Here is a 112,533-nt window from a genome sequence, read left to right as displayed (position 1 = left end):
CGCAGCATTACGCGGTGATGGACTACCCGCCGTGCGTGCGCCGAATGGAGCGCGCGGGCATCGTCGGCGACGTGCCGTTCTGAGCTGAGCTGAGCTGAGCGCCCCCGCACCGTAACCGTTTCCAACCCCATGCAACGCACCGGGCCTGCCGCCCGGTGCGACCGGATACGCACGCCCAACCATCCCGAACACAACGATTCCATCTGGAGGACGACATGCAATTTCTCGACGATTCGCTGCACCCGGAAAACCAGGACAAGGTAGTCATCACGGTCGCGCCATATGGCCCGGAATGGATGCCCGCGGATTTTCCGGAAGACATTCCGGTGACGATGGACGAGCACGTGCAGAAGGCCGTCGACTGCTACAACGCGGGCGCGACGGTGCTGCACCTGCACGTGCGCGAGCTCGACGGCAAGGGCAGCAAGCGGCTGTCGAAATTCAACGAGCTGCTCGGCCGGCTGCGCGAAGCGGTGCCCGACATGATCCTGCAGGTCGGCGGCTCGATCTCGTTCGCGCCGGAAGGCGACGGCGCCGAGGCGAAATGGCTGTCCGACGACACGCGCCACATGCTCGCCGAACTGACGCCGAAGCCCGACCAGGTGACGGTCGCGATCAACACGGTGCAGATGAACATCACCGAGCTGATGAACCGCAAGGACATCGCCGGCACGTCGCTGAACGAAGCCGCGCTGTGGGACGCGTATCGCGAGATGACCGTGCCGGCCGGCCCCGGCTGGGTCGACGAACACCTGCGCCGGCTGCAGGCCGCCGGCATCCAGCCGCATTTCCAGCTCACCGGCATGCATGCGCTCGAAACGCTCGAGCGGATCATCCGCCGCGGCGTCTATCGCGGCCCGCTGAACGTCACGTGGGTCGGCATCGGCGGCGGCTTCGACGGCCCGAATCCGTACAACTTCATGGAATTCGTGCGGCGCTGCCCGGACGGCGCGTGCATCACGCTCGAATCGCTGATGAAGAACGTGCTGCCGATCAACACGGTCGCGATGGCGCTGGGGCTGCATCCGCGTTGCGGGATCGAGGACACGATCATCGACCAGAAGGGCAACCGGATGACGTCGGTGCAGCAAGTCGAGCAGTGCGTGCGGATCGCGCGCGAACTCGGCCGCGACATCGCGACCGGCAAGGAGGCCAAGGCGATCTACCGGATCGGCGTGCAGTACGACGGCGTCGACGAGACGCTCGCGCAACTCGGGATGGCGCCGAACCGCCGGCCGGGGGAGGTGAGCGTGCCGCTGCGCGCGGCCTGAGGCCGCGCATCCGGGCGGCCCGCGAACGCCGCCCGCCGATCGATGTGGCGCGGCACCCATCCTCGCGCAGTGCGCGAGGGCAAGCTCCGGGACACGGAGCGGGGCCGCGCAAGCCGCGCCGGCGCGTTGCCGCACCGGTGCCGGAGGAGACACGCATGCTGATTCATCCTGTCGAGCCGTCGCTGCACGAGGCGGCCGCCACCGGCCGGCGCGCGCCGGCCTATGCCTGGCTCGTGTTCGGGCTGACCGTCGGCCTGCTGCTGTCGGACTACATGTCGCGGCAGGTGCTCAACGCCGTGTTTCCGCTGCTCAAGCACGCGTGGGCGCTGTCGGACACGCAGCTCGGTTCGCTGTCCGGCGTCGTCGCGCTGCTGGTCGGGCTGCTGACGTTTCCGCTGTCGGTGCTCGCCGACCGTTTCGGGCGGGTGCGCAGCATCGTGCTGATGGCCGCGCTGTGGAGCGTCGCGACACTCGGCTGCGCGCTGTCGACCAACTACACCGAAATGCTCGTGTCGCGCGGCCTCGTCGGCCTCGGCGAAGCCGCGTACGGCAGCGTCGGCGTCGCGCTGATCCTCAGCATCTTTCCGGCGCGCCTGCGCGCGACGCTGACTGGCGCGTTCATGGCCGGCGGCGCGTTCGGCTCCGTGTTCGGGATGGCGCTCGGCGGCCTGGTCGGCGCGCATCTCGGCTGGCGCTGGTCGTTCGGCGTGATGGCCGCGCTCGGCATCGTGCTGCTCGTCGCATACCGCGCCGTGGTCACCGAGCGGCGGCTCGCGGCATGCCGCGTCGAACCGTGCCGGCGCGACGCCGACGCGCCGCGCGACCTGCGCGGCAGCATGCGGGCGCTGATGTCGGGGCTGTTCGCATCGCGTTCGGTGATCTGCGCGTATATCGGCAGCGGACTGCACCTGTTCGTGCCCGGCGCGCTGTTCGCGTGGCTGCCGAGCTACCTGAACCGCTATTACGCGATGGCGCCGGACCGCGCTGCCGTGCTCGCGGCCGGCTTCGTGCTGCTGTCGGGCGTCGGGATGGTCGGCTGCGGGATCGTCACCGACCGCGTCGGGCGTACCGACGGTTCGCGCAAATGGCTGACCGCGATCGCGTATTGCGTGCTGACCGGCGTATGCCTCGCCGTCGCATTCCGGCTGCCGCCCGGGCCGCTGCAGCTCGCGCTGATCTGCGCGGGCATGCTGGTCGGCGCGGGCGCGTCGGGCGCTTCGGGCGCGATGGTCGCGAACCTGACGCCGGCCGCGATCCACGCATCGGCGTTCGCGACGCTCACGCTCGCCAACAACCTGCTCGGCATGGCGCCGGGCCCCCTGCTGACGGGATGGGTCGCCGACCACACCGGTCTCGTCGGCGCGCTGCAGTGGATTCCCGTCGTGCCGCTCGCGGCTGCCGTGCTGTTCGAGATCGGCCGCGCGAGCTACGCGGCCGATCTCGCGCGCGTCGAACGCGAACGGCGCGCGTCCCGGCTGTCCTGAACCGAACTGAATTGAACCGAACCGAAACTGAACTCTTCCGGAGGCTGCATGACCCTGGCGACCGCGCCCACCATCCTGATCGTGCCCGGCTTGCGCGATCACGTCGAAGACCACTGGCAGACGCATCTCGAACGGCGCCTGCCGAACGCGCGCGCCGTCGCGCCGCTCGACACCGACAAGCTGAGCCGCGCCGCGCGCGTCGCCGCACTCGATGCGGCGCTGGCCGCGATCGACGGCCCGGTGATTCTCGTCGCGCACAGCGCGGGCGTGATGATCGCCGTGCATTGGGCGCGGCAGGCCACGCGCGAGATCCACGGCGCGCTGCTCGCCGCGCCGGCCGATCTCGATACGCCGATGCCGGCAGGCTACCCGACACCCGATGCGCTCGACGCGCACGGCTGGACGCCGGTGCCGACAGGACGGCTGCCGTTCCCGAGCATCGTGGCCGCAAGCCGCAACGATCCGCTCGCACGCTTCGAACGCGCGGCAGCGTTCGCGGCGGGGTGGGGCAGCCGGCTCGTCGATCTCGGGGAGGTCGGGCACCTGAATCCGGCGTCCGGGTATGGTGAGTGGCGCGATGCGGAGCGGCTGATCGGGGAGGTGATCGCGCTTCGTGCGGCCTGAGCACCGCCCTCGACGCGCCGTGCCGCATGTGCGCTCAGGCCGGCGCGGCGATGTGAACCGATTTCATTTCAGCCCCCGTTGATATACGACGTCCTAACACGCCGCGCATCCATTGCCACGGGGCGCGACGAAATCAATCAATCAGCAAATCCTCAACGAAACGGAAGCTTCTTGTTAGGGAAATTCCCGCCCCGCGCGTCACCGTTTTTTGTTGACCGACATCGTATAACGCCGTCATGATTTCCTGAAAAGAAAGGTCCCATCCACCGCCCGAAGTGAGGAGACATGAACGCCACCCCGATCGCTCGCCGCGTCCGCCGGATCGCACTTGCCCTGAGCTTCACGCTGTCGTCCGCCGCGGCCGTCGCGGCTCCCGTATCGCTGAACATCGTCGACGTCGCGGGCAATCTGCAGCTCACGCAGAAGGCCATCGAAGCTTTCCGGGACAAGAATCCGACCCTCGTGTCGAACGTCACGTTCACGAATGCACCGGCGCCGCAGCTGCCGGGCAAGATCAAGGCGATGCAGGCGGCGGGGCGCTCCGACATCGATCTCGTGCTGACCGGCACCGACGCGCTGGCCGCCGGCATCGAGCAGAACCTGTGGCTCAAGCTGCTGCCCGACAACGCCGGCGCGTTCCCCGGCGTGCTCGAGAAGTACGCACCCGGCCCGCGCAAGATGCAGGATCTCGCACAGGGCTTCGGCCTCGAAGTGACCTACATGCCGGCCGGCCCGCTGCTCGAATACAACCCGGCGAAGGTCAGCGATCCGCCGAAGACACCCGCCCAGCTGCTTGCGTGGTGCAAGGCCCATCCGGACAAGCTGATCTACGCGCGCCCGGCGAATTCGGGCCCGGGCCGCACGTTCCTGATGGGGCTGCCATACGTGCTCGGCGACAAGAACCCGCAGGATCCGATCAACGGCTGGGACAAGACCTGGGCGTTCCTGAAGCAGCTCAACGACTGCATCCCGTACTACCCGGGCGGCACGTCGGCCGTGATGAAGGAGCTCGGCGAAGGCACGCGCGACATGACCGTGACCGTCACCGGCTGGGACATCAACCCGCGCGCGCTCGGCATCGTGCCGGCCGACTTCCGGATCCAGCCGTTCGACAACATGACGTGGGTCAACGACGCGCACTACATGGTGATCCCGAGGGGCGTGCCGAAGGACAAGCTCGACGTGCTGTTCAAGCTGATGAACTTCCTGCTCGAGCCGCCGCAGCAGGCGATGACCTACGACGACGGCTACTTCTATCCGGGCCCGGCGGTGAAGGGCGTGACGCTGGAGACTGCGCCCGCGCACAGCCAGGACGTGATCAGGAAGTTCGGCCGCCCCGAGTACGCAAAGCTGCTGGCCGAGCGTCCGCACGTGCAGCCGCTCAACGCGCAGGCGATGGTCGCCGCGTTCCAGAAGTGGGACCGCGAGATCGGTTCGCAGAAGTCGAAATGACGGATGAACCCGCGGGCGTTGCGGCGCCCGCGCCGACGGAGTTCGCGCAATGAAGCACAGTTTCGAACGGCTGCGGCTCGACGGCGTGTGCCGCAGCTTCACCAATGCGGAGGGCGCGCAGGTCGCCGCACTGAACGGGCTCGATCTCGACATCAGGCGCGGCGAGTTCATCGCGCTGCTCGGCCCGTCGGGTTGCGGCAAATCGACCGCGCTGAACTGCATTGCCGGGCTGCAGCCGCTCACGAGCGGCGGCATCTGGCTCGACGACACGCGCATCGACGTGCTGCCGCCCGAGCGCCGCGGCTTCGGGATGGTGTTCCAGAACTACGCGCTGTTTCCGCACATGTCGGTGCTCGAGAACGTCGGCTTCGGGCTGAAGATGCGCGGCGTCGCGAAGCAGGAAACGCGGCGGCGCGCACAGCAGGCGCTCGAGCTCGTACAGCTCGTCGGCCATGAAGGCAAGCTGCCCGGGCAGTTGTCGGGCGGCCAGCAGCAGCGCGTCGCGATCGCGCGCGCGATCGTCATCGAGCCGCCGCTGGTGCTGATGGACGAGCCGCTGTCGAACCTCGACACGAAGCTGCGCATCGAGATGCGGGCCGAGATCCGCCGCATCCACACGCAACTCGAACGCGCGACGATCTACGTGACGCACGACCAGGACGAGGCGCTGTCGATGGCTGACCGGATCGTCGTGATGAAGGAGGGCGTCGTGCAGCAGGTCGCGTCGCCGAAGGACGTGTACACGCGCCCGCACAACCTGCACGTCGCGCGCTTCATGGGATATCGCAACGTGCTGCCGTTCACGCTCGAAGGAACGGCCGGCGACGGCGTTCGAGTCGCGGCCGGTGGCGTGCGCCTCACCGGTGTGCCGATGGCCGGCTTCGACGCGAAGGAAGTCGTGGTCGCGCTGCGTCCGGACGATATCGAACGCGCGGAAGAAGGTGCCGACAATGCGTTCGACGCGACCGTCGAAACGGTCGAGTACGGCGGCCGCGATTCGCTGATCCGCGCCACCACGCCGTTCGGCCCGATCTGGGCGCGCGTGGCCGGCGAATTCACCGAAGCGGAACGGCTGCGGCTGCGCGTCGCGCCGGCGCGCACGCTCGTCTATGCGGGAGACGTGCAATGAACGGGCTGCGCGAAGCGGCATGCGCGGCGGGGCGTCGCGCGGGGGCCGCATGAGCACGCTCGCGACCGGCGGCACGCCGCGCGACGCGAAAGCCTGGCTCGTCACGCCCGCGCTCGCGTTCATCGTCGCGCTGTTCATCTATCCGTTCGCGTACGGCCTCGTGCTGTCGTTCCAGCCGATGAACGGCGGCGGCGCGCTCGCGAACTATGTGCAGTTCTTCACCGACACCGCGATGTGGCCGACCGTGCTCGTCACGCTGAAGCTCGCGGTGCCGGCCACGCTGATCAACGTCGGCGTCTCGGTGCCCGTCGCGTTCGCGCTGCGCCGCAATTCTCCGTATCAGAAGTTCGTCACGACGCTGCTCGTGATTCCCGTCACGCTCGGCACGGTGCTCGTCGCCGACGGGATGCTCACGTACTTCGGCCCGAACGGCTGGTTTCCGCAGGCGCTCCAGGGGCTGCATCTGTACACCCACGAAGTGCGCCTCACGCACAACTACTGGGGCGTGCTGCTGTCGCTCATCGTGTCGGGCTTTCCGTTCGCGTTCCTGCTGATGCTGTCGTACATCAGCGGCATCGACCCGACGCTCGCGCGCGCGGCGGCCACCCTCGGCGCGAACCCGTGGCAGCAGTTCCGGCAGATCTACCTGCCGCTGCTCGTGCCGGGGCTCACGATGGCCGCATGCCTGTCGTTCGTGCAGGCGTTCTCGGTGTTTCCGTCGGCCGTGCTGCTCGGCGCGCCGGCCGGGCCGACGCGCGTGATCTCGATCGCGGCGGCCGAAGCCGCGTTCGAGAGCTACGACTATTCGCTCGCGTCGGCGATCGCGATCGTGATGGGCTTCGTGCAGCTGCTGGTGGTCGCGTCGATGCTCGGCGCGCGCCGCTTCTTCTATACCGGTCCGGTCACGGGAGGCAAGGGCTGATGGGGACCGACAATCATGCATCGCCGGCGTGGCCGCCGAAGCACCACCCGCCCGGCGCGCAGCCCGTCAACGCGATGAAACCGCGGAAATTGCGCGGCAGCCTCGCCGGCCGTGCGTGGAAAGCGCTCGTGTGGGGGCTGATGGCGTTCTTCCTGCTGAACGTGATGCTGCTGATCGCGACCGTCGCGGTGAACTCGATCGCGACGCGCTGGTTCGGCACGCCGCTGCCGCAAGGCTTCACGCTGCACTGGTACGCGAAGGCATGGGAAGACTTCCAGCTCGCGAGCGTGCTGTGGGTGACCGTCGAAGTGGTCGGCGCGGTCGTGCTGCTGTCGGTCGCGCTCGGCGTGCCGGCCGCGTATGCGCTCGCGCGCGTGCAGTTCCGCGGCAAGCGCTTCGCGCTGCTGGTGTTCCTGCTGCCGCTGATGGTGCCGCCCGTCACGTACGGGATCCCGCTGGCGACCGTCATGTACAAGGTCGGGCTCGCGGGCACGTTGCCGGGCGTGATCCTCGCGAACCTGGTGCCGGCGCTGCCGTTCGTGATCCTCGTGATGACGCCGTTCATCGAACAGATCGACCCGAATCTCGAAGCCGCCGCGCGGATCTTCGGTGCGAACACCTGGCGTTATTTCCGCTATGTGCTGCTGCCGCTGCTGGTGCCCGGCATGCTCGCCGCGGGCCTGCTCGTGCTGGTGCGCACGATCGGGATGTTCGAGCTGACCTTCTTCACCGCGGGCCCGAGCACGCAGACGCTCGTCGTCGCGCTGTATTACGCGGTGTTCTCGACCGGCGTGCGCGCGCCGCAATCGATCGATGCGATGGCGATGATCTACATGGCCATCACGCTCGTGTGGGTCGTGATCGCGCTGCAGTTCGTGAGCCCGACGCAGCTGGTGAGCCGCGTGAAGCAGGAGCGGCAGTAGGCGCGAACGAAAGCGGCGGCAGCAGCAGGGCGGCGGCGCGGTTGCGTTGCGCCGCGCGCCGCGCCGGTTTTGCCCGCACGTAGCCGTGCAATTGGTTACAAATGGATACCGCGAACGACACGCGGACGTTGCAGACTACGCGGCGTACCGGCCACGCGTTGCGTTCATCGCACATCGCCGCATGCCGCCCGACGTTCACTCGATGCACGGATATCCATGAAGTTTCAAACACTGCTGACGCTCGGCTGTGCGACCTCGCTGCTTGCCGCCTGCAACCTGCTCCACGACGGCCCTGGATCGACCGACGTCGACGCCGCGGTGCGCCGTGCGCTCGAAGCGGAAAACCACGGCGGCCTGAACGCGCTGTTCGGCCAGCCGCTGCCCGTATCCGCCGACGTGGTCTCGGCGAAACCCGACGGCGACTGCAGGAAGGTCGGCGAGCGCACCTATACGTGCGACGTCGTGGTCACGTGGCGCAATACTGACTACTCGCCGTCGCGCGCGAACCTCACGTTCGTGCAGGCCGCCGACGGTTCGTGGCAGACCTCGGGCGTCGATGCGGCCATCGCGACGGGCGCCGCCAAGTCGATGATCGACAGGATCGGCAAGGCATGGCCGGGTAATGCGGGCAGCGCCGCGTCGGCGCCGCGGTAACGCGGCCGCGACGATCTTCGCCGTCGTTTTTCCGTCCAGGTAAGGCCGCGCGCATCGATGCGGGCCGTTTCGCGCCTTCTGCCGACCGCAAGCCGGCGACGACGATGGCCGCCGCCGGCGCGGCTTGCGCACGCGGCAATCGCGTTGCGCGACAGTCGGTCCCGACGCCGATCAGCGAAAAAGGGCGCGAATGCCAGCCCGTCATCCATCAGACCTATTTTCAATATCCAGGCCGAGATATAGGGAAAACCCTTAATTCGAGATATAATCGCCGGGCTAGAAGAAAGGTCGAACCATGCCCGAACGTTTCCAATCCCTTGAAAAATTTGTGTTTTCCCTGATCGTGATGTCCGCGGTCGTGTGCTCCGCATTCCTCGCGTACGAGCGTCACCCCGAGATCAAGATCGCGCTGCACGAAGGCGAAGCGCTGATGCGCGAAAGCGCCAAGTATTCGGCGATCTGCTCGCCGTCGAAGGTCGATCCCTGCGTCGAGATGTCCGCGTACTGATACGCGCGTCGACCTCCGTTTCAGGTTTCACGCCCGCCCGGCCGCTGTGGCTGCCGGCGTTCGTGCACACAGCGCGCGCGGAGAATCCGCAAACCGGTCGCAAGATCGTCCGGATGCACGAGCGCTGAATTGATGCGCCGAGTCGTCGGCATCCGCAACCCCGAATCCAGCCGGCCCCGCTTCGAGCAATCGAGCGGGGCCGTTCTGTTTTGCGCGGTCGAAATACGCGCTCGAAATCGAAACGACCGCCGCTTGCCGACGCATCACACGACGTTGCGCGGCTCCCCCGCCGCAAAGGCGGCGACGTTGTCGACGAGCTGGTCGGCCAGCGCCTGCATCGCCTCGTCGCTCGCCCATCCGACATGCGGCGTCAGGATGAAGGCCGGATGCGACAGGATCGCGTGAAACGGATGCGCGGGCGGCAGCGGCTCCTGCGTGACCACGTCGAACCCCGCCCCCGAAATCTGCCCCGACCGCAGCGCGTCGACCAGCGCGCCTTCGTCCACGAGTCCGCCGCGCGCGGTATTGATCAGCAACGGGCGGCGCGCCATCCGGGCGAACGCGCGCGCGTCGATCAGGTGTCGCGTGGCCGGCGTGAGCGGGCAGTGCAGCGTGATCACGTCGCTGTCGTGCAGCAGCGCGTCGAGCGGCACGTGGTCGTGTCCCCGAGCGTCGCCGTACGCGGCGAACCGCACGCGCATGTCGAGCGCGCGTGCGATGCCGGCCACCGCGCGGCCGAGCACGCCGTCGCCGACGATCCCGAGCGTCGACCCGGCCAGGTCGCGGATCGGGTGATCGAAGAAGCAGAACTGTCCGCTGTCGAGCCAGCGTCCCGCCCGCACCGCGTCGCGATACGCGACGAGGCTGCGGCGCAGCGCGAACATCAGCGCGAACGTGTGCTCGGGCACGGTGCGCACCGCATAGCCGCGAATGTTGCTGACGACGATGCCGCGCGCCGCGCATGCGTCCAGATCGACGATGTCGGTGCCGGTGGCCGCGATCGCGATCATCTTCAGGCGCGGTGCATCGGCGAGCGCCGCCGCGTCGAGCCGGACCTTGTTGGTGACGACGATGTCCGCGTCGCCGATACGTTCCGCCACCTCGCTCTCGGCGGTGCGTTCGAACGTACGAAATGCGTGCGGAAACGGGAACGGCTGCAGCACGGTCTGCGGCGACAGCGTCGCGCCATCGAGAAACACGATCTGCGCGGGACAAGAACTGGAAAACATGGCGGGCCTCGCTGACGGGGCGCCCGGCGGGCGCGCAACGGCAACGATTCTGCCCACGGCGCGCGCGGCTCGGCTTGACCGTTGCGCGAGTGCGCTTTCCCGAATGGAAAGGCCCGCGCAGCGTACGTCGCAGTCTCTCGCCCGCGAGCCTTTCCGCTCAGGAAAGGCTGCTTGAGCATCGATCGATTTTCGCCGGGTGCGAACGCCGTCATGATCGCCTTCATCGACAACACGATTTCATCGGAGACAGTCATGACGAGACCCCTGGACGGCATCCGCGTGCTGGAACTCGGCCAACTGATCGCCGGCCCGTTCGCGGGCCGGATGCTCGCGGAATTCGGCGCGGACGTGATCAAGGTCGAGCCGCCCGGCGTCGGCGACCCGCTGCGCAAATGGCGGCTGCTGCATGAAGGCACGTCGGTATGGTGGGCCGCGCAATCGCGCAACAAGCGCTCGCTCGCACTCGACCTGCGCACCGCCGAAGGGCAAGAGGTCGTGCGCCGCCTCGTCGCCGAAACCGACGTGCTGATCGAGAACTTCCGGCCAGGCACGCTCGAAGGCTGGGGGCTCGGCTGGGACACGCTGTCCGGCATCAACCCGGGGCTCGTGATGCTGCGCGTGTCCGGCTTCGGGCAAACCGGCCCGTACCGCGACCGGCCCGGTTTCGGCGTGATCGCCGAAGCGATGGGCGGGCTGCGGCATCTGACCGGCGAACCCGGCCGCACGCCGGTGCGCGTGGGCGTGTCGCTCGGCGATTCGCTGTCGGCGCTGCATGGCGTGATCGGCGTGCTGCTCGCGCTGCGGCATCGGGAACAGCAGGGCGGCAACGGGCAGGTCGTCGACGTCGCGCTGTACGAGTCGGTCTTCAACATGATGGAAAGCCTGCTGCCCGAATACTCGGCGTTCGGCGCGGTGCGCGAGGCGGCCGGCAGCAGCCTGCCCGGCATCGCCCCGACCAACGCGTACCGGTGCCGCGACGGCAAGTACGCGCTGATCGCCGGCAACGGCGACAGCATCTTCCGGCGGCTGATGGAGCTGATCGCGCGCCCCGATCTCGGCAACGATCCGGCGCTCGCGCACAACGACGGGCGCGTCGCGCAGGTCGCGCGGATCGACGCGGCGATCGGTGCATGGAGTGCGCAACATGATCTCGACGACGTGCTCGCCGCGCTGAACGAAGCGCGCATTCCGTCCGGGCGCATCTACGACGTCGCCGACATCGCGGCCGACCCGCACTACCGCGCACGCGACATGATCGTCGACGCCGCGTTGCCCGACGGCACGCCGGTGCTCGTGCCGGGCATCGTGCCGAAACTGGGCGCGACGCCGGGACACATCGAGCGTGCGGCGCCCGCGCTCGGCGCGCATACCGATGCGGTACTCGAATCGATCGGCATCGATGCCGCGACGCGCGACGACTGGCGCGCGCGCGGCGTGATCTGAACGGACCCGGAGCGACGACATGAGCACACGACCCAAACGACTCTACATCCACGAAGTCGCGACGCGCGACGGTTTCCAGAACGAAGCTGCCTTCGTCGACACCGACGACAAGATCGCGCTCGTCGATGCGCTGAGCGCATGCGGCTACGCGAAGATCGAAGTCACGTCGTTCACGTCGCCGAAGGCGATTCCCGCGCTGCGCGATGCCGAGGCCGTGATGCACGGCATCGTGCGCGCGCCGGGCGTCGTCTATACGGTGCTCGTGCCGAACGTGCGCGGCGCGGAGCGCGCGCTGTCGTGCGGCGTCGACGAAGTGAACCTCGTGATGTCGATGAGCGAGAGCCACAATCGCGCGAACCTGCGGATGACCCGCGAGCAGTCGTTCTCGCAGCTGCGCGACGTGATCGACGCGGTGCGCGGCACGGGCGTCGCGATCAACGTGTCGCTGTCGACCGCGATGGGCTGCCCGATGGAGGGCGACGTGCGCGCCGAAACCGTGCTCGCGTGGATGCAGCGGTTCGCGGATCTCGGCGTGCACGGCTTCACGCTGTGCGACACGACCGGCATGGCGTTTCCGTCGCAGGTGCGCGATCTCGGCGAACGCGCACGCGAGCGCTTCGGCGCACTGCAACTCACGCTGCACTTTCACAACACGCGCGGGATGGCGCTCGCCAACACGCTCGCCGCGCTCGACGCGGGCATCGACCGCTTCGACGCGTCGCTCGGCGGGCTCGGCGGATGCCCGTACGCGCCGGGCGCGACCGGCAACGCGTGCACCGAAGAGCTCGTGCACATGCTCGCGCTCGACGGCTACGATACCGGCATCGATCTCGCGGCCGTGCTTGCCGCGGCCGCGCGGCTGCCCGCGCTGATCGGGCACGACGTGCCGAGCCAGATCCTGAAGGCCGGGCGGCGCGCGGACCTTCATCCGGCGCCGCGCGCCGAAGCCGGCGACATGCCGGCGCAGCGGGCTTTCTCATGAACGGGAGCGAATCACATGGCGCTGATTGACCACCTCGACCACCTCGTGCTGACCTGCGTCGATCCGGAACGGACCAGGCACTTCTACACCGAGGTGCTGCAGATGCAGCTCGAAACCTTCGGCGCCGGGCGGCTCGCGTTCCGTTTCGGCAATCAGAAGATCAACCTGCACGTGCGCGGCGCGGAATTCGAGCCGAAGGCGCACGTGCCGGTGCCGGGTGCGCTCGACCTGTGCTTCATCGCGTCGGTGCCGCTCGACGACGTGATCGCGCATCTGCGGCGCGTCGAATGGCCGATCGTCGAAGGGCCCGTCGAGCGCACCGGTGCGACGCAGAAGATCCGCTCGGTGTACGTGCGCGACCCCGACCTGAACCTGATCGAGATCTCGGAGCCGATCTGACGGAGCAGGGCGGCGCGCCCCTTCACCGTGCGTGCCCACGCGGCCATGCAACGCGCGGCACGCTGCGCCGCAGTCCTTCGCCGAAAGCGGACACGCGCGCACCGCTCGCCGATTCCGGATAGCCGGGCCCGCCCGCGCTGCGGATAATGCGGCGACGGCGGCCCGTGCGCCGCGTTCGCAGCGGGCACCGCGCAGGGCCCGCGCCTCCGCAATCCGACCAGGTGCTTCCCGAATGACGATCCTCTATCGCGGCATGGACCGCGCGGCACTCGACGCCGCCTATCTGAACACGAAGGCGATTGCCGATTTCCCGGCGGTGCTCGCGTCCTGCCAGGCGCGCAGCGCGGCGCTGTACGACGCGACACCCGGCAGCCGCGATCTGCGTTACGGCCCGCGTGCCGCGCAGCGCTTCGACTGGCTGCGCTGCGGCCGGCCCGACGCACCGCTGTTCGTGTTCATTCACGGCGGCTACTGGCAACACTGCGCGAAAGAGGATTTCGCGTACGCCGCGGCCGGGCCGCTCGCGCGCGGCTTCGACGTGGTGCTCGCCGAATACACGCTCGCGCCGGCCGCATCGATGACCGGCATCGTCGCCGAGATCGGCGCGTTGCTCGATCATCTCGCGGCCGATCCGGACGGCATCGGCACCGCCGGCAGGCCGCTCCATCTGAGCGGGCACTCGGCCGGCGGCCACCTGACGGCCGTGCATCGCGCGCATCCGGCCGTCGTGTCGGCGCTCGCGATCAGCCCGCTCGTCGATCTCGAACCGATCTCGCTGTGCGTGCTCGACGACAAGCTGCAACTCACCGCGCACGAGATCGCGGCCTACAGCCCGCTGCACCATGTCGGTCCCGGCGCGCCGACCGTCGTCGCGGTCGGCGCGGCCGAGCTGCCGGAGCTCGTGCGGCAAGCGCACGAATACGCCGACGCGTGCGAAGCAGCCGGCGAACGCGTTGCGCGCGCATGGTTGCCCGGCATGCAGCATTTCTCGGTGCTCGACGATCTCGCGAAGCCGGACGGCGCGATGCTCGCGGCATTGCACGCGCTGACGTCGCGCCGACCGGGCCGTTTCACGCCCGCACGGCCGCGCGTATGATCGGCATCAGGCCGAGCCGGCGCTGACCGCGCGCGCCGCACGGCTTTTCCCCAGGATCCACGACATGGTGAACCCGCTTCATTTCGATCTGCAGTCGCTGCGCGTGTTCGCGCTCGTCGCCGAGCACGGCAGCCTGACCAAGGCGGCCGAGCATGGCCAGCTCACGCTGTCCGCGGTCAGCAAGCGCATTGCGGAGCTCGAAAGCGTGACGGGCAGTGCGCTGTTCGTCCGGCATGCGCGCGGCGTCGAACTGACGCCCGCCGGCCGCGCGCTGCTCGACCATGCGGCGAAGGTGATCGAGCAGGTCAACCGGATGGCGCACGAGATGAGCGACTATGTCGCCGGCGTGCGCGGCCACATCCACGTGTGGACCAACACGTCGGCCATCGTCCAGTTCCTGCCCGCCGATCTCGCCGCGTTCCTCACCGACAACCCGGGCATCAAGGTCAGTCTCGAGGAGCGGCTGAGCCACGAGATCGTCGACGCGCTCGCGTCCGGCAAGGCCGATCTCGGCGTGTTCGCGGACAACGTCCCGGCGCCGGGCATCGAACGCCGGCTGTACCGGCGCGATGAACTCGTGCTGCTCGTGCCGCGCGGGCATCGCTTCGCCGCGCACGACAGCATCCGCTTCGCGGAGACGCTCGATGAAGACTACGTCGGCCTGAGCGACGGCAGTTCGCTGCTCGCGCGGATGACCGACGCCGCGTTCGCGGTCGAGCGCTCGCTGAAGCTGCGCATCCAGGTATCGAATTTCGACGGCGTGAGCCGGATGATCGAGGCCGGGCTCGGCATCGGCGTGCTGCCGCGCGATGCGGTCACCCGCGAGCGCGCAGCGCGGCTCGGGGTCGTGAAGCTCGACGATGCGTGGGCGACGCGCACGCTGTGGGTCGGCGTGAAGGCCGGCACCGTGCTGACCACCGACATCGCGAAGCTGTTCGATTTCATGTCGGCGCGCTGAGCGCGACGCATGCATCGGCACGCGCCGCGCCGGGTGTCGCATTACACCGGATTGATGTCGTCCTGGCTGCGTCGCGTGGTCAGCGGCCCGAACACGCGCAGCGTGACCGCGACGATGCCGAGCGCGACCGAGATCACGCCGAACATCGCGCCCGCGCCGTAATCGGCGAGCACCGGCAGCAGCATGAACGGCAGCGCGCCGCTGACGATGCGCGACAGCGCATACGTGCTGCCGATCGCCGTCGAGCGCACGCGTGCCGGGAAGATCTCGGCCTGGTACACGTGATACGCGTTGCTGAACACGTTCGATGCGCAGGTCGTCAGGAAACCGAAGCAGACGATCAGCGCCGTATTGCCCGAATACGCGAAGCCCAGCCCGAATGCGGCGATCGACAGGATCGACACGATCACGAGCGTGCGGCGCTCGATCCAGTTCAGCAGCGGAATCGACAGCAGCGAGCCGATCGGATAACCGACGAACGACAGCGCGATGAACAGCGTGCTGTCCGTCACGTCGAAACCGCGGCTCTTGACGACCGTGCCCGCGAGCGTGCCGAACCCGTAATAGCCGAAGCCCTGGAACAGGTGGAACACCGCGAGCATCAGGTAACGCTTGCCGTACGGCTGACGGCGCAGCAACGCAATGCGCTCGCCGATGCGAAGCGGCCGCTGCGGTTCGGCGGATTCGGCGAACTGCTCGGGAGCGCGCACGCCGGCGCTTTGCGCGAAGCGCCGCGCGGCGGCATGTGCTTCCGCCGTGCGGCCTTGCGCGAGCAGCCAGCGCGGGCTTTCCGGCAGCCGGTGCTGGATCAGCAGCACGTACACGGCGCCGAGGCTGCCGATCGCGAGAATGATGCGCCAGCCGGCCACGCCGGCGATATGCAATGGATTGAGCCACACCGCGAGAAAGCCGACCAGCGGCACCGCGACGTAGGAAGTCGTATAGGCCCACGCGGCGAGCCGCCCGCGCTTTTCCTTCGGCAGGATTTCGGACAGGAAGCTGTCGGCGACCGGATAGATCGCGCCGACGCCGATGCCCGTCAGGAACCGGCATGCGACCAGCATGTCGGCGTTCACCGAGAATGCGCCGACCAGCGAGAACGCGCTGTACCAGACGAGCGTGATCAGAAACGCCTTGCGGCGGCCGATCCGGTCGGCGAGGCTGCCCAGGCAGAACGCGCCGACGAACATCCCGATGAACGCCGACGCCAGCAGCAGCTTGAAATCCGCGCTTTGCCGGCTCAGTCCGTACTCGTGCTGCAACGCGGTGCCGATCGTGCTGACGAGGAAGATCTCGTACATGTCGAAGAATAGCCCGACGCCGATCACCCACACGACGAACCGGTGCAATGCGCCGACCGGCAGGTCGTCCATGAATTCGCCGAGCGTGATGCCACGGGCGGCAACGGTGGGCGGCTCGGCTTCCGCGCGGGCCGAAGCCGGCAGGGCGGAAGCGGGTCTGCCCGCCGTGCCGCCAAGATCGAGGGATTGGCTGTTCATCGTGTCTCCAGATTGTCGATTTGCCGTGGCGCGCTGCCCGGCCGTTCGCGGCCGCCATCACGGGCGCGGTCGCGCGATGCGACGGCGACGCCCGCAACGTCGGCCAAAAGGCCGGAAGCGCGGGCGGCGCCGATCGTCCGAAACATGGTGGGCGAATTCGCGCGGCGCGAAAATTGCGGATGCTTCAAGCATCCTTTCCCGGGCAGAAAGGCTGCTGAACGCCCGCCGGACGGGCGTCGGCCAGCATGCTGGCCGACCCCGGAGCGCCGACGCAGGGAAAACCACGGGGTTCGTCTCGCGTGATCGGCGATCGCGAATGGCATGTGCAGCGCGTTGATATCAGCACGGCCGGCCGGGATCGCACGATCGAGCGGCGGCCGCGACGCACGTCATCGGCCGGCGTCGGCCTGCCGATGTGACGAATCAGGCGCGCTTCATTGCGGCGCACAGCGACTGGAATGTCCGGCCTGCGGCACCGGATCGAAACCGGCATCGACGGCATCGACGGCATCGGCCCCGGTCCGCTCGTGCCGGACCGTATCTGACGCAACGGCCTGCAACCGCTCGGCCATCTGCGGCGCGATGCCGAGTTGCGCGGCTGCCTGCTCCTGCGGGCCGAACGTGCGCACATCGACGCCCGCAATCTGCTGGAACAGCACGAGCGCGCTGAGGTAGGCGCCGAGCACGCCCGGATGCAGGTAATCGGGCTGCGACATCGGCGGATCGCCGTGCGCGTGCATCCCGTACCACAGCATCGGCGCGCCGGACGGTGCATACGGATCGGGATCGGCGATACCGGCTGCCCATGCCCGCTGCCACGCGCGGCCGACCGGCGCGACGGCGACGATCGACGGATCGGCCCGGCGTGCCCGTTCGAATGCGTCGCGATACGCGGCGCCGATGTCGGCGATGCGATCGAGGTAGCGCGCGTGGAAACCGTCGCTGCCCGGCGCGCCGGCGAGCGCTTTCGCGCGATCGGCGCTCGGCCAGGTCTCATACAGGTAGACGCGCGCGTGCGGCGCCGCCGCACGAATGCCGCGCGCGAGCCGCGCGACGCTCGCACAGAAACCGGCGGGGTCGCTGGCGCGGCTGTGCGTGAGCGCGAACGGCAGCGGCTTCGCGCTCAGTTCCTGCAGCACGACGGCGTCCCAGATGGGCCGGTCGATCACGCGCGACGCAACGCGGTCGTGTTTCGCGAGACTCGTCGCCGACATCGCTTCGAGATGAACGTCGTAGTCGAGCCCGGCTTCGACCGCGAAGCGCGCGAAGATGCCCGGAATCCCGCCCCACGGGCCGGGCTCGAATTCGGCGCGGGCGCCGGTCTGCGCGAAGTTTTCGTCGACGACCTGCGCGGTGTCGCCGCGCGCGCCGCTGCCGGTGCGCATCGCGCCGTACGAGCGCACGGGCGTGTAGCGGCCGTGCGTGAGGCTGTCGCCGACGAACAGGATGTGTTGCGGCGTGCGAGCGGCCGGCGCGCGCGGCAAATCGTCTGCGGAACCCGCGCTCGCCGGCCCGACGATCAGCAACGCCGCGACGCACGCCAGCGCGTGACGCACGACGACGCAACGGAACGGCGGTACGGCAGGCTTTTCAGTCATCGCAGGGTTCCGCAACGGCGCATGGCGCAAGTATTTCACGAAGCGGCCCGGCACGGCCGGTCAGGCACCGGAGCGCGCCTACGGTAGACTGCTCGCTGCGCTTTCCCGCCCCAATGACACGACCACTCGCGCCCACTCAAAGCCATGGACCGAATCGATGCGATGAAGGTGTTCGTCGCCACGCTGGACGAGGGCAGTCTCGCGGGCGCGAGCCGCCGGCTCGGCCGCTCGCCGGCGGCAGTCAGCCGCGCGATCGCGTTTCTCGAAGAACACACGGGCACCGCGCTGCTGTACCGCACCACGCGGACGATCCGCCTGAGCGAAGCCGGCGAGCGCTACGCGGCGGCGTGCCGCCGCATCCTCGCCGATCTCGAGGAAGCCGACATGCTGATCGCCGACGAGCGCTCGGCGCCGCGCGGGCTGCTGACGATCACCGCGCCGGTCGCCGCGGGCGAGGACGTGCTGCGCGCGCTGCTCGACGAATTCATCGACCGCCATCCGGACGTGTCGATCCGACTGCAGTTGCTCGACCGTCCCGTGAGCCTGATCGACGAAGGGATCGACGTCGCGCTGCGCATCGCGCACCTGGCGGATTCGACGCTCGTCGCCATTCCGGTCGGCGCCGTGCGGCGGGTCGTCGTCGCGTCGTCCGACTACCTGGCGAAACATCCGCCGATCACGGCGCCGGCGGATCTCGCGCAACACCGGATCATCTCGATGACGCACTTCGGGCTCGATTCGTGGAGCTTCCCGCCGACCGGCTCGTCCGCGCTGCCGCAGGTCGTCCAGTTCGCGCCGCGCTTCATCGTCAACACGATCCGCGGCGCGGTCGCGTCCGCGCTCGCCGGCCACGGCGTGACGCGGCTCTTCTCGTATCACGTCGCCGAGCCCGTGCGCGACGGCGCGCTGCGGATCGTGCTGCGCGACAGCGAGCATGCGCCGCTGCCGATTCATCTCGTCACGCCTTACGGCCGCCTGTCGGTCCCGAAGGTGCGCGCATTCGTCGATTTCGTAACACCGCGCCTGCGCGAACACTTCGCGCGGCTGGCTGCCATTACCGACGGCGATTGAGTCGTTTCACGGAAGAATGGCTTCCGTAACGCGTGGATTCTGCCGGACTTCGGTTCAATCTAGACTTCCTTCAACCGACGAGCGCGCGTGCGCCCGTCCAGCGAATGGAGGTCAACATGCAACACGCGGTTCTGAACCGCCCGCACGCCCCGGCGTTCAACGTATGGCGCGGCACGGTGTCCGGCGCCAGTGCGAGCCTGATCGGCATCGGCCTCGCGCGGTTCGCGTACACGCCGCTGCTTCCCGCGATCATCGGCGCGCACTGGTTTCCCGCGTCGACCGCCGCGTATCTCGGCGCGGCGAACCTCGGCGGCTATCTGGCCGGCGCGCTCGTGGCCGGTGCGCTGGCGCGCCGCGCCGGCTCGACCACCGTGCTGCGCGCGATGATGCTGATCGCGACGCTCGCGTTCGTCGCGTGCGCGGTGCCCGTGTCGTTCCTGTGGTTCTTCGTGTGGCGTTTCGCGTCCGGGCTGTCGGGTGGCGCGTTGATGGTGCTCGCCGCACCGGCCATCCTCACGCACGTGCCGCCCGCGCGGCGCGGTTTCGCGAGCGGCGGCATCTTCACCGGGATCGGCCTCGGCATCGCGGCGTCGGGCACGATCGTGCCGATCCTGCTGCGGCAGGGCCTCACCGCGACGTGGCTCGGGCTCGCGCTCGTGTCGCTGCTGCTGACCGCCGTCGCGTGGCGCGGTTGGCCGGCCGACGACGCCCCGCCCGCAGTCGCCGCCCCGTCCCGCGCCGCACCCGCGCACGACCTGCGCGCCGGCAGCCTGCGCGCGCTGTACGTCGAATACGGGCTGAATGCAGTCGGCCTCGTCCCGCACATGATCTTTCTCGTCGACTACGTCGCGCGCGGGCTCGGCAAGGGCGTCGACGCGGGCGCGCAGTACTGGGTGCTGTACGGGCTCGGCGCGATCGTCGGGCCGCTCGCCTGCGGGCATCTGGCCGACCGTGCCGGCTTCGGCCGCGCACTGCGCATCGCGTTCGCGATCGAGGCCGCCGCGGTCGTGCTGCCGCTGCTCGGGATGGGGCCGGCCGCGCTGATGGTATCGAGCGTGCTGGTCGGCGCCTTCACGCCGGGCATCGTGCCGCTCGCGCTCGGCCGCGTGAACGAACTGCTCGCGCATCATCCGTTGGTGGCGAAACGCGCATGGCGAGGCGCCACCACCAGCTTCGCGATCATGCAGGCGGTGGCCGCGTACGGTCTGTCGTTCGTGTTCGCGTCGAGCGGCGGCCATTACGAAACCTTGTTCGCCGTCGGCGCCGCCGCGCTGCTGCTGGCCCTCGCGGTCGACCTGATCGCCACACGGCGCACGCGATGAGCACGACCATTCAGACGCCGGCCGCGGCGCTCGCCGACGGGCCCGCCGCCAGCTATGCCGAACGCCATGCGCGCTACTGGCGGCGCAATCTGGCCGTGTGCGTGTTCGGCTCGTTCACGACGCTCGTCAGCCTGAGCATGCTGCTACCGTTCCTGCCGTTGTACGTGCGGCAACTCGGCGTCGACGCGCAGTCGGCCGTGATCCAGTGGTCGGGCGTTGCATTCGGCGCGACCTTTCTCGGCACCGCGGTCACCGCGCCATTGTGGGGCCGCCTCGCCGACCGCTTCGGCCGCAAGCCGATGCTCGTGCGCGCGGCGCTCGGGATGGCCGTCGTGATGTCGCTGATCGGCGTCGCGCACGATGTCCATCAACTCGTCGCGCTGCGGCTCGTAGCCGGGCTCGTCGGCGGCTACGCGTCGGCGTCGACCGTGATGGTCGGCACGCAGGCACCGCGCGAACGCGCGGGCTGGGCGCTCGCCATCCTGTCGACCGGCGCGCTCGCGGGCAATCTCGTCGGGCCGCTCGTCGGCGGCTTGCTGCCGGGCTGGCTCGGCATTCGCGGCACGTTCTTCGCGGGAGGCGCGATGATCGCTGTGGCCGCGCTGCTGACGATCATCGTCGTGAAGGAAGACTTTCGCCCGGATACCGACGCGCAGGTGCGCACCCGCGCCACGACCGCGCGCCCGGCACGGCGCACGCACCGGGCCGCCGTCGGCACGCTGCTGGTGACCGCGATGATGGTGTTGCTCGCGAACATGTCGATCGAGCCGATCATCACCGTCTATATCGGCGGCCTCGGCGTCGGCACCGGTCATCTGGCGCGCGTCGCCGGCGTCGTGATGGCGTGTTCGGCGGTCGGCAGCATGCTGACCGCCGCGCGGCTCGGTGCGCTCGCGGACCGGATCGGCAGCTGGAACGTGATCGTCGGCTGCCTGCTGTTGACCGCGCTCGCGATGGTGCCGCAGGCGTTCGTCACGCACTGGTGGCAGCTGGCGGCGCTGCGCGTGCTGATGGGGATGACGCTCGCGGGGCTGCTGCCGTCGATCGGCAAGCTGGTTCGCCAATCCGGCGACGACCGCGCGACGGGGCAGATGCTCGGTTATCTGCAATCCGCGCAATTCAGCGGGCAGGTGATTGGGCCGGTGATCGGCGGGCAGATCGGTGTCGCGCTCGGCCTGCATTCGGTGTTCTTCGTCACGGCCGCGCTGCTGGCCGCCTGCGCGGGACTCGCGTACCGCGTGCGCGGCCGGCCGGGTCGATAGCAGGGGGGGGGGCCGATGCGTCGTGTTGTTCAAGCGCGGCACGAACGCATCGGCCTGCCGGTCATTCCGGCTCGCGGTTGTGCTGCGTCACGTGGTCCGCAGCGCGCAGACGATGGCCGTTTTGCCCATCTTCTCGAACGGGTCGGCCATCTCCATCCACGCGATTCGGGGAAGCGTTTTCATTCGCTTCCGGTTTCAATGCGCGACGATGATGAATGCGGTGAGCGCGATCGGGAACAGCAAAGCCGAGTCGGGTGAAGCGTTCGATGAACGCCGCACGCTGACGGCCTTGGAGGTGGTTTCGCGGTCCGCTATGCTACGAGCAACCCGTCAGCGCAACACATACCGCGGTCGCAGCACGTTCGCACCTCGATCGCCCACTGGAGGCACACGACATGAATCACTCGACCGACACCCGGACGCTGTTGCGCACGCTCGGCATCCGCGTCCCGATCATCCAGGCGCCGATGGCCGGCGTCAGCACGCCGGCGCTGGCGGCGGCCGTGTCGAACGCGGGCGGCCTCGGCTCGCTCGGCGTCGGCGCAACGAACGCCGACGGCGCACGCAAGATGATCCGCGACACGCGCGCGCTCACCGACCGGCCATTCAACATCAACCTGTTCTGCCACCAGCCGGCCGTCGCCGACGCCGCCGTCGAGCGCGCGTGGCTCGAGTGGCTCGCGCCGGCATTCCGCGAGCAGGGCGCGACGCCGCCCGCAGCGCTGTCGGAGATTTACACGAGCTTCGTCGCGGACGACGCGATGCTCGCGATGCTGCTCGATGAAAAGCCGGCCGTCGTCAGCTTTCACTTCGGATTGCCGTCCGACGAGGCGATCGCGACGTTGAAGCGCGCGGGCATCACGCTGTTCGCCGCAGCGACGAATCTCGACGAAGCCCGGCAGATCGCCGCAGCGGGCATCGACGCCATCGTCGCGCAGGGCATCGAGGCCGGCGGACACCGCGGCGTATTCGATTCGACGGCGCACGACGACCGGCTCGGCACCTTCGCGCTGACGCGCCTGATCGTGCGCGAATGCGCACTGCCGGTGATCGCCGCGGGCGGCATCATGGACGGCGACGGAGTTGCGGCCGCGCTCGCGCTCGGCGCGCAGGCCGCGCAGCTCGGCACGGCCTTCGTCGCATGCCCGGAGACGTCGATCGACGACGGCTATCGTCGCGCGATCCTCGGTGATGCGGCACGGCGCACGACGTTGACGGCCGCGATCTCCGGCCGCGTCGCGCGCGGCATCGAGAACCGGTTCACTGCGCTCGGCGACGATCCGAATGCGCCGCCCACGCCGGCCTATCCGATCGCGTACGACGCGGGCAAGGCGCTGCATGCGGCCGCGAAGGCGAAGGGCGAATTCGGCTACGGCGCGCAATGGGCCGGGCAGGCGGCGCCGCTCGTGCGGTCGTTGCCGGCCGCCGAACTGTTCGCGGCGCTCGAGCGCGAAACACGCGAGGCCATCGCGCGGTTGCAGCACGCGCTGGACTGATTGCCCGATATCCACGGCCACACGCAGCGGGCGCCGCAAAATTGCAATGCTCTGTATCTGCGCGCCATGCGGATACAGAGCGATACAACGCATCGACACGCGTCCGCTATAACGCAGGCATGACCTCTCGAGGAGCACATCATGTCTGCCACCTGGTTCAACGGGTCCTGCCATTGCGGGGCCGTCAAATTCGAAGTCCGCACCGCGCTTGCGCCGGCGGTTCGCTGCAACTGCAGCCTCTGCCGCCGCCGCGGTGCGCTGATGAGCCCGATGTTCCCCGCAAGCGAGCTGAACATCGTCGCGGGCGAGGACGCACTCACGCTCTACCGCTTCAACACGCGCACGGCCCGTCACTATTTCTGCAGCCGTTGCGGCGTCTATCCGTTCCATCAGACGCGCAAGGACCCCGGATGCTGGCGCGTCAATCTCGGCTGCCTCGACGGCGTCGATCCGTATGCGCTCGACGCGTCGGTTGCCAACGGCGCAAGTCTGTCCGTCGTGGAGGACGCATGAAACGCTGGCTGATGATCCTGCTGTTCGCCGCGGGCGGCCTCGCGACCGAAATCGCGCATCCGGTGCAGTGTTCGCTGCTGTCGGTGAGCCGGCAGCGGACCGGTGCGCGTCGCGGGCCGGACGACCGCGCGCGAAACTGACCCCGAGCGCGAGTTCGGGCGCACGCATCCTCTTTCCTCTTGATCGGAAACGATAACCATGCTTCCGATAAGATCGCATGCGATATATAATGCGTTCACCTGCGACCGCTCGTGAGTCGATGGAGAACGTTCATGAAACCGACTGAAGCACAATCGCCCGCCACGCCGAAGCTGTCCGAGTTTCTGTGTTTTGCGATCTATTCGACGAACCTCGCGTTCGGCAAGGCGTACAAACCGATCCTCGAAGCGCTCGGCCTCACATACACGCAATACATCACGATCATCGCGCTGTGGGAGGAGGGCAACCAGACCGTCGGGCAACTCGGCGAGAAGCTGTTCCTCGAGTCGAACACATTGACGCCGATCCTGAAGAAGCTCGAGGCGATGGGCTATCTGGAGCGGCATCGCGATCCGTCGGATGAACGCCAGGTGCTCGTGAGCCTGACGAAAAGCGGCCGCCGCGTGCGCGAAAAGGGGCTCGACATGAACCTCGTCGAAGCGACCGGCCTGAAGCCCGACGAATTCGCGAAGATGCAGAAGGCGATCGTCACGCTGCGCGGCAACCTGATCGATTCAGTCAGCGAATAAGCGAACCGACGCAGATTCGATACCCGGCCGGCGCAGCAGCTTGCGCTGGCCACCGTCATCTTCGCGACTTTCCTTGCGTGTCAGGCCGTCAGAGTCGACAGGCGTCATCGGTTACGGCTGGTTCTCCGGCTCGCCCGCTCCCGTTGCCGCGCTTCCCAGCACCAGCAAGTTCATGTCGCGGCGCGTTACGAAGCCAAGTGCCCGATAGCGGTCGATCGCGACGCGATTCGACGACAGCACGTGCAGAAACGGCGTTTCCCCGCGTGCGCGCAGGCTTGCGATCAACGACCGAATCAGTCCCGCCGCGAACCCTTGGCCGCGAAACGCCGGATCCACGCACACGGCGCTGATCTCCACATGGCCGCCGGCCCTCAGCCGGTGGCCGCTCATCGCGACGAGCCGCCCCTGCCTGCGGACACCGATATAGCCGCCGAATTCAATGGTGCGCGGGCCGAACGGGCCCGGTTCCGTCGCCGCGATCAGTTCGAGCATTTCCGGCACGTCGGCTTCGGTCAGCGACACGTGCTCGAAAGGATCCACGTCATCGAGCGTTCCTTGCCAGACCATCTGATGCAGCACCGCGCGCCAGACCACGGAAAAGCCGGCCGGCGTCGGGATTTCGTCCGGCGTGACCAGCGCAGCAGGCCCGTGCGCGTCGATCAGGCCACGCAATGCGTCGAACGCGCCCGCGCTGCGGTCGGCCATGCCGGCAAACGGCGCGACCGTCGGAGGGAACCGCAAGGCGCGATCGTCGCCGAGCGCGAAACGGCGCTGCTCGCCGGCGAGTGCATTCCATACCACGTTGTCGAGCGGGTGCGGCGTGTCTGCCGCGTGTCCTGTCGTTGCTTCCAGCATCGCCGGTTCCTCGAGTGAAGGCTGTCCGTCGCACAGCATAGGCGCGATCGCCTGCGCCGGCAGCGCACCAACGAAAAAGCGTATGCGATTACATCGCATGCGCTTTATTTACTGTACGTTGCCGCCGGTTGCGGCGCGACGCTCAGTGTCCGAAGTAGATCGAGCGCTCGGCCATGCGGATCGTGCCGCGACTGCCGGATTGCGTTGCGCTGTCGCCGTTGCCGCCGTAACCGGATGCCTGCGGGTCGGCCGCCGTCGCATCGGTGTCACGCACCCGTTTCAGCGCGGCCTGCAGGTTGTCCGGATAGTTCGGGTCGTTCGGGCGATTCGGCAGATAGCCGGCCTTCTGGAGCGCGGCCAGCTCCGCGCGCACCTGCGCACGCGTGACGGTGCTCTCGGCGGCGAACGCCGGCACGGCAACGGAAGCCGACACGGCGACGAGCAGGGCTGCAATCAGTTGGGTCTTCATATGTACCTCGACGGAAAAGAAGGAATTCGGGCGTTGCGCGCCGCACGCCGGCATCCGGCGCCGATCGCGCCTGGGTTCAGTGACCGAAGTAGATCGAGCGATCGGCGATGCGCGTCGTGGGCCGGCTGCCCGACTGGGTCGCGGCTGCGGCGTCGCTGCCGTAACCGGACGTCGCGGCAGCGGCCGTCACGGTGTCGTTTGCAGAAATACGTGCGAGCGCGGCCTGCAGATCGTTCGGATAGTGCGGATCGTTCGCGCGGCCCGGCACATAGCCGGCTTGCTCGAGCTGGACGAGTTCGGCGCGCACTTGCGCACGCGTCACGACGGCTTCGTTGGCAAAGGCCGGCGCGGCAACGGCAGCGGACACGGCAACGAGAACGGCAGCGATCAGTTGGGTTTTCATCATTGATCTCGACAAGAATGGGAAAGGACATTCGCGAGGGCGGCGTCGGGCCGCCCCGCGCAGCGTTCAGACGATGCGGATTTCGACGTCGATGTTGCCGCGCGTCGCCTTCGAATACGGGCAGGTCTGATGCGCGGTATCGACGATGTGCTGGACCACGTCACGGTCGAGCCCCGGCGCGCTCACGTTCAGCCGCGCTTGCAGGAAGTACGCGTTACCACCCATGCCGAGGTCCACTTCGGCATCGACCGCCAGATCGGCCGGCAGCGTCACCTTCGCCGCACGCGCCGCAAGCTGCATCGCGCCGATGAAGCAGGCCGACCAGCCGGCCGCGAACAGCTGTTCCGGATTGGTGCCGGTGCCCGCGCTGCCCGGCGACGACAACTGGATGTCGAGGCGGCCGTCGGAACTACGCGCCGCGCCGTCGCGACCGCCGGAAGTCGTATGCGTCTTGCCCGTGTACAGCACTTTTTCGATCTTGCTCATCATTCACTCCGTCAGGTTGGAAGTTTTTCTCAGATGCGATTCGATCGCATGCGATGCAGTTTGGTCGAGGCGACGCAGCTCGTCAAGCGCATTCGATTAAATCGCATACGATATTTTGTATTTCAATGTATCTGGATTGCGTCGAGCCTTGCGGGACAAGGGTTTCCCGTGATGCAGACCTTATATCGAAAAGACAATGACGACGGGGAATCGGCGGGGGGGCGGGGAAGCCGTCCGGCAGCAGCAATGCCGCGGCCGGCGGGCGGCATGCGGTTACGCCGGACGGATTTGCGCGATCACGACCAGGACCACGGCCGCGTCCGCCGGCAATTGCCGCTGCGAAAAAGCCGAGCGCGCATGTCCAGCCTTGTCGCCCAGCACTGCGGCAAACAGATCGGACGCGCCGTCGATCACGGCCGGCTGAGCGTAGAAGCCGTCGGCCGATGCCACGTGCCCCTCGACGCGCACGATGTGATGCAGGCGCTCGAATCCGCCGAGGTGCTTCCCGATCTGCGCAAGCACGTTCAGCGCCGCGAGCTGCGCGGCATGCCGTCCGTCATCGACGCTCAGTTGCTCGCCGATACGCCCCGTATAGGCGATCTTGCCGTCGACGAGCGGCAGTTGCCCGGAAATGAACAGCAGATTGCCGGCTTCGCTGACCGCCGTATAGCTGCCGAGCGGTTGCGGCGGTTCGGGTAGCGTGAGGCCCAGTTCGGCCAGCTTCTGTTCGATCGTCATGACATGCTCCTTCGCAAAAGATGGATTGACCGGCCGCCGCGGCGAAGCGTTGCTCGCGCGTAGAGCAAATTAATTCTGTCACTCCAGAATCCCGACGGTTCAAGGCATGTGGCACCTGAGTTGACGACTTTCTTGACACTGTCACCAAAATAATGTCGTCAATTCGCATATGTCCGCATTAAATTTGTCAATTCGCGTCGTAGACTTCGAAGCCCGACCGTAAGGCCCTGATTTTATGGACGATTCCCGGAACGCGATGCGGCCGGTTACGACGCCGCGCCCGCGCGGCGCACCCCGGCTGGACGCCTTCAGCCTCAAACTCAATCGCCGATTGACGCTGTTCCAACGCGGCGCCCCCGAACTGTGGCTGCTCATCGAAGCGGATCCGGCGGTCCAATCGTTTTGTGAGCGGCCGGGAGATCTGGCCTTGCACGTGATCAGACGTGAGGCAGGGCCCGATGTGGCCCGTCTCGCCGCAGATATCTCCGTGGCCGACAGCTTGCCGCTGGCGCAACTGGTTTATGCGCCCCGTGGGTTCGTCAATGCCGCCGACCCGCTGCTTCTGCAAGCAGAGCAGATCGTTCGCCATGCTGGCCCCGGATTGTCCGCTGAAGTGCTGGCGAGCGCGCTGAGTCTCAGCGAACGGACCCTGCATCGGCGGCTGAAGAGCTTGACCAACGAGTCACCCAAAGGTTTCATTACCCGCGTGCGGATCGAAATGGCGTGTGTGTTGCTCGAGCGGCCTGGAGCAAGCATTAAGCAGGTAGCACTGCAATGCGGCTACAGTGAGGAAACGTCGTTTCGGCGTGCCTTCAGCCAACTCACCGGCATGACGCCAGCCGACTACAGGCGCTGGTCAGATGGGCGGAACGTCAGGCGTCTACCCAGTCCCCATGCACTCGAGACCAGCGGCGCTTGACGCCGTGGCTGTCGTGTCTGCAACGATGGCGGCGCTATTCGATTGGAACCTCGCTGACGTTGCGCATCACTGTCCTCAAGTAAGCCATCACGTCGGCGACCGCTGCGTCGCGCGCGTGCGCGCTCCTTAGCCAATAGGAATCAATCGATAGCCGTCCTGTTCTCGCGCCAAGTGGCCCAAAGCCGGAAATGGAAAGTGGAATCCTTGAATGAGCATCCCTTCCGCTACGGCCCGGTCATACAGTTTGATTCGTGCTTGCTGTGCCATCTCAGGATCCATGTCCGTGGCTCCGTGCCAGTCCGGATGGCGGATGAATAGCGCTGGATGTGTGGTCACGTCGCCTTGAATGACCAACTTATCGGCGCCAGATTCGACGACGAAGGACGTATGTCCCGGCGTGTGACCGTGTGTGGCCATGGACGTGACGCCCGGTGCAACCTCTGTGTCCGGCTCGAATGTTCTGACGGAATCGCCGAGAATCCCGAAAATGCGGCGTGCGCGCTGGAAATTTGCCATTGTGGCTTCCGATTCCGCTCGCGCCATGTTTGCGTTGTTCAGCCAAAACGCGTATTCGGCTGCCGGTACCCAGATTTCCGAATTCGGAAATGCCGCGCGGCCATCTGCTGTCACCAGTCCACCAATGTGATCGGCATGGAAATGCGTGATCAATACCCGGTCGACGGCGGCCGCATCGTAGCCGGCCGCTTCAAGGTTGGTATGGAACTGTCCGCCGACGCCGTTGCTCTGTCTGAAGGCCGCTTCCCCGAGTCCAGTATCAATTACGACCACGCGCCTGTCAGTTTTGAGGACGACGGGGGTGAACGTTAGCGTAATGGTGTCTGTCGGCAAACGAGCCGCCTGCAGTGCGCGGACGACGTCCGCTGGCGGAACATTCGAAACGAAGTTTTCTCGACGGGAAAAGCTGTTGGCGCCATCGGAGACGGAAAGCATCTCGATCTTCCCGACAGTCCGCCGGAACACTCCGGGTATGGGTGCGGTCATGGCCGGCGATGAAGCCTCGCGAGCCGTTGCGTATTTCCCCGGCGACAGCGTCGCGACTGCGGCGGCTGCGGCTCCTGCGAGGAAAGTTCGACGCGAATGATTTGTCATGGCTGTTTCGTCCGTGGTGGTTGGAGACAAGACGATGTGCGGGGAATATTGCTCGTCATCTGTTACTCGTCTTGAACGCCATCATTTTGCTGGTTTACACCATTGAATTACAGGTATAAATAAGAAAAACAGTTATATTGGCAAATCATGAAACTGGGGCGGAAAACGTATGAACCGAGATGACCTAATCGACCTGAATGCCTTCGTCGCTGTTGCAGAGGAAAGGAGTTTCACGCGCGCCGCAGCTCGCCTGCTGACGTCGCAATCCGCCCTAAGCCACACTTTGCGGCGGCTTGAAACGCGGCTCGGTGTTCGTCTTCTGACGCGCACGACACGGAGCGTCGCGTTGACTCCGGCAGGCGAAACCTTCTTGCAGGGACTGAAGCCTGCTTTCGAAGCCATTGACCTAACACTTGGTACTGTCGGCTCTCTACGGGAAAGCCCCCGGGGCACTCTCCGCATCACTACTCCGCGGCATGCCGCGGTTAGCGTGTTATGGCCTGTGCTGCAGGAGTTCGTCAGAGACTACCCGGACATACATGTCGAGGTGAACATTGACGCAGCTTTCCGCGACCTCGCGGACGATCGATTCGACGCCGGTATCAGACTAGGGGAGCTTGTGGCGCCAAACATGGTCGCCGTAAAAATCGGACCCGCTCTCCGTCTGGCGATCGTGGCCACGCCCGGCTACGTTGCCCAACGCGGCATACCTACCCATCCCCATCAGTTAGCCCAGCACGCCTGCATCAATTTTCGCCTGCCCGGCTCAGGGGCGCTTTATGCCTGGCAATTCAAAAAAGGCCGACAGGAAATGAAAGTGCGCGTTGAAGGACCTTTAACTTTCGATGACCCGGACATGATCCTGGCGGCTGCGGTGGACGGGCAGGGTGTTGCCTGCCTCGTCGAAGACCATGCTGCACCGATGATTCGCGATGGTCGTCTCGTCCGTCTTCTGGAGGATTGGTGTTCACCCTTTTCCGGCTACCATCTCTATTACCCAACCAGAAAGAACAATTCTGCAGCGTTCCGCTTGCTGGTTGACCGACTGCGCATTCAGCGCTGACATTCTTCAGTGCCCGGCGGTCTTCCGCGTGTTGCGAATTCAATGTTTGCCAAAATGCCAAATTCGTTTGCCCGACAGACCGTAGTCAAACTGGCTAAACTTAAGAAGTCTTGATGAACTCCGTATGCATGCCGGGCGGCCGCGACTGACGCCGCCGCGGACCTGATTGGAGTGACGATGGGCTAGTCGCCCGGTGCGTCGTTGCCGCTACCCAGGACTGTCGTGAGATACGCCATCACGTCGGCGATTGCCGCATCGCGCGCTTGTGCATTGCCACCAACGTGAGGGTCGGTCTGAACGCAATCGTCGTGAAAGGAAAAGGGCGCACCGGTGGCCTCGTTCATCAGTTCGCCGCTTTCGTTTTCGACGATACGGCACGCCCGTACCGTTTGCGCGCCCTTTACGACGACAGTGGGCATCGCGTACGGCATGTCGAACGCATGCGACGCGTGCGGAAACACCGTCATGGTGGCGTCTCTGCCGGCCTGTTGCAGCCGCTCGAAGTATGCGGCACACGCCGGCGCAGGGTCGTAATCGTCGTCTGCCCCATGGAATTCGCGGATTGGCCCGTTGACGTCGGTGTCGTCGCGATAACGGGTCATGCAGTCGGGATAGAAAGGCAGATAGGCGCGAAAGCGAACACCAGACGTATTCCACAGGCGATTGAGTCGCGTCATGGCGGCGTAGAGCGTTGCCTGTCCACCTCTCGAAAAGCCCATCAGCATGATCTTCTCCGGATCGACGCGGGAATCATGCGAAAGCAGGTCCAACGCCCGATACGCATCGAGAATGAGGTTCAGCCGACCAAGCTGCGACTGATCCTGGCTGGTGGACCTGATCCCGCGGCCGGTGAATCCATCGATGGCGAACGTCCCGATACCGTTCTCGTTGAACGTGCGCTCCCACATTTCGATGTTCGCGCCCATTCCGCTCGAACCATGAATCAGCACTACTACCGGCTGTCTTCCCGTGTGCTTCGCGAGACGCAGGATGCCGGCTACCGTCACGGCCTTTCCATTCTTATTGCCGGTCAGTATCTGACTGTCGGTGAGGGTGAGTGAGGAAATCTGGTGGACCTCGATGTGGGCGGCCGTGTCGAAGCTGCTTCGCGCGTGTGCACACTGCGCGGCAATCCATAGCGCGGCGACGAGCAGCGCTTTGATGAGATTCATTGATGCGTCTCCAGGATGACGGGCTAACGGCTTCGCTGCCTCAAGCGCCCGATTCTTTTGATTACTCCGTGGCGGTCGCGTATCGCCGGGCGGGCAGCCCGACACAAACGTTCGACGCCGCCCGCGCTCCATGCCGTCAATGTCCGGTTTGCAGTGTGCCCCGCGCGATTTGATCGCGTTCGAGTGACTGGAACAATGCCTTGAAGTTGCCTTCGCCGAAACCGTCGTCGCCTTGTCGCTGAATGAACTCGAAAAACACGGGTCCCAGCAGCGTTTGAGAAAAGATCTGCAGCAACAAGCGTGGCTTTTCATCTGCCGTGTTGCCGTCCAGCAGAATGCCGCGCATCTTCAATTGGTCGACCGGCTGACCATGCCCCGGCAATCGCGCTTCCAGCGCGTCGTAGTAGAAATCGTTGGGCGCGGTCATCAACGGCACACCGGCGAACTGCAACCGGTCGATCGTGTCCACGAGGTTATCCGTAGAGAGGGCGATATGCTGTATTCCTTCGCCGTTGAACTGCATCAAGAATTCCTCGATCTGTCCGCTGCCGCGCGACGACTCCTCGTTGAGCGGGATGCGAATTTTGCCGTCAGGCGCTGTCATCGCCCGCGAAGCGAGGCCCGTGTACTCGCCCTGTATATCGAAGTAGCGAATCTCGCGGAAGTTGAAGAGCTTCTCGTAGAATCCGGCCCAGTGCGCCATTCGGCCGCGGTAGACGTTGTGCGTCAGATGATCGATGCGCGTCAAACCGTGCCCGACCGGATGTCGGTCAACGCCTTCGATGAACGAAAAGTCAATGTCGTAGATGGACTGGCCATCTTCGAACCGGTCGATCAGGTAGATCGGTGCGCCGCCGATGCCGCGAATCGCGGGGAGCCGCAGTTCCATCGGCCCAGTCGGAATGTCGACGGGCTGGGCGCCCATTGCGAGGGCGCGATCGTAGGCACGGTGGGCATCGCGGACGCGGAACGCCATCCCGCAGGCGCTCGGACCGTGCTCAGCAGCGAAGTACGCAGCCTGGCTTTGTGGCTGACGGTTGACGATGAAATTGATATCGCCTTGTCGGTACAGCAACACGTCTTTCGAACGATGGTGCGCAACCAGCGTGAAACCGAGTTTTTCCAACACGGTTTCGAGGATGCCGGGAATAGGGGACGCGAATTCGACGAACTCGAATCCCGTCAGCCCCATTGGGTTCTCAAAAAGATCAGTCATTGTGCTTCTCCGCGAAATGTACAGGGTCAGGCCGCATTACTGCAGAGTTCGCCGACGAGCTCCGGCACCAGAGAAAACAGATCGCCGACGAGGCCGTAATCGGCCACGCTGAAGATCGGTGCTTCCGGATCCTTGTTGATCGCGACGATCACCTTCGAATCCTTCATGCCGGCCAGATGCTGGATCGCACCCGAGATGCCGACTGCAATGTACAACTGCGGTGCGACGATCTTGCCGGTCTGGCCAACCTGATAGTCGTTCGGCACGTAGCCTGCGTCGACTGCCGCGCGCGATGCGCCGAGTGCTGCCTGAAGCTTGTCCGCCAGCGGTTCCAGAACCTTCGTGTAGTTTTCGCCGCTGCCCAGACCGCGGCCGCCCGACACGATGATGCTCGCCGACGTCAGTTCCGGACGGTCCAGCTTCGTCACTTCACGGCTCACGAACTGCGACTTGCCGGCGTCTGCCGCCGCGTCGATCTTGTCGACCGATGCGCTGTCGCCTTCCGCCGCCACCGGGTTGAAACCCGTTGCGCGCACCGTGATCACCTTGATCGGGTCGCTCGACTGCACCGTCGCGATCGCGTTGCCCGCGTAGATCGGACGTTCGAACGTGTCGGCCGAATCGACCGCCGTGATGTCCGAGATCTGCGCGACGTCCAGCTTCGCGGCGATGCGCGGCGCGATGTTCTTGCCGTACGCGGTCGCCGGCGCGAGGATGTGCGAGTAGTCCTTCGCGATGTTCAGCGCGGTCGCTTCGATGTTCTCTGCAAGACCGCTCGCGAGCTGCGGCGCATCGGCCAGCAGTACCTTCGACACGCCTGCGATCTTCGCTGCTGCATCGGCCGCGGCTTGCGCGTTGTGCCCTGCCACCAGCACATGGATGTCACCGCCAATCTTCGCCGCCGCTGCCACCGTGTTCAGCGTCGCGGCCTTGATCGACGCGTTGTCGTGTTCTGCAATCACCAGAATCGTCATTTCTTTGCGCTCCCTCTTACAGCACCTTGGCTTCGGTCTTCAGCTTCTCGACCAGCGTCTTCACGTCCGGCACCTTCACGCCGGCTGCGCGCTTCGGCGGCTCGACCACCTTCAGCGTCTTCAGACGCGGCGTGACATCCACGCCGAGGTCTTCCGGCTTCACCGTTTCCAGCGGCTTCTTCTTCGCCTTCATGATGTTCGGCAGCGTCACGTAGCGCGGCTCGTTCAGGCGCAGGTCGGTCGTCACGACTGCGGGCAGTTGAAGCGACAGCGTTTCCGCGCCGCCGTCGACTTCGCGCGCAACGGTAGCCTTACCGTCGGCGATCGTGACCTTCGACGCAAACGTCGCTTGCGGCAGGCCGGCCAACGCGGCCAGCATCTGGCCCGTCTGGTTCGAATCGTCGTCGATCGCCTGCTTGCCGACGATCACCAGCTGCGGCTGCTCCTTGTCGACCAGCGCCTTCAGGATCTTCGCGACGGCCAGCGGCTCGACGCCGTCGCTCGACTCGACCAGGATCGCGCGATCCGCGCCGATCGCCAGCGCCGTGCGCAGCGTTTCCTGCGCTTGCGTCACGCCCACCGACACCGCGATCACTTCGGTCGCGACGCCCGCTTCCTTCAGGCGCACGGCTTCTTCAACGGCGATTTCGTCGAACGGGTTCATCGACATCTTCACGTTCGCGATGTCGACGCCCGCGTTGTCCGACTTCACGCGGACCTTCACGTTGTAATCGACCACTCGTTTCACCGCGACGATTATCTTCATGTATCTTCCGTTCAGTCTTTTCGTAGAATCCGACCAGCATTGAGTACGCCTGCCGGGTCCAGCAGATCCTTGATCGCTTGCATCAATGCAATCTCGTCAGCAGAACGGCTATGGTGAAGAAAGTCTCGCTTCACGACTCCGATGCCGTGCTCGGCGGAGATCGAGCCGCCCACGTCGGCGACTGCCCGGTAGACGAGATCTTCAACGCGATGCAGGTCGTCCGGGCTGTCGTGGGGACCCGAAAGCACGTGAAGGTTTCCGTCGCCGATATGGCCGAAGAACAGGTGGCGTTGGCGTGCAAACTGCTGCGTCAGCGCTTTGTGCGTCGAATCGACGAACCGCCCCATTGTTGCCATCGGAATGCCGACATCGAAAGCAGCGTGCGGCTTGAGATGCGCCAGCAGTTCGCCTATGGCCTCGCGATAGGCCCAAAGCCGCTGCGCGTCGTCGATCGATTGGGCCACGACGGCATCGGTCACGAGACCGTGGTCGAACGCATCGGCCAGAAACGCCTCGAGTTGTCGCCGTTCGCCCGCTTCGTCGGTACCGAGCGTCTCCAGCAATGCGTACACCGGCGCGGGGGCGTCGAAGGCTGGTCGTAACATGTGGACCTCGCGAGCGGCGACCATGAAGTCGTCCCACATGACCTCGAACGCGGATAGGCCCGGCAGTGTGGCACGAGCGTCGCGTATGAGCTGCGTTGCGGCGTCGAACGATGGAAGCGCACAGAGCGCGGTGCATGCGCTCGTAGGGAGGGGGGAAAGCTTAAGGACGAGTCTGGTAATCACGCCCAAAGTACCTTCGCTGCCGATGAACAGGTGCTTCAGATCTACGCCGGTCGCGTTTTTCGTGACGCGATTGAGCATGCTGAGCAGACGCCCGTCGGGCAACGCGACTTCGAGGCCAAGCACCATATCGCGCATTGTGCCGAACCGGATCACACGGTTACCACCAGCATTGACAGCGGCGTTGCCGCCGATCTGGCATGAACCGCGAGCGCCGAGATCGAGCGGAAAGTACCAGCCTTGTTCTTCGACGCATTGCTGCAATTCTTCGAGAACGACGCCAGCCTGCACGGTGGCGGTGCCGCCTACGGTGTCGATTTCCTCGATTGAATCGAGCTTCGATAACGAAAGCGCGATTTCCCCTTCGCGCGGCGTCGCGCCACCGGCGAGACCCGTCAAGCCGCCTTGCACGACAGCACGGCGACGAAAGCGGCTGCAGATCTCAAGTGTCGCCGCCACCTGTTGCGGCGTGCGCGGGAACACGACGATGCCCGGAATGCAATGTGGTGCTTCACTCCAGTCGCCGGCGTGGGCCAACGCGACAGACGAGTCGAGCACGACCGAGCTGTCGCCGAGCGTGCTTTCGAGCGCTGCGACGAATAGGTCGACAGGCTGTTCGATGAACGGAGTCATTGAGTGTGTCCGATGTTGAGTTGCCGATCCCGCCCGGCATTGCGCGGCATCGCAGCGACGATACCGGCCGACAGCAGCAGAAACGCTGCAGTGACGTAAAGCGCGACGCTCGCGCTGCCCGTGCGGTCTACGATCCAACCGATCATGTAAGGGCTGACGAACCCGGCAAGGTTGCCGATCGAATTGACCAGTGCGATGCCAGCGGCCGCAGCAACCCCACCCAGCAACGAAGTTGGAATGCGCCAGAACACAGGCGCAAGGCACTGCAATCCCATGCATGCAACCGTCAACGCCGCAAGCGAAACCACCTGCTGGCCGCTGTACAGTGCACTTGCGATGAGCCCGAGAGCCGCCGCAGCGCACGGTATGAGGTAGTGCCAGCGATGTTCACCGCTTCGATCCGCGCTACGGCCGACCGCCAGCATTGCGCCAATGCCGAACGCGTATGGAATCGCGGACAGCAGGCCCACGTTCAGCGCAGACGCGACGCCCATATGTTTGATGATCGACGGAAGCCAGAAACCGAAGCCATACTGTCCCATCGCGGCACCGAAGTACGCCAATGCCAGCAGCCATACTGCGGGCCGACGCAATGCTTCGGAAAGCGATACTGTTTGTTTGCTTTGCGACTCCGCTTCGATGTTCGCCATCAGCCGGACGCGCGCTTCGTCGTTCAGCCACTTCGCGTTGCGGATACTGTCGTCGAGATAGAACAGTGCCGCGATGCCGACAACCAGCGACGGTACGCTCTCGAGCACAAACAGCCATTGCCACCCGGATAATCCAGCCGCGCCGTGAAACGTCGACAGAATCCATCCTGAGAGAATGCCGCCGCAGACGCCGGCGATCGGAATGGCGGTCATGAATGTTGCGATCACGCGGCTTCGGCGCTTCGCTGGATACCAATATGTCAGGTAGAGGATGATCCCAGGGAAGAAGCCCGCTTCGGCGGCGCCAATCAGGAAGCGGATCACATAGAAGGCCGTCGTCGTGTGCACGAATGCCATGAGGCCCGTCAGCACGGCCCAGGAAATCATGATTCGGGCGATCCAGCGGCGTGCGCCGACCCGATGCATGATCAGATTGCTCGGAACCTCGCATACGAAATACGCGAGAAAAAAGATTCCGGCGCCGAAACCGTAGATCTGCTCGCTCCAGCCCAGCTCCGACACCATCTGCAATTTCGCGAACGCGATGTTGACGCGATCGAGGAACGCGATGACGAAGCACAGACAGAGGAACGGCACAAGCCGCCAGGTAACGATCGAGTAAGCGCGTTCTTCGAGCTGTTCCTCCAGCTCGAGATGCGCGGTGAATGATTGCGCCACAATGTGTCTCCTGAGTTGGAATAGTCGGTCTTTGTGGCGAAAGTTTGCGTCGGGCTATTCAATAAGACAAACGATGATTTCTGGCCTATTATTGAGAAAAACTTGTCAATGGAAGAAGTTATGTCCGGGGCGCGATTCACACCAAGGCAGCTTGCTGCTTTCCTTGCCGTGGCGGACGTCCGCAGCTTTGCGCGGGCCGGCGAGCGCCTGAACCTGTCGCCGTCCGCCGTAAGTCTGCTCATTGCGGAACTGGAAAGCGGTGTGGGCTTTCGTCTGTTCGATCGCACCACGCGCAGCGTCGCACTGTCGCCGGCCGGACGGGAGTTCGTCGTTCACGCTAAGAGCGTGATGAGGAATATCGAACTGGCTCAGGCCGCGGCGGACGATATACGGAATCGCGCTGCAGGGATCGTTCGGATTGCAGCTCCGCTGGTAATCGCGACGACGATGATGCCCACTGCGATAAAGAGATACGGGCTAACCCATCCCAAGGTGGTGATACGGATTCGGGATGCGGCAGTTGATAACCTCGTAGACATGGTTGCCAACGGGGACGTCGACCTCGCAGTCGGCCCCGATCAAGCTGTTGGTGATGACGTGGCGCGTATCGAACTGTTCAAAAGTCCTTGGGTGCTTTGGTGTGCGCCGGACAATCCTCTCTCAAAACGTGGACGGATTACGTGGATCGACCTGCGAAAGCAGCCTGTTGTCGCGGCGGGACGAGACTATGAACGTAACGTTTCACTTATGCGCGCAGGCGTCGCAGACGATGAGCGTATCGCGCCAATGGATGTCGTCGACAACATCAGTACCGCTCTCGGGATGGCGGCCGCCGGACTTGCGTTGACGCTGGCGCCGGCATATGTTGGCCTGCTGGCGCGACCGCTTGGTTTGATTATGCGCCCGATTGTAGAACCGGAAGTCATGCGCCAAGTGTGTCTTTACCATTCAGCAAGCCGCGCGGTTTCGCCAGCCGCCGAGGGCTTTCGTCAACACCTTGTAGACTCGTTGAGTGGTATGGAGTCGCTTGGAATAACTCGGCGACGCGCCAAATAGTGATCCAGTGCGCCGCAAGGCGTCGACGACGGGCCCGGCCGGGCAACGTTCATTGGATGGAACATCCCCATCCTTCTGGTCTGACATTCGACCACAGGAGAGAAACGAAATGTACTTCGGCGCTACATCGATTCGATGCCCGCTTTGCGGCGGCCCCGCGCTATGCAGGGCGAGCCAGGATATGTGGTGCGGGCACTGTAAGAACGGCACGGCGCGATAGGAAAGAGGAAGAATGAACGGCAGTAAGCGTACAGTGCGGCGGGCAGGTCGACCGGGGCTGGCGAAACACCTGTTGATGCCGTTGCCAACTGAGAAGATCTAAGCGCTGTCATTCGAAAATCATCTGGCGTTGGCAACCGTGCGTGGCGGCCGCGGTGACCTTGATCAACTCAGTTGCTTGATCCGCGTCGTCTATCTCGCGTTCTACCTGCGGGATGCGACTGCGGCGCCGAGATCGAGCCATACCGGCGCGCCGAAGCGGCGCTCAATGCGTGCATCACGCGAGTCGAGCTCGGCGAACGCTGCCTACTCCTCGACCACGAACTGGCAACCGTCGAACGCATTCTGGTTGTCCACGACGAGCAGCTTGCCGCAATTCCGTGGCATCGCTACCTGGACGCTTGGCAAAGGCTCGGTCTTATCACGGCAGCACGATTACCCATTCAAACTTGGGTTCCGCGGAACCGATGACCGCGACTGCCGCCGCCATTGGGGAGTTGACGCCGGTCTTCGCGAGATCGCGGCCAGTGACAACTTTAATTCGCAACGCACACCCTCATGAATTTCCGAGCGTTTCGCATCTTCTGGTCAACGTCAACCGGCGAAGTGACAACTTTGCTTCGCAAACGGTGACAAGTTTAATTTGATCTACGTCGCGAAGGCCGTCTGTCCATCACTCTAGTGACGCGCTCGAAGCCGGTAAATATCGTCCGTGCAATTGACTCGACACGCGGTGTAACGAATCGTCCGCTGCATGAAACCGCGCAAATGCACGCTGGCGGAATCGGCCGCCAGCGACGCCGGTGCGCTGGTTTCGCACCCGATATTCATGCACACTCGGTGCTCCCATCGCCCGCGACCGCGCCACGTCGCGCACAAGCCGGAGCCGCCCATGCAAAGAAAATTCGACGATCTGCTGCTTGGCAGCATCGAGCTGTTCTGCCTGGCGGCCGAACTCGGCAGCTTCACCCTCGCGGCGACGGCGGCAAGCGTCACGCCCGCCGCGGTCAGCCGGTCCGTCGCGCGTCTGGAAGAGCGCCTCGGCGTGCGACTGTTCGTGCGCACGACGCGACAGATCCGCCTCACCGATTCCGGGCGCCGCTACTTCGAGCAATGCCGCGATGCGTTGTCGCAGCTCGTCGATGCGGAGCGCGAAGCAACGGGCCAGCAGGCGACGCCGGCCGGCGTGCTGCGCATCAGCATGCCGACGCCATACGGGCACTATCGTGTACTGCCGCTGTTGCCCGCGTTTCGCGAGCGATATCCGGATGTGCGCGTGGAAACGCATCTGAGCAACCGCAACATCGACTTCGCCGAAGAAGGGTTCGACCTTGCGATCCGCGGCCGTGCACCGGCGGATTCGAGCCTCGTCGCACGCTTGCTGGAGGATGCGGAACTCGTCGTCGTCGCGACGCCCGCCTACCTGAAGCGAGCCGGCGTACCGCAAACCGTCGACGATCTGCACGCGCACGAGTGCATCCAGTTCGAGCTGCCGAGCAGCGGGCGCCCGATTCCATGGTTGTTCAACGACGGATCCGATGAAATCGACGTCGCGACGAGCGGCGGCTACGGCACGTCCGGCGACGTCCTCGCCGGCGTCACGCTCGCGCGCAGCGGTGCGGGCCTGTTTCAGACCTACCGCTTCATCGTCGAACAGGATCTGAAGAACGGGACGCTCGTGGAGGTGCTGTCCGGCCAGGGCGGCCGGGCGCGACCGTTCATGCTGCTGTATCCGCATGCACGCTATCTGTCGTCGCGCGTGCGCGTCTTCGTCGACTATCTCGTCGAACATCTGGCGCAGGCGCCCGGCAAGCGAACCCGCTAGCCGCCTGCCGCCGAGCCGGCGGCAAAGCGCTGCAGGGCGGCCGCGCACGCATCGCTGCGCCGGCGCCGCCTGCGTCGCGCCGTCCGGGCCGTCCTCGCCGTCCGGGCCGGCGCATCGTCGCTGTCGCCGCTCAGTGGCCGGCGCTCTGGCCGCCGTCCACGTGCAGGATTTCGCCGGTGACGAACGGCGCCGAATCGAGATACAGGATCGCGCCGACGATGTCGCTCATCTCGCCCATCCGGCCGACCGGATGCAGCGATGCGAGCGTCGCGTACGTGTCGGGCGCGTGCATCGGCGACTTGATGACGCCGGGCGACACCGCGTTCACGCGGATGCCGGCCTTTGCATACTCGATCGCGAGCGACTTCGTCGCGGCATTCAACCCGCCTTTCGTCAGCGACGCCAGCACCGACGGCACGTTGCTGTTCGCGTGGTCGACGAGGCTCGTCGTGATGCTGACCACGTGTCCGCCGCCGTGCTGCTGCATCGCGGCGATCGCGCGCTGCGTGATGTGGAAGAAGCCGTCCAGGTTGACGCGGGTGATTGCGGCATAGTCGTCCGCCGTGTATTGCGTGAACGGCTTTGCGATGAACACGCCGGCGTTGTTGACGAGCGTATCGACGCGGCCGAAGCGTTCGATCGCGGCGTCGACCACACGGCGTGCGACAGCCGGGTCGCCGATGTCGCCGGCGACGGTGACGAGATCGGGATCGTTCGATGGCCCGATCGAACGGGACGTCGCGACGACGCGATGCCCGTGGGCCCGGAATGCGTTGACCGTTTCGGCGCCGATGCCTTGCGATGCGCCGGTGACGATGATGACTTTGGATGTGCTCATGATATCCCTCGACAGGTGACTGGTTTTCGGCTTCGGTGCCGACCGGATCGATGAATCCGATGGGCCAGACTGTAGGCGCGTGCAGCCGAAGTTCGAACACCCGCCGTGGACCAACAGTCTTGCGTCGCGGGAACAAATGCGAGCATCGGTTCGGACGGCGTGACGGTCGGCGACGCGGCAAATCGTGTGAAGTACAGCGGTCGAATCGTCGTGAACCCGGGCGTTTTCAGCGGGAATGGTGTGGATTTCAACGTCGACGTGGATGCCAGTTTTCGAAATGTTCGGCACCTATGTGGATAACTTTTCTTATCACAATAGCGCTGTTGCATATCGTAACTCTCGAGTGCGAAAACACGCCAAGCGCATTTCGACGCGTATCGTCGAATGAAGGTTGATCCGTATCAGGGAAGGGCGCCTGCTACGCGGATATCCTCGGCAGCAGCGTGCAGGTCGGCAAGCAGGCGCGCCTGAAACGGCGCGATGTGATGACGGTGGGTTCGCGCCGCGCGCAGCGTCATCGCAGCGACATCTTTCTCACGTAAATCTATGGCACTTCGCCAATCGGCGGAGTCCCGATTTCTCAAGGAATACCATCCATGGCGGCAAAACGCGTTCGCATCAACATGATTGCCCGTCGCCAGTCGACGTTCGACGGCCGGCATCTCGACACCGCGGCGGTACGTCGTTTGGACGCGCACGCGCAGGACGCGATTCCCGCCCATCTCAAGGGCACGCAGGGCGCCGAAGCCGAATGGCTGCCGCGCATGAAGGTCAGCGAGCGATAGCCCGGTTGCGCCGGGCGAGCCGCTACGCGACAGCGCCGATCTCGCCGTCCGGCGGCTCTCCCGATTTCGCTCGATGTGAAACGCGCCCGCCGGACGGCGAGCGCCGGATCACGACTGTCGCGGCACACGTATCGCGCCCCGTCGTCGGACCTGTTCCCGACTGGACGGCTCGCTGTTCTGCGGCGCCCGGGGCCGTCGCGCGGCGCGTCCCGGCGTGTCGGCCGCTGACGAAGCGGAGCCTCGGAGCGCCCGCGAGCAACGTCCGTCTCATGCCCGGCACGCCAGGGGATCCCGGCTGCGATCGTCATCGCCTGCCTGAGCCGGCCAATTCGTCACGTGACCGGTGGCGCGTGCCCGTGATCCCCCAGACCCCGAGCGTCGTCGTATTCCCGTGAAATATCCTTGTTCGTATAGTCGCCGAGCTGCGACGCGGCGACCACGCTCAGCACCGCACACACCAGCACGTACGCCGCGATCGCATACCCCGAGTGGTAGTAGGCAAACAGTGCCGTTGCGATCAGCGGTGCCGGCCCCCCTGCAATGACCGAAGCGAGCTGATAACCCATCGACGCGCCGCTATACCGCAACCGCCCTGTGAACGACTCGGCAATCAATGCAGCCTGCGGTCCATACATCATCGAATGCGGAACCAGCGACAACACGATGGCCGCGAAGATCCATACCGGATTGCGGCTATCGACCATCGCGAAGTAGACGAATCCGAACACGCCGACGGCAGCCGCACCGATCACGTACATCCGCCGCCGCCCGATCAGATCCGACACGTGCCCGAACAGCGGAATGGTGAAGAACTCGACCACGGATGCGACCAGCACCGCCGCCAGCAGCAGTTCGCGCGTGACGCCCAGCGCCGTGATCCCGTAAGTGAACACGAACGCCGTATAGATATAGAACGGCGCCTGTTCGGCCATCCGCGCAAACGCCGACAGCACGATATCCTTCGGCTGCTTGCGCAACACTTCGAGCATCGGCGTCTTCTCGATCCGATGCTCGGCCAGCAGCTTCGCGAAGATCGGCGTCTCGAGAATGTTCAGCCGGATATAGAGCCCGATCGCAACCAGTACGATGCTGAGGAAAAACGGCACGCGCCAGCCCCACGTGGAGAAAGCGCTGCCGGAAATCCAGCTCATGGCCAGCACGGCAAGGTTGGCGAGGAACAATCCCGCTGGCACGCCGAACTGCGGCCACGAGGCGACGAAACCGCGATGCGAATTGGTGCGCGCCCACTCCATCGACATCAGGACCGAGCCGCCCCATTCGCCACCGACGCCGACGCCCTGGATGAAGCGTAGTACCGTGAGGATGACGGCGCCCCAGATGCCGATCGCGGCATAGGTCGGAACGAATGCCACGGCGAACGTAGCGAGCCCCATCAGCAACAGGGTCACGATGAGTGTGGCCTTGCGTCCGATGCGGTCGCCGTAATGGCCGAAGATCGCCGCGCCGACCGGCCGTGCGACAAAGCCGACGGCATAGATCAGGAACGCCTGCAGCGTGCCGACGAGCGGGTGGGATTGCGGGAAATACAGCTTTGCGAAGACCAGCCCGGTAACCGTGCTGTAGAGGAAGAAGTCATACCATTCGATCGTGGTGCCGATCGTGCTGGCGATGACGGCGCGCTTCAACTGGCGCCGGGCTTCCTCGTCGGAGAGGGGCGTGGCCGCGGATTGCATGGCAGCCATTTTGATATCTCCCGGAAAAAGGGCGATAGAGAAATAAACCATACGCCCGGCGACAGGTTCCGGCAAGCGCGAGCCGCGCATGGCTCCGGCAGCGTCCCAGCCATTCGCTCAGCCATCCTTAAATATCATGATATGACATTTGATTGTCATTCGATGAGCCAGCAGCTGCTGTTCGCGCCGAACGTGGGCGCTGACTGAGCGTGCAAGTGCCTTTGAACGAGTGGCCACGCGCGCGGACTAGCGACTATTTACGAAAAACCGCCGCGAGTCATGTGAACTCGCGGCGGTTCTCGGGCAATCTTCCAGGCAACCTATACGACGATGGTCGATGGTCGAGCGTCGATCAGCAGTCCCACTGAACCGGAACGAAGCGGAAACCTTCACCGCTCTTTGCAATGTGACCGATGGAGGGGAACGCGACATGCGCCGCGGCCAGCAGTGAGCCGGTTTCGGCCGCTTCGTTGAGCAGCGCCATACGCACGTCGATAGCGCCTTCAGGATCATGCTCGAAGCCATTTTGCCAATCGGGATTGTCGAAGTTGACTTCGAAAATCGCGTCGCCCACGAACGTCAGTTTCTCGCCGTAGGACGCGATGTCCACGACGCAGTGTCCCGGCGTGTGACCACCCGTCACGCGGGCCGACACGCCCGCGGCGACTTCCACGGTCTGATCGAACTGCACGATGTTTTCGCGGTAGCGTTCCACGAACTTTGCAGCAGCCTTGCGCAGCGCGGGAGGTACCGTTTCCGGCATCACCGTCTTGCTGAAGTCGGGGTTTTTCCAGAATTCAATTTCCGTGACCGACACGTGAATGCGCACGTCGTGGCGCAGCTTGGCCTTGACGCCATCAACGTTGATTCCGCCGACATGATCCATGTGCATATGTGTAATCACGATATCGGTGATCGCCGCCAGGTCGATGCCGGCCGCTTCCACGCGCGTCACCGACCGGCGCGCGAGAAGTATTCGAATCCGTCACCCACACCCGAGTCGATCAGGATCAGGCGTTCGCCGCTACGCACAAGCGCGATATTCAGCGCCCAGTCGAACATGTCGCGCTGAAGGAACAGGCCGTCGAATCATGCGTTGCGGTCGGCTTCGCTCACGTTGGTCGACATGGTGGACGTCGGCAGCGGCAAAACGCCGTCGCTGATCAACACGACGTCGACGTCACCCACGCGCACGGCATAGCGGGAAGGCACGAGTTCGCCTGCTCCGCCTGTTCCAAGGTTGGCGGTGACCGGCTGCACATTGCGGATTGTTTCGCTCATCTTCAATAGCCATATTGATTAATTGGGGTAAGCCGAACAGCACGGCATGGTCAAAAAGTACGACCCAGGTAGCGCGCGATCGCGCCTGCATTGGCTCGTCCAAAACCGGGGAAACGGCCCGGCGTTGCCGGGCCTCGGCGACGATTGCACTAATTCACGGGCGTGAGGACCGGCGCACCCTTGTTCTTGATCAGGAATACGACGAATCTTGCCGGCTTCGTGCGGCTGGCATTTCGGCCGACCGTGTGTAGGTCTTTCGGGCCTTCGTGGAACGTATCGCCGGCATGGAGCGTGACTTCCTTCCCGCCATTCAGGCCCATCACGATGCTGCCGTCCAGCACATAGACGAATGCGTGCGCATCGTGACGATGAACGGGGTCGACACTGCCGGGCGGATAATCCACGACGATCATCTCGACCTCCTTGCCCGGATACTCGGGCAACGGCTCCGTGGTCAGCGTTGTAACCGTTGCTTGCGGCGCGGCGGCGGCCGGCTGAACGGGCATCAGCAGCGACAGCGCGAGCGGTGCAAGTGCGAGCATGATGCGCTTCATGTCGTTACTCCAGGTTGGCCTTGTCGAGCCCGAACGTCTTGTCGAACGATCCGGGCACGATGCGGAACGCGACGTTCAGCCGGTTCCAGCAGTTGATCGCACCGACGAGGAAGGTCAGATCCGACAGCTCCTTTTCGGAATAGTGGGTACGCACGCGTTCGTAGAGATCATCCGGCACGCCATCCGACGAAAGATGCGTCAGCGCTTCGGTCCATGCGAGCGCGGCGCGTTCGCGCGGCGAAAAGAGCGTCGACTCGCGCCAGATCGCGACGTGATGCATGCGTAGCTCGCGCTCGCCGTGGATCCGGGCCATCTTGACGTGCATGTCGACGCAGAACGCGCAGCCGTTCAGTTGTGACGCGCGAATCTCGACGAGCTCGCGGACCGGCGCTTCGATCGTCGTCTTTTGAAACAACCCGTCGAGCTCGACGAGTTTCCTGGTGAATTCGGGCGATTGCTGAAAGTAGTTGATCCGTTGCGACATGATCCGTTCTCCTGATTTGTGGACGTGGGTACTACCGGCCCTGCGTATCGCGATTGATCGCACGACCCGCTTGGCAGCCATCGTAATCGCGGGTCCCGTGGGCCAGTAGTACCGGGTGCGTGTGCACTCTGTTGTTGCTTCGGCACCAATCGTTCGCCACGCATGCCGGCGAGATTCGGTCACGCCGACACGGCGAGGACACTGCAGATTCCCTGCCGCGCCGTTTTCGTATAGGGGCACAGGCGCTCTGTGTCGCGGACAAGGCGTTCCGCGACCTGCCGGTCGATACCCGGCATGCGGACGGTGACATTGGCGATCAGCGCATATCCGCCATCCATCGGATCACGACCGAACGTGACTTCGGCGGCCACGGTGGCGTCGCGAATATTGATCCGCTCGCGTTGCGCGAGCAGGTTCAGCGCACCGTGAAAGCACGCGGCGAAGGCCGCCGCGAACAATTGCTCGGGGTTGGTCCCATTGCCGGCTCCGCCCAACTCGATGGGCAGGCGCAGAGCGACGGCGAGGTTCCCGTCGTCCGAGCGCACGACGCCGGATGCGCGGCCGTGTCCCGTTTCGCCACCGGACACGGTGACGCTCGTCGTATAGAGCGGCTGGAAATCCCGACCGCGATACCTGTCGAGGAGGGAGAGCGGAGGGGCCTGCAGCGTGTCGTCATTCATGATGCGTGTTCGAGTTCGGCGACGCTTCGAATTCCCGGTCGTTCATTTGTCGAAGCGTGTTGCAAAGGGGGGCTGCAGGCCCGGGCAGATGGCGTCTTCGCGAACAGGTGGAGCGAACGATCGTATGCGCAGCGCGGCGATCTTCCGGTGCAGCCCGAGTCCAGGTTCGTCCATGGAGAAGGGCGGCCCCATGCTAGCGGAGCGCACCGCGCGACGGTATGGCCGTCGCGGGCGATTCAATGTTTCCCGTCGGACACCAATCGGGGCCGTGACGCAGGACTGTGACACCCCACCGGCTGAGGCCCGCGCGTCAGCGGTCGACGCAGGCGCGCAGCGTTGTCGCGTGACGCTGCGCTTCGTCCGCGTCGACGATGTTCGCGAACCCGATGACGAGGCCGCGCGGCGTGAGCTGCGTGTGGCTGTTCGCATACCAGATCGACAGCGGCACGACCGCGAGCCCGGCGTCGCGCGCGCGTGCGGCGACGGCGACGTCGTCGACCGGCCCATCGGGCCCGTCGGTGAATCGCACCGCGAACTGGATTCCGCCCACCGGCAATTCGACGATCAGCCGCTCGCCGAACGCCTGACGCAATGCATGCACGATCAACATGCGGCGCTCGCCGTACAGCGCGCGCATGCGCTTCAGATGGCGGGCAAAGTGCCCCTGTTCGATGAAATCGGCCAGCGCCGCCTGCAGCAGCGGCGGCGACCCGGCATTCATGCTGCACGCCACGCGTTCGACGCGCTCCACGGCGCGCTCCGGCACGACCGCGTAGGCGAGCCGCAAACCGGGGTACATCGCCTTGCTGAAGGTACTGCAATAGATCACGCGATCGCGCCGGTCGAGACTCTTCAAAGCGGGCAGCGGGCGGCCGAGATAGCGAAACTCGCTGTCGTAGTCGTCCTCGACGATCCACCCCGACACTTTTTCGGCCCAGTCGAGCAGTGCGATGCGGCGGGACAGCGACAGCGTATGCCCGAGCGGGCTCTGATACGACGGCGTCACCACCGCGAAACGTGCCTGCGCGTCCAGCTGCATGCCGCGTTCGACGTCGATCCCGTCGGCGTCCACCGGCACGGGGACGAGTTGTACGCCGGTCTCGGACAGGAACCCGCGTGCGAGCAGATAGCCGGGATCCTCGAACCACACGCGCTCGTCCGCCCGTGCGAGGCTGCGCAATATGAGTTCCAGCGTGGCGCGGTAGCCACCGGTGACGAACACCTGTTCCGGCACGCAGGTGACGCCGCGCGACAGCGTCAGATAGGTGGCGATGCGTTCGCGCAGCGGCCGGTAACCGGCCGGATCCGGGTAGCCGAGCAGTGCGCGTTCGCTGCTGCGCGCGCGCTGCGACACGAGCCGGTGCCAGACCTTGCGCGGAAATGCGTCGAGCGCCGGGAGCCCCGGTTGCAGCGGGCGCGGCTCGCCGCTCAGCGCGACGGCGATCGGCTGCGCTCGGCGTGGCGGCGGCGTGTCGTTCGATCCGACCGACGCACGTTGCGGGTCGGCGTGTTCGGCGGGGGCGGGCGGCGGCTGCGTCAGCGAGATCGGCAGCGACGGCGAGACGAACGTGCCTGCCGCGCCGCGCATTTGCAGATAGCCCTCGTCGACCAGGATCGTGTAGGCCAGTTCAACCGTGCCGCGCGCCGTATTCAGTTGCGTCGCCAGGCCGCGCAGCGCGGGCACGCGATCGCCGGGGCGCAGATGACCGGCGGCGATCGCAGCCTTGAACCGCTCGCAGATCTGCAGATAGACGGGCAACTGGTGTTGCCGGTCGATTTCGATGGACAGCGGCGGCGTCGGCGCAGACATCACGGGCTCTCGGATAGCGCGAACCGGACAGGAACAGATGCGATATGGACCAGTCCGATCGACGATTCTTGGCACTTATGGATAGGACATGATTCTTCCACAATTGCGGCACGTCATGCGACGGTCATGACCGCCTTTCAGGGGGTCCGATGCCGTCGCGTATCCCTTCGCAGTCCAATGCAGTCCATTCGTCAGGAGATTTTGCGATGAAGATCGTCGTCATCGGTGGTTCGGGCCTGATCGGCTCGCGTGTCGTCGCGCTGCTCGGCGAAGCCGGCCACCATGCGCTGGCTGCCTCGCCGCGCACCGGCGTCAATACCATCACGGGCGAAGGCCTGGCTGACGCATTGACGGGCGCGGACGTCGTCGTGGACGTGGCGAATGCGCCGTCATGGGAACCGCAGGCGGTGCTGGACTTCTTCCGCACGTCGGCACGCAATCTCGGCAAGGCGGAAGTGGCCGCCGGCGTGCGCCACCATGTCGCGTTGTCGATCGTCGGCTGCGACCGCATGCCGGCGAACGGCTATTTCGCGGCGAAGGTCGCGCAGGAACAGGCGATCGAAGCGGCGGGCGTTCCGTACACCATCGTTCGCGCGACGCAATTCATGGAATTCATCGGCGGCATCGCGGATGCCGGCACGGTAGACGGCACGGTCCGCATCGGCGACGGCCTGTTTCAGCCGATCGCTGCGGAAGACGTGTCGGCGCTCGTCGCGCAGATCGCGCTTACCGGGCCGCGGAACGGCACGGTCGAAATCGCGGGCCCGGATCGCGCGCCGTTCGCGGAGATCGTCGCGCGGTATCTGAAATCGGTCGGCGATACGCGTACGGTCGTGACCGATCGCGACGCCCGTTACTACGGCGGCCGCGTCGAGGAAGAATCGCTGGTGCCGCTCGGGAGTGCGCGACTCGGCCGCATCGGTCTCGACCCGTGGCTTGCAAGAAGCTGATTCGCGTTCGTCTGTGCAGCGGTTCGCCGGCGCACGCCGGCAACCGGCAATCGGAGTGAGCGACATGTCTGAGGAAGCGGAATTGAATCATTTGGAACCTTCGGAGCACGGCGTTTGTCGCGACCTGACCGGTCGCGCCGATGCGCTGTCCGCGAGCTTCGGTGCGAGCTATGCGGGCATCCTTGCGTTCGTTGCAGTGGCGAGCGAGGGAAGCTTTACCAAGGCCGCCGAACGGCTCGGCGTCGGACGGCCAGCCGTGAGCCGGAATGTCCAGAAGCTTGAAGCGCAGTTGAGTACGCGGCTGTTCCAGCGGACTACGCGCATGACCGAGCTGACGAGCGAAGGCCAGCGATTCTTCGAGAACTGCCACCAGGGTGTCGCGCAGATCGTCGAGGCCATGAATGACATGCTGGAACTGCGGCAGGGGCCGCCGCGCGGCCTGATCCGTATCAGTTCGGCGGTGGGGTTTGGCCGGAAAATCGTTGCGCCGTTGCTGGAAGCGTTTGCGCGGGCGTACCCCGACATCGTCTTCGACCTGCTGCTCGACGACCGGCCGATCGACCTGGTGTCGGAACGGATCGACGTGGCGTTTCGCAATGGCCGCATCGAGGACTCCAGCATCATTGCGCGGCAACTGATTCCGATGCAGATGGCGCTTTGCGCAGCACCATCGTACGCGGCGAGGCACGGGCTCCCGAAGAGTCTGGCGGATCTCGACCGGCACGAGTGCATCAATTTCCGATTCGCGAGCGGCCGCATCTTCGAATGGGAATTCAACGTCGATGGTCGAGTACAAAAGTACTTGCCGACGTCCCGTCTCACGTTCAATGACGCGGATCTGGTGTTGCAGGCGGTTCTACGCGGAGCGGGTATCGCGCAGATGGCGGGCTATCAGATTCGCGACCACCTTGCATCGAACGAGCTCGTCGTCGCGCTGGCGAAGTATTTGCCGGAAGATCGCGGCCACTATATCTGCTATCTCAGTCGGCAACATCTGCCGACACGCATTCGTATCTTCGTCGACTTCATGACCGAGCAGATACGCGCACTTGACCTGAACTGCCTGACCCGTTTCAACCCGGATGTCGCGGAGGAATCATCGCCGGCATTAGCTGCTTGAAGGTTTCAGGAAGGAAGACGTTGAGGGCGCGCGATTGATCTGTCGAGCATCGGGAGCGGCGTCTCAGACGCGAAACCTGCCGCTCACTCAGTCCCAGCTGATCGGCCGCACGCCACGGCTTGAGCCTGCCGTCCGCCACGTCCTGAATGACCTTGAACCTGTCCAGCTCGCGCATCGTCATCGTGATCCGCTCCGTTGCAGCCATCGCAGCCTCCGGCGCCGGACAACCGGCAGCCGGACAGCTTACGCGGCCCGAAAGCGGACATTTCTATCTAGCCAAAAGCGGACATTTCTATCTAGCCACTACAACTAGTTACGTTGATAATGATGATTATGTCAAGTCACGATTTTGCAGGAAAACACCACTGCACTGACCACTGACTTCACGGCCAGCGCATTGGCGGACCGCGGCCAGTCCGCCGCCCCTCGAAATCAGCGACGCGCGGATGCCCGGGCGTCCGACCCACCGGACGCCATCTCCGCGCATCGCAAAGCGCCGCGACAAACCGCTCAAGACACCCACATTCCCTGCATCCTGTGAGAGAAATGCGCGCGCTCGGCCGTCTCCATGAGCGACAGGAATTCCTCCTGCGTCATGTGGATCAGCGCTTCGTGGTCGCCGGCCTCGAAATACACTTCCGGCTGCTCCGCGAGATGTTCCTCGAGGAACGTCTTCATCCCGTACGCCATGCACACCGGCGGCAACGCGCCCATGTCGCAATCCTTGAACAGCTCGCGCAGTTCGATTTCCTTGGCGAGCACGAGATGGCGGCCGGTCTTGACCCAGAGGTCCGACAGCCGCACCGCGTGCGACGTCGGCAGCACGGCGGCGACGTAGCCTTCGTCGTCCTCGAGCAGCACGGTTTTCGCGAGACGATCGCCGGGGATATGCGCGGCGGCGGCCGTCTCCATGCTGGTATGGCTATACGGGTGGTACACGACTTCGTACCGCGATGACTTCTGGCGCAGGCAATCCTGCAGGGTGGCTGATACAGGCATGGCACACCTCTCTGGACGAATCGCGCGAACGAAGTTCGCACCGGATTCGTTCAGCATAGGTCGCATTCGGGCCAATGGAAACGCCCTCGCGCGACGTCCGCACGGGCCTGCTGACGAGCGGCTTCGGCCCTTTTTGGGGACGGTCCTCCGCCCTCCCCGGGATATGAAATCCGGGTCCGGGATATGCTCGTCGAACCGCCTTTCCTGAAGACGTGGTGTGTCGATGAGGGTCCTGTCGCGACAGCACGACCCAATACGATGGCGATGGAGCGCTAGACCGTTAGTTGCATTTATAGGGAAGTAGGACCGTAAATATGCGTGGCAGCGTAGCCGCACGAACGGGTTCGAAGACACCCGACGAATCCTTGCGAACCGCGCCGACAGAACCGCGCCGACAAAGACCGAGCCCTGTCCTATACTGAGCCGGCGCGGCGCCGAACCTGCGCGGCAACCGATTCCGGGAGCGACCATGCATTACCAGCTGATCTACGATCTCGTCGACGACTACCTGGCCCGGCGCGAACCGTTCCGCGCCGAGCACCTCGCACTCGCGAAGGCCGCAACCGAACGCGGCGAACTGGTGCTCGCCGGCGCGTTGCAGGATCCGGCCGACCAGGCCGTGCTCGTGTTCGAAGGCGATTCGCCGGAAGCCGCCGAATCGTTCGCGCGCGCCGATCCGTACGTGCAGAACGGCCTCGTCAAATCGTGGCGGGTGCGGCCATGGCGTGTCGTGATCGGCAAGCACGCGCCCCGCTAGCGCCGCACGGCGACACGCGCGCGACGACAGCGACTACAGCCACCCCGCCCGCTTGAACCGCCACCACAGCGCGAGATCGCCCGCGACCATCACCGCGATGCAGCCGTAGAAGCCGTACTTGAGATGCAGTTCGGGCATGTTCGCGAAGTTCATCCCGTAGATGCCGGCGATCATCGTCGGGATCGCGAACAGCGCGGCGAACGAGCCGAGCCGCTTGGTCACCTCGTTTTCGGCGAGCGAGATCATCCCGAGGTTGACCTGGATCGCGGTCACGACCATTTCGCGACGCCCTTCGATCGTCTTCACGATTCGCTGCAGATGGTCGTACACGTCGCGGAAATAATGTTCCATCCCGCTGCAGACCTGCGGTGTCCGCCCGCCGGTGAGCTTCGCGAGCGGTTCGAGCAGCGGCGCCGTGTGCTGGTACAGCATCACGAGCCGGCGCTTCAACGAATAGAGGTCCTCGATGATCGCGCGCGACGAGGACGGCGAGCTCTTCGTGAAGATGCGGTCCTCGAGCTCCTCGAGCTCGTTGCCGAGCGTCTCGAGGATCGGGAAATAGCGATCGACGACCTGATCCATCAGCGCATAGAACACGAACGCCGAGCCTTCCTTCAGCAAATGCGGCTCGCGCTCGCAGCGCTTGCGCACGTCGCGGAAGTCCTGTTCCGTATGGTTGCGCATCGACAGCACGTAGTTCGGGCCGACGAACACGTTCAGCTCGCCGACCTTGAATTCGCCGTCGTCGTCGAGCTCGACGGTATGCAGCACGGCGAACAGCGAGTCGCCGTACTCCTCGATCTTTGGCCGTTGATGCCCGTTGCGGGCATCCTCGAGCGCGAGTTCGTGCAGCCCGAACTCCTCGCCCATCAGATTGATTTCCTCGGGCGTCGGATCCTTCAGCGCCACCCACACGAAACACTCGGGTTTCGACACGTAGTCACTGATGGCGTCGATATCGATGTCGGCGAGCTTGCGGCCGTCCTGGTATGCAGCACAGTTGATCAGCATGATGTCCGTGACGTTGCGATTTGCACGTCAGTTTACCGGTTTGCCGCGCAGGCGGCCCGGCTTGCGCGTCGCGCCGATATTGGTCATGATCGGGCAGGATGCGGCACGGCAGCGCTTGGACAGGTTCACGGCACGCTCGTGCGGCCCAACCGTCAAGGAGACAGACCCATGTGGTATTTCGCGTGGATACTCGGCATCGGCGTGGCCCTCGGCTTCGGCATCATCAATGCGATGTGGCTGGAAGCGGAAGTGTTCTCGCGCGACGGCAAGTGCGCCGACACGTCGCGTGCGGGTTCGCGGAGCCGGTATTCGTGACCCATCTGGTATTCTTCTGCGGCCATGCCGGCACCGGCAAGACCACGCTTGCGAAGCGGCTGATCGGCCCGCTGATGCGCACAACCGGCGAGGCCTTCTGCCTGCTCGACAAGGACACGCTGTACGGCCGCTACAGCTCGGCCGCAATGGGCGCCCTCACGTCGGATCCGAACGACCGCGACAGCCCGCTCTACCTGAAGCACCTGCGCGACCCCGAATACCAGGGCCTGCTCGACACCGCCCGCGAAAACCTCGCGCTCGGCATCGGCGTGCTGGTGGTCGGCCCGCTGTCGCGGGAAGTACGCGACCGGCGCATCCTCGACCGCACGTGGCTCGGCATTGCGCCCGACGTCACGCTGACCGTCGTCTGGGTCCATACGTCCGAAGACGTCGCCCGCGAGCGGATCATCGCGCGCGGCAACCCGAACGACGCGTACAAGCTCGCGCACTGGGACGAATACCGGCAACGCCGCTTCGTGCCGACCGGCCACGAATGCGACGGGATCGTGATGTTCGACAACACCGCGCCGTCCGACGCCGACATCGAGTCGTTGCTGTACCGCATCGCGCCACCGGCGCCGCCCGCGCCGCAAGCGACGATCGTCCCGCCGCTGCCGGCCTGAACGGCCACCGCCCTGCTCTTCCCGCGCGCCTGAAAAAAACAACGCCGGAAGCGCTGCTGCGCTCCCGGCGTCGTCACACGGCCCTCGTGCCGTCGGTCCGTCGTCAGGCGACTTCGTGCACGCGCTCCATCGTGCCGCCTTCGTACAGCTTGCCGAAGCGGTTCGACAGGAACGCCTTCAGCGACACCTTTTCCTGCGGGATGAAACCGCTCTGCGGCAGCTTCTTTTCGCGGAACAGATCCAGCACCGCGCACATCGCGCCGGCCGTCGTGATCTGGATCGCGCTCATGTGCATCCCGCACACGTCCTTCGCGAAGATCTTGCGGGTGAACACGTCCTGCACGAGCTGGCCGTCCTTCACGCCCGTCACCGTGACGAACACGAGCACGACGTCCTGCTTCGTCGACGGCACGGCACGACGCATGATCGACTTCAGCGTGTCGCGGTCGCTCGACAGGCGCAAGTCCTCGAGCAGGAACTGCACGAGTTCGCGGTGGCCCGGATAGCGCACCGACTTGTAGTCGAGCGTCTCGACCTTGCCCGACAGCGTCTCGCACAGCGTGCCCAGGCCGCCGGACGTGTTGAACGCTTCGTATTCGGTGCCGTCCAGCGAGAAGTGCTCGAGGCCTTCGAGCGGCTGCACCCACTGCTTGCGGCCGTCACGGATCGCTTCGCACGGCTGGCAGTATTCGTTGATCAGACCGTCGACGCTCCACGTCAGGTTGTACTTCAGCGCGTTGGTCGGATATTCCGGCAGCGCGCCGACGCGCATCTTCACGTCGCGCACTTCGCTGAAGCCGTTCACGAGCTCATGTGCGGCGATACCGATGAAGCCCGGTGCGAGGCCGCACTGCGGCATGAATGCACGGTCCGAACCGTCGGCGAGTTCGCGAATCGCGTGGGTCGCGCGAACGTCTTCGGTCAGGTCGAAATAGTGAACGCCGGCAGCCTTCGCAGCCGCTGCGACGTTGACCGCGAGGTAGTACGGCAGCGCGTTGACGAGTGCATCGAAGCCCTTCACGGCTTCGCGGATCGCATTGGCGTCCGCCGAATCGACGCGTTGCGTCGCGATCCCTTCGCGCGACAGCTTCGCGAGCGCATCGGCGTCGCGGTCGAACGCGACGACTTCGTAGTCGCCCGTTTCACGCAGCATGTGAGCAATGGTGTGACCGATCAGACCTGCGCCGACGATGGCGATTTTCATGCGCTTATCTCCTGATGATGGGTTTGGTGTTTGTGTACGGCGTCGAGCCATGAACACAGTTTAGGGACGCGCAAAATCAGTTCCAAGACGAAGAATGATGCGAAACGACCGATAAATTCGACGGAATGACGACGGTTTTCGTCATAACGACCAAATCGTCTAAAAATCGCGTAAATCGCCGGCTCAAATCGAGCCGCAAAAGTCGCGTCGGCGCTCAGAAAAGAACGAACTCAAACAGGATGGAGGCGGGATACACGAATGCGCATGAGCCGCTGCTCGCGCCCGCGTCGGCAGTCGACGCAACGACGCCGGCGTGACGATGCGCGCGCCAACGCCCCGCCCTGCGGCAAGCGCAAACGGCGGGTATCAAGAGAAGCTGAAGGAGGAAAAACTGCGCAACGATCGCGCTGCGACGTCACGCGTGTCGCCGCATGCGGAGCATTACCCGCCGATCGTGCCGCGATCGATCTTGCGCGACAGAATGATCGACGTCGTCGTGCGCTCGACGCCTTCGAGCGTGCCGATCTGATCGAGCAGATCGTTGAGCCGCTCAGGCGAATCGGCGCGCAGCCACGCGACGTAGTCGTACTCGCCGCTCACCGCGCACAGCAGCTGCACCTCGGGCATCCGGTCGAGCCTGCGCAGCACGTCCTTGCCGAACTTCGGCGTGAGAATGATGCCGACATACGCGTAGATGCTCGCATCGAGCACGTCCTGTCCGAGCCTCACGCTGTATCCGGCGATCACGTTCGTACGCTCGAGCCGCGCGATGCGTGCGACGACCGTCGTGCGCGCGACGTCGAGCTGCCGCGCGAGATCGGCGACGCTTGCGCGCGCATCCGCTTGCAGCAGCGCAACGAGTTGCCGGTCGAGGTCGTCGAGTTGGTCGAGGCGAGGTGGACGCATGAGGCTGGGCCGGCGCGCAGCGCGCCGGCGAAATGGAACGTGACGCGATGATAGCGCCGAACGTCGGCGCGCCCAACCGGGATCGCGCGCCGTCACGGGTTCACGCTCGCGCACCGCCCGCGACACGCGCGCTACCTTCGCCGCATGTGCGCGCAGCCCGACGAATCGATCGGCAGCCACTCACCCCCTACGTCCCTTTCAATTTCGATTCGTATCGGATGTAAGCAAGTGTCGCTTTCGCTGCTGCGCTGCACACGGCGTGCTACTAATAGCGGCAACGCGAGATGCGCGCTCGCGGCACCAGCCGCCGCGCCCGCTCGCACGACACCACCCCGGAGAGCCAACCATGAAGAAAATCTCGCTCACCCTCGCGATGCTCGCCGTCACGGCTGGGGCATTCGCGCAAACGCAGCCGCAAACGCCCGCTCCGGCGACGGCAACGGCACCCGCTGCTTCGGCACCAAGCGCCGAGCAGCGCGCCGCACGCCATGAAGCGCGCATCGAGCAGCGCATCAAGTATCTGCACGACCAGTTGAAGATCACGTCGGCGCAGGAACCGCAGTGGAAGACGTTCGCCGACACGATGCGCGAGAACGGCGAAACGATGGGCCGCCTCTATCGCGCGCGGATCGAGAACAACAACGTGTCGGCGATCGACGACGTGAAGCAGTATGCCGAACTCGCGCAAGCGAACGCGGACGGCGCGAAGAAACTCGCCGACGCATTCGCACCGCTCTACGAGAGCTTCCCGGCCGAACAGAAGGCGCTGGCCGACACGACGTTCCGCAACTGGCTGCACCACGGCGGCGAACATCGCGGCAAGCGCAAGGCCAACGCCAAGAGCAAGGAAGGCACGGCAGCCGCCGCGCCCGCCGCAAGCGCGCCCGCCCAGAACTGATCCCCGCATTGCCGGCGCCGCGCTGCCCGTCCGGGCCGAACGGCGTCGCGCGTCCCGCGGGCAATCGGCGCGTCACACGGCGCGCCGATTTCGGGATAAGCTGCCGGCTTTTCCCGCACTTCCCCGCCATGCTCGAACTCAAGCACCTCGATCTGCGTACCGATCCGCAGGCCCGTCGCGTCGTCAAGGACGAAACCGTCGCGGTCGCCTTCGCGGATGCCGACGGCGAACTGATGAGCCTCGAAGGCCCGAACCGCTACGTCGCGGGCGACGCGCTGATCACCGGCTCGACCGGCGACCGCTGGGTCGTGTCGCGCGCGCGCTTCGACGCCAAGTACCTGCCCGCCGACGCCGCGCTCGCGCACGGCGCGCCGGGCGCGTACCGGAACCGGCCGGCCGTCGTGCTCGCCCGCCGGATGGACGAGCCGTTCACGATCGCGCGCTCGGAAAACGGCGACACGCTGCGCGGCGTCGCCGGCGACTGGGTGATGCAATATGCGCCCGGCGACTACGGCGTCGTGCAGGCGCAGCGCTTCGCGCAGGTGTACCGCGACGCGTAACCGGCCGCGCCGGCATCGCGCCGGCTCTTACGCCTACGCCTACGCGAAGTCCTCGTCGAGTTCGAGTTCCGCGTCGCGCTCGACGGCCTGGCCGGCCGCGTGCCGTTCCTCGAGCGAACCCAGCATCGCTTCCGTATACGCATGCAGCACCGCGTGGCTGCGTGCGCGCTGCATCGGCCGGAGCGCCAGATAGCGCGCGAGCGCGGCCGGCGCGATGCGGATGTCGAGCGTCATGCGCTTCGGCGTCGCGCCGAAACGCATCGCGAGCCAGTGCACGGACAGGAACCGCCCGCGCGCGTCGCTGCTTTCGGCGAACCGCGTCTGCTCCGGAAAGAGATCGCAGATCACGCGCGCGAGCGCATCGAATTCGGCGCTCTGGCATTCGATCAGATAGTCGTCCATTCCCGTTCTCCCGTCAGGCCGCCGCCGCACGTTGCGGCCGGCACGTCTTCACCAGCGCGACGACCAGGATCGCAGTGAGCACGAAATACACGGCTTCGAGCCATCCGGCCGGCAGCACCCGGACCTGGTAAAGCAGCGTCGGCGCGATCGCGAGCGCGTGCAGCACGATCGCGAGCGGCAGTACGCCTGCGCGGCCGGCGCGCACGCCGCGCCACACCAGCACCGACAGCGCGAGCTGCACCACGAAGCCCGCGCAGCGTTCGAGCAGCAATAACAGGATCGACGGCGCCGACAGCGTCGCCAGCATCACGTGGAGGCGCACGACGGTATCGCCCGGCAGGTCCGCGAGCTGCGTTTCGAGCTGGCCGCGGCTCGCGAGCCACGCGAGATACGACCACTGGCCCCACACCAGCACGCCGACGAACCACGCTTCGGCACCCGCATGGCCGATCCCGTAGCCGATGCCGCGACCGTCGCCGGCCGACGCGCCATGGCGGCGGTTCAGGAAACGCATCCCCAGATAGCGGCCGACTTCCTCGAATACGGCGGTCGCGAGCGCGCTGTACGCGACGAACGCGAGCGGCTGCGTGAGCCACCCGCCTGCCGGCGTCTGGCTCAGCACGAGACCGTGGAACGCGCGTTCGACGATCATCGCGAACAGCGTGAAGACGGCGACGCCGACGATCGTGTCGCGGCGGTCGAGCGCAAGCGGCTTGCGCAACATACGGAAGAGAACGAACGGCAGCAGCGCGATGATCAGCGTGGCGGCGATCAGCACCGCCAGCGTGACGGGGGCGACAGTCATGTATTTCCTTGTTCAGGGCAGCGCACCTGGCGCGCTGCGTGCCCCGAATGATACTCAGCTTGCCGTCGACGCGCGCGCAATCAGCTCGCCCGGCAGCATCGCGACGCGCACGTCGCCGGCCGCGCCGTCGATGCGTTCGTGCACGAATTCGACGGCCTTGTAGCCGATTTCGTAGGTCGGCTGGCGGATCGTCGTGATGCCGATCAGCTCGGCCCACTCGGGATCGTCGATCGACAGCAGCGCGGCCTTTGCCTGCCACGCGGCACCGAAACGCGCGCGCAGATGGCGCGCGATCGCGAGCGCGACCGGCGCGTTCGCGGCGAACAGCGCCGCGCGCACGCCGCGTTGCGTCGCCGCGTCGATGCGCGCATCGAGCTCGGCGAGCGCCGCCGCGGCCGCATCGGGTTCGTTCAGGTCGAGCACGACCGTCGGCGGCACCGGCAGCCCGCGCGCATCGAGCGCCGCGCGGAACGCGGCCTCGCGCACGCGCCGCGAGCTGACATGCTCGAACGGCTGCACGACGAAATGAATCGCGTCGAAGCCGCGCTCGATCAGGTGCGCGAGCGCCGTCTCGATCGCATCGGCGTTGTCCAGGCCGATCAGGTCGGCCTCGAAGCCCTCGACGGTCCGGTCGACGAGCACGGCTGGAATGCCGCCGCCGCGCAGCGGGCGCAGCACGTCCTCTTCGGCGCCGAGCGCGTTGACGATCAGCCCCTCGACACGATACGTCGTGAGCAGCTGCAGGAAGCGCCGCTCCATCTCGACTTCGTTCGCCGCGTGACAGATCAGCGGCATGTAGCCGAGCGCATGGCACGCGGCCTCGACGCCCTGCAGCACTTCGACGGTATAGGGGTTGGTCAGGTCGGCCGCGAGCATGCCGAGCAGCCGGTTGCGGCCGCGCTTGAGCCCGCGCGCCATCTGGTTCGGCCGGTAATTGAGCCGGGCGATCGCCGCCTCGATCCGCTGGCGCAGATCGGCGGACAGCACCTGCGTCTCGCCGTTCAGGTAGCGAGAAACGCTGGTCTTGCCCGTGCCGGCCTCGCGCGCGACGTCGCTGATCGTCGCCGGACGCTGCGTGGTAAGTTGCGAATCGGTCAAGTCGTGCCTCGCGACGTACGATCCGCGCCGCTTCATCTGCGGACGGACTTTGTTGTTGGATACGAAAGCCTCCCGGCGCGCGCTGTCGATCAGCGCCGGCGCTTCAGCGCCCATGCCGATCCGCTGCTTCGCGATCGCCCGAAGCCGGCGCATGCGCGCCCGCCCCGGTCATCTGCTGCAACGAACAGCGGCCAGCCGCACCGGATCTGGCACCGATGCCCGTCGCCGGACGCGGCACGATGGGCCGGACCGCGGATGCGACGAGCGGGCGATCATAACGCAGCCTGCCCTCCCGTACCAACACCCTCGACGCTAACGGGGCCGGCGGCCTTGCCGGCCGGCCGTCGGCGCTCAGGCGCGCGCGAGTGCGTCGGGATTGACGAGATTCGTGCACAGCGTGCCGGCCAGCGCGCCGACCAGGTTTTCGGCAGCGCAGCGCGCCATCGCATGGCGCGTCTCGTGCGTCGCCGAGCCGATATGCGGCAGCGCGACGACATTGCGCATCTGCAGCAGCGGGGAATCCGCCTCCAACGGCTCCTTCTCGAACACGTCGAGCCCCGCGCCGCGGATCGCCCCCGCGCGCAGCGCGTCGATCAGCGCGGCCTCGTCGACCACCTGCCCGCGCGATGCATTGATCAGGATCGCGCCGCGCTTCATTTTCGCGAATTCGGCCGCGCCGATCATATGATGCGTCTGCGGCGACAGCGGCACCTGCAGGCACACGAAATCCGCCTGTGCGAGCAGTTCGTCGAGCGTCACGCGACGCGCGCCGTACTGCGTCTCGGCTTCCGCGTTCGCGGACCGGTTCGCGTACAGCACCTGCATCCGGAAGCCGAGCGCCGCGCGCCGCGCGACCGCGCCGCCGATCCGGCCGAGCCCGACGATGCCGAGCGTCTTGCCTTGCACGTCGGTGCCGTACAGGTCCGGGCCGATGCTGCGATGCCAGTGGCCGGCCTTCACCCACTCCGCCAGTTCGACCACGCGCCGCGCGGACGCGAGGATCAGCGAGAACACGGTGTCGGCGGTCGATTCGGTCAGCACGTCGGGCGTATGCGCGAGCACGATGCCGCGCCGCGTCAGATCGGCGACGTCGAAGTTGTCGTAGCCGACCGAGATCGTCGACCAGGCCTTCAGCCGCGGCGCGCGATCGAGCATCTGCGGCGTGACCTTCAGGCTCGCGCCGATCGCGCCGTCGGCGTCGCCGAGCGCATCGGCGAGCGCGTCGGCGCCGTCGGCCTGCACGACCTCCGCATGCTCGCGCAAGTACGCGAGAACGTCATCGGGCAGCGGCTTGTACGCGACGATACGAGGCTTCATCGTTTCATTTTCCTTGCAGCGGCGCCGCGAGCGACGGCTCGTCGCGCGCCTGGGGTTTGACGGACAGCGTGAGGATCACCGCGGCGACGAGCGCGACGCTCATGAACGCATACGATGCGACGGGCGAGCCGGTCGCGCCGTTCAGGTAGCCGACGAAGTACGAGCCGACGAACGAGCCGAGCGCGCCCATGCTGTTGATCAGCGCCATCGCGCCGCCGGCGACGTTCTTCGGCAGCAGTTCCGGCACGATCGCGAAGAACGGCCCGTACGGCGCATACATCGCGGCGCCCGCAACGACGAGCAGCGCATACGAGATCCAGAAATGCGAGGAGCCAAGCGCATACGACGCGGCGAACGCGGCCGCGCCGACCAGCAGGAACGGCCATACGAAGCCGCGGCGCGAGCCGACCTTGTCCGACGCCCACGACGCGACGAGCATCGCGATCGTCGCCGCGAGATACGGCAGCGCCGACAGCCAGCCGGTCGCCACCATTCCGAGCGCGGAGCCGTTCTTGACGATCGACGGCAGCCACAGCACGAAGCCGTACACGCCGATGCTCCAGCAGAAGTACTGTGCGCAGAGCTTGATCACGGCCGGCGAGCGGAACGCCTCGCCGTAGTTGCGCATCGGCTTGATCGCCGCCTGTTCGGCCGCCAGCGCCGCGTCGAGGTCGCGCTTTTCCTGGGCGGTGAGCCATGGCGATTCGGCCGGCTTGTCCTGCACGAGGAACCACCAGCACACGGCCCAGATCACGGCCGGCACGCCTTCGGCAATGAACATGTGGCGCCAGCCGAATTCGTGCACGAGGTAACCGGACACGACCGACATCCACAACACCGTCACGGGGTTGCCGAGGATCAGGAACGTGTTCGCGCGCGACCGCTCGTTCTTCGTGAACCAGTTGCTGATGTAGATCAGCATCGCGGGCATCACGGCCGCTTCGACGACGCCGAGCACGAACCGGATCGCCATCAGCGACGGGATGTTGCTGACGACGCCCGTCAGCGCCGCGCAGCCGCCCCACAGCACGAGGCTGACGAACACGAGCTTCTTGACGCTGCGGCGCTCCGCGTAGATCGCGCCCGGGATCTGGAAGAAGAAATAGCCGAGAAAGAACAGCGCGCCGATCAGCGACGACAGGCCCTTGCTGATCCCGAGGTCCTGGTTGATGCCGGCCGCCGCCGCGAACCCGTAGTTCGCGCGGTCGAGGTAGGCGAGGCTGTAGGTGATGAAGACGATCGGCATGATCGTCCACCAGCGTCGGGCTGCGAGATTGGCTGCCATCTGAGTGTCTCCTTGGGTGATCGGAGTGGGCGGGTCAAACGCCCGACTCCGCTCCCGTCCTTTGGGAATCGACCGGCGTCGGCGCATCGGCGCCGGATCCGGCCTCATGCAAAACCGTGCAAGAAGCACGGAATGGATCCGCGGATTGTGCCGTGTCCGGCCTCTCATTGCGCGGTGACGGTTTCCTCTAAGCGATCGGCGCGATGGCCGACGTTTTCGAGCCGGTCGAGTGCCGCACGCGTCGGCAGGCCTTCGGAATCGCCGATCACCTGGATCGCCAGCGCCCCGATGCGGTTGCCGCGCGCGACGGCCTGCTCGACGGAGCGGCCTTCCAGCAGCGCGCTGACCACGCCGACCGCGAAACCGTCGCCGGCGCCGACCGTGTCGACCACGTTCGCGACACGCTCGCCGCTTACCGTGCCCTCGCGGCCGTCGGCCGTGCGGAAGTACGCGCCTTCGGCGCCCAGCTTGATCACCACGCCGCGCGCGCCCTGCGCGAGATAGAAGCCCGCGATGTCGGCCGGCGTGTCGTGGCCGGTGAGTTGCCGCCCTTCGGCCAGGCCCGGCAGCACCCAGTCGGCGAGCGCCGCCAGCGCGTTCAGCGTCTTCGCCATCACGTCGGCGGACGGCCACAGCGTCGGGCGCAGGTTGGGGTCGAACGAAATCGTCTTGCCGGCCGCGCGCATCTCGCGTGCGAGACGGAACGCGAGCTCGCACGACGTCGCGGAGATCGCCGGCGCGACACCCGTCAGGTGCAGGTGGCGCGCGCCGAGCACGTAGTCGGCCACGTAGTCGTCGCACGACAGGTAGCTCGCGGCCGAGCCCTTGCGGAAGTATTCGACGGTCGGGTCGCTGCCGTCGTCGTTGCGCGACTTCAGCTGGAAGCCGGTCGGATAGCGCGGATCGACGGTCACGCACGACGCGTCGATCCCTTCGCGCGCCAGCGTGTCGAGCACGTAGCCGCCGAACGAATCGCGGCCGACCCGGCTCATCCAGCCGACCCGGAAGCCGAGCCGCGACAGGCCGATCGCGACGTTCAGGTCCGCGCCCGCGATCCGTTTCGTGAACTGCCCGGCGTGCGCGAGGTGGCCCGGCTCGGTCGCGACGAACATCGCCATCGCTTCGCCGTAGGTCACGACATCGAGTGCTGCTTTCATGAGTGAATTCCTCCGTATCCTGCCGAGCTCACGCGGCGGCGAGCCACGCGACGCGCCGGCCGGCATCGCCCGCCAGGTCGGCCGCATCGAACGGGAACTCGATGCCGCGCGGCGCCGCTTGGGGCAAGGCCGCGAGCACGCCCGTGACGAGCGGATCGCCGGGCGCCGGCGCCACCGCGAAACGGCGTGCGCCCTCGCCTTCGACGGCCTTGCAATGAATGTATTCGACGTGCGGCGCGAGCGCTTGTGCACATGCGAGCGGCGCTTCGCCCGGCCACTGCCAGTTGCCGATATCGAACGTCATGCCGACCGCGTCGGGGATGCCCGCGTCGCGCAACGCGGCGAACAGCCCGCGGAACTGCGCGAGCGCGCCGCCGACCGGCAGCTGGCCGTTCTCGACCACGACGCGAGCTCGTGCGCCGCGCGACAGCGCGACGATGTCGGCCGCATGCGCGTCGCCGGCGAAGCCGCCGAGCTGGAATTTGACGAAGCGCGCACCCAGTGCGTCGGCTTCCACGAGCGTGTCGCGCAACGCGTCGGCATCGAGCGCGCCCGTTTCCGTATAGAGCGTAGCCGGCGTCGAATAGACCGACCACAGCCCGTGCGCGGCGAGTTCCGCGCCGAGTGCGGCCAGCGCGCCGGGCGTCGCGTCGTCGTCCGACGCGAGCAACTCGCGCCGCACTTCGAAACCGGTCGCGCCGGACGCCGCCGCCGTCTCGATGAATGCACGGTGGCCCTGCTGGCGCACGCGGTCCATCCCGAATGCGCTCGCCACGATCACGATGTCTGCCATGTCTCGCCCTTTTTTACCGGAATGGAACCGGTTCCATTTGCTTGAGACGGATGGTGCGCTTCGCGTTCCCGGCGCGCCATAGAGGAAATCCCTAAGCCGAAGTGTCGTGCGCGCGCGCACGAGCCGGCGCGCAGCCGGCGTTCCCGGATAGCGTTCGTCCGGCTTAGCCGGCGTCGTGCGTGAGGCTCATGTCGAGGAACTGGACGGCCACGCGCGATGGCGCGGCACCGTGCGGCACGAGAATCGAGAAATGACGCGTGAGCGGCTCGGGCACCAGCGAACGCGCGACCAGCGCCGCGTCCTGATGGCGCAGCGACATCGCGGACACGAAGCCCACGCCCATCCCCGCACGCACGGCCTCCTTTACGGCCTCGACGCCCGACATCTCGAACGCGACACGCATCGGCGCGCCGCCGTGCGCGAACGCGCGTTCGACGAGCTGGCGCACGCCGGAGCCCGCCTCGCGCAACACGAGCGGATGCGCGGCGAGTGCGTCGAGCGTGACGCCCGCGTCGTACGCGGGCCCGGCGAGCGGATGCCCGGTCGGCACGATCGCGACGATCTCGTCCTTATGCCATGCGTGTACGGCGGTGCCGGGCGGCAGCGCGTCGCCGGGCGGCCCCTCGATCATCGCGATGTCGAGCGACGCCAGCGCGGCGACCACGTCGGCCGTGTTGCCGCTCATCGTCTGGATTGCCACGCGCGGCGCGAGCGGCTGGAATGCGGCGATCAGGTACGGCAGCAGATAGCTGGCCGGTGTGGTGCTCGCGCCAATCCGCAGCGTGCCGGCCTCGAGCCCGCGCACCGCGTCGCGAAACGCGCGCGCCTGCGCGAACGTGTCGCGCTGGGCCTTCGCGTATTGCGCGAGCTGTTCGCCGACCGGCGTCAGCCGGATGCCGCGGCCGTCGCGCTGGTACAGCGGCTCGCCGAACTCGTCCTGCAGCAGGCGCAGCTGTCCCGATACGGCCGGCTGCGACAGATGCAGCGCGACGGCGGCACGGCTGATGTTCAGGTGTTCGGCAACGGCGGCGAACGTTATCAGTTGATCCGGGGTCATGGTGGCGAATTATCGGCTTTCCGGATAGTTTACGTCACAAATCACAATTTTTCATATCGATATAACCAAATTAGGATTAGGCCATCGCAACCTGCTTCATACGGCCCTCCATGTCTACTGCCCCGACGCCCCATCTTGGCCATGCCGCGCCGTCGATGCGCGGCCAGTTGAACGGCGTGCTGTTCGTCGCGCTGTTCGCCGCCGCCGTGACCAGCCTGTCGCAACTGCCTGCCATCGCCGCGCTCGGCCTGTCGCCGCTGATCGTCGGGATCATCGCGGGCGCGCTGTACGGCAACGCGCTGCGCGACGGCATGCCGGCCAGCTGGGCGGCCGGCGTCAATTTCTCCGCGCGCAAGCTGCTGCGCATCGCGGTCGCGTTCTTCGGCTTGCGCGTGAGCCTGCAGGAAATCGCGCAGGTCGGGCTGCCGGGCCTCACGGTGTCGGTGCTGATGGTCGTCAGCACGCTCGCGATCGGCACCTGGGTCGGCATGAAGGTGATGAAGCTCGATCGCGACGCGGCGCTGCTGACCGCCGCCGGCAGCGCGATCTGCGGCGCGGCCGCGGTGCTCGCGTTCGAGTCGACGCTGCAGTCGAAGCCGCACCAGAGCGCGATGGCGGTCGGTAGCGTCGTGCTGTTCGGCACGCTGTCGATGTTCCTGTACCCGCTCGCGTATCACGCCGGCCTGCTCGATCTCGACCCCGCCGGCCTCGGCCTGTTCTTCGGCGGCACGATCCACGAGGTCGCGCAGGTGGTCGGCGCGGCAAGCGACATCAGCCCCGAGGTCACGCACGTCGCAACCATCGTCAAGATGACGCGCGTGATGCTGCTGGTGCCGGTGCTGCTTACGCTCGGCTGGTGGCTCGCCCGCTCCGCCCGCTCCGCACGTTCGGCCGATGCCGGCGGCGACGGCGCGCAACGCAAGCGCAAGATGGCCGTGCCCTGGTTCGCGCTCGGCTTCCTCGGCTTCGTGATCGTCAACTCGCTGAACGTGCTGCCGGCCGACGTCACGCATACGCTGAACGTGCTCGATACCTTCGCGCTGACGATGGCCATGACCGCCCTCGGCATCGAAACGCGCGTGTCGCAAATCCGCGAGGCCGGCCCCCGCGCGCTGACCACCGGCCTGATCCTGTACGTGTGGCTGATCGCCGGTGGCTACGGCATCACGCTGGCCGTGCAGCACTGGCTTGGCTGAGCCGCGCGCCCACGCCGCGACGAGCGCCGCGCCCGACGGGGAAGTCCCGCGGGCGCGGCGCAGTGCTATGCTTCGCGACGGTTTCCCTCGTCCCCTTTTCCGCTCCCTTTCAGCCGTGCTCTCGTTCCTGCTGAAGCTGCGCACTCGCGCGCGAACGCTGTTCCGCCTGTCGGATGCCCACACGATGCTGATCTGGTCGGCCATCGTCGGCGTCGGCGGCGCCTTCGCCACGATGGCGTTTCGCGAAGGCATCGACCTGATGCAGCGCCTGATCTCCGGACACAGCGGCAGCTTCGTGCAGATGGCGAGAAGCCTGCCGTGGTACGTGCGGTTCTGGATGCCGGCCGCGGGCGGCTTCCTCGCCGGCTGCGTGCTGCTGCTCGCCACGCGCGGCGACAAGCCGTCCGGCAAGACCGACTACATGGAAGCCGTCGCGCTCGGCGACGGCATCGTGCCGGTACAGCAGAGCCTGTGGCGCAGCGTGTCGTCGCTGCTGACCATCGGCAGCGGCGGCTCGATCGGCCGCGAAGGCCCGATGGTGCAGCTCGCGGCGCTCGCCGCGTCGCTCGTCGGCCGCGTCGCGCACTTCGATCCGCCGCGCCTGCGCCTGCTCGTCGCGTGCGGGGCGGCTGCCGGTATCACGTCCGCGTACAACGCGCCGATCGCCGGCGCGTTCTTCGTGTCGGAAATCGTGCTCGGTACGATCGCGATGGAAAGTTTCGGGCCGATGGTCGTCGCATCCGTCGTCGCGAACATCGTGATGCGCGAATTCGCCGGCTACCGGCCGCCGTACGAGATGCCGGTGTTCCCGGCCGTCACGGGCCCCGAGGTGCTGCTGTTCGTCGTGCTCGGCGCGCTGTGCGGCGTGCTCGCGCCGCAGTTCCTGCACCTGCTCGATGCGTCGAAGAACCAGTTCAAGCGGCTGCCCGTGCCGCTGCCGGTACGGCTCGCGATCGGCGGCCTCGTCGTCGGCGTGATCTCGGTGTGGATTCCGGACGTGTGGGGCAACGGCTACAGCGTCGTGAACCAGATCCTGCATGCGCCGTGGACCTGGCAGGCGCTCGTCGCGGTGCTGGTGTTCAAGGTGATCGCGACCGCCGCGACCGCCGGCTCCGGCGCGGTCGGCGGCGTGTTCACGCCCACGCTGTTCGTCGGCGCGGTGTTCGGCTCGCTGTTCGGGCTCGCGATGAACACGCTGTGGCCGGGCCATACGTCAGCGTACTTCGCGTATGCGATGGTCGGGATGGGGGCGTTCATGGCCGGCGCCACGCAGGCGCCGCTGATGGCGATCCTGATGATCTTCGAGATGACGCTGAGCTACCAGGTCGTGCTGCCGCTGCTGGTGTCGTGCGTGTTCGCGTATTTCGTCGCCCGTGCGACCGGCACGACGTCGATGTACGAGATCACGCTGCGCCACCACCAAGATGCACAGGAGCGGCTGCGCCTGCGCACCACGCAGATGCGCGAGCTGATCCAGCCCGCGCAGACGGTCGTGCCGCTCACCGCGAGCGTGGCCGACATGACGCGCGTGTTTCTCGAATATCCGGTGAAGTACCTGTACGTGACCGACGACACCGGGCGCTTTCGCGGCGCGGTCGCGCTGAAGGACATCACGTCCGATCTACTCGACAAGCGCGACACGACCGACAAGACGGCCGCGCACTACGCGCATACGCCGTTTCCGCTGCTCACGCCCGACATGCCGCTCGCGACCGCGCTCGAACGCTTCATGGCGTTCCAGGGCGAACGGCTGCCGGTGATCGAAAGCGAAGCCGAGCCGACGCTCGCGGGCGTGGTCTACAAGACATCGCTGCTCGACGCGTACCGGCGGATGACGGGCGAGCGCTGACGGACGCGGTGCGCGTGACCGGGTGTTGCACCCGGTGTTGCGTGCGCTGCGCCGCGCCGCCCCGGCAATCACCGGTGCACCGCCGCGCGCCGCCCGCCCGAACGCCCGAACGCCCAATCCGAACGCTCAGTCCGGCGCGCGCCCCAGCACGACCCGTGCGAAGAACCCGCCGAGCACCGACTCGGCCACGTCGGCCGGCACGTGCTGCGGATCGGCGGTGTAGTACGACTGCACGCCGTCGCACAGGCACATCAGCCCGAACGCGAGCGTGTCGGCCGGCAGCAGCAGCGGCGTGCCCGAGCGCTCGGCGAAGCGCTGGATGAATTCGGCCATCTGCACGCGCTTGCCGTGCAGGAACTGGTTGAAGCGCACGCGGAACTTCGCGTCGCGCGCGGCCTGCAGCTTCGCCTCGCCCCACAGCAGCGAGTATTCGTCGTCGCGAAACAGCGTCCGGTAATACGCGAGCGACATCGATTCCATCTGCTCGCGCGTGCCGCCGCCTTCGAAAATCGCCTGGAAGTCGGCCTGCACCTCCGCGTGGTTACGCTCCAGCAATTCCAGCAACAGGTCGGACTTGCTGCGGAAATTCGAGTAAAACGCGCCGCGCGTATAGCCCGCCGCGCCCGCGATGTCCTCGACGCTCGCGGCCACATAGCCTTTCTTCAGAAAAATTCGATGCGCGGCTTTCAGCAGACGCTCGCGCGTCTGATCCCTGCTCTGCTCGCGAGTTAAGCGCTGTGGTTTCATGCCGCGCAGTCTAGCATCCCTTACCTTTCAGATTCATCTTTGCATTCAGATACAGGTGTGTATTAGAATCCGCCACAGTTTCCGAACGACCTCGTTCGGCTCTGTTCCGTGCGCGCCGAGGCCGGCGCCACTCGGGGCAAGCGCCCGTCGCGCTTGCCGGCTTGTTCCGCTCTCACCTGATCTGGGGGTTTTGTGAATCGCTCTGGTTCCCGCGCCGCGCTGCTGATCGGCACTGCGCTCGTCCTCGCCGCCTGCCACCCGAAGGAAGCCGCGCCGCCCGCGCCGCGCCCCGTCGTCGCGCTGCCCGCGCACGCCGACGGCGCCGCGGCCGCCGCCACGCTGCCCGGCGAGATCCAGCCGCGTTATGCCACCCCGCTGTCGTTTCGCATCGCGGGCAAGATCGTCGAGCGCAAGGTGCGGCTCGGGGATACGGTCAAGGCCGGCCAGGTCGTCGCGCTGCTCGATCCGTCCGACGTCGAGAAGAACGCCGCGAGCGCGCAGGCGCAACTCGATGCCGCGTCGCACAGCCTCGCGTTCGCGAAGCAGCAGCTCGATCGCGATCGCGCGCAGGCGCGCGAGAACCTGATCGCGACCGCGCAGCTCGAGCAGACCGAGAACACCTACGCGTCGGCGCTCGCGCAGCGCGACCAGGCGCAGCAACAGCTCGCGCTCGCGAAGAACCAGTTCCGCTATGCGACGCTCGTCGCCGATCACGCGGGCACCATCACCGCCGAGCAGGCCGACACCGGCCAGAACGTGTCGGCCGGCCAGGCCGTCTACCAGCTCGCATGGTCGGGCGACGTCGACGTCGTCAGCGACGTGCCCGAGGCCGCGCTCGCGTCGCTCGCGCCCGGTCACGCGGCGAGCGTCACGCTGCCGTCGCTGCCGGGCCGCCAGTTCGCGGCCAAGGTGCGCGAAATCGCGCCGGCAGCCGATCCGCAAAGCCGCACGTATCGCGTGAAGCTCACGCTCGCCGCGCCCGATCCGGTCGTCCGGCTCGGCATGACCGCGAACGTCGCGTTCGACGGCGCGCCGGCCGTCGGCAACGCGCCGACCATCACGCTGCCCGCGACCGCGCTGTTCCATGACGGGCCGCATCCGGCCGTGTGGATCGTGCGCGCGAAGGACGACATACTCGAACTGCGCCGCGTCGACGTCGCGCGCTTCAACGAACGCACCGTCACCGTGTCGCGCGGGCTGCAGCCGGGCGAGCGCGTCGTGCTGCAGGGCGTGCATACGGTCAGCGCGGGCGAGAAGGTGCGCGCGATCGCGCCGCTGCATCCGGAGGACTTCGCGTCATGAGCGACCTCCGTGAAGAAAGCCGGTTCAACCTCTCCGCATGGGCGCTGCGCCACCAGGCGCTGGTCGTCTACCTGATCGCGCTCGCGACGCTCGCGGGCATCCTCGCGTACACGCGTCTCGCGCAATCCGAAGACCCGCCGTTCACGTTCCGCGTGACGGTGATCCGCACGTTCTGGCCCGGCGCAAGCGCGCGCCAGGTGCAGGAACAGGTGACCGACCGGATCGGCCGCAAGCTGCAGGAAACGCCGGCCATCGACTTCCTGCGCAGTTATTCGCGCCCCGGCGAATCGCTGATCTTCTTCACGATGAAGGATTCGGCGCCCGTGAAGGACGTGCCCGAGACCTGGTACCAGATCCGCAAGAAGGTCGGCGACATCGGCTACACGCTGCCGCCCGGCGTGCAGGGCCCGTTCTTCAACGACGAATTCGGCGACGTCTACACCAACATCTGGACGCTCGAAGGCGACGGCTTCACGCCCGCGCAGCTGCACGACTATGCGGACCAGTTGCGCACCGTGCTGTTGCGCGTGCCGGGCGTCGGCAAGGTCGACTATTTCGGCGACCCCGATCAGCGCATCTTCATCGAGGCCGACAACGCGCAGCTCACGCGCCTCGGCATCTCGCCGCAGCAGCTCGGACAGGCGATCAACGCACAGAACGACATCTCGTCGGCCGGCGTGCTGAGCACCGCCGACGATCGCGTGTTCGTGCGGCCGAGCGGCCAGTTCGACAACGTCGCGGCAATCGCCGACACGCTGATCCGCATCAATGGCCGCACGTTCCGGCTCGGCGATCTCGCGACTGTGAAGCGCGGCTACGACGATCCTCAAGTCACGCAAATGCGCATGAACGGCAAAGCCGTGCTCGGCATCGGCGTGACGATGCAGCCCGGCGGCGACGTGATCCGGCTCGGCAACGCGCTCGACGCCGAATCGAAGGATCTGCAGGCGCAACTGCCGGCCGGCCTCAAGCTGACGCTGGTGTCGAGCATGCCGCACGCGGTCGCGCATTCGGTCGACGATTTCCTCGAAGCCGTCGCCGAAGCGGTGGCGATCGTGCTGGTCGTGAGCCTCGTATCGCTCGGGCTGCGCACCGGGATGGTCGTCGTGATCTCGATTCCGGTCGTGCTCGCCGTCACCGCGCTGTTCATGTACCTGTTCGACATCGGGCTGCACAAGGTGTCGCTCGGCACGCTGGTGCTCGCGCTCGGGCTGCTCGTCGACGACGCGATCATCGCGGTCGAGATGATGGCCGTGAAGCTCGAACAGGGCTACAGCCGCGCGCGCGCCGCCGCGTTCGCGTACACCAGCACCGCGTTCCCGATGCTGACGGGCACGCTCGTCACGGTCTCGGGCTTCCTGCCGATCGCGCTCGCGAAATCGAGCACCGGCGAATACATGCGGTCGATCTTCGAGGTGTCGGCGATCGCGCTGATCGCGTCGTGGTTCGCGGCGGTCGTGCTGATTCCGCTGCTGGGCTATCACCTGCTGCCCGAGCGCAAGAAGCACGCGCACGAAGCGCATCTGCCGGACGATCACGAGCACGACATCTACGACACGCGCTTCTATACGCGGCTGCGCGGCTGGATCGACTGGTGCATCGAGTGGCGCTTCGTCGTGCTGCTGATCACCGGCGCCCTCTTCGTCGCCGCGCTGATGAGCTTCACGCTCGTGCCGCAGCAGTTCTTCCCGAGCTCCGACCGCCCCGAGCTGCTCGTCGACCTGCGGCTGCCCGAAGGCGCATCGTTCGCGGCGACGCTGCGCGAGACGGAGCGCCTGGAAAAGGTGCTCGACAAGCGGCCGGAAATCGATCATTCGGTGAGCTTCGTCGGCAGCGGCGCGCCGCGCTTCTATCTGCCGCTCGACCAGCAGCTGCAGTTGCCGAACTTCGCGCAGTTCGTCGTCACCGCGAAATCGGTCGAGGATCGCGAGAAGCTCGCGACCTGGCTCGAAACCACGCTGCGCGACCGGTTCCCGGCCGTGCGCTGGCGCCTGTCGCGGCTCGAGAACGGGCCGCCCGTCGGCTACCCGGTGCAGTTCCGCGTGAGCGGCGACGATATCGCGACGGTGCGCTCGATCGCCGAGAAGGTCGCGGCGACGATGCGCGGCGACGCGCGCGCGGTCCACGTGCAGTTCGACTGGGACGAGCCGGCCGAGCGCTCGGTGCGCTTCGAGCTCGACCAGAAGAAGGCGCGCGAACTGAACGTCACGTCGCAGGACGTGTCGAGCTTCCTCGCGATGACACTGTCCGGCACGACCGTCACGCAGTATCGCGAACGCGACAAGCTGATCGCCGTGGACCTGCGCGCGCCGCGCGCGGACCGCGTCGACCCGGCCCGGCTCGCAGGCCTCGCGATGCCGACGTCGAACGGCCCGGTGCCGGTCGGCTCGCTCGGCCGCTTCGCGCCGACGCTGGAATACGGCGTCGTATGGGAGCGCGACCGCCAGCCGACCATCACCGTGCAGTCCGACGTGCGCGCCGGCGCGCAGGGCATCGACGTCACGCATGCGATCGATGCGAAGCTGAATGCGTTGCGTGCGCAACTGCCGGTCGGCTATCAGATCAACATCGGCGGGTCGGTCGAGGAAAGCGCGAAGGCGCAGAAGTCGATCAACGCGCAGATGCCGCTGATGGCGATCGCGGTGTTCACGCTGCTGATGATCCAGCTGCAGAGTTTCTCGCGCGTGCTGATGGTCGTGCTCACCGCACCGCTCGGCCTGATCGGCGTGGCCGGCACGCTGCTGCTGTTCGGCCAGCCGTTCGGCTTCGTCGCGATGCTCGGCGTGATCGCGATGTTCGGGATCATCATGCGCAACTCGGTGATTCTGGTCGACCAGATCGAGCAGGACATCGCCGCCGGCCACGGACGCTTCGACGCGATCGTCGGTGCGACCGTGCGGCGCTTCCGCCCGATCACGCTGACCGCCGCGGCCGCCGTGCTCGCGCTGATCCCGCTGTTGCGCTCGAACTTCTTCGGGCCGATGGCCACCGCGCTGATGGGCGGCATCACGAGCGCGACCGTGCTGACGCTGTTCTACCTGCCCGCGCTGTACGCCACGTGGTTCCGCGTGAAGCGCGACGAACGCGACCCGCGCGACGGCCCGCCGGACCACGGCAGCACGCCTGCCGCGCCGTCGGGAGCCTGATCATGGAACTGTCGATGAACCTGAAAACGAAGGCCGCGCGAGCATTCGCGGCCGCGACCCTCGCGGGCCCGCTCGCCGGCTGCGCATGGTTCGCGCCGAGCGGCGAGCCGCCCGCGATGCCGGCGCCCGCCCATTACGGCGCCGCGCCGCAAGTGCGGCAGACGGTTGTCGCGCAAGGCGTCGCGCAGCAGTTCGAGGTCGGCGCGCAACCGGTGCCCGACTGGTGGACGCAGTACCGCTCCGATGCGCTGAACGCGCTCGTCGACGAAGGGCTGCGCAACAGCCCGACGCTGGGCGCCGCGTCGCATTCGCTCGATGCCGCACGCGAACAGTTGCGCGGGCAGATCGGCAGCTCGATGCTGCCGTCCATCGATGCGGGCGGCCAGGCCACGCGCCAGCGCGCGCTCGGCGTACCGATTCCGGCGCTCGGTGCGCCGACGCTGCTGTACGACACCTTCGTCGGACAGCTGCAGGCGAGCTACACGATCGACCTGTTCGGCGCGTCGCGCTTCGCGAACCGCGCGCTCGCCAAACGCGTCGACGTCAGCGCGTTTCAGCTCGAATCGGCGCGGCGCGCGCTCGCCGCGAACATCGTCACCGCGTCGATCACGGTGTCGGTGCTCAACGCGCAGATCGCCACCACCGAGCGGCTCGTCGCGCTCGCGAACGACCAGGCGCACGACGCGCAGCGCCGCTATGCGCTCGGTTCGGCATCGCGCAGCGACGCGCTGAACGTGCAGCAAAGCGCGGACACCTTCGCCGCCGGCCTGCCCGCGCTGCGCCAGCAGCGCGACGCGGCGCGCCATGCGCTCGCGGTGCTGATCGGCCGCACGCCCGACCAGCCGCCCGCCGATCTCGCGCTCGCCGATCTGCAGCTGCCCGAGCAGGTGCCCGTGGTCGTGCCGTCGGTCCTGCTGCAAAGCCGCCCCGACGTCCAGGCCGCCGATGCGGGGTTGAAGGCCGCCGCCGCCGAGGTCGGCGTCGCGACCGCGCAGCTGTTCCCGCAGCTGTCGCTGTCGGCGGCGATGGGCAAAGGCGGCTTCAGCTGGCCGGCGATGCTGTCGGGCGCCGGCGCGATCTGGAATGTCGGTGCGTCGCTGAGCCAGCCGCTGTTCCACGGCGGCGCGCTGCTCGCGCAGCGCCGCGCGGCGAAGGCGACCTACGAGGCCGCCGTCGACCAGTACAAACAGACCGTGCTCGGCGCATTCCAGAACGTCGCCGATTCGCTCGCCGCGCTCGAACACGATGCGGAAGCACTCGATGCGTCGTCGCGCGCCGCGCTGTCCGCGCGCGGCGCGTACGACGACGCGGCCGCTCGCGTGCGGCTCGGCGCGTTGCCGCCGTCGGCCGCACGCGCCAGCGAACTGCAGTACCGCAATGCGCGGCTCGACGAGATCCGCGCGACCGGCGCGCGCTTCGCCGACACCGCGCGGCTCTATCAGGCGATGGGCACGCCGCCGGTCGACCCGGCCGGCAACGCGGCGAAGGGCGGGGAAGCCAACGCGGCCGGCAACACCGACACCACCCGCAAAACGGATCAAAACACCGTCGGCGCCCACGCACGCACGGTCACCGCCGACGCGCCGTCGTCACCGCAATGACGCACGACGAGCCCTTTGTGCCGGACCCACGGCGCGCGGAGCCACGCCTGCGCGCCGATTTGCGATCTTTCGCTTGACCCTCACGTAGCGTAACGTTCGAGACTCCAGTGTGCGCAACGAACGGAGGACACCATGCGGCTGAAAGTGGGAGAACTGGCGAAACGGAGCGGACTGACCGTCCGCACGCTTCATCACTATCACGCGATCGGCTTGCTGACGCCTTCGGCGCGTGCCGACAACGGCTACCGGCTGTACGACCGCGACGACATCGCCCGGCTCCACCAGATCCAGGCCCTGCGTCGCTTCGGACTGTCGCTGGTCGAAATCGGCGAATACCTGAACCAGCCCGGCACGCCGCTCGTCGAGCTCGTCGCGAAGCAGATCGCGTCGCTCGACCGCCAGCTTGCGCAGACCGCGCAACTGCGCGAGCGGCTCGTGCACCTGCACGCGCAGCTCACCGCGGGCACGGAGCCGGAACTGGCCGATTGGCTCACCACACTGGAGTTGATGACCGTGTACGACAACTACTTCTCCGAGGAAGAACTCGCGCGCCTGCCGATGTACCGCAAGAGCCAGACCGGCGACGCGGAATGGATCGCGCTCGTCGCCGACGTGCGTGCGCTGCACGACGCGGGCGTGCCGCCCGAGGACGCGCGCGTGCGTGCGCTCGCCGATCGCTGGATGACGCTGCTCGTGCGCGACACCAACAACGATCCGCGCCTTCTGGCCAAGCTGAACCTGATGCACGAGCGCGAGCCGTCGATGCAGTCGCAGATCGGCATCTCGACCGCGTTGCGCGATTACGTGCTGAAGGCGGTGGCTGAAACCAAGATGCGGATCTTCGAGAAGTACCTGGCGCCGGACGAGATCCGTTTCATGCGCGCGCATTACGGCGAACGCGCGATGGAATGGCCGCAGCTGATGGCGGACGTGCGCGATGCGGTCGAAGCCGGCAAGCAGCCAGATTCGCCGGAAGCCCGCGCGCTCGCGCAGCGCTGGCTCGAGCTGTTCTGCAGCTACGCGGGCCACGATCCGGCCACGCACGCGAAATTCCGCAAGGCAATGATGACGGAGCAGGCGCTGACGAAGGACGCTTGGGTCGACGACACGCTGCTCGGCTTCATGCGCGAGGCGATGGCGCAGCTTGCACCGGCGCGCTGAGCGCGTGACGTCGGTGCGGGCGGCGTGCGATTTGTCGCGGGCCGCCCGCGCCGCACCCGCGCATCATGAGGTCGTGACGTCGGTCAGTCCGGCTCGTCATCCGCGCTACCACCACTGCCTTCGTCGCTGAACGCGAGCAGGTCGCCCGGCTGGCAGTCGAGATAGCGGCAGATTGCATCGAGCGTCGCGAAGCGGATGCCCTTCACCTTCCCCTGCTTGAGTAGCGATAAATTCTGTTCGGTGATGCCGACGGCCGCCGCGAGATCCTTCGAACGAACCTTGCGCGTCGCGAGCATCACATCGAGCTTGACTACGATCGTCATCGCTCGCCTCAGACGAACTGGCGATGCTCGGCATCGAGTTCGCTCGCCTGCCGCAGGATGTGCGCGATGACCACGATGCACGCCGCGGTGAACAGCGCGACGACGTACGACAGACCGAAGCCGATGCTGAACATCCGCTGCCCGTCCGGCTCACGCAGCGTCGCCCAGATGCCGAGAAGCGGCTCGCACAGCACGCTCAGCAGCACCCACAAGCCGATCGCACGACCGGTCTTGCCAAGATGGCCGGCCGCTTTCGCGGAAAAATAGTCGCGCTGCGCGTAAGTGCGGAACAGCAGCCGCAAATGACGCAGGCCATGCGCGAGCGCGACCAGCGGCACGCTCGACAGCAGGAAGCCGACGGCCTTCTGCCACCACGGGAACGCGGAGACGTCCACGCCCAGGCCCGCGACAACCGGATCCGCGACGCCGAACGCGAAACCGGGCCCCGCATCGGCCGTGCTCAAGGACGGAAACGCCCAGTATGCGGCATTCAGCACCATCATGCCGACGATGAACGACAACGTGACGGCAGCCATCCGCTGGCTGATGCGGGCAATGCGATCGGACTCCATGCAAGCTCCTCGACGAGTAGTGAACATGCGTCGATTGTACGCGCGAAAATCATCGTAAAACGATAATTTATTATCGCGTTACGAATATTTCTTGCCGCCAGACAGGCTCACCTCGCTTCAGCCCCGCGCTCCGCGTCACGCGTCACACCTGCCGCTCACCGCTCGCGCATCCCGAGCCCGAGCGCCTTCATCCGCCGATACAGCGTCCGCTCGCTCAGCCCGACGTGCTCGGCCAGCGCCTTGCGCGTGCCTTCGAACGTGCCGGCAATGCGCACGAGCTCCGCATCGGACACGCCGCGCGAATCCGCCGCGCGCGCGTGCGGCGCCGCCGATGCCGCGACCAGCTCGGCCGGCAGATGCTCGACGCGGATCGTCCCGTCGTCCGCGAACAGGCACGCGCGTTCGAGCACGTTGCGTAGCTCGCGGATGTTGCCGGGCCACGCATACGCGTCGAGGCATGCACGCGCACGCTCGGACAGCACGAATGGCCGGGCCACGAATGGCCGCGCACTCGCTTCGCCCGCGCCGGCGCGCGCATTCGCGATCCGCCGCAGGATCGACTCGGCGAGCAGCGCCACGTCGCCGCGCCGTTCGCGCAGCGCGGGCAGCGGAATCGGAAACGCGTTGATCCGGTAGTACAGATCTTGTCGGAACCGGCCGTCGTCGATCATCTCGCGCAGCGGCTTGTGCGTGGCCGCGACGAGCCGGAAATCCGCGCGCAGCGCCTCGACGCCGCCCACGCGCCGGAACGTCCCCGACTCGATCAGCCGCAGCAGCTTCACCTGCATAGGCAGCGGCACGTCGCCGATCTCGTCGAGAAACAGCGTGCCGCCCTGCGCGGTCTCGACGAGGCCCGGCTTGCGCTGGTTCGCGCCAGTGAACGCGCCCTTCTCGTAGCCGAACAGTTCGCTCTCGAACAGCGTCTCGGCGATCCCCGAGCAATCGACGACCACGAACGGCCCCAGCGCACGATCGCTCGCCTCGTGCAGCGCGCGGGCGAACAGTTCCTTGCCCGTGCCCGACTCGCCGAGCAGCAGCACGGGCAGCGTCGACGGCGCAACCCGCTGCAACGCGCCGAGTGCTGCATTGAACGCGTCGGCGCCGCCGACGAGCCCTTCCGCGCTCGGCTGCGCCGACGCGCTGCGCACCGTCGTCAGCCGCTCGACGTACGCGATCACGGCGCCGTTCGCATCGAAGATGGGCCGCAGCTCGACGTCGACGTGCTCGGGGCCGCGCGGCGTATGGTGGATGTGCAGCACGCGGTTCAGGCTGCGCGATTCGAGCGCCTGCTTCATCGGACAATGCTCGCCGGCCTGATCGCACGGCACGTCGTAGTGATGCGAGACCTGGAAGCAGTGCCGGCCCACGTGTTCGACGCCCGCCACGCCGAACTGGCGGCGGTACGCATCGTTCGCCGCGAGGATGCGGTAATCGGGATCGACGACGATCATCGGCTGCGGGTCGTGCTCGAGATACGCGACGAGCGCGCGCACGTCGGGCATCACATCGCGCGGCGGCGCGGGAACGATCGGAATGGTGTCGTGCGGATTCATGCGGAGGCTCAGAGGCGGATGGCCGGACGGACTGCCAGGCCGACTGCCAATTCTGCCACGACACTGCCAGTCGTGGCAGTCCGCTCGGGCGGCAGCGCGTCGGCCGCCGTTGCGGAGCATCATGATCGCGCCGAAAAGGCGAGCCAAATCAAGCACCTGTCACATCGTCATGCGCCGCGATGCCGATTGGCACGCTTCTTGAACATGAGATGCCCGATTGCAGATGCAGAACCGATCGAGGACATTCCCGTGAGCCCTACTCCCACGCTGTCGGTCGAAGGCTTTTTCGACCCGGCAACCCACACCGTCAGTTATCTGCTGCTCGATACGGCGACGCGCGCGTGCGCGCTGATCGACAGCGTGCTCGACTACGATCCGAAATCCGGCCGCACGCACACGGCGAGCGCCGACCGGCTGATCGCGCGCGTCGCCGAACTCGGCGCGACCGTGCACTGGCTGCTGGAGACGCACGTGCATGCCGACCATCTGTCGGCCGCGCCGTACCTGAAGGCGCAGGTCGGCGGCCGGATCGCGATCGGCTCGCACGTGCGCCGCGTGCAGCACGTGTTCGGCACGCTGTTCAACGCCGGCCCCGGCTTCGCGCAGGACGGCAGCCAGTTCGACCGGCTCGTCGACGACGGCGACACGCTCGCGCTCGGCGCGCTGACGATCCGCGCGCTGCACACGCCGGGCCATACGCCCGCGTGCCTGACCTACTGCGTCGACGACGCGACGCAGCGGGCCGCCTTCGTCGGCGACACGCTGTTCATGCCCGACTACGGCACGGCCCGCTGCGACTTCCCCGGCGGCGACGCTCGCACGCTGTACCGCTCGATCGCACGCGTGCTCGCGCTGCCGCCCGACACGCGCCTGTATCTGTGCCACGACTACCAGCCGGGCGGCCGCGACGTGCAGTTCGTGACGACCGTCGCCGAGCAGCGCCGCGCGAACGTGCACGTGAGGGACGGCGTGACCGAGGACGATTTCGTCGCGATGCGCACCACGCGCGACGCGACGCTCGACATGCCGGTGCTGATGCTGCCGTCGGTACAGGTCAACATGCGCGCCGGCCACCTGCCCGAACCCGAGAACAACGGCGTGCGCTACCTGAAGATCCCGCTCGACGCAATCTGAGCGCCTGCACCCCACCGAGAACCGCGACATGACGACCATTCGCAAGCTGACCGACACGCTGTCGGTCTCGCCGCAGATCGCGGCGGCCGACCTGCCCGCGCTTCACGCGGCGGGTATCCGCGCGATCATCTGCAACCGGCCCGACGGCGAAGGCGCCGACCAGCCGACCGTCACCGAGATCCGCGCGGCCGCCGCGCCGCTCGGCATCGACGTGCGTTACCTGCCGGTCGATACCGGCAAGGTGACCGACGACCAGGCCGCGCAGTTCGGCGCGCTCGTCGCGTCGCTCGACGGGCCCGTGCTCGCGTACTGCCGCAGCGGCACGCGGTCGGCCACGCTGTGGGCGCTGTCGCAGGCGGGGCTGCACCCGCTTGACGACCTCATCGCCACCGCCGGCGCGGCCGGCTACGATCTGAGCGCGCTCGCCTCGCGTATCGCGCAGGGCGGCCGCCAGAGCGCGCCGGCCGTGGACGCGCGACACGACATCGTGATCGTCGGCGCGGGCGCGGCCGGCATCGCGGTCGCGTCGAGCCTGCTCGCGCGCGACGCGTCGCTCGACATCGCGGTGATCGATCCCGCCGACGTTCACTACTACCAGCCCGGCTGGACGATGGTCGGCGCGGGCGTGTTCCGTCCCGAGACGACCGCGCGCAGGATGACCGACGTACTGCCGCGCGGCGTGCAGCGGATCCAGTCCGCAGTCGCGGGCTTCGAGCCCGACGCGCACGTGGTCGTGCTCGACGGCTGCCGGCGGATCGGCTACCGCAGGCTCGTCGTGTGTCCGGGGCTCAAGCTCGACTGGCATGCGATCGACGGCCTCGCCGACACGCTCGGCCGCAACGGCGTGACGTCGAACTACCGCTACGACCTCGCGCCGTACACGTGGGAACTGGTGCAGGCGTTCCGCGGCGGCAATGCGCTATTCACGCAGCCGCCGATGCCGATCAAGTGCGCCGGCGCGCCGCAGAAGGCGATGTACCTGTCGTGCGATCACTGGCGGCGCAGCGGCCGCCTCGGCGCCGCGAACGTCGAATTCCTGAACGCAGGCGGCGCGCTGTTCGGGGTCGCCGACTACGTGCCCGCGCTGATCGAGTACGTGAAAAGCTACGACATCGCGCTGTCGTTCGGCCACAACCTCGTCGCGATCGACGGGCCCGCGCGGCGCGCGACGTTCGCGCGCACGCTGCCCGGCGGCGGCACCGAAACCGTCGAGCGCGCGTTCGACATGATCCACGTCGTGCCGCCGCAGAAGGCGCCCGACTTCGTGCGCGCGAGCCCGCTCGCCGGCGCAGCCGGCTGGATCGACGTCGATCCGGCGAAGCTGCGCCACAAGCGGTTCGACGACGTATTCGCGCTCGGCGACGTCACCAATACGACCAACGCGAAAACCGCCGCGGCCGCCCGCAAGCAGGCGCCCGTCGTCGCGCACAACGTGCTCGCGTCGCTCGGTCGCGTGCAAGGGCACGCCACGTACGACGGCTACGGCTCGTGCCCGCTCACCGTCGAACGCGGCAAGATCGTGCTCGCGGAATTCCTGTACGGCGGCAAGGTCGCGCCGACCTTCCCTGCGTGGCTGATCGACGGCACGCGCCCGTCGCGGCTCGCGTGGCTGCTCAAGGCGCGCGTGCTGCCGCCGATCTACTGGAAGGCGATGCTCAAGGGCCGCGAGTGGCTCGCGAAACCTGCGATCGCACGTTGACCCACCGGATGACGCCATGCTGATTTCCCTCGTACTGGGCGGCTTCGTCGGCGCCGTGCTCGGCCTCACCGGCGCGGGCGGCGGCATTCTCGCGGTGCCCGCGCTCGTCGCCGGGATGGGCTGGCCGATGCAGCAGGCCACGCCCGTCGCGCTCGTCGCGGTGGCGGGCAGCGCCGCGCTCGGTGCGCTCGAAGGCTTTCGCCGCGGGCTGGTGCGCTATCGCGCGGCGCTGCTGATGGCCGTGGCCGGCATGCCGCTCACGACACTCGGCGTGAAGCTCGCGCACGTACTGCCGCAACACGTGCTGCTGGCGTTGTTCGCGCTGACGATGCTGGTCGTCGCCGGCCGCCTGCTGCGGCAGGCGCTGCGCAACGCGCCCGGCGACGCGGACGAATCGCGGCTGTGCGTGGGCCGCGTGAATCCCGATACGGGCCGGCTCGTGTGGTCGTGGCCGGTCGGGCTCGCGCTCGCGTCGACCGGCGCGGTGACGGGCCTGATGACGGGGCTGCTCGGTGTCGGCGGCGGGTTCGTGATCGTGCCGATGCTGCGCAAGTTCACGAACGTGTCGATGCACGGCGTGGTCGCGACGTCGCTGATGGTGATCGCGCTGGTCGGCACCGGCGGCGTGCTGGCGACGCTGGTGTCGGGCACGCGCGCGCCGCTCGACATGATGCTGTGGTTCACGGTCGCGACGGCCATCGGCATGGCGGCCGGCCGCGGCGCGTCGCGGCACCTGTCCGCACGCCACGTGCAGGCCGGTTTCGCGGCCGTGCTCGTGTGCGTGGCGCTCGGGCTGCTGGCCAAGGCAGCTTTCGGCGCATAAGCGGCCCGCACACGTCGCAAAAAAACGCCCGGCCCGACTGATCGTCGGCACCGGGCGTTTTTCGTTGCGTCGGCAACCTGTCCGTCAGGTCGCGATCACGTCGCGAACGCGGCCGTCCGCTTGCGTTCCTGGCGCAGCATCACGAAGTTCGCGATCACGACGCCGGCCGTCACCGCGATGATGAACAGCGTCGCGAGCGCGTTCATCTCCGGATTCAGGCCGAGGCGCACGCGCGAGAACACGACGAGCGGCAGCGTCGTCGAGCCGGGGCCCGACAGGAACGCCGACAGCACGAGGTCGTCGATCGACAGCGTAAACGACAGCAGCCAGCCAGCGATCAGCGCCTGCGAGATCAGCGGCAGCGTGATCGTGAAGAACACCTTCAGCGGCGTCGCGCCGAGATCGAGCGCGGCTTCTTCCAGCGACGGGTTCAGCTCGCGCACGCGCGACTGCACGATGATCGCGACGTACGAGATGCACAGCATCACGTGGCCGAGCCAGATCGTGAACACGCCGCGCTCGGCCGGCCAGCCGATCCACTTCGCGAGTTCGATGAACAGCAGCAGCAGCGAGATCCCCTGGATCACCTCGGGAATCACGAGCGGCGCGTTGATCATCCCGCTGAACAGCGCGAAGCCGCGAAAGCGGCCCATGCGCGCGAGCACGAAGCCGGCCCATGTGCCGATGAACACCGACGCGAACGCGGTCAGCACGCCGATCTTCAGCGACAGCCATGCGGCCGTCAGCAGCTCGTCGTCCTCCACGAGCGCCGTGTACCAGCGGAACGAAAAGCCCGACCACACGGTGACGAGCTTCGACTCGTTGAACGAATAGACGATCAGGCTGACGATCGGGATGTACAGGAACGCGAAGCCGGCGAACAGCACCGCGAACTGCAGGTAACGATTCGGCTTCATCGGCGGCGGCCCTCCTGCTCCTTCGCCTGGAAGTGCTGGAACATCGCCATCGGCACGAGCAGCAGCAGCACCATCGCGCAGGTCACGGCCGACGCCATCGGCCAGTCCGCGTTGTTGAAGAATTCATTCCACATCACGCGGCCGATCATCAGCGTGTTCGCGCCGCCGAGCAGCTCCGGAATCACGTACTCGCCGACCGCCGGGATGAACACCAGCAGGCAGCCCGCGATGATCCCGTTCTTCGACAGCGGCAGCGTGATCTGCACGAACGCCTTCCACGGCTTCGCGCCGAGGTCGTACGCGGCTTCGAGCAGGCGCAGGTCCATCTTCACGAGGTGCGCGTACAGCGGCATCACGAGGAACGGCAGGTACGAATAGACCATCCCGATGTACACCGCGTAGTTCGTGCGGTACAGCTCGATCGGCGTATGCGTGAGCCCGATCCACATCAGGAAGTTGTTCAGGAGCCCGTTGTTCTTCAGGATCCCGATCCACGCGTACACGCGAATCAGGAACGACGTCCAGAACGGCAGCATCACGCCCATCATCAGCAGATTGCGGGTTGCCGGATTCGAGCGCGCGATGTAGTACGCCATCGGATAGCCGATCAGCAGACACAGCAGCGTCGTGATCGCGGCCACCGCCACCGAGTTCACGTAGGTCGCGAAATACAGGCTGTCGGTGAACAGGAACGCGTAGTGCGACAGGTTCAGCGCGATGTGCACCACGCCTTCCGTATACGACGCGAGTTCCGTGTACGGCGGAATGCCGAGCTGCAGCTCCGCGAAGCTGATCTTCACGACCAGCACGAACGGCACCAGGAAGAACAGCACGAGCCACGTGTACGGCCCCGCGACGACCGCCGAGCCGCCCGTCAGGTTGAAGCGCCGCACGGGCCACGTGAACAGGGACTTGAGCGTGCTCATGACGTCAGCACCACGCCTGCCGTCGCGCTCCAGCGCACGTAGATCTCGTCGCCGAGCGACGGCGTCTCGAGCTCGCTGATCGCGAGGCTCGACACGTTCGCGATCACCGTCTTGCCCGCGTCGAGCCGCACGTGATACAGCGAATAGCCGCCCATGTACGCGACGTTGCTGATCTTGCCGTGCGCCCAGTTGAACGCGCCTTCCGGCGGCTTGCGCGTGAGCGCGATCCGCTCGGGGCGCACGGACACCGTGACCGGCATCCCCAGCGGGCCCGTGATCCCGTGGCTCACGTAGAGCCGGCTCGGCAGCTCCGGCGCTTCGATGTACACGTGATCGGGCTCGTCCTCGACGGTGACGCCGTCGAACAGGTTGGTCGAGCCGATGAACTCGGCCGAGAAGCGGCTGTTCGGATATTCGTAGACGTCGTTCGGCGAGCCGATCTGCACGATCTGCCCTTCGCTCATCACCGCGAGCCGATTCGCCATCGTCATCGCTTCTTCCTGGTCGTGCGTGACCATGATGCAGGTGACGCCGACCTTCTTCAGGATGTTGACGAGCTCGATCTGCGTGCGCTGGCGGATCTGCTTGTCGAGCGCGGACATCGGCTCGTCGAGCAGCAGCACCTTCGGACGCTTCACGAGCGAACGCGCGAGCGCGACGCGCTGCTGCTGGCCGCCCGACAGCTGATGCGGCTTGCGCTTCGCGTACTTGCCCATCTGCACGAGGTCGAGCGCCGCGGCGACGCGCTCCTTCAGTTCGGCCTTCGGCGTGCCTTCCTGCTTCAGGCCGAACGCGACGTTCGATTCGACCGACATGTGCGGAAACAGCGCATACGACTGGAACATCATGTTCACGGGCCGCTTGTACGGCGGCATCTGCGCGAGGTCCTCGCCGTCGATCAGGATCTTGCCCGACGTGACCGTCTCGAGGCCCGCGAGCATCCGCAGCAGCGTCGACTTGCCGGAACCCGAACTGCCGAGCAGCGCGAACAGCTCGCCCTGGCGGACCGAGAGGTTCACGTTGCGCACCACCTCGGTCTCGCCGAATTTCTTGACGACGTCGACGATCTGAACAAAGTTCTCGGCGCGTGAATCCGCGCCGGATGATGGAACGAAGGACGGCGCGCCGGCGACCGGCGCACCCGACTGGCTATTCATGATCTGCTGCTTCTCTCCTGCGTTTGACGAAAAAGCCCCCGGGGGCACCAGGGGCTTCATGACTGCCGGCTCACTTCGGCGCGCGTCAGCGGCCCGATTTCAGCTCGGTCCACAGACGCGTCTGCAGACGCTGGATTTCCGCCGGCAGCGGCTTGAGCAGGAACAGCGTCTTCACGACGTCGGCCGGCGGGTAGACCGCCGGGTCGTTCGCGACGTCCGGACGCACGTACTTGCGAGCCTCGGCGTTCGCGCTCGGGTAGTACACCGCGTTCGTGATCGCCGCGTGCACCTTCGGATCCTCGATGTAGTTGATCCACTGCAGCGCGGCATCCTTGTTCTTCGCGTCCTTCGGGATCGCCATCACGTCGAACCACACCGGCGCGCCGCCCTTCGGAATGTAGTACTCGATCTTGTACGGCTTCTTCGCTTCGATCGCGCGATGCTTCGCGATCACGACGTCGCCCGACCAGCCGAACGCGAAGCAGATGTCGCCGCCGACCAGGTCGTTGATGTAGCCCGACGAGTTGAATTGCGTGATGTACGGGCGGATCTTCTTCAGCACGTCCATCGCGGCCTTGTAGTCGGCCGGGTTCGTGCTCATCGGATCCTTGCCGATGTAGTGCAGCGCCGCCGCGAACATCTGGTCGGGCGCGTCGAGCACCGACACGCCGCAGGTCTTCAGCTTCGCGAGGTTTTCGGGCTTGAACAGGATGTCCCAGTTGTCGAGCGGCACCTTGCCGAGCGCCTGTTGCGCCTTTGTCAGGTTGTACGCGAGGCCGGTCGTGCCGTATGCCCAGGGCACCGAGAACTTGTTGCCCGGGTCGGCGCCTGCGACGAGCGCCATCAGTTGCGGATCGAGGTACTTGAGGTTCGGCAGCTTCGACTTGTCGAGCGGCGTGAAGATGCCGGCGGCGATCTGCTTGCCCGCATAGTTGCTGGTCGGCACGACGATGTCGTAGCCCGAGCTGCCCGTCAGCAGCTTCGCCTGCAGCGTGTCGTCGCTGTCGTAGTTGTCGTAGCGAACCTTGACGCCCGCCTGCTTCTCGAAGTTCGGGATCGTGTCCTTCGCAATGTAGTCCGACCAGTTATAGACATTGAGCTGCGTATCCTTCGCCGCCGCCGCCGATGCACCCACGCACAGCGCGAGCGCTGCGAACCGGCCCACTACCTTTGCTTTCATCCCGTTCTCCCTTCGGCCGGACGCGTTGCCCGGCTGCCGTCTGCCTCGTCATGGCGGCGCATTCTGGTGCTCCGCCCCTCGAAAACCCCGAAAACTACCATCATTCACGCGCCGTCACAAAAAAATCATGCCGGTGTCGCGCAAACGGAACAGATTCCGGCGGCGAGCCGCTTCGGGCGGGCCGCACGGCCTAGTGTTCCCGGGGGATTCTATCGGGTAATCGGCCGCTGTCCATCAGGAAAAGAAAGCGCCGGCGAAACCGCATCCGCACGCCGCACCGCAAGCGCGCGCGACGGCCCCGCACACCCGCGTTGCGCGGGCGAATTCGCCGCGCGTGCTACGGCCCTGGCCGGCACCGCGGCCCGGCCGTTGCCCGCGGCGCCGGCCGATCGGTGCCGATGCATTAAAATGACGCCCTGACGATTCATGGCACGCACCCTTCCGATGACCTCCAATCTCCACGACCTGCCCGACAGCCCCTGCATCGGCGTCTGCTCGACCCTCTTCGACGAAGTCTGCAAGGGCTGCGGCCGCACCGCCGCCGAAGTATCGAACTGGGTATTCCTGAGCGACGACGAGAAACGCGCGGTGTGGGAGCGCATCAAGCACGAAGGCACCGCGATGCGCTTTCAGTACGACAAGCTGTAAAACCGGCGCACAAAAAAAGAGCGGCATGCCGACCGCCATGCCGCCAACCCCAACTCGGTTCCTTTTCGCGCGCGTCTAGAACTTCATCCCGACGCCCACGCCCACGATCAGCGGATCGATGTGCAGCGTGCCGATGCCCTTGTCGCCCAGCGTCGCATCGGTGCTCATCCAGATCTTCTTCACGTCGACGTTCATGAATACCTTCTTCGTCAGCTGCACGTCGACGCCGAACTGCAGCGCCGGACCGAAGCTGCTCTTGTTGATCGACACGCCTTCGCCGCCGACGTTGAGCCCGTTGTTGTAGAAGTACGTGTAGTTCAACCCGGCGCCGACGTACGGACGCACCTTGCCCGCATGGTTGAAGTGGTACTGCAGCAAGAGCGTCGGCGGCAGCACGCCCACGCCGCCGAGATTGCCGAGGCTCGACGTCATCTGATGCCGCGACGTGCCGAGGATCAGCTCCACGCCGAGGTAGTCGCGAATCATGTAGGTGAAGTCGAGCTCCGGCACGATCGCGTTGTTCACGCCGGTGTCGATCGCGCCGAGCGTGTCGCTCGCGCGCTCGTTCGGCTGGATGCTGATCGCGCGCAGCCGGACCAGCACGTCACCCTGGTTGATGCCGTCGCCCGGCGACGCCGCCTGCGACAGCGACGGCATCGAGACGAGGGCTGCCGCAACGGCAGCAGCAACGGTGACGCGGATTCGAATTGTTTTGTGCATGGTACGGACCCCCAAAGAATGGATTCCATTCTCTCAGTAGGGTCATTTCGCCATCTTGATATCCGTCAAGCCAGCGTAAACATGGGGCGGTTTGTCACAGGGTCGCAAGCACGGCCGGTCAGCAACAGGTCCAGCAAGTCGCGCACGCTGCGGATCGCGTTGCCGAACGGCAGCGCTTCGCGGCCACGGAAGAACAGGCCGTTCGCGACGTCGCCGCGCAATGCGGCCGCCAGCCGCGTGTCGATGCAGAAGTGACCGAATTTCTCGATGCCGTCGCGCAGCCCGCATACGCTCAGGCATTCGAGCGCGGTCGGGCAGCGCTGCCGGAACGCGCCGAGCTTGTTGCGAATGCGCGTCTCGTTGCGCAGGTAGCGATCGAGCCACGGCGTCTTCACCGCGCGGGCGGGCAGCCCCGTCACGCTGACGAACTCGACGATGTCGTCGGCGCATGCGTCGGCCAGCACGCGCTTGAAGTTCGGATGCGCATCGCCTTCTTCGGTCACGGCGAACGGCGTTCCGACCTGCACGCCGTTCGCGCCGGCCTCGAGCGCCGCGCGCACCGCGTCGTGACTGTTGATCCCGCCCGCAACGATCAGCGGGATCGTGTCGCGTGCGAGGCCGAGCGACGCCATGACGTTTGCGGTCTCGTCGAGCACGCGTACGAAATCGAAGCGCGCGTCGTGCATGTCGTCGATCTGCGTGACGCCGAGATGACCGCCCGCATGCGCCGGATGCTCGATCACGATCGCATCGGGCAGGCGCCCCTTCTTCATCCATTTCTTCAGCACCAGCGCGATCCCGCGGCTGTCCGACAGGATCGGGATCAGCGCGATGTCATGGCCGTGCGTGAGGTCCGGCAGGTCCAGCGGCAAGCCGGCGCCCATCACGATCGCGTCGGCGCCCGCTTCGCACGCGACGCCCACGTAGTCCGCATGCGCGCTCACCGCCTTCATCACGTTGACGGCAATCATTCCGCGCCCGTCGGCGTAGGTCTTCGCGAGGCCAATCTCGCGCGCGAGTGCGTCGAGATTCGCGGCCTCCAGCGTCGCGCGGTCGGGATTCGCGCGGCAGCGCGCGAGTAGGTCCGCATGGTGATGACGCAGGTCGATGCTCGCGATCGTGCCGAGCGCGCCTTCGCGCGCGACGCTGCCCGCGAGACGGTGCGCGGAGATGCCGACGCCCATACCGCCCTGCACGACGGGCAGCAAGGTGCGGCCGCGAATCGTCAGCGGCGGGAAGGAAGTGGGTGCGGTCATCGGGAGCCTCGTCGAAACATCGGAAATCGGAACCGCGATGATCGACGATCCACCGGCGCGCACCTTGACGGCCGTCAATAAAAAAACGACACGCGAGCGTGCCGTTTCGGGTCGTGCGGGGGTGAACGCTCAGCCCTGAGGCGTTGGCTTGAGCTGCATCGACTTGTACTCGAGATACTCTTCGAGCCCGTACACGCCGTTCTCGCGGCCATGCCCCGACTGCTTGAAACCGCCGAACGGCGCGGCGCTGTTCCACGTGCCGCCGTTGATGTCGACCTGGCCCGTGCGGATGCGGCGCGCCACGCGCATCGCGCGTTCGTCGCTGCCGGCCCACACCGCGCCGCCGAGCCCGTACGGCGAATCGTTCGCGATCCGCACGGCTTCGTCTTCGTCGCGATACGTGATGATCGACAGCACCGGCCCGAAAATCTCCTCCTGTGCGATCGCCGATTTCGGATCGACGCGGCCGAATACGGTCGGCTTCACGAAGAAGCCTTTCGCGAGCCCTTCGGGCAAGCCCGTGCCGCCCGTCACGAGTTCCGCGCCGTCGTCGATCCCGCTCTGGATGTACGCCTGCACGCGCTGTTGCTGCACGGCCGACGCGAGTGCGCCGAGACGGGTCGTTTCCAGCCGCGGGTCGCCCGCGACGTACGCTTCGGCCGCGGCCTTCGCGATCTCGCGCGCCTCGTCGTAGCGCGCTTCGGGCACCAGCATGCGCGTGTGCGCCGAGCAGGTCTGGCCGGCGTTCAGGTAGCACGCGTTGACCGTGCCCTTCACCGCCGCCGCGAAATCGGCATCGTCGAGGATCACCGACGCCGACTTGCCGCCGAGTTCGAGCGCGACGCGCTTGACGCCCGCGGCCGCCAGCTCGGCCACGCGCTTGCCGGCGCGCGTCGAGCCTGTGAACGACACCATGTCGACGTCCGGATCGGTGGCCAGCACCTCGCCGACGACGGGCCCGTAGCCGCACACGAGGTTGAACACGCCCGGCGGCAAGCCCGCTTCGTGAATCGCCTCGGCGAGCATGAAGGCGTTCAGCGGCGCGACTTCCGACGGCTTCAGGACCACCGTGCAGCCCGCCGCGAGCGCCGGCGCGACCTTCAGCGTGACCTGGTTGAGCGGGTAGTTCCACGGCGTGATCGCCGCGACGACGCCGACCGGCTCGCGCACCACCAGCGAGTTGCCGACCGTCGCCTCGAATTCGAACGATTCCGCGAGCTTCGCGTACGCCTTCCAGTTGTAGATCGGACCGCCGACCTGGATCGCGCGCGACAGCTTGATCGGCATCCCGACTTCGCCGGTGATCGACTGTGCGAGCGCCTCGCTGCGCGCCTGCAGACGCTCGACGATCTTGCGCAGGTAGCCGGCACGCGTCGCGGCCGGCGTGGCGGCCCACGAATCGAAGGCCGCGCGCGCGGCGCGGATCGCGTCCTGCGCATCGGACGCGACGCCCTCCGGAATCCGGCCGATCACGGCCTCGGTGCCCGAGTCGATCACGTCGATCGTGCCGGTGCCGGCCGGCTTGCGCCATGCGCCGTCGATGTAAAACTGATCGTAAATTTTCATCGTTTCCTGTCTCCCGGAAAACGGCCATTCTAGCGAGAGTGGCGCGCCGCGGCGATGACATCGAACGACGCCGCAACGCCCGGCACGCCGGCTGCACCGGCGCCGGCGCGGCGGCCGACTGCCGCCCATTCCCGCCGTTGCGGCATTCGCGCCACGCCGACGCGCGACGTGGCCCGCATCGTGCTATGTTTTTAGTATCGGCGCCGGCTATTGCAGCCCGCGCCACCCGGAATCGATGCCTTTCGTGAGCGCTGCCATGACCGACGCATCCTACAACCTCGGCTCCCAAGACCGCCTCGAGCTGCTGTGCTGGCTCACCTGCGGCAATCTCGGCGCGTTTTATCTCAACGAATCCTGGCCCGACGCGGCGTTCCACGTGCAGGCCGCGCACCGCTGGCTCGACCGCCATCACCGGCAGGCCGACTGGCTCGCCATCGCGAAGCTGGCCGCGCTCGCGCAGGACATCGCGAAGCGCCACGCGGGCTTCGTCGACGCATCATGGGCGCGCGATGCGGTCGAGGAAATCGTCGATACCGACGACCTCGACTACCGCGCGAAACTCGTGCAGTGGGTATACGAAGACTGCTGCAAGGCGCTCGCCGACAAGCGGCTTGCCGACTGACCGCGTGCGCCTGCGCGTGCGCCGGGGCGCGCCGTCACTCGATCGGCAACCGCTGCGTCGACTTCAACTGCGATGGCGACCTCTAAATGTCCAAAATGCGACAGCACTTCCTTTGAAACACAGACCATCTCACCATATGGCTCTAATTTCAAAGTCAACACAGTACAGTGCCGCTCATGCGGCGCGGTAGTGGGCGTGATGGATTACTACAACACGGCAGTGTTGCTTGAGAAAATCGCGAAGAAATCGGGTATTGCCCGCTTCTTTTGAATCAAGAGCGCCTTGCAGGCCGGACGCTCTTTCACCAGCACGGGCCGCACGGCCCGTTTTCATTTCTGCGCCGACGAATCCTGAACCTCGATGCTTGGGAATATGCCTCCACAAGGCCTAGAGCGGCCATCCCGCTGGAGAAGCACGCGCCCACGCGTCAGGAATCGCGCGCGTTATCGGATGCGCATCATGATGGAGTGCCCGCGAGAATCGGGAGGGACACCGGGGGAATTTCGCGGCGGCGACTTTATCAGATACCCTCTGAGATTTTCCCGGCCAACATTTGGGCCCCGTAAGCACCAGTCGAATTAGCAGGAAGGCCGGTGTAGTATCAGACCACTGGCCATGGATTTGCTACGCGCCGGATAACTACTTCCGATACGCTACAGGGGACCACCTTGAAAAAGATCATTCTCGCCGCGCTTCTTGTAAGCGCAGGTGCAGCATACGCGCATACCTCCAGCTACGGTTACCACTCATCCGGTTCGAATCTCTACGGGTCGTCTTCCGGTGAGCATTACGTCAACGGTTACACGCGCTCAAACGGGACCTACGTTCAGGGCCACTACCAGACCAACCCGAACGATACAAAGCTAGACAACTGGTCTACCCAGGGAAACCAAAATCCATACACCGGCCAGTGGGGATCGAAGTCCCCATATTGCCGCCCCCTAATAGGAGCTGCCCACAAGACCCGATATGAAGCTCATATACACGGGACACGTCAGCAGCTCTATACGCCCCCTCATATTCGAAGGCTTAAGAGCACTATGGACATCTTTACGGGCATTGTTATCGTCGCTCTCGTTCCATTCTTGCTGTTATCGTACCTTTTTAGAAACAAGCCGGGGTCAACGTTTGGCCCCAAGTCTGCTCCAGATGCAATGTCGAACTGCGCGGCTGGAATAGCTCTGGCCGGAAACAGGTTTGGTTTCGTACCGACGCCAACGGAAATCGTGTTTACCTCTGCGCTAGGTGCAAGAACAAGTGAGCGTCATTACGTCCTTGCATAACACCGTTAGCTCCCAATCCCGGCCGCCACGATATTCCAGCTACGAAGCAAGAAGGCCCACATCGGCAGTTTGTCGGTGTGGGCCTTTCGCACTTCTGGCGGTCCCGCCTTACGCGCCCTGCCTAGCGCCCCCTGGAGGGCAGCACAGTCGTTGTCCCAACGGGACAATTCCGTGGGACAATCCGGGACACATGAAGGGCGGTCTCGGGACAAACCGGCGGTTTTACTCCTGCCCTTGGCTCGCCAAAAACTCCTCATAATTCCCGCCGAAGTCGAACAGCGTGCCGTCCGTCTTCACTTCGATGATCCGGTTCGCCAATCCGCTCACGAACTCGCGGTCGTGCGACACGAAAATCAGCGTGCCTTCGAACTGCTCGAGCGCGATCTGCAGCGACTCGATCGACTCCATGTCCATGTGGTTGGTCGGCTCGTCCATCAGCAGCACGTTGTGGCGGCCGAGCATCAGCTTGCCCCAGATCATGCGGCCCTTCTCGCCGCCCGACAGCACCTTCACCGACTTCTTGATGTCGTCCGACGAGAACAGCAGGCGGCCCAGCGTGCCGCGCACCATCGTTTCGTCGTCGCCATCCTTGCGGTACTGGTCGATCCAGTCCATCAGCGTGATGTCGTTCGGGAATTCCTCGTACGTATCCTGCGGCATGTAGCCGACATTCGCGTTCTCGGACCACTTCACCGTGCCGTGATCGAGCGGCAGCGCGCCGAGCAGCGAGCGCAGCAGCGTCGTCTTGCCCGCGCCGTTCTCGCCGATGATCGCGATGCGCTCGCCCGGCTGCACCGACAGGTTGAAGTTCTGGAAGATCGTGCGCTCGTACTTCTTGGTGATCTCTTCGGCCACCACCGCGACGTTGTGCAGCTTCTTCTCGAACTCGAAGCGGATGAACGGGTTCTGACGCGACGACGGCTTGAATTCCTCGATCTTGATCTTGTCGATCTGCTTCGCGCGGCTCGTTGCCTGGCGCGCCTTCGACTTGTTCGCCGAGAAGCGACGCACGAAGTCCTGCAGCTCGGCCACGCGCTCCTTCGCACGCGTATTCGCCGCGGCCTGGCGCTCGCGCGCCTGCGCCGATGCGAGCATGTAGTCGTCGTAGTTGCCCGGCCAGACCTTCAGCGTGCCGAAGTCCATGTCGGCCATGTGCGTGCACACCGAGTTCAGGAAGTGACGATCGTGCGAGATGATGATCATCGTCGAGTTGTACTCGTTGAGCGTCTGCTCGAGCCAACGGATCGAGTTGATGTCGAGGTTGTTGGTCGGTTCGTCGAGCAGCAGCACGTCCGGCTTCGAGAACAGCGCCTGTGCGAGCAGCACGCGCAGCTTCCAGCCCGGCGCGACGTCGGCCATCGTACCGTTGTGGAACTTCTCCTCGATGCCGATGCCGAGCAGCAGCGCGCCCGCGCGCGCCTCGGCGTCGTAGCCGCCGTATTCGGCGAACTTGCCTTCGAGCTCGGCCGCGTGCATGTAGTCGTCGTCGGTGGCGTCCGGGTTCGCGTAGATCGCGTCACGCTCGGTCATCGCGGCCCACATTTCGGTGTGGCCCATCATCACGACGTCGAGCACGCGCACGTCTTCGTACGCGAACTGGTCCTGGCGCAGCTTGCCCAGGCGCACGTTCGGCTCCAGCGCGACGTTGCCGCCGCTCGGCTCGAGGTCGCCGCCGAGGATCTTCATGAAGGTCGACTTGCCACAGCCGTTCGCGCCGATCAGACCATAGCGGTTGCCCTCGCCGAATTTGACCGAGATATTCTCGAACAAGGGCTTCGGCCCGAATTGCATCGTGATGTTGGCAGTAGAAAGCACGGCAGGTCCCGTAAGAGAGAAATCGACGGAAAACCGTGTATTTTAGCAGGTGTCGGAGAAACTGCCGACCGCAGCGCTGCGACGGCCCCGGGCACGCCGCCCGCTTCGCGCCGTGCAGCCCCGTCAACACGACGGCACACGCGCCATCGCCGCCATACCGGCCCCCCGCATGCCTGGCCGCCAGCTTCGCGCCCCATTCCTCGGCGCATGGCGCCTCGCGTGCTGCGAAGTCTGCCCGCGCGACGGCAGCACCGTCACCTACCCGCCCGGCCGCGACGTGCGCGGCTGGCTTCTCTATACGTCGGACGGTTACATGTCCGCGTAGCTGATGGCAGCCAGCCGACCTATGCCGACGACGCCCTGCACGGCGGCAGCCGCGACGAACCGAACGCACCGCCGGCGCGCGCGGCTATATCGCGCATTCGGGCCCTTTTACTGTGGACGGCAACGGCACGCTGACCCAGGAAATGGACGTGAGCCTGTTTCCGAACTGGATTGGCAACGTGCAACAGCGGGACGCAGGTCGCGAGCGGGGACGGCGACCGCCTGCAACTCGGCACCGCCGAGCCGGTGTTGATCAACGGCCAGCAGGTCGACGCGGTGCTCGTCTGGGCACGCGCCGGCCGCTGACCCGCGGCGTCCGGACACCGGACACCGGACACCGGGCGCCGGGCGCCGGGCGCCGCGGCGCTGCCAGCCGGCCGGCCACGGCGGCTACCGCTACCGCGCCGGCACCGCAACGAACGCGGCCGCCGCCCGCGCCATGCCGGATCCCGCACCCGCCGTCGCGCGTCACTTGCCGGCCTTCGCGGCCTGCTTCTGCGCGGCCTTGGCGTTCATCTGCGCGAACAGCTGCGCGCACGGCACGTCGCGGTTGTTGCTCGGCGCGATCAGCGGGATCAGCGCCGCGAACGGGTTGAGCAGCCCGAGCCCGACTGCCGCGCCGGCGCGCAGCGCGAGCGCGCCCACTTCGACACCGACCTTCGGGTTCTTGAACGTGCCCTTCGCGTACAGCGGCGAGCGCAGCGAGAAGATCCGGAAGCCCTTCGTGTGCGGATGGATCTTCAGGTCCAGCGATTCGTCGCGCAGATTGATCGGGCCATCCATGGTGATGAGTGCATCGTCCGTATCGAGCGCGAAGACCTTCGGCTGCAGCATGCCGTCGTTCGCGGCGAAATCGATCGCCGCGCAATTGATGTTGACGTCACGCGTGCCGAACAGCTTCTCGTACACGACGTTCGCGACGTTCAGGCCCGCCGCCTCCATCAGCAGGAGGCTGATGCGGCCGTCGGTGATGAGCGCCTTCACTTCGCCGGTCGACGTGCCCGCGAGCGCGGCCGGCGAATTGCCGGTCGCCGACAGCGACGCGTCACCGTTGATCTCGCCGAGCGCGGTCTGCATCACCTTCTGCGTCGGGAACAGCTGCTTGAGCTTCAGGTGGCGCGCGGTCAATGTGAAGCGCCCCTTGAGCGGCGTGCGGCTACCGTCGAGATGCGCATTCGTCGCGAGCGTGCCGCCCGCGACGCCGAACTGCAGCGGCTCGAGCGTCAGCACGCCGTCCTGCAAAAGGATGTGCGTGTACAGGTTCGTGATCGGCAGCTGCGGGCTCTTGATCAGCTTGCGGCCGGTGAACTTCACGTCCGCGTCGATCGCGCTCCAGCGTTCGGTGCGGAACGCCGCGACCGGCAGCACGCGATCCGGCGGCTGGTGCGTCGTATCGCCGCGTTTCTTCTTGCTCGCGGCCGAATCGGCGCCGATCACCGGTGCGAGGTCGGAGAACTGCAGCAGGTTCGACACGACTTCGCCCGACAGCTTCGGACGCGGCTTGCGCTGCGCCCACGTGAGCGTGCCGCGCAGATCGCTGCCGCCGACACGGCCGTTGAAGTCCTCGTAGCGGAACGTGCTCGCGTTCTGCTTGATCTGGCCGATCAGGCGCCCCTCCGTCGCGTACGGCGGCGTGTCGGGCAGCGTGATGCCGGTGAGCTGGTAGAGATGCGACATCGACGTGCCCTGCAGCCACAGCCGCAGGTCGACCGCCGCCAGATGCATCGGGTCGGTCAGCGTGCCGACGATCGCGAGCCGCGTGTCGCCGGCCTTCACGTCGGCCTGCAGCGGGAACGGCTGCTTCGCGTTCTCGATCGCCAGCACGCCGCCCACCTTGCCGGTACCGTCGATCGGCACGTTCTTGTAGCGGCCGTCGAACTTGAGGCCGAACGCATAGGTCGGGCCGGACGGCTTCGCGGGCACGGTGGCGCCGGATGCGGCCGATGCGCCGCTCGCTCCGGATGCGGAGGCAACCGTCGATGCGGACGAAGCCGTATTCACCACGGACGCAGGCAGCACGCCCGATGCGGACCCGGACGTCGATGCCGCGCTTGCGACCTGCGCCGCCGATGCGCCCGATGCGCCCGATGCACCCGACGCAGCCTCGGCGCTGGCCTTCGCGCTCAATTGCGCGGCGCCGTGCTTGCCGACGCGCTGCGCCGACGCCGCGCGCGACTTCTGTTCCTGCTCCTTCAGCACGTCGCCGAGCGGAATCGGCTGGCCGAGCGTATCGATCCCGATCGTCAGATCGGCCTTGGTGATCGCGTCGCGATAGACGACGGTTCCCTTCGCGAACCCGAAGCTGTCGAGCCGCACTTTCCACGTCGTCGGTTGCCCTGATTGCTTGAACTGGAAGGTCCACGTGTTGCGGCCGTCGGCGAGCCGCTCGAGGTCGACCGCGGGATTGACGACGTCGATCGACGGAATGACGATTTGATGCGCGAGGAGCGGGAGAATCGCGAGATCGAAGTGCGCGGAGTCGAGCGTGGCGAACCTGGGGCCCTTCGCCCAGTCGGGGTTGCCGATCTCCATCTGGGTGGCCGAGATGCGTGGCCACGGCACCCATGCGCGCCAGCCGGTTTCGCCCTGCGGGCGACGCCAGTCGACCTTGAGATCGCCGTTGATCGCGAACGAGCGGCCAAGTGCGGTACTCACATGTTCGTTGACCCACGGTTTCGCGCGGTTCCAGTCGAACGTGACAATGAAGACGCCGGCAGCCACGATGATCAGTGCGACGATACCGACGATCCATGCAGCCGTTTTGCCGATGGCTCGGGTTAGCGTCATGTCGGTTCCGTTGTTGTTCTGCAGAATGTGCGCGCCATGCCGGGCTACTTGGGAAAGCGAACGGAGCACGACATCGGCGACCTTTCAATGGATATTATGATGCACGCCGCGACAACGCCTCGGCGCCATTAACGCTTTTTTTCATTTTCGACATGACAGTCCCCACCGGTCTCATCGATGCACAACGCATCACGCGCCGCGACGCCGCCACCGGCAAGACCTTGCTGACGCCGACCGACTTCAGCCTCGCCGCGGGATCGCGAATTGCTATCACGGGACCGTCGGGCTCCGGCAAGAGCGTGCTGTTGCGCGCGCTCGCGCTGCTCGATCCGCTCGATGGCGGCCACGTGCTGTGGCGCGGCAAGCGTATCAGGCGCGGCGCGATTCCGCGCTACCGGCGCAGCATCGCGTACGTGCGCCAGCGGCCCGCGCAAATGGACGGCACCGTCGAAGCGCAATTGCGCTATCCGTATTCGCTCGCGGTCTATCGCGACGCGAGGTTCGACCGCGCGCGCGTGGAAGCGCTCGCCGCACGCGCGGGCCGCGGCGCCGATTTTCTCGACAAGCGCGCGAGTGAACTGTCGGGCGGCGAAGCGCAGATCGCCGCACTATTGCGCGTGCTGCAGCTCGACCCCGACGTGCTGTTGCTTGACGAGCCGACGTCCGCGCTCGATCCCGATTCGACGCGTGCGATCGAAGCGCTCGTCGACGCATGGTTCGACGCGGCGTCGGACACGCGTGCGTACATGTGGATCTCGCATGACCCGGCGCAGGCCGCACGAATCAGCACGACGCAGCTCGTGATGCAGGCCGGCGTGCTGCATGCCGTGAATTCGACGGAGGCTGCGCAATGAGCCCGGCACTGCAGGACCTGAGCCTCGTCGACGTCGGCATCGCCGCCGCGCTCGTCGCGGTGAACGGCGCGATCTCGGTCGCGCTGTCGCTCGGCCTCGGACGCCAGCTGGCGCTCGCGGCCGTGCGCACCGTCGTGCAATTGCTCGCGATCGGTTACGTGCTCGGCTGGGTGTTCGGACATCCGCACTGGACCGTGGTGCTGCCGCTCGCCGCGCTGATGACGCTGATCGCGGGTTTCGCGGGCGCCGCGCGCGGCAAGCACGCGTACCGCGGCCAGCGCATCGACAGCATCGCGTCGATCTGGTTCAGCAGCTGGATCGTCGCGGCGATCGGCCTGTTCGTCGTGATCCGCATTCACCCGTGGTACGAGCCGCAATACGCGATCCCGATCCTCGGGATGATCCTCGGCAATACGCTCACGGGCGTGGCGCTCGGCGTCGAACGGATGATGGAGGAGCTCACCGCGCGGCGCGACCGCGTCGAGACCGCACTCGCGCTCGGCGCGACGCGCTGGGAAGCCGCGCAGGACGCCGCGCGCCAGGCCGTGCGCGCGGGCATGCTGCCGACGCTGAACCAGATGGCCGTGGTCGGCGTCGTGAGCCTGCCGGGGATGATGACGGGCCAGGTGCTGGCCGGTCAGTCGCCGCTGCAGGCCGTGCGCTACCAGATCGTGATCATGTTCCTGATCGCCGCGGCGTCGGCACTCGGCACCGTCGGCGCGGTGTTGATGACGTATCGCCGCCTGTTCTCGGCCGATCACCGCTTTGTTGCGGCGCGGCTCGAGGAACGCGCGCATTGACACGCAGCGCCGCGACGCGCGGCATTCACGCGGCATTCGGGCAGCGCACCGTCAGCGCGCGGCGCGGCGTTTGCCGAGGGCCTCGCGCAACGCAGCCTTTACGTCGGCATCGGGCGCGAGCCCGTCGACCGACGCGACGAGCCGCACCGCATGCGGTGTCGTCACATAGGCGTGCGCACCAACATAACCGCCGCTGCCGGCCGAGCGTGTCGTGACGACCAGCATCTCGCGCGCGCGTGCCGAGATCGGCCGTGAAGGCGTCGGCGACGGTGCCGTCGCGCGCATGCAGCACGCCCGTCACGTAGTCGTCCGTATCAAAGCCGGGCGCGGTGTGCGCGGTCGAATACACGCGCACCGCATAGCTGCCGGTCGAACACGGTTCGAGCGCACCGCTCGACACGACCGCGATCTGCTGTCGCGACGGCAGTTCGACTTTTTTCACGAAGCTGCAATCGTCGGCCGCGTGCGCATCGACGGCAACGAACGCAGCGGCCGACAGCAGCACGCGCATGCGAAGTTTCATCGGATTGTCGTTCGGGGAAGAAGACCAATGGCGACGAGGATAGCGTGACATCCGCATGACGTCACGCAACGCGCAGCGCACCCGCTGGCGCGCACTGCATGATGGCAACGTGGGACACGACGGCATCGGCCGCAGCTCGTGCCGCGGCATCATCACGCTGCGATACGCTGCGACACGCGGATCGTCCGGATACGCGCGACATTGGTTGCGCGCGCACCGGATGCGTCGCGGGCGTGCGGGCCCCTCAGTGCTTGATCGACACGGTCACCTTCGTGCCGTCGCTCATCGTGACCGACTTCGACCCGCCATTGGTCGAAATCGACACCCACTTGACCTGGCTCACCGCCACGACTTCCGGGCACTGCAGCGACTTGCCGCCCGCGCTGACGTTGCGCGTGCCCTTCGGCGCGGCCGCCTGGAAGCTCAGCTGCACGTTCGCGATCCCCTTCGCGTCGACCGACGGCGCGAGCCGCACCTGGGTCTGGCGCACCATCGCGCCGTTCGCGTCGCGCGGCAGGTTGTCGGCGTTCGGACAGCCGTCCTGCATCGCGACCGCGCCGCCCGGCGGCACCGACTTCCAGTTGAAGTCGTCCGTCTCGCCCGAGCGGATCTTGCGGGTCTCCTGCGTATTGCCGAAGGTCTTCGAATCGACCTTGACGGTGTATTCGAGCTGCCCCGTCCCGCCGCCCTTCAGGCTGCCCTTGACGGGCGGCGCCGCGAATACGCTCGCGCTGACGCACGCCGCCACGAACACGGCCGACCACGATGCGGCGACTGACAAGCTGCGTTGGCTCATGCTGACCTCCTTGTAATGCGGCGGCACGCGCGTGCCGCGCGGTTTTCGATGCATGATGCGTTGCCAGTCTACCGCCAAGCGGCATGCAATGCGCCGCAAACGCATCGGGTGTTACCCCGCTTGCGTCCGCGGCCGCGCATCCCGTACGCGCGATGCCGGATCAGAACCCGCTCAGCACCAGCTTGCCGATCGCGCGCCCGCCCTCGAGCAGTTGATGCGCACGCCGCACGTTCGCCGCGTTGATCGTGCCGAGCTGTTCGCCGAGCGTCGTGCGCAGCGTGCCGTCGTCGACGAGCCGCGCGACCTCGGTGAGGATCTTGTGCTGCTCGATCATGTCCGGCGTCTCGAACATCGCGCGCGTGAACATGAACTCCCAGTGAAACGCGGCGCTCTTCGCCTTCAGCAGCTCGACCGGAACCGGCTTCGCGTTCTCGACGATCGTGCAAATGCCGCCCTGCGGCCGGACGATTTCCGCCGCTGCGGGGAAATGGCGATCCGTGTCGTTGAAGATCAGCACGTAGTCGACGTTCGGATGACCGATGTCACGCAGCTGCGCGGGCAGGTCGCCGAAATGATCGATCACGCCGTCCGCACCCAGCGAACGCACCCATTCGGCCGATGCCGGCCGCGAGGCGGTCGCGATCACGTGCAGCTTGCCGAGCGTCTTCGCGAGCTGGATCGCGATCGAGCCCACGCCGCCCGCGCCGCCGATGATCAGCACCGACTTGCCGGCGTGCGCGCCCTGCGGCGACACGCGCAAGCGGTCGAACAGCGCCTCCCACGCGGTCAGCGCGGTGAGCGGCAACGCGGCCGACGCCGCGAAATCGAGCGTGCGCGGCTTGTGCGCGGCGATCCGCTCGTCGACGGCGTGGAATTCGCCGTTCGCGCCGGGGCGCGTGATGCTGCCCGCGTAGAACACTTCGTCGCCGGGCCGGAACAACGTAACCTCGGCGCCGATCGCGACGACCGTGCCGGCCGCATCCCAGCCGAGCACGCGCGGCGTTGCCTCGACCTGCGGCTTCGGCGCGCGCACCTTGGTGTCGACCGGGTTCACGGAAATCGCTTCGACCTTCACGAGCAGGTCGCGCGGGCCGGGCGCGGGTTGCGGCACTTCGACGTCGAGCAGCGCTTGCGGGTCGTCGATCGGCAGATAACGGGTCAGTCCAACGGCTTTCATCTCGATACTCCTTTCAGGGAATCCGGCAGGCTGCGGGGCAACCTCCATGCGTGCCATCGTAGGACGCCCGATCCTTCGAGAAAACCGCTATATTTCCTGAAACATTTTCAGGAATTTCCACATAATGCCATCCGATCCGGTGCCGGCCCCCGACAAGCCGCTCGACCTGCTCGACGTCGGCCTGTTCGTGCGCGCCGCGCTGCTCGCGAACGTCAGCGCGGCCGGGCGCGAGTTCGGCGTGTCGGCCGCGGTCGCGAGCGCGCGCATCGCGCAGCTCGAGCGCCAGCTCGGCGCGCGATTGCTGCACCGCACGACACGCCGCATCAGCCTCACGCAGGACGGCGAAGTCTTCATGGCCCGCGCCGAGGCGCTGCTGTCGGCCGCCGACGCCGCGCGCGCGTCGGTCGGCCACGGCCGCAGCGAGCCGTACGGGCGGCTGAAGGTATCGATGTCGTCGTCGTTCGGCCGCCAGCACGTCGCGCCCGTGATTCCGGCATTCCTGCGCCGCTATCCGTCCGTATCGCTCGATCTGCGGCTGTCCGACGAGATCGTCGATCTCGTCGACGACGGCTACGACGTCGCGATCCGCGTTGGCGCGCTGAAGGATTCGACGCTCGTCGCGCGCAAGCTGGCAGCCAACCGGCGCGTGCTGTGCTGCTCGCCCGCGTATCTCGCGGCGCGCGGCACGCCGCGCCATCCGGCCGAACTCGCGCAGCACGAATGCGTGGTCCTCGGTGATCAGCGCGACTGGTCGTTCGTCACACCGCAAGGGCGGCTGACCGTGCGCGTCGGCGGCCGGCTCGTCGCGAGCAACGGCGAGGCGATCCGCGAGGCGCTCGTCGACGGCTTCGGCATCGCAATCAAGTCGACCTGGGACGTCGGCCCGCTGCTCGCGAGCGGCGCGCTCGTCACCGTGCTCGACGACTACCCGTTCGCCGACGACGTCGCGATCTGGGCCGTCTATCCGAGCCGCGCGCACGTGCCGCTGAAGACGCTCGCGTTCATCTCGTTTCTCGCCGATCACTTCGGCGATCCGCCTTACTGGGATCGCGCGGACGAACGATAGGCGCCGGCGCCGGCACATTGCGCGCAGCGGCTTCCGGCACTGCTTACGGCCGCATCCGCGGCGATCCGATCGCGATCGGATACCAACCGGCTACAATGGCGCGTTCGCGACGCCGTGGCCCGCAGCCGAACGGGGCCGCGGTCGCAGGTGGCCGCATGCCGGCCGCGTACGCGTTTCATTCGCTTCCAACCATTCCGTCATGACCCAGAACCTCGTCATCCAGAGTCTCGCGCCGCTGTCGGACGCGCATCACAAACCGCTGCTCGCGCTGTCGCGCGGCACCCGCATCGTGCAGACCGACGATCACGCGCTGCGCATCGAAAACGCGAATCCGGCGCAGCGCCTCGACATCGACGCGTACTGCGGCACCCATGCGCTCGATTTCGGCTTCGTCGACGCCGGCCGCACGCTCGGCGATTTCGGGCTCGTCGTGATGGACATGGATTCGACGCTGATCACGATCGAGTGCATCGACGAGATCGCCGACTTCTGCGGGCTGAAGACGCAGGTCGCCGAGATCACCGAAGCATCGATGCGCGGCGAGATCCGCGACTTCAACGAAAGCCTGACGCGCCGCGTCGCGCTGCTCGCCGGGCTCGATGCGCACGCGCTCGAGCGCGTGTACGAGGAGCGGCTGCAGCTGTCGCCGGGCGCGGAGACGATGCTCGCCGGCGTGAAGGCCGCGGGCCTGAAGACGCTGCTCGTGTCGGGCGGCTTCATGTTCTTCACCGAGCGCCTGAAGGCGCGCCTCGGCCTCGACTACGCGCACGCGAACACGCTCGAGATCGTCGACGGCAGGCTGACCGGCAAGGTGCTCGGCGAGATCGTCAACGCGGACGTGAAGGCGCGCCTGCTGCGCGATACCTGCGCATCGCTCGGCATCGCGCCGAGCCGCGCGATCGCGATGGGCGACGGATCGAACGACCTGAAGATGATGGCCGAAGCCGGCCTGTCGGTCGCGTTCCACGCGAAGCCTGTCGTGCGCAATGCGGCGACCGTCGCGTTCGACCACGTCGGCCTCGACGGGCTGCTGCGGCTGTTCTGAGCCGCGCGAGCCGCCAATGAAAAACGCCGGCGCGATGCAACATCGCGCCGGCGTTTCGTTTGTCTGCCGCGATTATCGGCCGAGCGTGGCCTGCAGCGCGCGCTCGATGTCCGCGCGCAGGTCGGCTTCGTCTTCGAGACCGACGTAGAAACGCACCAGCGTGCCGCGATGCGCCCAGTCCGCGCGCATCGACGCGACGTCGTACGGCATCGCGAGGCTGCATGCGCCGCCCCAGCTCCAGCCGATCGCGAACAACTCGAGCGCCTCGACGAAACGGTCGATCTGCTCGGCGCTGTAGCGTTCGTCGAACACCACCGAGAACAGCCCGCCCGCCCCCGTGAAGTCGCGCACGAACGACTCATGACCCGGGCAGTCCGGCAGTTGCGGATGCAGCACCGCCGCGATTTCCGGCCGTGCCTTCAGCCACTGCGCGAGCGCGAGCGCGCTCTTGCTGTGCGCGTCGAAACGCACCTGCATGCTCGGCAGGCTGCGCATCACGAGCGAGCAGTCGTCGACCGACACGCCGATCCCGCAGCGCATCCGCGCGAGCTTCAGTTGCGCATGCAGTTCGGCGTTCGCGGTGATCGTCGCGCCCATCAGCACGTCGCTGCCGCCCGACTGATACTTGGTCAGCGCCTGCACCGAGATATCGACGCCGTGCTCGAACGGCTTGAACGCGAGCCCGGCCGAATACGTATTGTCGATCGCGGTGACGATGCCGCGCGCCTGTGCGACCGTCGTAATCGCGCGCACGTCGGGCACTTCCATCGTCACGGAGCCCGGCGCCTCGATCCAGATCAGCCGCGTGTTCGGCTGGATCAGGTCGGCGATGCCGGCGCCCACGAGCGGATCGTAGAAACGCGCGGTGATGCCGAAATCCTTCGCGAGCCAGTTGCCGAAATCGGCGTTCGGCCCGTAGACGTTGTGCGGGATCAGCACGTCGTCGCCCGCCTTCACGATCCCGAAATAGACGTTCATGATCGCCGCGAGGCCCGACGGCTGCAGCAGCGCGTGCGTGCCGCCTTCGATCTCGGCGAGCCGCTGCGCGAGCGCGAGCGACGTCGGTGTCGCATGCAGCCCGTAGCGCCACTGGTTGTCGTTGTGCCAGACCAGCGCGCGCATCGTCGCGAGATCGGGGAACACGACCGTCGACGCGCGCGCGACCGGCGGCACGAACGACTGGAAGCCGTCCGGAATGACGTCGTCGGGTTGAACGATGCGGGTTTGCAGTGCGCGCTTCGGAGTGGATGCAGTCATGGCAGAGGGCGGGTACGAGGCCGTTCGGTTGCGGAATATCCTGCTAGATTAGCCAAAATCGGCGCGCTTGGCCCGGTACAATGCGCGCCGCGCGCGCCGAGACAGCGCGCGCCCGGTCGTCCTCAGCCGTCGGTACGCAGGTTGACGACACTGCCGACCGTCTCGATGTCCTGCACGCGGCCGTTGCGGACCTGCAGCGCCGCACGCTTGGCCGGCGTCGGATGCAGCACGACGGGCTGCGGGTCCGATTCGTCGGCATTCATCCGGTCGGCCTTCAGCGCGCCGGTCGAATCGAAGCGGCCGATCCACACGCCCGTGATGTTCGTGCCGTCGTTCGATTCCTCGATCTCGAGCGTATCGCCGTCGCGATCGCCCGCGAGCAGGATCACCTCGCCGGTATCCGTGAACTGGTATTCGCCGTGCACGCCCTCTTCGTCCGTCTTCGGACCGAGATGCACGACGATCGGCCGATCGCCGAGCGTGCCCTCGTAGCGCGGCAGCCGCGCGAATTCAGGATTCGGCCGCAGCGGCCGCGCAGGCGCCGCTTCATCCTGCTGCGCCTCCGATGCCGCACCCTGTGCCGCGGCCACGCCCGGCATCGCGACGCCCGCTGCCAGCGCGCCGGCGAGCACGAGCGCTCGTTGCCATTCCGAATATCGACCCACCTTGTATTGCTCCTTGCTTCAGATTCGCGCGCCGACGGCGGCGATACGCTGTGGCTGCGCGTCGCCGATCCACCTCGGCACGAGCGCGCAGCGACCGCGGTACGCACACTGCGCGCCACCCGTTCACGTCGTTCGAATGAACCGATCGTGTGCGGCCGCGGCCCGCGTGCGGAATGCGCGTCAGCCCTGCATCAGGCGTTCCACCGCATCGCGATGCGGAATCGGCGCGACCGCGCCGTAGCCCGTCGTCGACAGTGCCGCCGCCGCGTTCGCATAGCGTGCGGCCGCGAACGGGTCGTCGCCCGCGACGATCCGCGCGACGAACGCGCCGCCGAAGCAGTCGCCGGCGCCCGTCGCATCGATGGCTGCCACCGCGAAGCCCGGCACGACGCGTCGCTCGTGCGGCGTCGCGACGTACGCGCCTTCCTTGCCGAGTTTCAGCGCGACGACCTGCGGCCCGTGCTCGAGCATCGCGTCGACGATCGCGTCGCGATCGTTCGCGCCGGTGAGCGCCGTGACGTCGTCCCAGCTCGGCAGGCAGATGTCGGTCTGGCGCAGCGCCTCGCGCATCACCGCGCGGGCGCGCGGCAGCGGCCACAGCTTCAGGCGCAGGTTCGTGTCGAAGCTGACCTTTGCGCCGTTGCGGCGCGCGTGGTCGATCGCGGCGAACGCGGCATCGCACGCGGCCGTGCTGATCGCGAGACTGATGCCGGACAGGTGCATGGCCTTCGCCGCGGCCAGCGCATCGAGCGGCAGGTCGGCCACCGCATAGCGGCTCGCGGCCGACCCCGCACGCAGATAGTCGAACTGATGGCCGTCGGCGCCGTGCGTGACGAAATACACGCCGGTCGGCGCCGTGCGGTCGATCCGCACGTACCTCGTGTCGACGCGTTCCGACGCCCACATGTCGGCCAGCAGCCGGCCGAACGGATCGTCGCCGATCGCCGACACGAAGCCCGTCGACGCGCCCTGGCGCGCCGCGGCGATGCAGAAGTTCGACGTGTCGCCGCCGAAGCCCTGCAGGAACTCCGGACGGCCCGGCTGCGACTGGTTGAATTCGATCATCGCCTCGCCGAGCGCGAGGATCTGCGGAAACACGGCGGTCATTGCTTAGACCTCGCCCCACAGATCATGACCGTCCGCACCCGTGATCTTCACCGACACGAAATCGCCGACCTTGTAGCGCTTCGACGCCTTCGTCGCCGGCTCGACATAGACGACGCCGTCGATCTCCGGCGCATCCGCCGCCGTGCGGCCGATCCCGCCTTCCGCGCTGACTTCGTCGATCAGCACCTTGAGCGTCTTGCCGACCTTGCGCTGCATGCGCTGCGCCGATACTTCCTCCGCCACTTCCATGAAGCGCGCGCGGCGTTCCTCGCGAACCTCGTCCGGCAGCGCGCCGTCGAGATCGTTCGCGGTCGCGCCTTCGACCGGCGAATATGCGAAGCAGCCGACGCGATCGAGGTCCGCCTCGCGGATGAAGTCCAGCAGCGTTTCGAACTGCTCTTCCGTCTCGCCGGGGAAGCCCGCGATGAACGTGCTGCGGATCGTCAGGTCCGGGCAGATCTCGCGCCACTTCTGCACGCGCTCGAGCACCTTCTCCGCGTTGGCCGGACGCTTCATGCGCTTGAGCACTTCCGGATGCGCGTGCTGGAACGGCACGTCGAGATACGGCAGCACGTGCCCCTTGAACGGGCCTTCGGCCATCAGCGGAATCACTTCGTCGACGCTCGGATACGGATACACGTAGTGCAGGCGCACCCATGCGCCGTATTGCGCGGCCAGTTCGCCGAGCGCGGCGACTAGGTCGGTCATGCGCGTCTTGATCGGCTTGCCGTTCCAGAAGCCCGTGCGGTACTTCACGTCGACGCCGTATGCGCTCGTGTCCTGCGAGATCACGAGCAGTTCCTTCACGCCCGACTTGAACAGGTTCTCGGCCTCGAGCATCACTTCGGCGACCGGACGCGACACGAGGTCGCCGCGCATCGACGGGATGATGCAGAACGTGCAGCGGTGATTGCAGCCTTCGGAGATCTTCAGGTACGCGTAGTGGCGCGGCGTGAGCTTGATGCCCGCGGGCGGCACCAGGTCGACGAACGGGTCGTGCGGCTTCGGCAGATGCGAATGCACGGCCTGCATCACTTCGCCCACCGCGTGCGGGCCGGTGACGGCGAGCACCTTCGGGTGGACTTCCTCGATGAGGTTCGAGCCGCTGGCGCTCGACTTCGCGCCCAGGCAACCGGTGACGATCACCTTGCCGTTTTCGGTCAGCGCTTCGCCGATTGCGTCGAGACTCTCCTGCACGGCTTCGTCGATGAAGCCGCAGGTATTGACGACGACGAGGTCGGCGCCGTCGTACGTGCCGGAGATTTCATAACCTTCGGCGCGCAACTGGGTGATGATTTGTTCGGAGTCGACGAGCGCCTTGGGGCACCCGAGCGAAACGAAGCCTACTTTGGGGGACTGGGACATCTGGAATGTGGGGGCGTGGCGGCAAAAGCGTGAGTTTACAGCTATTTATGGGTCAGCGAGGCAAAACCGGCGGTTGGTACGCCGCGGACGGCGACGCGGATGTGCGGCCCGTGCGGGCGCGGCGGGCGGACAGCGGAAAGCGATCCGGCCCTTTCCACGCGGGCCAACGGGCCGGCACGCACGGCCGGCCCGTGCCGCGTCACGATAAACCTCGCAAGAATCGCCCCGGAATCACCCCGCCGGCATGCGAAAATCGCAGCATTCGTTCTCTTCACTTGCCCAACGGGGTTCGCATGACCACCCACATCACGATCGAATTCACCGAGCACGCCGCCGAAACCATCGGCGAGCAAACCAGCACCAGCTTTTCGTATGACCAAGGCGCGCATGTGCCGCAACCCGGCGACTTCGTCGAACTCGAGAATTCGCCGCAGACCTTTCTCGTGATCGGTCGCGTGTTTTCGCTGAAGGCGAACTACTGCGCGGTGAAGCTCGTGCTCGACCTCCCGCCTGCGGACGATCAGCAGGATTTCGATCCGGCACTCTGAGTGAAGGAAGCCGGCGTACCACCGGCATCGCGCCGGCACGGGCGCCAAGCGTAATCGCGGCTGTCACGCGCGCGAACAACCGCCGCCGAGCACACCACGTGCCGGTTCGGTTTGGCTCTCTGTATGGAATCCCCTCGACCGGGGCAATGATCTCGCCCGCTCCACGGCCGCGCACGGGCATTCGGTGCCGACGGTCAAGAACGGCCATCGGCGGCATCCTGCGCCGGCCGGCCAGCGGCCATCATCGTGCGCGCGCATACGATCGGTCGCCTCGCCCCGCCGCACGTCGCGGCGCCGACCGGCCCGCGGCCGGCCCGCCCCAAATACGTTACTTCTTCTCGGGCTCCGGCGCGTCCGGTTGCTTGAACGGGAACGTGCTGAACATCGACTTCGCCTGGTTCTGCATCTGCTCCTGCATCTGCACGAACATGTTCTTCGACTGCTCGATGTAGCTCGTCATCATCCCTTGCATCATCGGCGCCTGCATGTTCATGAACTGCGACCAGACCTCCGGATTCATCGCGTTCCCTTCGTAGAGGTTCTTCGATTGATCCGCGAGCTTGTTCTGGATGTCGATGAATGCCTGGATATTCTTTTCCAGGTACGTGCCCATCATGCCCTGCATCGCATGACCGTAGAAACGGATGATCTGCGACAGCATCGACGACGAGAACATCGGCACGCCACCGCTTTCCTCTTCGAGGATGATCTGCAGCAGGATGCTGCGCGTCAGGTCTTCGTTGGATTTCGCATCGACGACCTTGAAGTCCTCCTGTTCCAGCACGAGCTGCTTGACGTCGGTCAGCGTGATGTACGTGCTTGTCTCGGTATCGTAGAGCCGGCGGTTCGGGTACTTCTTGATGAGCCGCTCGGCCGTTTTCTTTGTAGTAGTCATGTAACGCCTTTGAGTGCAGCGTAGCGCAAGTGAAAAATCCCCGCCTCCCGGATCCGGGAGGCGGGGGCCTTCGCAAACGCCGGGCCGCGCGGCCGGGCCGGGGCCGGCCCGCGCAGCCCGGGCGTTCAGCCCATGTGCAGGCCGCCGTTAAGCGAGAAGTCGGCACCCGTCGCGAAGCCGGAATCGTTCGACGCGAGCCACGCGACGATCGAACCGATTTCTTCCGGGCCGCCGAGACGCCGCACCGGAATCGTCGCGACGATCTTCTCGAGCACGTCCGGACGGATCGCCTTCACCATGTCGGTGCCGATGTAGCCGGGCGACACGGTGTTGACCGTCACGCCCTTCGTGGCGACTTCCTGCGCCAGCGACATCGTGAAGCCGTGGATGCCGGCCTTCGCGGTCGAATAGTTCGTCTGACCGAATTGGCCCTTCTGGCCATTCACCGACGAAATGTTGATGATCCGGCCCCAGCCGCGCTCGACCATCCCGTCGATCACCTGCTTCGTCACGTTGAAAAGGCTCGTCAGGTTGGTGTCGATCACCGCCGTCCAGTCTTCATGCGTCATCTTGCGAAACACGACGTCGCGCGTGATGCCCGCGTTGTTGACCAGCACGTCGATCTCGCCGACTTCCGCCTTGACCTTGTCGAACGCTGCCTTGGTCGAGTCCCAGTCGCCGACGTTGCCTTCCGATGCGATGAAATCGTACCCGAGGGCCTTCTGGTCCTCGAGCCATTTCACACGGCGCGGCGAATTCGGGCCGCAACCCGCGACCACCTTGAAGCCGTCTTTCAACAGGCGCTGGCAGATGCTGGTGCCGATGCCGCCCATTCCGCCCGTTACGTACGCAATTCGCTGAGACATAAACCCACTCCATTTTTGGTTTCGAGAGCTGCCGGAGGCCCCTCTGACTTCACGTGACGCCGGCCGAAGCTGCAATCGGCCGGCGCCCGGATCGGTTTGACCGTGACGAACGGCCCGTTACGGACGCTCGACCGCGAGTGCGACGCCCATCCCGCCGCCGATGCACAGCGACGCCAGCCCGCGCTTCGCGTCGCGCTTGACCATCTCGTGCAGCAGCGTCACCAGGATCCGGCAGCCCGATGCGCCGATCGGGTGGCCGATCGCGATCGCGCCGCCGTTCACGTTCACCTTCGACGTGTCCCAGCCCATCTGCTTGTGCACCGCCAGCGCCTGCGCCGCGAACGCCTCGTTGATTTCCATCAGGTCCAGGTCGCCCGGCGTCCAGCCCGCGCGCTCCAGCGCACGGCGCGACGCCGGCACCGGGCCCATGCCCATCACGCTCGGATCGACGCCCGCGTTCGCGTATGCCTTGATCCGCGCCAGCGGCGTGAGGCCAAGAGCCGCCGCCTTCTGCGCCGACATCACCAGCACCGCCGCCGCGCCGTCGTTCAGGCCCGACGCATTCGCGGCCGTCACCGAGCCGTCCTTCGAGAACGCCGGCTTCAGGCCCGACAGCGATTCCGCCGTCACGCCGTGACGCACGAATTCATCGGTCGCGAACTGCAGCGGCTCGCCCTTGCGCTGCGGAATCGACACCGGCACGATCTCGTCGTTGAAACGGCCGGACTTCTGCGCGGCTTCCGCCTTGTTCTGCGACAGCGCGGCGAATGCGTCCTGCTCTTCGCGCGTGATCCCGTATTCCTTCGCGACGTTCTCCGCCGTGATGCCCATGTGGTACTGGTTGTACACGTCCCACAGGCCATCGACGATCATCGTGTCGACCAGCTTCGCGTCGCCCATCCGGAACCCGTCGCGCGAGCCCGGCAGCACGTGCGGCGACGCGCTCATGTTTTCCTGACCGCCTGCGACCACGATCTCCGCGTCGCCCGCGACGATCGCGTTCGCCGCCAGCATCACGGCCTTCAGGCCCGAGCCGCACACCTTGTTGATCGTCATCCCCGGCACTGCATTCGGCAGGCCGGCCTTGATCAGCGACTGGCGCGCCGGGTTCTGCCCCGAGCCGGCCGTCAGCACCTGACCCATGATCCCTTCGCTCACCTGATCGGGCTTCACGCCCGCGCGCTCCAGCACCGCGCGGATCACCGTGGCGCCCAGTTCCGGTGCTGCAATCTTCGCAAGCGAGCCGCCGAATTTGCCGACCGCGGTCCGCGCGGCCGATACGATCACTACGTCCGTCAT

The 112,533-nt window shown here is 66.4% G+C and carries 109 protein-coding genes and 5 pseudogenes (1 of these 114 only partly in view); 55 read left to right on the top strand and 59 right to left on the bottom strand.

The features are described 5' to 3' along the window. From O1Q03_RS18525 to O1Q03_RS18480, 10 genes are all read left to right on the top strand, one after another. Nucleotides 1-83, top strand: partial view of a TauD/TfdA dioxygenase family protein gene (locus O1Q03_RS18525; protein ID WP_269505259.1) — the 3' portion only. The gene continues 766 nt to the left of window position 1, outside the view; only the last 83 of its 849 coding nucleotides appear in the window; the start codon falls outside the window, past its left edge; the stop codon is at nt 81-83. 132 nt (nt 84-215) lie between these two features. Next, entirely contained in the window at nt 216-1,271 is a 1,056-nt protein-coding gene (locus O1Q03_RS18520) for a 3-keto-5-aminohexanoate cleavage protein (RefSeq protein WP_124825697.1), read from the top strand. A 155-nt stretch (nt 1,272-1,426) separates the two neighbouring features. After that, entirely contained in the window at nt 1,427-2,755 is a 1,329-nt protein-coding gene (locus O1Q03_RS18515; RefSeq protein ID WP_269505258.1) for an MFS transporter, read from the top strand. 48 nt (nt 2,756-2,803) lie between these two features. Next, the gene (locus O1Q03_RS18510) at nt 2,804-3,379 is read left to right on the top strand and encodes an RBBP9/YdeN family alpha/beta hydrolase (protein WP_269505257.1); all 576 of its coding nucleotides are present in this window, start codon (nt 2,804-2,806) and stop codon (nt 3,377-3,379) included. A 285-nt stretch (nt 3,380-3,664) separates the two neighbouring features. Further along, nucleotides 3,665-4,831: an extracellular solute-binding protein gene (locus O1Q03_RS18505; protein WP_269505256.1), complete on the top strand. Its 1,167-nt coding sequence runs from the start codon at nt 3,665-3,667 to the stop codon at nt 4,829-4,831. A 49-nt stretch (nt 4,832-4,880) separates the two neighbouring features. Further along, entirely contained in the window at nt 4,881-5,960 is a 1,080-nt protein-coding gene (locus O1Q03_RS18500; RefSeq protein WP_269505255.1) for an ABC transporter ATP-binding protein, read from the top strand. A gap of 49 nt (nt 5,961-6,009) precedes the next feature. Then, nucleotides 6,010-6,882 (top strand): ABC transporter permease, encoded by an 873-nt coding sequence (locus O1Q03_RS18495; protein WP_269505254.1) that lies wholly within the window; start codon nt 6,010-6,012, stop codon nt 6,880-6,882. Then, nucleotides 6,882-7,805, top strand: a complete 924-nt coding sequence (locus O1Q03_RS18490; RefSeq protein WP_269505253.1) for an ABC transporter permease — start codon at nt 6,882-6,884, stop codon at nt 7,803-7,805. Before O1Q03_RS18495 ends, O1Q03_RS18490 begins: the two co-directional genes overlap by 1 nt. 216 nt (nt 7,806-8,021) lie before the next feature. Next, nucleotides 8,022-8,459, top strand: a complete 438-nt coding sequence (locus O1Q03_RS18485) for a hypothetical protein (protein ID WP_269505252.1) — start codon at nt 8,022-8,024, stop codon at nt 8,457-8,459. Nucleotides 8,460-8,754: 295 nt separating this feature from the next. Further along, complete coding sequence (locus O1Q03_RS18480; protein ID WP_096505276.1) at nt 8,755-8,967, top strand: hypothetical protein; 213 nt, start codon at nt 8,755-8,757, stop codon at nt 8,965-8,967. Nucleotides 8,968-9,230: 263 nt separating this feature from the next. Here the strand turns inward: O1Q03_RS18480 and O1Q03_RS18475 are convergent, their stop codons facing one another. Continuing rightward, nucleotides 9,231-10,196: a D-2-hydroxyacid dehydrogenase gene (locus tag O1Q03_RS18475; protein ID WP_269505251.1), complete on the bottom strand. Its 966-nt coding sequence runs from the start codon at nt 10,194-10,196 to the stop codon at nt 9,231-9,233. A 252-nt stretch (nt 10,197-10,448) separates the two neighbouring features. Here O1Q03_RS18475 and O1Q03_RS18470 point away from each other — a divergent pair, with 252 nt between their 5' ends. The 5 genes from O1Q03_RS18470 to O1Q03_RS18450 all read left to right on the top strand — a co-directional run bounded on the left by O1Q03_RS18470 (nt 10,449) and on the right by O1Q03_RS18450 (nt 15,074). Continuing rightward, nucleotides 10,449-11,639, top strand: a complete 1,191-nt coding sequence (locus O1Q03_RS18470) for a CaiB/BaiF CoA transferase family protein (RefSeq protein ID WP_269505250.1) — start codon at nt 10,449-10,451, stop codon at nt 11,637-11,639. Nucleotides 11,640-11,658: 19 nt separating this feature from the next. Next, nucleotides 11,659-12,621 (top strand): hydroxymethylglutaryl-CoA lyase, encoded by a 963-nt coding sequence (locus tag O1Q03_RS18465; RefSeq protein WP_269505249.1) that lies wholly within the window; start codon nt 11,659-11,661, stop codon nt 12,619-12,621. Nucleotides 12,622-12,636: 15 nt separating this feature from the next. Beyond that, on the top strand, nt 12,637-13,020 hold the full coding sequence (locus O1Q03_RS18460) for a VOC family protein (RefSeq protein ID WP_269505248.1): 384 nt from the start codon (nt 12,637-12,639) through the stop codon (nt 13,018-13,020). A gap of 232 nt (nt 13,021-13,252) precedes the next feature. Then, on the top strand, nt 13,253-14,116 hold the full coding sequence (locus O1Q03_RS18455) for an alpha/beta hydrolase (RefSeq protein ID WP_269505247.1): 864 nt from the start codon (nt 13,253-13,255) through the stop codon (nt 14,114-14,116). 64 nt (nt 14,117-14,180) lie between these two features. Continuing rightward, a complete protein-coding gene (locus tag O1Q03_RS18450; RefSeq protein ID WP_269505245.1) occupies nt 14,181-15,074 on the top strand; it encodes a LysR family transcriptional regulator in 894 nt (297 codons plus the stop codon). Between the two features lie 41 nt (nt 15,075-15,115). On the opposite strand, the gene O1Q03_RS18445 is transcribed toward O1Q03_RS18450, so the two are convergent. Next, nucleotides 15,116-16,573: an MFS transporter gene (locus O1Q03_RS18445; RefSeq protein WP_269505244.1), complete on the bottom strand. Its 1,458-nt coding sequence runs from the start codon at nt 16,571-16,573 to the stop codon at nt 15,116-15,118. Then, the gene (locus O1Q03_RS18440) at nt 16,570-16,761 is read right to left on the bottom strand and encodes a hypothetical protein (protein WP_269505243.1); all 192 of its coding nucleotides are present in this window, start codon (nt 16,759-16,761) and stop codon (nt 16,570-16,572) included. The genes O1Q03_RS18445 and O1Q03_RS18440 overlap by 4 nt, the downstream gene beginning before the upstream one ends. A 57-nt stretch (nt 16,762-16,818) precedes the next feature. Between O1Q03_RS18440 and O1Q03_RS18435 the strand changes: the two genes are divergently transcribed. Then, complete coding sequence (locus tag O1Q03_RS18435; protein WP_269505241.1) at nt 16,819-16,992, top strand: hypothetical protein; 174 nt, start codon at nt 16,819-16,821, stop codon at nt 16,990-16,992. A 15-nt stretch (nt 16,993-17,007) separates the two neighbouring features. On the opposite strand, the gene O1Q03_RS18430 is transcribed toward O1Q03_RS18435, so the two are convergent. After that, the gene (locus O1Q03_RS18430) at nt 17,008-18,171 is read right to left on the bottom strand and encodes a hypothetical protein (protein ID WP_269505240.1); all 1,164 of its coding nucleotides are present in this window, start codon (nt 18,169-18,171) and stop codon (nt 17,008-17,010) included. Nucleotides 18,172-18,315: 144 nt separating this feature from the next. Here O1Q03_RS18430 and O1Q03_RS18425 point away from each other — a divergent pair, with 144 nt between their 5' ends. The 7 genes from O1Q03_RS18425 to O1Q03_RS18395 all read left to right on the top strand — a co-directional run bounded on the left by O1Q03_RS18425 (nt 18,316) and on the right by O1Q03_RS18395 (nt 24,563). Continuing rightward, nucleotides 18,316-19,242, top strand: coding sequence for a LysR family transcriptional regulator (locus O1Q03_RS18425; protein WP_269505239.1), 927 nt, complete (start codon nt 18,316-18,318; stop codon nt 19,240-19,242). 116 nt (nt 19,243-19,358) lie between these two features. After that, the gene (locus tag O1Q03_RS18420; protein ID WP_269505237.1) at nt 19,359-20,564 is read left to right on the top strand and encodes a YbfB/YjiJ family MFS transporter; all 1,206 of its coding nucleotides are present in this window, start codon (nt 19,359-19,361) and stop codon (nt 20,562-20,564) included. Next, the gene (locus O1Q03_RS18415; RefSeq protein ID WP_269505236.1) at nt 20,561-21,826 is read left to right on the top strand and encodes an MFS transporter; all 1,266 of its coding nucleotides are present in this window, start codon (nt 20,561-20,563) and stop codon (nt 21,824-21,826) included. The genes O1Q03_RS18420 and O1Q03_RS18415 overlap by 4 nt, the downstream gene beginning before the upstream one ends. A 395-nt stretch (nt 21,827-22,221) precedes the next feature. Next, a complete protein-coding gene (locus tag O1Q03_RS18410; protein WP_269505235.1) occupies nt 22,222-23,322 on the top strand; it encodes an NAD(P)H-dependent flavin oxidoreductase in 1,101 nt (366 codons plus the stop codon). Nucleotides 23,323-23,463: 141 nt separating this feature from the next. After that, a complete protein-coding gene (locus tag O1Q03_RS18405) occupies nt 23,464-23,835 on the top strand; it encodes a GFA family protein (protein WP_269505234.1) in 372 nt (123 codons plus the stop codon). Next, nucleotides 23,832-23,975, top strand: a complete 144-nt coding sequence (locus O1Q03_RS18400) for a hypothetical protein (protein WP_269505233.1) — start codon at nt 23,832-23,834, stop codon at nt 23,973-23,975. Before O1Q03_RS18405 ends, O1Q03_RS18400 begins: the two co-directional genes overlap by 4 nt. 132 nt (nt 23,976-24,107) lie before the next feature. Then, a complete protein-coding gene (locus O1Q03_RS18395) occupies nt 24,108-24,563 on the top strand; it encodes a MarR family winged helix-turn-helix transcriptional regulator (RefSeq protein ID WP_269505232.1) in 456 nt (151 codons plus the stop codon). Nucleotides 24,564-24,674: 111 nt separating this feature from the next. Here the strand turns inward: O1Q03_RS18395 and O1Q03_RS18390 are convergent, their stop codons facing one another. The 5 genes from O1Q03_RS18390 to O1Q03_RS18370 all read right to left on the bottom strand — a co-directional run bounded on the left by O1Q03_RS18390 (nt 24,675) and on the right by O1Q03_RS18370 (nt 27,514). Beyond that, nucleotides 24,675-25,418, bottom strand: a complete 744-nt coding sequence (locus tag O1Q03_RS18390) for a GNAT family N-acetyltransferase (protein WP_269505231.1) — start codon at nt 25,416-25,418, stop codon at nt 24,675-24,677. Nucleotides 25,419-25,560: 142 nt separating this feature from the next. Continuing rightward, entirely contained in the window at nt 25,561-25,887 is a 327-nt protein-coding gene (locus tag O1Q03_RS18385) for a DUF4148 domain-containing protein (RefSeq protein ID WP_269505230.1), read from the bottom strand. A 76-nt stretch (nt 25,888-25,963) separates the two neighbouring features. Then, nucleotides 25,964-26,290 (bottom strand): DUF4148 domain-containing protein, encoded by a 327-nt coding sequence (locus tag O1Q03_RS18380; protein ID WP_269505229.1) that lies wholly within the window; start codon nt 26,288-26,290, stop codon nt 25,964-25,966. 66 nt (nt 26,291-26,356) lie between these two features. Beyond that, a complete protein-coding gene (locus O1Q03_RS18375) occupies nt 26,357-26,776 on the bottom strand; it encodes an organic hydroperoxide resistance protein (RefSeq protein ID WP_269505228.1) in 420 nt (139 codons plus the stop codon). Between the two features lie 273 nt (nt 26,777-27,049). Then, nucleotides 27,050-27,514: a RidA family protein gene (locus O1Q03_RS18370; protein WP_269505227.1), complete on the bottom strand. Its 465-nt coding sequence runs from the start codon at nt 27,512-27,514 to the stop codon at nt 27,050-27,052. 235 nt (nt 27,515-27,749) lie between these two features. Between O1Q03_RS18370 and O1Q03_RS18365 the strand changes: the two genes are divergently transcribed. After that, nucleotides 27,750-28,433: a helix-turn-helix domain-containing protein gene (locus O1Q03_RS18365; protein WP_269505226.1), complete on the top strand. Its 684-nt coding sequence runs from the start codon at nt 27,750-27,752 to the stop codon at nt 28,431-28,433. A gap of 126 nt (nt 28,434-28,559) precedes the next feature. Here O1Q03_RS18365 and O1Q03_RS18360 read toward each other — a convergent pair whose 3' ends face one another. After that, a complete protein-coding gene (locus O1Q03_RS18360; protein WP_269505225.1) occupies nt 28,560-29,543 on the bottom strand; it encodes an MBL fold metallo-hydrolase in 984 nt (327 codons plus the stop codon). A gap of 169 nt (nt 29,544-29,712) precedes the next feature. On the opposite strand from O1Q03_RS18360, the gene O1Q03_RS18355 reads away from it, so the two are divergent. Next, the gene (locus O1Q03_RS18355; RefSeq protein WP_175877473.1) at nt 29,713-30,606 is read left to right on the top strand and encodes a LysR family transcriptional regulator; all 894 of its coding nucleotides are present in this window, start codon (nt 29,713-29,715) and stop codon (nt 30,604-30,606) included. A gap of 182 nt (nt 30,607-30,788) precedes the next feature. Here O1Q03_RS18355 and O1Q03_RS18350 read toward each other — a convergent pair whose 3' ends face one another. The 6 genes from O1Q03_RS18350 to O1Q03_RS18325 form a co-directional block, all read right to left on the bottom strand. Next, on the bottom strand, nt 30,789-31,778 hold the full coding sequence (locus O1Q03_RS18350; protein WP_269505221.1) for a dienelactone hydrolase family protein: 990 nt from the start codon (nt 31,776-31,778) through the stop codon (nt 30,789-30,791). 136 nt (nt 31,779-31,914) lie between these two features. Further along, nucleotides 31,915-32,994, bottom strand: a complete 1,080-nt coding sequence (gene hppD, locus O1Q03_RS18345) for a 4-hydroxyphenylpyruvate dioxygenase (RefSeq protein WP_269505220.1) — start codon at nt 32,992-32,994, stop codon at nt 31,915-31,917. A 26-nt stretch (nt 32,995-33,020) separates the two neighbouring features. Further along, entirely contained in the window at nt 33,021-33,968 is a 948-nt protein-coding gene (locus O1Q03_RS18340) for an electron transfer flavoprotein subunit alpha/FixB family protein (protein WP_269505218.1), read from the bottom strand. Nucleotides 33,969-33,984: 16 nt separating this feature from the next. Beyond that, complete coding sequence (locus O1Q03_RS18335; RefSeq protein WP_269505216.1) at nt 33,985-34,734, bottom strand: electron transfer flavoprotein subunit beta/FixA family protein; 750 nt, start codon at nt 34,732-34,734, stop codon at nt 33,985-33,987. Between the two features lie 11 nt (nt 34,735-34,745). Then, on the bottom strand, nt 34,746-36,152 hold the full coding sequence (locus tag O1Q03_RS18330) for an FAD-binding oxidoreductase (RefSeq protein WP_269505214.1): 1,407 nt from the start codon (nt 36,150-36,152) through the stop codon (nt 34,746-34,748). After that, complete coding sequence (locus O1Q03_RS18325) at nt 36,149-37,480, bottom strand: MFS transporter (RefSeq protein ID WP_269505213.1); 1,332 nt, start codon at nt 37,478-37,480, stop codon at nt 36,149-36,151. The genes O1Q03_RS18330 and O1Q03_RS18325 overlap by 4 nt, the downstream gene beginning before the upstream one ends. A 120-nt stretch (nt 37,481-37,600) precedes the next feature. Here O1Q03_RS18325 and O1Q03_RS18320 point away from each other — a divergent pair, with 120 nt between their 5' ends. From O1Q03_RS18320 to O1Q03_RS18310, 3 genes and pseudogenes are all read left to right on the top strand, one after another. Next, complete coding sequence (locus O1Q03_RS18320; protein ID WP_269505265.1) at nt 37,601-38,536, top strand: LysR family transcriptional regulator; 936 nt, start codon at nt 37,601-37,603, stop codon at nt 38,534-38,536. Nucleotides 38,537-38,861: 325 nt separating this feature from the next. Then, nucleotides 38,862-39,226 (top strand): annotated as a pseudogene (locus O1Q03_RS18315) (hypothetical protein). A 421-nt stretch (nt 39,227-39,647) separates the two neighbouring features. Beyond that, entirely contained in the window at nt 39,648-40,580 is a 933-nt protein-coding gene (locus O1Q03_RS18310) for a LysR family transcriptional regulator (RefSeq protein ID WP_269505212.1), read from the top strand. A gap of 130 nt (nt 40,581-40,710) precedes the next feature. Here the strand turns inward: O1Q03_RS18310 and O1Q03_RS18305 are convergent, their stop codons facing one another. After that, nucleotides 40,711-41,418: an SDR family NAD(P)-dependent oxidoreductase gene (locus O1Q03_RS18305; protein WP_269505211.1), complete on the bottom strand. Its 708-nt coding sequence runs from the start codon at nt 41,416-41,418 to the stop codon at nt 40,711-40,713. A 596-nt stretch (nt 41,419-42,014) separates the two neighbouring features. Here O1Q03_RS18305 and O1Q03_RS18300 point away from each other — a divergent pair. Beyond that, on the top strand, nt 42,015-42,203 hold the full coding sequence (locus tag O1Q03_RS18300) for a hypothetical protein (protein ID WP_269505210.1): 189 nt from the start codon (nt 42,015-42,017) through the stop codon (nt 42,201-42,203). A 332-nt stretch (nt 42,204-42,535) separates the two neighbouring features. On the opposite strand, the gene O1Q03_RS18295 is transcribed toward O1Q03_RS18300, so the two are convergent. The 6 genes and pseudogenes from O1Q03_RS18295 to pdxR form a co-directional block, all read right to left on the bottom strand. Continuing rightward, the gene (locus O1Q03_RS18295) at nt 42,536-43,906 is read right to left on the bottom strand and encodes an MFS transporter (protein WP_269505264.1); all 1,371 of its coding nucleotides are present in this window, start codon (nt 43,904-43,906) and stop codon (nt 42,536-42,538) included. 343 nt (nt 43,907-44,249) lie between these two features. Next, nucleotides 44,250-45,178, bottom strand: a pseudogene (locus tag O1Q03_RS18290) (MBL fold metallo-hydrolase). A 149-nt stretch (nt 45,179-45,327) separates the two neighbouring features. Then, a complete protein-coding gene (locus O1Q03_RS18285) occupies nt 45,328-45,732 on the bottom strand; it encodes a cupin domain-containing protein (protein WP_269505209.1) in 405 nt (134 codons plus the stop codon). A gap of 4 nt (nt 45,733-45,736) precedes the next feature. Next, the gene (locus tag O1Q03_RS18280; protein ID WP_269505208.1) at nt 45,737-46,216 is read right to left on the bottom strand and encodes a carboxymuconolactone decarboxylase family protein; all 480 of its coding nucleotides are present in this window, start codon (nt 46,214-46,216) and stop codon (nt 45,737-45,739) included. A gap of 179 nt (nt 46,217-46,395) precedes the next feature. Further along, the gene (locus O1Q03_RS18275) at nt 46,396-46,896 is read right to left on the bottom strand and encodes an Ohr family peroxiredoxin (protein ID WP_269505207.1); all 501 of its coding nucleotides are present in this window, start codon (nt 46,894-46,896) and stop codon (nt 46,396-46,398) included. A 310-nt stretch (nt 46,897-47,206) separates the two neighbouring features. Beyond that, nucleotides 47,207-48,706 (bottom strand): MocR-like pyridoxine biosynthesis transcription factor PdxR, encoded by a 1,500-nt coding sequence (gene pdxR / locus O1Q03_RS18270; RefSeq protein WP_269505205.1) that lies wholly within the window; start codon nt 48,704-48,706, stop codon nt 47,207-47,209. Between the two features lie 206 nt (nt 48,707-48,912). On the opposite strand from pdxR, the gene O1Q03_RS18265 reads away from it, so the two are divergent. Then, a complete protein-coding gene (locus tag O1Q03_RS18265) occupies nt 48,913-49,656 on the top strand; it encodes an SDR family oxidoreductase (RefSeq protein ID WP_269505204.1) in 744 nt (247 codons plus the stop codon). Between the two features lie 82 nt (nt 49,657-49,738). Beyond that, the gene (locus O1Q03_RS18260; protein WP_269505263.1) at nt 49,739-50,776 is read left to right on the top strand and encodes a LysR family transcriptional regulator; all 1,038 of its coding nucleotides are present in this window, start codon (nt 49,739-49,741) and stop codon (nt 50,774-50,776) included. A 49-nt stretch (nt 50,777-50,825) separates the two neighbouring features. Here the strand turns inward: O1Q03_RS18260 and O1Q03_RS18255 are convergent. Together O1Q03_RS18255 and O1Q03_RS18250 are read right to left on the bottom strand one after the other, a co-directional pair. Then, nucleotides 50,826-50,981, bottom strand: a pseudogene (locus O1Q03_RS18255) (helix-turn-helix domain-containing protein); the annotation flags it as partial. Between the two features lie 305 nt (nt 50,982-51,286). Next, on the bottom strand, nt 51,287-51,775 hold the full coding sequence (locus O1Q03_RS18250) for an aminoacyl-tRNA deacylase (RefSeq protein ID WP_269505203.1): 489 nt from the start codon (nt 51,773-51,775) through the stop codon (nt 51,287-51,289). A 469-nt stretch (nt 51,776-52,244) separates the two neighbouring features. Here O1Q03_RS18250 and O1Q03_RS18245 point away from each other — a divergent pair, with 469 nt between their 5' ends. Continuing rightward, nucleotides 52,245-52,532, top strand: a complete 288-nt coding sequence (locus O1Q03_RS18245) for a YciI-like protein (RefSeq protein ID WP_269505202.1) — start codon at nt 52,245-52,247, stop codon at nt 52,530-52,532. Nucleotides 52,533-52,565: 33 nt separating this feature from the next. On the opposite strand, the gene corA is transcribed toward O1Q03_RS18245, so the two are convergent. Next, nucleotides 52,566-53,543 carry a magnesium/cobalt transporter CorA gene (gene corA / locus O1Q03_RS18240; RefSeq protein WP_269505201.1) on the bottom strand — a complete coding sequence of 326 codons (978 nt, stop codon included), beginning with the start codon at nt 53,541-53,543 and terminating at the stop codon, nt 52,566-52,568. A gap of 168 nt (nt 53,544-53,711) precedes the next feature. Between corA and cydX the strand changes: the two genes are divergently transcribed. After that, on the top strand, nt 53,712-53,858 hold the full coding sequence (cydX, locus tag O1Q03_RS18235) for a cytochrome bd-I oxidase subunit CydX (RefSeq protein ID WP_269505200.1): 147 nt from the start codon (nt 53,712-53,714) through the stop codon (nt 53,856-53,858). Beyond that, nucleotides 53,855-54,481 (top strand): AAA family ATPase, encoded by a 627-nt coding sequence (locus O1Q03_RS18230; protein WP_269505199.1) that lies wholly within the window; start codon nt 53,855-53,857, stop codon nt 54,479-54,481. The genes cydX and O1Q03_RS18230 overlap by 4 nt, the downstream gene beginning before the upstream one ends. Nucleotides 54,482-54,584: 103 nt before the next feature. On the opposite strand, the gene O1Q03_RS18225 is transcribed toward O1Q03_RS18230, so the two are convergent. Both O1Q03_RS18225 and O1Q03_RS18220 read right to left on the bottom strand, forming a co-directional pair. Beyond that, nucleotides 54,585-55,685: a saccharopine dehydrogenase family protein gene (locus tag O1Q03_RS18225; protein WP_006755042.1), complete on the bottom strand. Its 1,101-nt coding sequence runs from the start codon at nt 55,683-55,685 to the stop codon at nt 54,585-54,587. A 441-nt stretch (nt 55,686-56,126) separates the two neighbouring features. Beyond that, complete coding sequence (locus O1Q03_RS18220; RefSeq protein ID WP_006755043.1) at nt 56,127-56,591, bottom strand: Lrp/AsnC family transcriptional regulator; 465 nt, start codon at nt 56,589-56,591, stop codon at nt 56,127-56,129. A 346-nt stretch (nt 56,592-56,937) separates the two neighbouring features. On the opposite strand from O1Q03_RS18220, the gene O1Q03_RS18215 reads away from it, so the two are divergent. Continuing rightward, the gene (locus tag O1Q03_RS18215; protein WP_269505192.1) at nt 56,938-57,489 is read left to right on the top strand and encodes a Spy/CpxP family protein refolding chaperone; all 552 of its coding nucleotides are present in this window, start codon (nt 56,938-56,940) and stop codon (nt 57,487-57,489) included. Between the two features lie 128 nt (nt 57,490-57,617). Next, nucleotides 57,618-58,049: a PGDYG domain-containing protein gene (locus O1Q03_RS18210; RefSeq protein ID WP_269505188.1), complete on the top strand. Its 432-nt coding sequence runs from the start codon at nt 57,618-57,620 to the stop codon at nt 58,047-58,049. A 39-nt stretch (nt 58,050-58,088) separates the two neighbouring features. Here the strand turns inward: O1Q03_RS18210 and O1Q03_RS18205 are convergent, their stop codons facing one another. The 8 genes from O1Q03_RS18205 to O1Q03_RS18170 all read right to left on the bottom strand — a co-directional run bounded on the left by O1Q03_RS18205 (nt 58,089) and on the right by O1Q03_RS18170 (nt 65,963). Next, nucleotides 58,089-58,451: a DUF3022 domain-containing protein gene (locus tag O1Q03_RS18205; protein ID WP_269505187.1), complete on the bottom strand. Its 363-nt coding sequence runs from the start codon at nt 58,449-58,451 to the stop codon at nt 58,089-58,091. Between the two features lie 13 nt (nt 58,452-58,464). Beyond that, a complete protein-coding gene (locus O1Q03_RS18200) occupies nt 58,465-59,256 on the bottom strand; it encodes a YhfC family intramembrane metalloprotease (RefSeq protein WP_269505185.1) in 792 nt (263 codons plus the stop codon). Between the two features lie 54 nt (nt 59,257-59,310). Continuing rightward, on the bottom strand, nt 59,311-60,354 hold the full coding sequence (locus O1Q03_RS18195; RefSeq protein ID WP_269505184.1) for a LacI family DNA-binding transcriptional regulator: 1,044 nt from the start codon (nt 60,352-60,354) through the stop codon (nt 59,311-59,313). Between the two features lie 351 nt (nt 60,355-60,705). After that, a complete protein-coding gene (locus O1Q03_RS18190; protein ID WP_269505183.1) occupies nt 60,706-61,671 on the bottom strand; it encodes a 2-hydroxyacid dehydrogenase in 966 nt (321 codons plus the stop codon). A 4-nt stretch (nt 61,672-61,675) separates the two neighbouring features. Then, a complete protein-coding gene (locus O1Q03_RS18185) occupies nt 61,676-62,956 on the bottom strand; it encodes an MFS transporter (protein WP_269505182.1) in 1,281 nt (426 codons plus the stop codon). A gap of 164 nt (nt 62,957-63,120) precedes the next feature. Further along, nucleotides 63,121-64,113 carry a sugar kinase gene (locus tag O1Q03_RS18180; protein WP_269505180.1) on the bottom strand — a complete coding sequence of 331 codons (993 nt, stop codon included), beginning with the start codon at nt 64,111-64,113 and terminating at the stop codon, nt 63,121-63,123. A gap of 28 nt (nt 64,114-64,141) precedes the next feature. Then, nucleotides 64,142-64,906, bottom strand: a complete 765-nt coding sequence (locus tag O1Q03_RS18175) for a sugar phosphate isomerase/epimerase (protein WP_269505179.1) — start codon at nt 64,904-64,906, stop codon at nt 64,142-64,144. Between the two features lie 163 nt (nt 64,907-65,069). Beyond that, the gene (locus O1Q03_RS18170; RefSeq protein WP_269505178.1) at nt 65,070-65,963 is read right to left on the bottom strand and encodes a LysR family transcriptional regulator; all 894 of its coding nucleotides are present in this window, start codon (nt 65,961-65,963) and stop codon (nt 65,070-65,072) included. 110 nt (nt 65,964-66,073) lie between these two features. Here O1Q03_RS18170 and O1Q03_RS18165 point away from each other — a divergent pair, with 110 nt between their 5' ends. Together O1Q03_RS18165 and O1Q03_RS18160 are read left to right on the top strand one after the other, a co-directional pair. Then, nucleotides 66,074-67,159 (top strand): YeiH family protein, encoded by a 1,086-nt coding sequence (locus O1Q03_RS18165; protein ID WP_269505177.1) that lies wholly within the window; start codon nt 66,074-66,076, stop codon nt 67,157-67,159. A 115-nt stretch (nt 67,160-67,274) separates the two neighbouring features. Next, nucleotides 67,275-69,008 carry a ClcB-like voltage-gated chloride channel protein gene (locus tag O1Q03_RS18160; RefSeq protein ID WP_269505175.1) on the top strand — a complete coding sequence of 578 codons (1,734 nt, stop codon included), beginning with the start codon at nt 67,275-67,277 and terminating at the stop codon, nt 69,006-69,008. 126 nt (nt 69,009-69,134) lie between these two features. On the opposite strand, the gene O1Q03_RS18155 is transcribed toward O1Q03_RS18160, so the two are convergent. After that, nucleotides 69,135-69,755, bottom strand: coding sequence for a TetR/AcrR family transcriptional regulator (locus O1Q03_RS18155; protein WP_269505173.1), 621 nt, complete (start codon nt 69,753-69,755; stop codon nt 69,135-69,137). 192 nt (nt 69,756-69,947) lie between these two features. Between O1Q03_RS18155 and O1Q03_RS18150 the strand changes: the two genes are divergently transcribed. From O1Q03_RS18150 to O1Q03_RS18135, 4 genes are all read left to right on the top strand, one after another. Next, entirely contained in the window at nt 69,948-71,057 is a 1,110-nt protein-coding gene (locus O1Q03_RS18150; RefSeq protein WP_269505171.1) for an efflux RND transporter periplasmic adaptor subunit, read from the top strand. Next, nucleotides 71,054-74,203, top strand: a complete 3,150-nt coding sequence (locus O1Q03_RS18145; protein ID WP_269505170.1) for an efflux RND transporter permease subunit — start codon at nt 71,054-71,056, stop codon at nt 74,201-74,203. The genes O1Q03_RS18150 and O1Q03_RS18145 overlap by 4 nt, the downstream gene beginning before the upstream one ends. Nucleotides 74,204-74,205: 2 nt before the next feature. Beyond that, the gene (locus tag O1Q03_RS18140; protein ID WP_269505169.1) at nt 74,206-75,804 is read left to right on the top strand and encodes an efflux transporter outer membrane subunit; all 1,599 of its coding nucleotides are present in this window, start codon (nt 74,206-74,208) and stop codon (nt 75,802-75,804) included. A gap of 132 nt (nt 75,805-75,936) precedes the next feature. Then, entirely contained in the window at nt 75,937-76,965 is a 1,029-nt protein-coding gene (locus O1Q03_RS18135; protein ID WP_269505168.1) for a MerR family transcriptional regulator, read from the top strand. An 83-nt stretch (nt 76,966-77,048) separates the two neighbouring features. On the opposite strand, the gene O1Q03_RS18130 is transcribed toward O1Q03_RS18135, so the two are convergent. The 3 genes from O1Q03_RS18130 to O1Q03_RS18120 all read right to left on the bottom strand — a co-directional run bounded on the left by O1Q03_RS18130 (nt 77,049) and on the right by O1Q03_RS18120 (nt 79,413). Continuing rightward, on the bottom strand, nt 77,049-77,288 hold the full coding sequence (locus O1Q03_RS18130; RefSeq protein ID WP_269505167.1) for a helix-turn-helix domain-containing protein: 240 nt from the start codon (nt 77,286-77,288) through the stop codon (nt 77,049-77,051). 8 nt (nt 77,289-77,296) lie between these two features. Next, on the bottom strand, nt 77,297-77,860 hold the full coding sequence (locus tag O1Q03_RS18125; protein ID WP_269505166.1) for a DUF2975 domain-containing protein: 564 nt from the start codon (nt 77,858-77,860) through the stop codon (nt 77,297-77,299). Nucleotides 77,861-78,015: 155 nt separating this feature from the next. Further along, nucleotides 78,016-79,413 (bottom strand): sigma-54 interaction domain-containing protein, encoded by a 1,398-nt coding sequence (locus tag O1Q03_RS18120; protein ID WP_269505165.1) that lies wholly within the window; start codon nt 79,411-79,413, stop codon nt 78,016-78,018. A gap of 249 nt (nt 79,414-79,662) precedes the next feature. Here O1Q03_RS18120 and O1Q03_RS18115 point away from each other — a divergent pair, with 249 nt between their 5' ends. The 3 genes from O1Q03_RS18115 to O1Q03_RS18105 are packed head-to-tail and all read left to right on the top strand — an operon-like array spanning nt 79,663 to nt 83,069. Continuing rightward, nucleotides 79,663-80,547, top strand: a complete 885-nt coding sequence (locus O1Q03_RS18115; protein ID WP_269505164.1) for an MBL fold metallo-hydrolase — start codon at nt 79,663-79,665, stop codon at nt 80,545-80,547. A gap of 28 nt (nt 80,548-80,575) precedes the next feature. Continuing rightward, complete coding sequence (locus tag O1Q03_RS18110; protein WP_269505162.1) at nt 80,576-82,246, top strand: bifunctional protein tyrosine phosphatase family protein/NAD(P)/FAD-dependent oxidoreductase; 1,671 nt, start codon at nt 80,576-80,578, stop codon at nt 82,244-82,246. A 16-nt stretch (nt 82,247-82,262) separates the two neighbouring features. After that, on the top strand, nt 82,263-83,069 hold the full coding sequence (locus O1Q03_RS18105) for a sulfite exporter TauE/SafE family protein (RefSeq protein WP_269505161.1): 807 nt from the start codon (nt 82,263-82,265) through the stop codon (nt 83,067-83,069). 95 nt (nt 83,070-83,164) lie between these two features. Here O1Q03_RS18105 and O1Q03_RS18100 read toward each other — a convergent pair whose 3' ends face one another. From O1Q03_RS18100 to O1Q03_RS18085, 4 genes are all read right to left on the bottom strand, one after another. Continuing rightward, nucleotides 83,165-83,986: an ABC transporter permease subunit gene (locus O1Q03_RS18100; RefSeq protein ID WP_269505160.1), complete on the bottom strand. Its 822-nt coding sequence runs from the start codon at nt 83,984-83,986 to the stop codon at nt 83,165-83,167. Beyond that, nucleotides 83,983-84,912 carry an ABC transporter permease subunit gene (locus O1Q03_RS18095; RefSeq protein WP_269505159.1) on the bottom strand — a complete coding sequence of 310 codons (930 nt, stop codon included), beginning with the start codon at nt 84,910-84,912 and terminating at the stop codon, nt 83,983-83,985. Before O1Q03_RS18095 ends, O1Q03_RS18100 begins: the two co-directional genes overlap by 4 nt. Continuing rightward, on the bottom strand, nt 84,909-86,069 hold the full coding sequence (locus tag O1Q03_RS18090; RefSeq protein WP_269505158.1) for an ABC transporter ATP-binding protein: 1,161 nt from the start codon (nt 86,067-86,069) through the stop codon (nt 84,909-84,911). Before O1Q03_RS18090 ends, O1Q03_RS18095 begins: the two co-directional genes overlap by 4 nt. A gap of 85 nt (nt 86,070-86,154) precedes the next feature. Then, entirely contained in the window at nt 86,155-87,249 is a 1,095-nt protein-coding gene (locus O1Q03_RS18085) for a polyamine ABC transporter substrate-binding protein (RefSeq protein WP_269505156.1), read from the bottom strand. A 444-nt stretch (nt 87,250-87,693) separates the two neighbouring features. Here O1Q03_RS18085 and O1Q03_RS18080 point away from each other — a divergent pair, with 444 nt between their 5' ends. After that, a complete protein-coding gene (locus O1Q03_RS18080; RefSeq protein ID WP_269505155.1) occupies nt 87,694-87,897 on the top strand; it encodes a DUF1289 domain-containing protein in 204 nt (67 codons plus the stop codon). Nucleotides 87,898-87,972: 75 nt separating this feature from the next. Here O1Q03_RS18080 and O1Q03_RS18075 read toward each other — a convergent pair whose 3' ends face one another. The 3 genes from O1Q03_RS18075 to O1Q03_RS18065 form a co-directional block, all read right to left on the bottom strand. Next, entirely contained in the window at nt 87,973-88,617 is a 645-nt protein-coding gene (locus tag O1Q03_RS18075) for an OmpW/AlkL family protein (RefSeq protein WP_269505153.1), read from the bottom strand. A gap of 65 nt (nt 88,618-88,682) precedes the next feature. Beyond that, nucleotides 88,683-89,873, bottom strand: a complete 1,191-nt coding sequence (locus O1Q03_RS18070; protein ID WP_269505151.1) for an NAD(P)H-dependent flavin oxidoreductase — start codon at nt 89,871-89,873, stop codon at nt 88,683-88,685. Nucleotides 89,874-90,002: 129 nt separating this feature from the next. Then, nucleotides 90,003-91,439 carry an aldehyde dehydrogenase family protein gene (locus O1Q03_RS18065; RefSeq protein WP_269505149.1) on the bottom strand — a complete coding sequence of 479 codons (1,437 nt, stop codon included), beginning with the start codon at nt 91,437-91,439 and terminating at the stop codon, nt 90,003-90,005. A 256-nt stretch (nt 91,440-91,695) separates the two neighbouring features. On the opposite strand from O1Q03_RS18065, the gene O1Q03_RS18060 reads away from it, so the two are divergent. Beyond that, complete coding sequence (locus O1Q03_RS18060) at nt 91,696-92,061, top strand: hypothetical protein (RefSeq protein WP_269505147.1); 366 nt, start codon at nt 91,696-91,698, stop codon at nt 92,059-92,061. 1,505 nt (nt 92,062-93,566) lie between these two features. On the opposite strand, the gene O1Q03_RS18055 is transcribed toward O1Q03_RS18060, so the two are convergent. Continuing rightward, complete coding sequence (locus O1Q03_RS18055) at nt 93,567-95,159, bottom strand: ABC-F family ATPase (RefSeq protein ID WP_269505146.1); 1,593 nt, start codon at nt 95,157-95,159, stop codon at nt 93,567-93,569. A gap of 169 nt (nt 95,160-95,328) precedes the next feature. On the opposite strand from O1Q03_RS18055, the gene O1Q03_RS18050 reads away from it, so the two are divergent. From O1Q03_RS18050 to O1Q03_RS18040, 3 genes and pseudogenes are all read left to right on the top strand, one after another. Next, complete coding sequence (locus O1Q03_RS18050) at nt 95,329-95,484, top strand: lipocalin-like domain-containing protein (protein WP_269505145.1); 156 nt, start codon at nt 95,329-95,331, stop codon at nt 95,482-95,484. A gap of 88 nt (nt 95,485-95,572) precedes the next feature. Further along, a pseudogene (locus tag O1Q03_RS18045) lies at nt 95,573-95,626 on the top strand (hypothetical protein); the annotation flags it as partial. A gap of 28 nt (nt 95,627-95,654) precedes the next feature. Further along, the gene (locus tag O1Q03_RS18040; protein ID WP_269505144.1) at nt 95,655-95,789 is read left to right on the top strand and encodes a hypothetical protein; all 135 of its coding nucleotides are present in this window, start codon (nt 95,655-95,657) and stop codon (nt 95,787-95,789) included. 162 nt (nt 95,790-95,951) lie between these two features. On the opposite strand, the gene O1Q03_RS18035 is transcribed toward O1Q03_RS18040, so the two are convergent. Continuing rightward, nucleotides 95,952-98,270, bottom strand: coding sequence for an AsmA family protein (locus O1Q03_RS18035; protein ID WP_269505143.1), 2,319 nt, complete (start codon nt 98,268-98,270; stop codon nt 95,952-95,954). 152 nt (nt 98,271-98,422) lie between these two features. Between O1Q03_RS18035 and O1Q03_RS18030 the strand changes: the two genes are divergently transcribed. Both O1Q03_RS18030 and O1Q03_RS18025 read left to right on the top strand, forming a co-directional pair. After that, nucleotides 98,423-99,124, top strand: coding sequence for an ABC transporter ATP-binding protein (locus O1Q03_RS18030; protein ID WP_269505142.1), 702 nt, complete (start codon nt 98,423-98,425; stop codon nt 99,122-99,124). Next, nucleotides 99,121-99,924, top strand: coding sequence for an ABC transporter permease (locus tag O1Q03_RS18025; protein WP_269505141.1), 804 nt, complete (start codon nt 99,121-99,123; stop codon nt 99,922-99,924). Before O1Q03_RS18030 ends, O1Q03_RS18025 begins: the two co-directional genes overlap by 4 nt. A gap of 51 nt (nt 99,925-99,975) precedes the next feature. Here the strand turns inward: O1Q03_RS18025 and O1Q03_RS18020 are convergent. The 3 genes and pseudogenes from O1Q03_RS18020 to O1Q03_RS18010 all read right to left on the bottom strand — a co-directional run bounded on the left by O1Q03_RS18020 (nt 99,976) and on the right by O1Q03_RS18010 (nt 102,420). Further along, a pseudogene (locus tag O1Q03_RS18020) lies at nt 99,976-100,435 on the bottom strand (PliI family lysozyme inhibitor of I-type lysozyme). 256 nt (nt 100,436-100,691) lie between these two features. After that, nucleotides 100,692-101,243 (bottom strand): DUF6013 family protein, encoded by a 552-nt coding sequence (locus O1Q03_RS18015; protein WP_269505139.1) that lies wholly within the window; start codon nt 101,241-101,243, stop codon nt 100,692-100,694. 160 nt (nt 101,244-101,403) lie between these two features. Further along, nucleotides 101,404-102,420: a zinc-binding alcohol dehydrogenase family protein gene (locus O1Q03_RS18010; protein ID WP_269505138.1), complete on the bottom strand. Its 1,017-nt coding sequence runs from the start codon at nt 102,418-102,420 to the stop codon at nt 101,404-101,406. 124 nt (nt 102,421-102,544) lie between these two features. Between O1Q03_RS18010 and O1Q03_RS18005 the strand changes: the two genes are divergently transcribed. Next, entirely contained in the window at nt 102,545-103,486 is a 942-nt protein-coding gene (locus O1Q03_RS18005) for a LysR family transcriptional regulator (protein ID WP_269505136.1), read from the top strand. Between the two features lie 199 nt (nt 103,487-103,685). Beyond that, a complete protein-coding gene (gene serB / locus O1Q03_RS18000) occupies nt 103,686-104,531 on the top strand; it encodes a phosphoserine phosphatase SerB (RefSeq protein WP_269505134.1) in 846 nt (281 codons plus the stop codon). A gap of 72 nt (nt 104,532-104,603) precedes the next feature. Here the strand turns inward: serB and O1Q03_RS17995 are convergent, their stop codons facing one another. From O1Q03_RS17995 to rimO, 4 genes are all read right to left on the bottom strand, one after another. Beyond that, nucleotides 104,604-105,788, bottom strand: a complete 1,185-nt coding sequence (locus tag O1Q03_RS17995; RefSeq protein WP_269505133.1) for a cystathionine beta-lyase — start codon at nt 105,786-105,788, stop codon at nt 104,604-104,606. A 122-nt stretch (nt 105,789-105,910) separates the two neighbouring features. Beyond that, nucleotides 105,911-106,453 (bottom strand): hypothetical protein, encoded by a 543-nt coding sequence (locus tag O1Q03_RS17990; RefSeq protein ID WP_269505132.1) that lies wholly within the window; start codon nt 106,451-106,453, stop codon nt 105,911-105,913. 180 nt (nt 106,454-106,633) lie between these two features. Beyond that, the gene (locus O1Q03_RS17985) at nt 106,634-107,560 is read right to left on the bottom strand and encodes a sugar kinase (RefSeq protein ID WP_269505131.1); all 927 of its coding nucleotides are present in this window, start codon (nt 107,558-107,560) and stop codon (nt 106,634-106,636) included. A 3-nt stretch (nt 107,561-107,563) separates the two neighbouring features. Beyond that, entirely contained in the window at nt 107,564-108,925 is a 1,362-nt protein-coding gene (rimO, locus tag O1Q03_RS17980) for a 30S ribosomal protein S12 methylthiotransferase RimO (protein WP_269505130.1), read from the bottom strand. A 293-nt stretch (nt 108,926-109,218) separates the two neighbouring features. Between rimO and O1Q03_RS17975 the strand changes: the two genes are divergently transcribed. Continuing rightward, nucleotides 109,219-109,473, top strand: coding sequence for a hypothetical protein (locus O1Q03_RS17975; RefSeq protein ID WP_269505129.1), 255 nt, complete (start codon nt 109,219-109,221; stop codon nt 109,471-109,473). 328 nt (nt 109,474-109,801) lie between these two features. Here the strand turns inward: O1Q03_RS17975 and phaR are convergent, their stop codons facing one another. The 3 genes from phaR to O1Q03_RS17960 all read right to left on the bottom strand — a co-directional run. Further along, entirely contained in the window at nt 109,802-110,368 is a 567-nt protein-coding gene (gene phaR, locus O1Q03_RS17970) for a polyhydroxyalkanoate synthesis repressor PhaR (protein ID WP_269505127.1), read from the bottom strand. A 125-nt stretch (nt 110,369-110,493) separates the two neighbouring features. Then, nucleotides 110,494-111,234: a 3-ketoacyl-ACP reductase gene (locus O1Q03_RS17965; protein ID WP_269505126.1), complete on the bottom strand. Its 741-nt coding sequence runs from the start codon at nt 111,232-111,234 to the stop codon at nt 110,494-110,496. Between the two features lie 117 nt (nt 111,235-111,351). Next, nucleotides 111,352-112,533 (bottom strand): acetyl-CoA C-acetyltransferase (locus O1Q03_RS17960; RefSeq protein WP_269505125.1); only part of this gene is annotated, 1,182 nt, incomplete at its 5' end.

Origin of the sequence: Burkholderia sp. IMCC1007, assembly GCF_027257875.1 — a bacterium.
Lineage (GTDB): Bacteria > Pseudomonadota > Gammaproteobacteria > Burkholderiales > Burkholderiaceae > Burkholderia.
This window is presented reverse-complemented; position numbering and strand designations above follow the sequence as displayed.

Bases quoted from the DNA above. Each gene is read 5' to 3' on its own strand.
- O1Q03_RS18520 (WP_124825697.1), top strand. From the start codon at position 216: ATGCAATTTCTCGACGATTCGCTGCACCCGGAAAACCAGGACAAGGTA.
- pdxR (WP_269505205.1), bottom strand. From the start codon at position 48,706: ATGTCTGCGCCGACGCCGCCGCTGTCCATCGAAATCGACCGGCAACAC.
- O1Q03_RS18410 (WP_269505235.1), top strand. From the start codon at position 22,222: ATGAATCACTCGACCGACACCCGGACGCTGTTGCGCACGCTCGGCATC.
- O1Q03_RS18455 (WP_269505247.1), top strand. From the start codon at position 13,253: ATGACGATCCTCTATCGCGGCATGGACCGCGCGGCACTCGACGCCGCC.
- O1Q03_RS18485 (WP_269505252.1), top strand. From the start codon at position 8,022: ATGAAGTTTCAAACACTGCTGACGCTCGGCTGTGCGACCTCGCTGCTT.
- O1Q03_RS17975 (WP_269505129.1), top strand. From the start codon at position 109,219: ATGACCACCCACATCACGATCGAATTCACCGAGCACGCCGCCGAAACC.
- O1Q03_RS17985 (WP_269505131.1), bottom strand. From the start codon at position 107,560: ATGACCGCCGTGTTTCCGCAGATCCTCGCGCTCGGCGAGGCGATGATC.
- rimO (WP_269505130.1), bottom strand. From the start codon at position 108,925: ATGTCCCAGTCCCCCAAAGTAGGCTTCGTTTCGCTCGGGTGCCCCAAG.
- O1Q03_RS18385 (WP_269505230.1), bottom strand. From the start codon at position 25,887: ATGAAGACCCAACTGATTGCAGCCCTGCTCGTCGCCGTGTCGGCTTCC.
- O1Q03_RS18510 (WP_269505257.1), top strand. From the start codon at position 2,804: ATGACCCTGGCGACCGCGCCCACCATCCTGATCGTGCCCGGCTTGCGC.
- O1Q03_RS17995 (WP_269505133.1), bottom strand. From the start codon at position 105,788: ATGACTGCATCCACTCCGAAGCGCGCACTGCAAACCCGCATCGTTCAA.
- O1Q03_RS18095 (WP_269505159.1), bottom strand. From the start codon at position 84,912: ATGAGCACGCTCAAGTCCCTGTTCACGTGGCCCGTGCGGCGCTTCAAC.
- O1Q03_RS18340 (WP_269505218.1), bottom strand. From the start codon at position 33,968: ATGACGATTCTGGTGATTGCAGAACACGACAACGCGTCGATCAAGGCC.
- O1Q03_RS18365 (WP_269505226.1), top strand. From the start codon at position 27,750: ATGGACGATTCCCGGAACGCGATGCGGCCGGTTACGACGCCGCGCCCG.
- O1Q03_RS18310 (WP_269505212.1), top strand. From the start codon at position 39,648: ATGCAAAGAAAATTCGACGATCTGCTGCTTGGCAGCATCGAGCTGTTC.
- O1Q03_RS18415 (WP_269505236.1), top strand. From the start codon at position 20,561: ATGAGCACGACCATTCAGACGCCGGCCGCGGCGCTCGCCGACGGGCCC.
- O1Q03_RS18050 (WP_269505145.1), top strand. From the start codon at position 95,329: ATGCCTGGCCGCCAGCTTCGCGCCCCATTCCTCGGCGCATGGCGCCTC.
- O1Q03_RS18155 (WP_269505173.1), bottom strand. From the start codon at position 69,755: ATGAAACCACAGCGCTTAACTCGCGAGCAGAGCAGGGATCAGACGCGC.
- O1Q03_RS18305 (WP_269505211.1), bottom strand. From the start codon at position 41,418: ATGAGCACATCCAAAGTCATCATCGTCACCGGCGCATCGCAAGGCATC.
- O1Q03_RS18170 (WP_269505178.1), bottom strand. From the start codon at position 65,963: ATGACCCCGGATCAACTGATAACGTTCGCCGCCGTTGCCGAACACCTG.
- O1Q03_RS18380 (WP_269505229.1), bottom strand. From the start codon at position 26,290: ATGAAAACCCAACTGATCGCTGCCGTTCTCGTTGCCGTGTCCGCTGCC.
- O1Q03_RS18015 (WP_269505139.1), bottom strand. From the start codon at position 101,243: ATGAGCCAACGCAGCTTGTCAGTCGCCGCATCGTGGTCGGCCGTGTTC.
- O1Q03_RS18515 (WP_269505258.1), top strand. From the start codon at position 1,427: ATGCTGATTCATCCTGTCGAGCCGTCGCTGCACGAGGCGGCCGCCACC.
- O1Q03_RS18035 (WP_269505143.1), bottom strand. From the start codon at position 98,270: ATGACGCTAACCCGAGCCATCGGCAAAACGGCTGCATGGATCGTCGGT.
- O1Q03_RS18210 (WP_269505188.1), top strand. From the start codon at position 57,618: ATGCTCGAACTCAAGCACCTCGATCTGCGTACCGATCCGCAGGCCCGT.
- O1Q03_RS18420 (WP_269505237.1), top strand. From the start codon at position 19,359: ATGCAACACGCGGTTCTGAACCGCCCGCACGCCCCGGCGTTCAACGTA.
- O1Q03_RS18445 (WP_269505244.1), bottom strand. From the start codon at position 16,573: ATGAACAGCCAATCCCTCGATCTTGGCGGCACGGCGGGCAGACCCGCT.
- O1Q03_RS18405 (WP_269505234.1), top strand. From the start codon at position 23,464: ATGTCTGCCACCTGGTTCAACGGGTCCTGCCATTGCGGGGCCGTCAAA.
- O1Q03_RS18080 (WP_269505155.1), top strand. From the start codon at position 87,694: ATGACCTCCAATCTCCACGACCTGCCCGACAGCCCCTGCATCGGCGTC.
- O1Q03_RS18060 (WP_269505147.1), top strand. From the start codon at position 91,696: ATGACCGACGCATCCTACAACCTCGGCTCCCAAGACCGCCTCGAGCTG.
- O1Q03_RS18205 (WP_269505187.1), bottom strand. From the start codon at position 58,451: ATGGACGACTATCTGATCGAATGCCAGAGCGCCGAATTCGATGCGCTC.
- O1Q03_RS18180 (WP_269505180.1), bottom strand. From the start codon at position 64,113: ATGAAAGCAGCACTCGATGTCGTGACCTACGGCGAAGCGATGGCGATG.
- O1Q03_RS18145 (WP_269505170.1), top strand. From the start codon at position 71,054: ATGAGCGACCTCCGTGAAGAAAGCCGGTTCAACCTCTCCGCATGGGCG.
- O1Q03_RS18010 (WP_269505138.1), bottom strand. From the start codon at position 102,420: ATGAAAGCCGTTGGACTGACCCGTTATCTGCCGATCGACGACCCGCAA.
- O1Q03_RS18490 (WP_269505253.1), top strand. From the start codon at position 6,882: ATGGGGACCGACAATCATGCATCGCCGGCGTGGCCGCCGAAGCACCAC.
- O1Q03_RS18135 (WP_269505168.1), top strand. From the start codon at position 75,937: ATGCGGCTGAAAGTGGGAGAACTGGCGAAACGGAGCGGACTGACCGTC.
- O1Q03_RS18495 (WP_269505254.1), top strand. From the start codon at position 6,010: ATGAGCACGCTCGCGACCGGCGGCACGCCGCGCGACGCGAAAGCCTGG.
- O1Q03_RS18470 (WP_269505250.1), top strand. From the start codon at position 10,449: ATGACGAGACCCCTGGACGGCATCCGCGTGCTGGAACTCGGCCAACTG.
- O1Q03_RS18225 (WP_006755042.1), bottom strand. From the start codon at position 55,685: ATGAAAATCGCCATCGTCGGCGCAGGTCTGATCGGTCACACCATTGCT.
- O1Q03_RS18480 (WP_096505276.1), top strand. From the start codon at position 8,755: ATGCCCGAACGTTTCCAATCCCTTGAAAAATTTGTGTTTTCCCTGATC.
- hppD (WP_269505220.1), bottom strand. From the start codon at position 32,994: ATGACTGATCTTTTTGAGAACCCAATGGGGCTGACGGGATTCGAGTTC.
- O1Q03_RS18220 (WP_006755043.1), bottom strand. From the start codon at position 56,591: ATGCGTCCACCTCGCCTCGACCAACTCGACGACCTCGACCGGCAACTC.
- O1Q03_RS18175 (WP_269505179.1), bottom strand. From the start codon at position 64,906: ATGGCAGACATCGTGATCGTGGCGAGCGCATTCGGGATGGACCGCGTG.
- O1Q03_RS18295 (WP_269505264.1), bottom strand. From the start codon at position 43,906: ATGGCTGCCATGCAATCCGCGGCCACGCCCCTCTCCGACGAGGAAGCC.
- O1Q03_RS18400 (WP_269505233.1), top strand. From the start codon at position 23,832: ATGAAACGCTGGCTGATGATCCTGCTGTTCGCCGCGGGCGGCCTCGCG.
- O1Q03_RS18140 (WP_269505169.1), top strand. From the start codon at position 74,206: ATGGAACTGTCGATGAACCTGAAAACGAAGGCCGCGCGAGCATTCGCG.
- O1Q03_RS18165 (WP_269505177.1), top strand. From the start codon at position 66,074: ATGTCTACTGCCCCGACGCCCCATCTTGGCCATGCCGCGCCGTCGATG.
- O1Q03_RS18465 (WP_269505249.1), top strand. From the start codon at position 11,659: ATGAGCACACGACCCAAACGACTCTACATCCACGAAGTCGCGACGCGC.
- O1Q03_RS18355 (WP_175877473.1), top strand. From the start codon at position 29,713: ATGAACCGAGATGACCTAATCGACCTGAATGCCTTCGTCGCTGTTGCA.
- O1Q03_RS18215 (WP_269505192.1), top strand. From the start codon at position 56,938: ATGAAGAAAATCTCGCTCACCCTCGCGATGCTCGCCGTCACGGCTGGG.
- O1Q03_RS18460 (WP_269505248.1), top strand. From the start codon at position 12,637: ATGGCGCTGATTGACCACCTCGACCACCTCGTGCTGACCTGCGTCGAT.
- O1Q03_RS18285 (WP_269505209.1), bottom strand. From the start codon at position 45,732: ATGAAGCGCATCATGCTCGCACTTGCACCGCTCGCGCTGTCGCTGCTG.
- O1Q03_RS18395 (WP_269505232.1), top strand. From the start codon at position 24,108: ATGAAACCGACTGAAGCACAATCGCCCGCCACGCCGAAGCTGTCCGAG.
- O1Q03_RS18475 (WP_269505251.1), bottom strand. From the start codon at position 10,196: ATGTTTTCCAGTTCTTGTCCCGCGCAGATCGTGTTTCTCGATGGCGCG.
- O1Q03_RS18350 (WP_269505221.1), bottom strand. From the start codon at position 31,778: ATGAATCTCATCAAAGCGCTGCTCGTCGCCGCGCTATGGATTGCCGCG.
- O1Q03_RS18430 (WP_269505240.1), bottom strand. From the start codon at position 18,171: ATGACTGAAAAGCCTGCCGTACCGCCGTTCCGTTGCGTCGTCGTGCGT.
- O1Q03_RS18280 (WP_269505208.1), bottom strand. From the start codon at position 46,216: ATGTCGCAACGGATCAACTACTTTCAGCAATCGCCCGAATTCACCAGG.
- O1Q03_RS18190 (WP_269505183.1), bottom strand. From the start codon at position 61,671: ATGAAGCCTCGTATCGTCGCGTACAAGCCGCTGCCCGATGACGTTCTC.
- O1Q03_RS18100 (WP_269505160.1), bottom strand. From the start codon at position 83,986: ATGAAGCCGAATCGTTACCTGCAGTTCGCGGTGCTGTTCGCCGGCTTC.
- cydX (WP_269505200.1), top strand. From the start codon at position 53,712: ATGTGGTATTTCGCGTGGATACTCGGCATCGGCGTGGCCCTCGGCTTC.
- serB (WP_269505134.1), top strand. From the start codon at position 103,686: ATGACCCAGAACCTCGTCATCCAGAGTCTCGCGCCGCTGTCGGACGCG.
- O1Q03_RS18005 (WP_269505136.1), top strand. From the start codon at position 102,545: ATGCCATCCGATCCGGTGCCGGCCCCCGACAAGCCGCTCGACCTGCTC.
- O1Q03_RS18450 (WP_269505245.1), top strand. From the start codon at position 14,181: ATGGTGAACCCGCTTCATTTCGATCTGCAGTCGCTGCGCGTGTTCGCG.
- phaR (WP_269505127.1), bottom strand. From the start codon at position 110,368: ATGACTACTACAAAGAAAACGGCCGAGCGGCTCATCAAGAAGTACCCG.
- O1Q03_RS18435 (WP_269505241.1), top strand. From the start codon at position 16,819: ATGCTGGCCGACCCCGGAGCGCCGACGCAGGGAAAACCACGGGGTTCG.
- O1Q03_RS18130 (WP_269505167.1), bottom strand. From the start codon at position 77,288: ATGACGATCGTAGTCAAGCTCGATGTGATGCTCGCGACGCGCAAGGTT.
- O1Q03_RS18085 (WP_269505156.1), bottom strand. From the start codon at position 87,249: ATGAAAGCAAAGGTAGTGGGCCGGTTCGCAGCGCTCGCGCTGTGCGTG.
- O1Q03_RS18425 (WP_269505239.1), top strand. From the start codon at position 18,316: ATGGACCGAATCGATGCGATGAAGGTGTTCGTCGCCACGCTGGACGAG.
- O1Q03_RS18500 (WP_269505255.1), top strand. From the start codon at position 4,881: ATGAAGCACAGTTTCGAACGGCTGCGGCTCGACGGCGTGTGCCGCAGC.
- O1Q03_RS18275 (WP_269505207.1), bottom strand. From the start codon at position 46,896: ATGAATGACGACACGCTGCAGGCCCCTCCGCTCTCCCTCCTCGACAGG.
- O1Q03_RS18375 (WP_269505228.1), bottom strand. From the start codon at position 26,776: ATGAGCAAGATCGAAAAAGTGCTGTACACGGGCAAGACGCATACGACT.
- O1Q03_RS18265 (WP_269505204.1), top strand. From the start codon at position 48,913: ATGAAGATCGTCGTCATCGGTGGTTCGGGCCTGATCGGCTCGCGTGTC.
- O1Q03_RS18300 (WP_269505210.1), top strand. From the start codon at position 42,015: ATGGCGGCAAAACGCGTTCGCATCAACATGATTGCCCGTCGCCAGTCG.
- O1Q03_RS18030 (WP_269505142.1), top strand. From the start codon at position 98,423: ATGACAGTCCCCACCGGTCTCATCGATGCACAACGCATCACGCGCCGC.
- O1Q03_RS18110 (WP_269505162.1), top strand. From the start codon at position 80,576: ATGACGACCATTCGCAAGCTGACCGACACGCTGTCGGTCTCGCCGCAG.
- O1Q03_RS18335 (WP_269505216.1), bottom strand. From the start codon at position 34,734: ATGAAGATAATCGTCGCGGTGAAACGAGTGGTCGATTACAACGTGAAG.
- O1Q03_RS18370 (WP_269505227.1), bottom strand. From the start codon at position 27,514: ATGACGATCGAACAGAAGCTGGCCGAACTGGGCCTCACGCTACCCGAA.
- corA (WP_269505201.1), bottom strand. From the start codon at position 53,543: ATGCTGATCAACTGTGCTGCATACCAGGACGGCCGCAAGCTCGCCGAC.
- O1Q03_RS18320 (WP_269505265.1), top strand. From the start codon at position 37,601: ATGTCCGGGGCGCGATTCACACCAAGGCAGCTTGCTGCTTTCCTTGCC.
- O1Q03_RS18185 (WP_269505182.1), bottom strand. From the start codon at position 62,956: ATGGCAGCCAATCTCGCAGCCCGACGCTGGTGGACGATCATGCCGATC.
- O1Q03_RS18075 (WP_269505153.1), bottom strand. From the start codon at position 88,617: ATGCACAAAACAATTCGAATCCGCGTCACCGTTGCTGCTGCCGTTGCG.
- O1Q03_RS17965 (WP_269505126.1), bottom strand. From the start codon at position 111,234: ATGTCTCAGCGAATTGCGTACGTAACGGGCGGAATGGGCGGCATCGGC.
- O1Q03_RS18065 (WP_269505149.1), bottom strand. From the start codon at position 91,439: ATGAAAATTTACGATCAGTTTTACATCGACGGCGCATGGCGCAAGCCG.
- O1Q03_RS18090 (WP_269505158.1), bottom strand. From the start codon at position 86,069: ATGAATAGCCAGTCGGGTGCGCCGGTCGCCGGCGCGCCGTCCTTCGTT.
- O1Q03_RS18330 (WP_269505214.1), bottom strand. From the start codon at position 36,152: ATGACTCCGTTCATCGAACAGCCTGTCGACCTATTCGTCGCAGCGCTC.
- O1Q03_RS18125 (WP_269505166.1), bottom strand. From the start codon at position 77,860: ATGGAGTCCGATCGCATTGCCCGCATCAGCCAGCGGATGGCTGCCGTC.
- O1Q03_RS18505 (WP_269505256.1), top strand. From the start codon at position 3,665: ATGAACGCCACCCCGATCGCTCGCCGCGTCCGCCGGATCGCACTTGCC.
- O1Q03_RS18120 (WP_269505165.1), bottom strand. From the start codon at position 79,413: ATGAATCCGCACGACACCATTCCGATCGTTCCCGCGCCGCCGCGCGAT.
- O1Q03_RS18105 (WP_269505161.1), top strand. From the start codon at position 82,263: ATGCTGATTTCCCTCGTACTGGGCGGCTTCGTCGGCGCCGTGCTCGGC.
- O1Q03_RS18025 (WP_269505141.1), top strand. From the start codon at position 99,121: ATGAGCCCGGCACTGCAGGACCTGAGCCTCGTCGACGTCGGCATCGCC.
- O1Q03_RS18390 (WP_269505231.1), bottom strand. From the start codon at position 25,418: ATGCTGGAAGCAACGACAGGACACGCGGCAGACACGCCGCACCCGCTC.
- O1Q03_RS18360 (WP_269505225.1), bottom strand. From the start codon at position 29,543: ATGACAAATCATTCGCGTCGAACTTTCCTCGCAGGAGCCGCAGCCGCC.
- O1Q03_RS18245 (WP_269505202.1), top strand. From the start codon at position 52,245: ATGCATTACCAGCTGATCTACGATCTCGTCGACGACTACCTGGCCCGG.
- O1Q03_RS18250 (WP_269505203.1), bottom strand. From the start codon at position 51,775: ATGCCTGTATCAGCCACCCTGCAGGATTGCCTGCGCCAGAAGTCATCG.
- O1Q03_RS18070 (WP_269505151.1), bottom strand. From the start codon at position 89,873: ATGACCGCACCCACTTCCTTCCCGCCGCTGACGATTCGCGGCCGCACC.
- O1Q03_RS18200 (WP_269505185.1), bottom strand. From the start codon at position 59,256: ATGACTGTCGCCCCCGTCACGCTGGCGGTGCTGATCGCCGCCACGCTG.